Origin of the sequence: Tsukamurella spumae (assembly GCF_012396015.1) — a bacterium.
Taxonomy (GTDB): Bacteria; Actinomycetota; Actinomycetes; order Mycobacteriales; family Mycobacteriaceae; genus Tsukamurella; species Tsukamurella spumae.
Genome location: NZ_JAAXOQ010000002.1, coordinates 166,260 through 263,022, shown reverse-complemented (window position 1 = coordinate 263,022; position 96,763 = coordinate 166,260). Strand labels below are relative to the sequence as shown.

At 70.0% G+C, this 96,763-nt stretch carries 100 protein-coding genes, 4 tRNA genes and 1 pseudogene (1 of these 105 running past the window's edge); 35 read left to right on the top strand and 70 right to left on the bottom strand.

The window, feature by feature from the left end:
- Window positions 1-265: 265 nt before the first annotated feature.
- Genes HF999_RS02820 through HF999_RS02810 form a run of 3 tightly spaced genes read right to left on the bottom strand, consistent with a single transcriptional unit; the run spans window position 266 to window position 2,089 of the window.
- Window positions 266-859, bottom strand: coding sequence for a dienelactone hydrolase family protein (locus tag HF999_RS02820; protein ID WP_168544406.1), 594 nt, complete (start codon window positions 857-859; stop codon window positions 266-268).
- Complete coding sequence (locus tag HF999_RS02815) at window positions 856-1,446, bottom strand: TIGR03086 family metal-binding protein (protein WP_168544405.1); 591 nt, start codon at window positions 1,444-1,446, stop codon at window positions 856-858. Before HF999_RS02815 ends, HF999_RS02820 begins: the two co-directional genes overlap by 4 nt.
- A 55-nt stretch (window positions 1,447-1,501) precedes the next feature.
- A complete protein-coding gene (locus HF999_RS02810) occupies window positions 1,502-2,089 on the bottom strand; it encodes a TIGR03086 family metal-binding protein (RefSeq protein ID WP_168544404.1) in 588 nt (195 codons plus the stop codon).
- A gap of 63 nt (window positions 2,090-2,152) precedes the next feature.
- Between HF999_RS02810 and HF999_RS02805 the strand changes: the two genes are divergently transcribed.
- Window positions 2,153-3,103 (top strand): helix-turn-helix transcriptional regulator, encoded by a 951-nt coding sequence (locus HF999_RS02805; RefSeq protein ID WP_168544403.1) that lies wholly within the window; start codon window positions 2,153-2,155, stop codon window positions 3,101-3,103.
- On the opposite strand, the gene HF999_RS02800 is transcribed toward HF999_RS02805, so the two are convergent.
- Together HF999_RS02800 and HF999_RS02795 are read right to left on the bottom strand one after the other, a co-directional pair.
- Complete coding sequence (locus HF999_RS02800; RefSeq protein ID WP_168544402.1) at window positions 3,066-3,755, bottom strand: hypothetical protein; 690 nt, start codon at window positions 3,753-3,755, stop codon at window positions 3,066-3,068. The genes HF999_RS02805 and HF999_RS02800 overlap by 38 nt on opposite strands.
- Window positions 3,756-3,786: 31 nt before the next feature.
- On the bottom strand, window positions 3,787-4,122 hold the full coding sequence (locus HF999_RS02795) for a hypothetical protein (RefSeq protein WP_168544401.1): 336 nt from the start codon (window positions 4,120-4,122) through the stop codon (window positions 3,787-3,789).
- A gap of 34 nt (window positions 4,123-4,156) precedes the next feature.
- On the opposite strand from HF999_RS02795, the gene HF999_RS02790 reads away from it, so the two are divergent.
- Window positions 4,157-4,531: a YccF domain-containing protein gene (locus tag HF999_RS02790; protein WP_068747210.1), complete on the top strand. Its 375-nt coding sequence runs from the start codon at window positions 4,157-4,159 to the stop codon at window positions 4,529-4,531.
- Between the two features lie 105 nt (window positions 4,532-4,636).
- Here the strand turns inward: HF999_RS02790 and HF999_RS02785 are convergent, their stop codons facing one another.
- From HF999_RS02785 to HF999_RS02740, 10 genes and pseudogenes are all read right to left on the bottom strand, one after another.
- Entirely contained in the window at window positions 4,637-4,924 is a 288-nt protein-coding gene (locus HF999_RS02785) for a hypothetical protein (protein WP_168544400.1), read from the bottom strand.
- 112 nt (window positions 4,925-5,036) lie between these two features.
- Window positions 5,037-8,993, bottom strand: a complete 3,957-nt coding sequence (locus tag HF999_RS02780; RefSeq protein ID WP_168544399.1) for a DNA-directed RNA polymerase subunit beta' — start codon at window positions 8,991-8,993, stop codon at window positions 5,037-5,039.
- Window positions 8,994-9,020: 27 nt separating this feature from the next.
- A complete protein-coding gene (gene rpoB, locus HF999_RS02775) occupies window positions 9,021-12,539 on the bottom strand; it encodes a DNA-directed RNA polymerase subunit beta (protein WP_168544398.1) in 3,519 nt (1,172 codons plus the stop codon).
- A gap of 517 nt (window positions 12,540-13,056) precedes the next feature.
- On the bottom strand, window positions 13,057-14,208 hold the full coding sequence (locus HF999_RS02770; protein WP_168544397.1) for an ABC transporter ATP-binding protein: 1,152 nt from the start codon (window positions 14,206-14,208) through the stop codon (window positions 13,057-13,059).
- 187 nt (window positions 14,209-14,395) lie between these two features.
- Window positions 14,396-14,788: a 50S ribosomal protein L7/L12 gene (gene rplL, locus HF999_RS02765; RefSeq protein ID WP_168544396.1), complete on the bottom strand. Its 393-nt coding sequence runs from the start codon at window positions 14,786-14,788 to the stop codon at window positions 14,396-14,398.
- Window positions 14,789-14,887: 99 nt separating this feature from the next.
- The gene (rplJ, locus tag HF999_RS02760) at window positions 14,888-15,418 is read right to left on the bottom strand and encodes a 50S ribosomal protein L10 (RefSeq protein WP_168544395.1); all 531 of its coding nucleotides are present in this window, start codon (window positions 15,416-15,418) and stop codon (window positions 14,888-14,890) included.
- A 440-nt stretch (window positions 15,419-15,858) separates the two neighbouring features.
- Window positions 15,859-16,344, bottom strand: a pseudogene (locus tag HF999_RS02755) (TIGR04338 family metallohydrolase); the annotation flags it as partial.
- Window positions 16,340-17,242 carry a hypothetical protein gene (locus HF999_RS02750; RefSeq protein WP_168544394.1) on the bottom strand — a complete coding sequence of 301 codons (903 nt, stop codon included), beginning with the start codon at window positions 17,240-17,242 and terminating at the stop codon, window positions 16,340-16,342. The pseudogene HF999_RS02755 and the gene HF999_RS02750, both read right to left, overlap by 5 nt.
- Before the next feature lie 202 nt (window positions 17,243-17,444).
- A complete protein-coding gene (locus tag HF999_RS02745) occupies window positions 17,445-18,194 on the bottom strand; it encodes a hypothetical protein (RefSeq protein ID WP_168544393.1) in 750 nt (249 codons plus the stop codon).
- Window positions 18,191-19,006 (bottom strand): DUF2786 domain-containing protein, encoded by an 816-nt coding sequence (locus HF999_RS02740; RefSeq protein WP_168544392.1) that lies wholly within the window; start codon window positions 19,004-19,006, stop codon window positions 18,191-18,193. Before HF999_RS02740 ends, HF999_RS02745 begins: the two co-directional genes overlap by 4 nt.
- 151 nt (window positions 19,007-19,157) lie before the next feature.
- Between HF999_RS02740 and HF999_RS02735 the strand changes: the two genes are divergently transcribed.
- Both HF999_RS02735 and HF999_RS02730 read left to right on the top strand, forming a co-directional pair.
- On the top strand, window positions 19,158-19,589 hold the full coding sequence (locus HF999_RS02735) for a DUF4190 domain-containing protein (RefSeq protein ID WP_168544391.1): 432 nt from the start codon (window positions 19,158-19,160) through the stop codon (window positions 19,587-19,589).
- A gap of 3 nt (window positions 19,590-19,592) precedes the next feature.
- A complete protein-coding gene (locus HF999_RS02730; protein ID WP_168544390.1) occupies window positions 19,593-20,042 on the top strand; it encodes a DUF4190 domain-containing protein in 450 nt (149 codons plus the stop codon).
- Between the two features lie 86 nt (window positions 20,043-20,128).
- Here the strand turns inward: HF999_RS02730 and rplA are convergent, their stop codons facing one another.
- The 11 genes from rplA to HF999_RS02675 all read right to left on the bottom strand — a co-directional run bounded on the left by rplA (window position 20,129) and on the right by HF999_RS02675 (window position 24,709).
- Entirely contained in the window at window positions 20,129-20,842 is a 714-nt protein-coding gene (gene rplA / locus HF999_RS02725; RefSeq protein ID WP_168544389.1) for a 50S ribosomal protein L1, read from the bottom strand.
- Between the two features lie 111 nt (window positions 20,843-20,953).
- Entirely contained in the window at window positions 20,954-21,385 is a 432-nt protein-coding gene (rplK, locus tag HF999_RS02720; RefSeq protein WP_068523954.1) for a 50S ribosomal protein L11, read from the bottom strand.
- 62 nt (window positions 21,386-21,447) lie between these two features.
- Window positions 21,448-22,284: a transcription termination/antitermination protein NusG gene (gene nusG / locus HF999_RS02715; protein WP_168544388.1), complete on the bottom strand. Its 837-nt coding sequence runs from the start codon at window positions 22,282-22,284 to the stop codon at window positions 21,448-21,450.
- Between the two features lie 42 nt (window positions 22,285-22,326).
- On the bottom strand, window positions 22,327-22,713 hold the full coding sequence (gene secE / locus HF999_RS22920) for a preprotein translocase subunit SecE (protein ID WP_168544387.1): 387 nt from the start codon (window positions 22,711-22,713) through the stop codon (window positions 22,327-22,329).
- 75 nt (window positions 22,714-22,788) lie between these two features.
- Window positions 22,789-22,861 (bottom strand) — tRNA-Trp (locus HF999_RS02705).
- Window positions 22,862-23,035: 174 nt separating this feature from the next.
- Window positions 23,036-23,461, bottom strand: a complete 426-nt coding sequence (gene hadB / locus HF999_RS02700; RefSeq protein ID WP_168544386.1) for a (3R)-hydroxyacyl-ACP dehydratase subunit HadB — start codon at window positions 23,459-23,461, stop codon at window positions 23,036-23,038.
- Window positions 23,448-24,014, bottom strand: a complete 567-nt coding sequence (gene hadA / locus HF999_RS02695) for a (3R)-hydroxyacyl-ACP dehydratase subunit HadA (protein WP_168544385.1) — start codon at window positions 24,012-24,014, stop codon at window positions 23,448-23,450. Before hadA ends, hadB begins: the two co-directional genes overlap by 14 nt.
- Window positions 24,015-24,107: 93 nt before the next feature.
- The gene (rpmG, locus tag HF999_RS02690) at window positions 24,108-24,275 is read right to left on the bottom strand and encodes a 50S ribosomal protein L33 (protein ID WP_013125415.1); all 168 of its coding nucleotides are present in this window, start codon (window positions 24,273-24,275) and stop codon (window positions 24,108-24,110) included.
- A gap of 34 nt (window positions 24,276-24,309) precedes the next feature.
- Window positions 24,310-24,383: transfer RNA gene (locus HF999_RS02685), tRNA-Met, on the bottom strand.
- Between the two features lie 32 nt (window positions 24,384-24,415).
- Window positions 24,416-24,488 (bottom strand) — tRNA-Thr (locus HF999_RS02680).
- A 139-nt stretch (window positions 24,489-24,627) separates the two neighbouring features.
- A tRNA-Tyr gene (locus HF999_RS02675) sits at window positions 24,628-24,709 on the bottom strand.
- A gap of 95 nt (window positions 24,710-24,804) precedes the next feature.
- Between HF999_RS02675 and HF999_RS02670 the strand changes: the two genes are divergently transcribed.
- Window positions 24,805-25,296 (top strand): YajQ family cyclic di-GMP-binding protein, encoded by a 492-nt coding sequence (locus tag HF999_RS02670; RefSeq protein ID WP_168544384.1) that lies wholly within the window; start codon window positions 24,805-24,807, stop codon window positions 25,294-25,296.
- Between the two features lie 171 nt (window positions 25,297-25,467).
- On the opposite strand, the gene HF999_RS02665 is transcribed toward HF999_RS02670, so the two are convergent.
- From HF999_RS02665 to menD, 7 genes are all read right to left on the bottom strand, one after another.
- Window positions 25,468-26,382 (bottom strand): type IV toxin-antitoxin system AbiEi family antitoxin domain-containing protein, encoded by a 915-nt coding sequence (locus tag HF999_RS02665; RefSeq protein WP_168544383.1) that lies wholly within the window; start codon window positions 26,380-26,382, stop codon window positions 25,468-25,470.
- A 306-nt stretch (window positions 26,383-26,688) separates the two neighbouring features.
- A complete protein-coding gene (locus HF999_RS02660) occupies window positions 26,689-27,549 on the bottom strand; it encodes a M48 family metalloprotease (RefSeq protein ID WP_312853993.1) in 861 nt (286 codons plus the stop codon).
- Window positions 27,550-27,558: 9 nt separating this feature from the next.
- On the bottom strand, window positions 27,559-28,560 hold the full coding sequence (locus HF999_RS02655) for a polyprenyl synthetase family protein (RefSeq protein WP_168544428.1): 1,002 nt from the start codon (window positions 28,558-28,560) through the stop codon (window positions 27,559-27,561).
- Window positions 28,557-29,246 carry a demethylmenaquinone methyltransferase gene (locus HF999_RS02650; RefSeq protein ID WP_168544382.1) on the bottom strand — a complete coding sequence of 230 codons (690 nt, stop codon included), beginning with the start codon at window positions 29,244-29,246 and terminating at the stop codon, window positions 28,557-28,559. The genes HF999_RS02655 and HF999_RS02650 overlap by 4 nt, the downstream gene beginning before the upstream one ends.
- Before the next feature lie 22 nt (window positions 29,247-29,268).
- A complete protein-coding gene (locus HF999_RS02645; RefSeq protein ID WP_168544381.1) occupies window positions 29,269-30,420 on the bottom strand; it encodes a glycosyltransferase family 4 protein in 1,152 nt (383 codons plus the stop codon).
- Between the two features lie 37 nt (window positions 30,421-30,457).
- Complete coding sequence (locus HF999_RS02640; RefSeq protein WP_168544380.1) at window positions 30,458-30,925, bottom strand: DUF3592 domain-containing protein; 468 nt, start codon at window positions 30,923-30,925, stop codon at window positions 30,458-30,460.
- A complete protein-coding gene (menD, locus tag HF999_RS02635) occupies window positions 30,922-32,571 on the bottom strand; it encodes a 2-succinyl-5-enolpyruvyl-6-hydroxy-3-cyclohexene-1-carboxylic-acid synthase (RefSeq protein ID WP_168544379.1) in 1,650 nt (549 codons plus the stop codon). Before menD ends, HF999_RS02640 begins: the two co-directional genes overlap by 4 nt.
- A gap of 89 nt (window positions 32,572-32,660) precedes the next feature.
- Between menD and HF999_RS02630 the strand changes: the two genes are divergently transcribed.
- Complete coding sequence (locus tag HF999_RS02630; protein WP_168544378.1) at window positions 32,661-33,317, top strand: Fic family protein; 657 nt, start codon at window positions 32,661-32,663, stop codon at window positions 33,315-33,317.
- Between the two features lie 7 nt (window positions 33,318-33,324).
- Here the strand turns inward: HF999_RS02630 and HF999_RS02625 are convergent, their stop codons facing one another.
- On the bottom strand, window positions 33,325-33,738 hold the full coding sequence (locus HF999_RS02625) for a MarR family transcriptional regulator (RefSeq protein WP_168544377.1): 414 nt from the start codon (window positions 33,736-33,738) through the stop codon (window positions 33,325-33,327).
- A 74-nt stretch (window positions 33,739-33,812) separates the two neighbouring features.
- Between HF999_RS02625 and HF999_RS02620 the strand changes: the two genes are divergently transcribed.
- Window positions 33,813-34,922 (top strand): AbrB family protein, encoded by a 1,110-nt coding sequence (locus HF999_RS02620; protein WP_168544376.1) that lies wholly within the window; start codon window positions 33,813-33,815, stop codon window positions 34,920-34,922.
- Window positions 34,923-34,931: 9 nt separating this feature from the next.
- Window positions 34,932-36,197 carry a saccharopine dehydrogenase family protein gene (locus HF999_RS02615; RefSeq protein ID WP_168544375.1) on the top strand — a complete coding sequence of 422 codons (1,266 nt, stop codon included), beginning with the start codon at window positions 34,932-34,934 and terminating at the stop codon, window positions 36,195-36,197.
- Window positions 36,198-36,213: 16 nt separating this feature from the next.
- Here HF999_RS02615 and HF999_RS02610 read toward each other — a convergent pair whose 3' ends face one another.
- The 3 genes from HF999_RS02610 to HF999_RS02600 all read right to left on the bottom strand — a co-directional run bounded on the left by HF999_RS02610 (window position 36,214) and on the right by HF999_RS02600 (window position 37,978).
- Window positions 36,214-37,137 carry a universal stress protein gene (locus HF999_RS02610; RefSeq protein ID WP_246207092.1) on the bottom strand — a complete coding sequence of 308 codons (924 nt, stop codon included), beginning with the start codon at window positions 37,135-37,137 and terminating at the stop codon, window positions 36,214-36,216.
- A 188-nt stretch (window positions 37,138-37,325) separates the two neighbouring features.
- Window positions 37,326-37,586, bottom strand: coding sequence for a metal-sensitive transcriptional regulator (locus HF999_RS02605; protein WP_168544373.1), 261 nt, complete (start codon window positions 37,584-37,586; stop codon window positions 37,326-37,328).
- Window positions 37,583-37,978: a DUF302 domain-containing protein gene (locus HF999_RS02600; RefSeq protein ID WP_168544372.1), complete on the bottom strand. Its 396-nt coding sequence runs from the start codon at window positions 37,976-37,978 to the stop codon at window positions 37,583-37,585. Before HF999_RS02600 ends, HF999_RS02605 begins: the two co-directional genes overlap by 4 nt.
- A 107-nt stretch (window positions 37,979-38,085) precedes the next feature.
- Between HF999_RS02600 and HF999_RS02595 the strand changes: the two genes are divergently transcribed.
- Genes HF999_RS02595 through HF999_RS02585 form a run of 3 tightly spaced genes read left to right on the top strand, consistent with a single transcriptional unit; the run spans window position 38,086 to window position 40,869 of the window.
- A complete protein-coding gene (locus HF999_RS02595; protein ID WP_168544371.1) occupies window positions 38,086-40,269 on the top strand; it encodes an MMPL family transporter in 2,184 nt (727 codons plus the stop codon).
- A gap of 53 nt (window positions 40,270-40,322) precedes the next feature.
- Window positions 40,323-40,682, top strand: a complete 360-nt coding sequence (locus HF999_RS02590) for a carboxymuconolactone decarboxylase family protein (RefSeq protein ID WP_168544370.1) — start codon at window positions 40,323-40,325, stop codon at window positions 40,680-40,682.
- Between the two features lie 10 nt (window positions 40,683-40,692).
- Window positions 40,693-40,869, top strand: coding sequence for a DUF8730 family Cys-rich protein (locus HF999_RS02585; protein ID WP_168544369.1), 177 nt, complete (start codon window positions 40,693-40,695; stop codon window positions 40,867-40,869).
- A gap of 31 nt (window positions 40,870-40,900) precedes the next feature.
- Here HF999_RS02585 and HF999_RS02580 read toward each other — a convergent pair whose 3' ends face one another.
- Window positions 40,901-42,337 (bottom strand): amidase, encoded by a 1,437-nt coding sequence (locus HF999_RS02580; protein WP_168544368.1) that lies wholly within the window; start codon window positions 42,335-42,337, stop codon window positions 40,901-40,903.
- Window positions 42,338-42,447: 110 nt separating this feature from the next.
- Between HF999_RS02580 and HF999_RS02575 the strand changes: the two genes are divergently transcribed.
- Window positions 42,448-43,080: a TetR/AcrR family transcriptional regulator gene (locus HF999_RS02575; RefSeq protein ID WP_168544367.1), complete on the top strand. Its 633-nt coding sequence runs from the start codon at window positions 42,448-42,450 to the stop codon at window positions 43,078-43,080.
- 24 nt (window positions 43,081-43,104) lie between these two features.
- Here HF999_RS02575 and HF999_RS02570 read toward each other — a convergent pair whose 3' ends face one another.
- Window positions 43,105-43,584, bottom strand: coding sequence for a hypothetical protein (locus HF999_RS02570; RefSeq protein ID WP_168544366.1), 480 nt, complete (start codon window positions 43,582-43,584; stop codon window positions 43,105-43,107).
- A 98-nt stretch (window positions 43,585-43,682) separates the two neighbouring features.
- Between HF999_RS02570 and HF999_RS02565 the strand changes: the two genes are divergently transcribed.
- Window positions 43,683-44,147 carry a C40 family peptidase gene (locus HF999_RS02565; protein WP_168544365.1) on the top strand — a complete coding sequence of 155 codons (465 nt, stop codon included), beginning with the start codon at window positions 43,683-43,685 and terminating at the stop codon, window positions 44,145-44,147.
- On the opposite strand, the gene HF999_RS02560 is transcribed toward HF999_RS02565, so the two are convergent.
- On the bottom strand, window positions 44,148-45,122 hold the full coding sequence (locus HF999_RS02560) for an o-succinylbenzoate synthase (RefSeq protein ID WP_168544364.1): 975 nt from the start codon (window positions 45,120-45,122) through the stop codon (window positions 44,148-44,150).
- 24 nt (window positions 45,123-45,146) lie between these two features.
- Here HF999_RS02560 and HF999_RS02555 point away from each other — a divergent pair, with 24 nt between their 5' ends.
- The 3 genes from HF999_RS02555 to HF999_RS02545 all read left to right on the top strand — a co-directional run bounded on the left by HF999_RS02555 (window position 45,147) and on the right by HF999_RS02545 (window position 47,165).
- Window positions 45,147-46,073 carry a 1,4-dihydroxy-2-naphthoyl-CoA synthase gene (locus HF999_RS02555; RefSeq protein ID WP_168544363.1) on the top strand — a complete coding sequence of 309 codons (927 nt, stop codon included), beginning with the start codon at window positions 45,147-45,149 and terminating at the stop codon, window positions 46,071-46,073.
- A 143-nt stretch (window positions 46,074-46,216) separates the two neighbouring features.
- On the top strand, window positions 46,217-46,657 hold the full coding sequence (locus HF999_RS02550; RefSeq protein ID WP_168544362.1) for a hypothetical protein: 441 nt from the start codon (window positions 46,217-46,219) through the stop codon (window positions 46,655-46,657).
- A gap of 46 nt (window positions 46,658-46,703) precedes the next feature.
- A complete protein-coding gene (locus HF999_RS02545) occupies window positions 46,704-47,165 on the top strand; it encodes an Rv1443c family protein (protein ID WP_168544361.1) in 462 nt (153 codons plus the stop codon).
- Between the two features lie 123 nt (window positions 47,166-47,288).
- Here HF999_RS02545 and HF999_RS02540 read toward each other — a convergent pair whose 3' ends face one another.
- Entirely contained in the window at window positions 47,289-47,741 is a 453-nt protein-coding gene (locus HF999_RS02540) for a VOC family protein (RefSeq protein WP_168544360.1), read from the bottom strand.
- Window positions 47,742-48,884, bottom strand: coding sequence for a BTAD domain-containing putative transcriptional regulator (locus HF999_RS02535; protein WP_168544359.1), 1,143 nt, complete (start codon window positions 48,882-48,884; stop codon window positions 47,742-47,744).
- A 206-nt stretch (window positions 48,885-49,090) separates the two neighbouring features.
- On the opposite strand from HF999_RS02535, the gene HF999_RS02530 reads away from it, so the two are divergent.
- The 9 genes from HF999_RS02530 (at window position 49,091) to HF999_RS02490 (ending at window position 57,329) form a co-directional block, all read left to right on the top strand.
- Window positions 49,091-50,329, top strand: coding sequence for an inorganic phosphate transporter (locus tag HF999_RS02530; RefSeq protein WP_168544358.1), 1,239 nt, complete (start codon window positions 49,091-49,093; stop codon window positions 50,327-50,329).
- A 14-nt stretch (window positions 50,330-50,343) separates the two neighbouring features.
- Window positions 50,344-50,643, top strand: a complete 300-nt coding sequence (locus tag HF999_RS02525; RefSeq protein ID WP_168544357.1) for a hypothetical protein — start codon at window positions 50,344-50,346, stop codon at window positions 50,641-50,643.
- Window positions 50,644-50,653: 10 nt separating this feature from the next.
- On the top strand, window positions 50,654-50,965 hold the full coding sequence (locus HF999_RS02520) for a DUF3349 domain-containing protein (RefSeq protein ID WP_168544356.1): 312 nt from the start codon (window positions 50,654-50,656) through the stop codon (window positions 50,963-50,965).
- A 146-nt stretch (window positions 50,966-51,111) separates the two neighbouring features.
- Window positions 51,112-51,462, top strand: a complete 351-nt coding sequence (locus tag HF999_RS02515; RefSeq protein ID WP_168544355.1) for a DUF3349 domain-containing protein — start codon at window positions 51,112-51,114, stop codon at window positions 51,460-51,462.
- 9 nt (window positions 51,463-51,471) lie between these two features.
- Window positions 51,472-52,626 carry an o-succinylbenzoate--CoA ligase gene (menE, locus tag HF999_RS02510; RefSeq protein WP_168544354.1) on the top strand — a complete coding sequence of 385 codons (1,155 nt, stop codon included), beginning with the start codon at window positions 51,472-51,474 and terminating at the stop codon, window positions 52,624-52,626.
- Window positions 52,627-52,655: 29 nt separating this feature from the next.
- Complete coding sequence (locus HF999_RS02505) at window positions 52,656-53,801, top strand: DUF3089 domain-containing protein (RefSeq protein ID WP_312853991.1); 1,146 nt, start codon at window positions 52,656-52,658, stop codon at window positions 53,799-53,801.
- Window positions 53,802-53,902: 101 nt separating this feature from the next.
- Window positions 53,903-55,696 carry an acyl-CoA dehydrogenase gene (locus tag HF999_RS02500; protein WP_168544353.1) on the top strand — a complete coding sequence of 598 codons (1,794 nt, stop codon included), beginning with the start codon at window positions 53,903-53,905 and terminating at the stop codon, window positions 55,694-55,696.
- Window positions 55,697-55,716: 20 nt separating this feature from the next.
- The gene (locus tag HF999_RS02495; protein WP_168544352.1) at window positions 55,717-56,595 is read left to right on the top strand and encodes a 1,4-dihydroxy-2-naphthoate polyprenyltransferase; all 879 of its coding nucleotides are present in this window, start codon (window positions 55,717-55,719) and stop codon (window positions 56,593-56,595) included.
- Between the two features lie 182 nt (window positions 56,596-56,777).
- Window positions 56,778-57,329 carry a LysR family transcriptional regulator gene (locus HF999_RS02490; RefSeq protein ID WP_168544351.1) on the top strand — a complete coding sequence of 184 codons (552 nt, stop codon included), beginning with the start codon at window positions 56,778-56,780 and terminating at the stop codon, window positions 57,327-57,329.
- 147 nt (window positions 57,330-57,476) lie between these two features.
- Here the strand turns inward: HF999_RS02490 and cds1 are convergent, their stop codons facing one another.
- On the bottom strand, window positions 57,477-58,580 hold the full coding sequence (gene cds1, locus HF999_RS02485; protein WP_168544350.1) for an L-cysteine desulfhydrase Cds1: 1,104 nt from the start codon (window positions 58,578-58,580) through the stop codon (window positions 57,477-57,479).
- Entirely contained in the window at window positions 58,577-58,876 is a 300-nt protein-coding gene (locus tag HF999_RS02480) for a DUF4229 domain-containing protein (protein WP_168544349.1), read from the bottom strand. The genes cds1 and HF999_RS02480 overlap by 4 nt, the downstream gene beginning before the upstream one ends.
- A gap of 177 nt (window positions 58,877-59,053) precedes the next feature.
- Between HF999_RS02480 and HF999_RS02475 the strand changes: the two genes are divergently transcribed.
- Window positions 59,054-59,215, top strand: a complete 162-nt coding sequence (locus tag HF999_RS02475; protein ID WP_168544426.1) for a BldC family transcriptional regulator — start codon at window positions 59,054-59,056, stop codon at window positions 59,213-59,215.
- 32 nt (window positions 59,216-59,247) lie between these two features.
- Here HF999_RS02475 and ccsB read toward each other — a convergent pair whose 3' ends face one another.
- From ccsB to hemL, 6 genes are read right to left on the bottom strand one after another with little or no spacing between them, the layout of a single operon-like run.
- Window positions 59,248-60,243: a c-type cytochrome biogenesis protein CcsB gene (gene ccsB, locus HF999_RS02470; RefSeq protein WP_168544348.1), complete on the bottom strand. Its 996-nt coding sequence runs from the start codon at window positions 60,241-60,243 to the stop codon at window positions 59,248-59,250.
- Window positions 60,244-60,245: 2 nt separating this feature from the next.
- Window positions 60,246-61,877: a cytochrome c biogenesis protein ResB gene (gene resB / locus HF999_RS02465; protein ID WP_168544347.1), complete on the bottom strand. Its 1,632-nt coding sequence runs from the start codon at window positions 61,875-61,877 to the stop codon at window positions 60,246-60,248.
- Window positions 61,874-62,659, bottom strand: a complete 786-nt coding sequence (locus HF999_RS02460; RefSeq protein ID WP_168544346.1) for a cytochrome c biogenesis CcdA family protein — start codon at window positions 62,657-62,659, stop codon at window positions 61,874-61,876. The genes resB and HF999_RS02460 overlap by 4 nt, the downstream gene beginning before the upstream one ends.
- Window positions 62,659-63,249 (bottom strand): TlpA disulfide reductase family protein, encoded by a 591-nt coding sequence (locus HF999_RS02455; RefSeq protein WP_312853990.1) that lies wholly within the window; start codon window positions 63,247-63,249, stop codon window positions 62,659-62,661. The genes HF999_RS02460 and HF999_RS02455 overlap by 1 nt, the downstream gene beginning before the upstream one ends.
- On the bottom strand, window positions 63,246-63,875 hold the full coding sequence (locus HF999_RS02450) for a histidine phosphatase family protein (protein WP_168544345.1): 630 nt from the start codon (window positions 63,873-63,875) through the stop codon (window positions 63,246-63,248). The genes HF999_RS02455 and HF999_RS02450 overlap by 4 nt, the downstream gene beginning before the upstream one ends.
- 22 nt (window positions 63,876-63,897) lie before the next feature.
- The gene (gene hemL / locus HF999_RS02445; protein ID WP_312853989.1) at window positions 63,898-65,202 is read right to left on the bottom strand and encodes a glutamate-1-semialdehyde 2,1-aminomutase; all 1,305 of its coding nucleotides are present in this window, start codon (window positions 65,200-65,202) and stop codon (window positions 63,898-63,900) included.
- 124 nt (window positions 65,203-65,326) lie between these two features.
- On the opposite strand from hemL, the gene HF999_RS22330 reads away from it, so the two are divergent.
- The 6 genes from HF999_RS22330 to HF999_RS02415 all read left to right on the top strand — a co-directional run bounded on the left by HF999_RS22330 (window position 65,327) and on the right by HF999_RS02415 (window position 72,446).
- On the top strand, window positions 65,327-65,530 hold the full coding sequence (locus HF999_RS22330) for a ribbon-helix-helix protein, CopG family (RefSeq protein ID WP_168544343.1): 204 nt from the start codon (window positions 65,327-65,329) through the stop codon (window positions 65,528-65,530).
- A complete protein-coding gene (locus HF999_RS22325) occupies window positions 65,527-65,895 on the top strand; it encodes a type II toxin-antitoxin system death-on-curing family toxin (protein WP_168544342.1) in 369 nt (122 codons plus the stop codon). The genes HF999_RS22330 and HF999_RS22325 overlap by 4 nt, the downstream gene beginning before the upstream one ends.
- 103 nt (window positions 65,896-65,998) lie before the next feature.
- Window positions 65,999-67,411 carry a WS/DGAT/MGAT family O-acyltransferase gene (locus tag HF999_RS02430; RefSeq protein WP_168544341.1) on the top strand — a complete coding sequence of 471 codons (1,413 nt, stop codon included), beginning with the start codon at window positions 65,999-66,001 and terminating at the stop codon, window positions 67,409-67,411.
- The gene (locus HF999_RS02425) at window positions 67,408-68,889 is read left to right on the top strand and encodes a carboxylesterase/lipase family protein (protein WP_168544340.1); all 1,482 of its coding nucleotides are present in this window, start codon (window positions 67,408-67,410) and stop codon (window positions 68,887-68,889) included. Before HF999_RS02430 ends, HF999_RS02425 begins: the two co-directional genes overlap by 4 nt.
- Window positions 68,890-68,929: 40 nt before the next feature.
- Window positions 68,930-70,441 (top strand): carboxylesterase/lipase family protein, encoded by a 1,512-nt coding sequence (locus HF999_RS02420; RefSeq protein ID WP_312853988.1) that lies wholly within the window; start codon window positions 68,930-68,932, stop codon window positions 70,439-70,441.
- 40 nt (window positions 70,442-70,481) lie between these two features.
- Window positions 70,482-72,446 (top strand): acyl-CoA dehydrogenase family protein, encoded by a 1,965-nt coding sequence (locus HF999_RS02415; RefSeq protein WP_168544339.1) that lies wholly within the window; start codon window positions 70,482-70,484, stop codon window positions 72,444-72,446.
- Between the two features lie 165 nt (window positions 72,447-72,611).
- On the opposite strand, the gene HF999_RS02410 is transcribed toward HF999_RS02415, so the two are convergent.
- The 11 genes from HF999_RS02410 to HF999_RS02360 form a co-directional block, all read right to left on the bottom strand.
- Complete coding sequence (locus tag HF999_RS02410) at window positions 72,612-74,321, bottom strand: thiamine pyrophosphate-binding protein (RefSeq protein ID WP_168544338.1); 1,710 nt, start codon at window positions 74,319-74,321, stop codon at window positions 72,612-72,614.
- Window positions 74,321-75,874: a sodium:solute symporter family protein gene (locus tag HF999_RS02405; protein WP_168544337.1), complete on the bottom strand. Its 1,554-nt coding sequence runs from the start codon at window positions 75,872-75,874 to the stop codon at window positions 74,321-74,323. Before HF999_RS02405 ends, HF999_RS02410 begins: the two co-directional genes overlap by 1 nt.
- Window positions 75,875-75,999: 125 nt before the next feature.
- A complete protein-coding gene (locus HF999_RS02400) occupies window positions 76,000-76,917 on the bottom strand; it encodes a MetQ/NlpA family ABC transporter substrate-binding protein (protein ID WP_168544336.1) in 918 nt (305 codons plus the stop codon).
- Window positions 76,914-77,624, bottom strand: coding sequence for a methionine ABC transporter permease (locus HF999_RS02395; RefSeq protein WP_168544335.1), 711 nt, complete (start codon window positions 77,622-77,624; stop codon window positions 76,914-76,916). The genes HF999_RS02400 and HF999_RS02395 overlap by 4 nt, the downstream gene beginning before the upstream one ends.
- Window positions 77,621-78,616 (bottom strand): methionine ABC transporter ATP-binding protein, encoded by a 996-nt coding sequence (locus HF999_RS02390; RefSeq protein WP_168544334.1) that lies wholly within the window; start codon window positions 78,614-78,616, stop codon window positions 77,621-77,623. Before HF999_RS02390 ends, HF999_RS02395 begins: the two co-directional genes overlap by 4 nt.
- Before the next feature lie 101 nt (window positions 78,617-78,717).
- The gene (locus tag HF999_RS02385) at window positions 78,718-79,395 is read right to left on the bottom strand and encodes a TetR/AcrR family transcriptional regulator (RefSeq protein WP_168544333.1); all 678 of its coding nucleotides are present in this window, start codon (window positions 79,393-79,395) and stop codon (window positions 78,718-78,720) included.
- Between the two features lie 5 nt (window positions 79,396-79,400).
- Complete coding sequence (locus HF999_RS02380; protein WP_168544332.1) at window positions 79,401-81,563, bottom strand: MMPL family transporter; 2,163 nt, start codon at window positions 81,561-81,563, stop codon at window positions 79,401-79,403.
- Window positions 81,564-81,673: 110 nt separating this feature from the next.
- Window positions 81,674-83,959 carry a serine/threonine-protein kinase gene (locus HF999_RS02375; RefSeq protein WP_068574261.1) on the bottom strand — a complete coding sequence of 762 codons (2,286 nt, stop codon included), beginning with the start codon at window positions 83,957-83,959 and terminating at the stop codon, window positions 81,674-81,676.
- A gap of 70 nt (window positions 83,960-84,029) precedes the next feature.
- The gene (locus tag HF999_RS02370) at window positions 84,030-84,653 is read right to left on the bottom strand and encodes a CYTH domain-containing protein (protein ID WP_168544331.1); all 624 of its coding nucleotides are present in this window, start codon (window positions 84,651-84,653) and stop codon (window positions 84,030-84,032) included.
- A 23-nt stretch (window positions 84,654-84,676) separates the two neighbouring features.
- Entirely contained in the window at window positions 84,677-84,883 is a 207-nt protein-coding gene (locus HF999_RS02365; protein ID WP_168544330.1) for a heavy-metal-associated domain-containing protein, read from the bottom strand.
- A gap of 100 nt (window positions 84,884-84,983) precedes the next feature.
- The gene (locus HF999_RS02360) at window positions 84,984-86,147 is read right to left on the bottom strand and encodes a serine hydrolase domain-containing protein (RefSeq protein WP_168544329.1); all 1,164 of its coding nucleotides are present in this window, start codon (window positions 86,145-86,147) and stop codon (window positions 84,984-84,986) included.
- Between HF999_RS02360 and HF999_RS02355 the strand changes: the two genes are divergently transcribed.
- A complete protein-coding gene (locus HF999_RS02355; RefSeq protein WP_068574253.1) occupies window positions 86,146-86,625 on the top strand; it encodes an NUDIX hydrolase in 480 nt (159 codons plus the stop codon). The two genes, HF999_RS02360 and HF999_RS02355, sit on opposite strands and share 2 nt — an antisense overlap.
- Window positions 86,626-86,628: 3 nt before the next feature.
- On the opposite strand, the gene HF999_RS02350 is transcribed toward HF999_RS02355, so the two are convergent.
- Window positions 86,629-88,374, bottom strand: a complete 1,746-nt coding sequence (locus HF999_RS02350) for a GMC oxidoreductase (RefSeq protein ID WP_068574251.1) — start codon at window positions 88,372-88,374, stop codon at window positions 86,629-86,631.
- 133 nt (window positions 88,375-88,507) lie between these two features.
- On the opposite strand from HF999_RS02350, the gene HF999_RS02345 reads away from it, so the two are divergent.
- Window positions 88,508-89,080 (top strand): TetR/AcrR family transcriptional regulator, encoded by a 573-nt coding sequence (locus tag HF999_RS02345; RefSeq protein WP_168544328.1) that lies wholly within the window; start codon window positions 88,508-88,510, stop codon window positions 89,078-89,080.
- Here HF999_RS02345 and mce1N read toward each other — a convergent pair.
- From mce1N to HF999_RS02310, 7 genes are all read right to left on the bottom strand, one after another.
- Entirely contained in the window at window positions 89,064-89,552 is a 489-nt protein-coding gene (gene mce1N, locus HF999_RS02340) for a transport-regulating membrane protein Mce1N (protein ID WP_168544327.1), read from the bottom strand. The two genes, HF999_RS02345 and mce1N, sit on opposite strands and share 17 nt — an antisense overlap.
- Complete coding sequence (locus tag HF999_RS02335; protein ID WP_168544326.1) at window positions 89,549-90,130, bottom strand: hypothetical protein; 582 nt, start codon at window positions 90,128-90,130, stop codon at window positions 89,549-89,551. The genes mce1N and HF999_RS02335 overlap by 4 nt, the downstream gene beginning before the upstream one ends.
- A gap of 55 nt (window positions 90,131-90,185) precedes the next feature.
- Complete coding sequence (gene hemB / locus HF999_RS02330; protein WP_068574243.1) at window positions 90,186-91,178, bottom strand: porphobilinogen synthase; 993 nt, start codon at window positions 91,176-91,178, stop codon at window positions 90,186-90,188.
- A 21-nt stretch (window positions 91,179-91,199) separates the two neighbouring features.
- Window positions 91,200-92,921, bottom strand: a complete 1,722-nt coding sequence (locus tag HF999_RS02325) for a bifunctional uroporphyrinogen-III C-methyltransferase/uroporphyrinogen-III synthase (protein WP_210733372.1) — start codon at window positions 92,919-92,921, stop codon at window positions 91,200-91,202.
- A gap of 26 nt (window positions 92,922-92,947) precedes the next feature.
- The gene (hemC, locus tag HF999_RS02320) at window positions 92,948-93,889 is read right to left on the bottom strand and encodes a hydroxymethylbilane synthase (RefSeq protein ID WP_312853987.1); all 942 of its coding nucleotides are present in this window, start codon (window positions 93,887-93,889) and stop codon (window positions 92,948-92,950) included.
- 1 nt (window position 93,890) lies between these two features.
- Window positions 93,891-95,228: a glutamyl-tRNA reductase gene (locus HF999_RS02315; protein WP_168544324.1), complete on the bottom strand. Its 1,338-nt coding sequence runs from the start codon at window positions 95,226-95,228 to the stop codon at window positions 93,891-93,893.
- A 149-nt stretch (window positions 95,229-95,377) separates the two neighbouring features.
- The gene (locus tag HF999_RS02310; protein ID WP_168544323.1) at window positions 95,378-95,620 is read right to left on the bottom strand and encodes a glutaredoxin family protein; all 243 of its coding nucleotides are present in this window, start codon (window positions 95,618-95,620) and stop codon (window positions 95,378-95,380) included.
- 65 nt (window positions 95,621-95,685) lie between these two features.
- On the opposite strand from HF999_RS02310, the gene HF999_RS02305 reads away from it, so the two are divergent.
- On the top strand, window positions 95,686-96,573 hold the full coding sequence (locus tag HF999_RS02305) for an HAD family hydrolase (protein WP_168544423.1): 888 nt from the start codon (window positions 95,686-95,688) through the stop codon (window positions 96,571-96,573).
- Between the two features lie 171 nt (window positions 96,574-96,744).
- Here HF999_RS02305 and HF999_RS02300 read toward each other — a convergent pair whose 3' ends face one another.
- A protein-coding gene (locus HF999_RS02300) for a type IV toxin-antitoxin system AbiEi family antitoxin (protein ID WP_168544322.1) crosses the window boundary here: on the bottom strand, window positions 96,745-96,763 show its end. The gene runs 905 nt beyond the window's last position; only the last 19 of its 924 coding nucleotides appear in the window; the start codon falls outside the window, past its right edge; its stop codon occupies window positions 96,745-96,747.

Sequence of the window (96,763 nt, the reverse complement as noted above, 5' to 3'; positions counted from 1 at the left end):
CGCCTGCGGCTTCCGCAACACCGAAAACTCACGCCGCAGGATACGATTCCACTGCACCCGCGCCCAGCGGGCCAGCATCCAGCAATTCCACTGCTAAGCAAGTTTGCCCGCTCAACTTCGAAGAGCCGGAATGACCCTTCTAGTGGCGCGTGTTCAAAATGTCTTTCTGATTTCTGTGGTAAGATAATCAGTGTATGTGCGCTGAGCCTGTTCTGGTAGTGCGATGCTCATGCCTACAACGGTAGGACCTCAACCATCATTGATGCTAACGGCCGCCGGAGTCCGCCACGCCCGCGAACCGCAGCACCGCGTCCCAGAAGACCTCGGCGGAGGCACCGTCGAACTCGTCCGGGAGCGAGGGGTCGGTGAACAGGTGCCCCGCCCCGGGGTACTGGATGAACTCGCCGATCGCGCCCGCCTCGCCCACCGAGCGCAGCACCGATTCGACCGAACCGGGTTGCAGGAACGGATCGTCGAGCGCGTAGTGCAACTGCGCGGGAACGCCCTGCGGCCAGTGCGCCTGGCCGATCACGTCGAGTGGCAGCGCTCCGGAGCAGAGGATCGCGCGACTCACCGGCCGGTTGCACGCGACGTACGTGGACATGCCGCCGCCGTTGGAGAAGCCCATGACCACCAGGTCGTCCGGGAGCCCCCCGACGGCGGCCAGCGCCGAGGCCATGAGCGCCGGGTAGCCGATGCCCTCCGCGAACGCGGAGGCCTCCTCGTACGAGTCGAAGACGCGGCCGTCGTACTGGTCGACCAGGTGCACGGTGTGCCCCGCGGCGCGGAGCCGGTCCGCGGCGAGCCGCACGCCCTCGCGCGCGCCGAGCACCGAGTGGAACAGGGCGACGGTGCTCATGCGCCCCAACCTACTGCGCTGCGGCCGTTCCAGTTGGCCAGACGCTCGGTGGGACCGGCACCGTCGCGCGACTCGACGACGGGGCCGAACGGGAACTCCGGCACCGCACGCAGTTCCGCCGGAATCGCGACCCGCGCCACCTCGAGGGCGGCCGCAGCGACGGCACCGTCGGGAATCTCGGCGGGCTGCCCGGTGGCCACGGCGATGTCCCACCCGTGCGCCAGCGCCTCGTTGACGTAGGTCGCCAACGCCTCGGCGCCGGAGGACGGCCCCCACGGCGCGGTCACCGTCCCGTCGAGCGACGCGTCCGCCCACGCGGCGAGCGACCGCGCCCGGGCGTCGGCGTAGGTCGCGGCGTCGTGCTCCGCCACCGTGTTCGGCAGGCCGGCGACGGTGCCCGTCTCCGCGAGCGCGGTCACCTGCAGGCAGTGGGCGGTCAGGTGCCCCGCTAGCGCACGGACGTCGAGGTCGCCGCCGGACGGCGTGGGCCGGTCCAGCTGGTCGGCGGTGACGCCCTCCAGCAAGGACAGGACCCACGCCGTGGCGGCGGCGTAGTCGGGGCGGGGATCGGAAACGGACTCGGTCATGACATCGATTCAACAGGTCCCAGCGGTCAGTTCCCGACCTCAATGTACTCCGGCGTCACGCCACCCAGCCGGCGGCGCTGCGCCCGCTCCAGTTGGCGAGACGTTCGGTGGGTCCGGCGCCGTCCCGTGGTTCGACGACCGGGCCGAAGGGCACACCGTCGAGTTCCCTGATCTGCGCGGGGAGCTGCTGCTGGGCCGCCTCGAAGGCGATTCGAGCGAACTCGGGGTCGGGGAATTCCGCCGGCTGACCGGTGGCGACCGCGAGATCCCAGCCGTGCACCAGAGTCTCGTTGACGTACATTCCCAGAGCCGCGACGGCGGGCACCACGCCCCAGGGCACCTCGACCTCCCGATCGAGCGGCGCCGTGGCCCACGCCGCCAGCGCGGCGGACCGGCGCTCGGCGAAGGTCGGCGCATCGAATTCCTCGGTGCGGACCGGCTGCCCCTCGACGGTACCGACCTCCGCGAGGGCGCGCGCCCGGAGCACCGTCGCATGCAGGTGTTGCGACAGTGCGCGGACGTCGAATTCGTCGCACGGCGTGGGCTTGTCGAACTGGTCCGCCGTGATGCCCGCGAGCAGGGACTGCACCCACTCGGTGGCGGCGGCGTAGGCGGGACGGGGGTCAATGGCTGTGGTGGTCATGGAAACGATTCAACCGCCCTAACATGACACCTTCTGTCATGTATTTCTGCCAGGCTTGGAGACATGCGCGCCGACCGCCTCCTCTCCGTCCTCATGCTGCTGCGGCACCGCGGCACGATGACGGCCGCGCAGCTCGCCGTCGAGCTCGAGGTCTCCACCCGCACGGTCCTCCGCGATGTCGAGGCCCTGTCGTTGGCCGGCGTGCCCGTCTACACCGATCGCGGCCGCGGCGGCGGGATCCGCCTGCTCCCCGGTTACCGCACCGACCTCACCGGGCTCACCCTCGACGAGGCCAAGGCGCTGCTGTCCGGGGCACCGTCGCCCGCGTTCGCGAACGCCATGCGCAAGGTCGCCGCGGCGCTGCCGGAGGCGCACCGTCGGGAAGCGGCGGCCGCCGCCCAGCGGATCCACGTGCGCCCCGACGGTTTCGCCCGCGCGCCGGAGCCCGACCCCTTCCTCGGCGAGCTGCAGCGCGCCGTGATCGACGGGCTGCGCGTGCGGGCCGTCTACCGGCCGCGCGGGGGCCAGGCGGCGGAGCGCGTGCTGAACCCCGTCGGGTTGGTGCACGCGGGGCAGGCCTGGTACCTGATGGCCCTGCGCGACGGCGAGCGGCGCACCTATCGCACGTCCCGGTTCTCCTCCGTCACAGTCCTTTCCGAGACCGCACAGCGGCCCGACGAGGTGGACCTCGCCGCCGAGTTCGAGGCCTCCCGCGCGTCCTTCCGGTCCGGGCACGCCGGGACGACGGTGACCGTGCGAGCCGACGAGTACGGCTGGGCCAAGCTCGCGACCTTCGGCACCGTCGTCACGCCGCCCGGGTCCGACGGTGCCGGGGTTCTGGAGTTCGTCGACCTCGGCCGGGCGATCTGGACCCTGTGGGCGGGCCTGCCGGACCTGACAGTACTTGACCCGCCGTCCGTCCGGGATGCGTTGCGCGACAGGAACGACGCTGCCGCACGATCGCTGGAAAAGATGGTCAGCGAGGCGGAACATTCAGCCCCGGACCACGATTGAGCTCCTCAATCTCAGCAGGAGTCAACACCAGCGCGGAGAATCCGACCTTACGACCAGACCTCATAGTGACCACAGCCAGCGGCGAGCGGACACGCTCCACAGGAATCCCGGTCACGAACAACCCGTTGTTGTACTCGCTGAAATGCGCCTGCCCCCGGCGGTACCTCACTCGCTGAATCGAATTCGCCACGGTAACCCACTCATGATCGGCGACAATGCGCGGCCACCACATCCGTCCGACCATCGCACCGCCAATGAGGAGAACTATGATCGCCACTTCGAACGGCGCCAACAATGCCGGAGCCACAGCCCTGGAACTCGCGCCGCCGGTCGACACGTCCACCGCCGCTCCGAGACTCATCACCGTGACGCCGACGCACGCAGTGATCGTTCCCACCACCGGAATTACACCAGCCGTCACCTCGAATACGCCGCCGACCACGCGAACACGCGCGCGTTTGACACTGCGCCACAGGATCGCCGCACCCGCTCCGATCAGCGTGAGCCAACCACCGACAGCGAGTAGTTGACCTGACACGAGGGGGCGCGACCACTGCTGTGGGAGGCCCGTCGTCAATGCGATGAATGCCCACGCCACGAGAATCGCTATCCCGACCACCAAGCAGATCGATCCCAACAACACGTTCTTCATGCTGATAAATACTAGCGATCGGCGTTTGCGCTCAGTGCAGAGTGACCGTGACGGCCGTGCCCTTCGGGCCGGACGTGGCGACGGCGAGGCCCGAGCGGTCACCGTCGGGGAAGTGGATCGTGAGGTCGGCGCCCTCGCCGGAGAAGTTGCGCCACCACTGCTTCTGGTCCGGCATCGCGACGCCGATGACGACCTCGTCGCCGCGGCGCCGGTAGGCGACCGGCAGCGAGAACCGCTTGCCGGACTTGCGGCCCGTGTAGCTGACGGTGACCATCGACTTCCCCAGCGCCGGCCCGACGACCGGCAGGGAGAGCAGGGGCGTGAACGCGGTGTTGAACAGCTTGGCCCCGCGCTGGAAGAGGTTCATGCCACTACGGTAGCCGCGTCGGCATACTGGGGTGATGAAGCTGATCCTCAACATCATCTGGCTCGTCCTGTGCGGGTTCTGGATGGCGCTGGGCTACGCGGTGGCCGGCGTTATCTGCTGCGTGCTCATCGTGACGATCCCGTTCGGGCTGGCGTCCTTCCGGATCGCGAACTACGCGCTGTGGCCGTTCGGGCGCACCGTCGTCGATCGGCCGACCGCCGGCGCGGCATCGCTGGTGGGCAACATCATCTGGTTGCTGGTGGCGGGGATCTGGCTGGCGATCGGCCACATCGTGACCGGAATCGCGTTGTGCCTGACCATCATCGGGATCCCGCTGGGTATCGCGAACTTCAAGATGATCCGGCTCTCGCTGCTACCGCTGGGCTCGGAGATCGTGCCGACGGCGTAGCGGCGCTACTCGGGGTGGACGCTGAGATGTCGGCCGTGGCGGCGCGGCCTCGCCGTTTCCCCAGGTCGTGGGAGAGGCGCGCCGCTGGGGATGACATCTCAGCGATCAGGCGGCCGCGATGATCAGCATGAGCAGCAGGAGCAGGAACAGCATCACGAACGGCACCGCCATGACGGCGACGACGATGCCCACCCCGTTGTACTTCTGCTCCCCCGGGCCGAGCGATCCGGCACTGAACGACCAGACCGGCGCCTTGTGCTGCAGGGAGACGGGCTGTCCGGGAGCGACATCGACGACGGCGTCGGCGGGGCCGCAGCTCGCGGGGAAGAAGTACGGGACGTGCACGTGCACGTGCACGTGGTGCCGTCCCGGAGCCAGCGGAATCTGATTCACGCCCAGACCCCGCGCGACTGGTGGCCGCCTTCCACCCGGCCAACAGCGCACCGTCGGACATGAAAACGGCCCCCGGCCTGCAGAGCAGGTCGGGGGCCGAGTTCAGCTGTGGCTACCGGTAGCCGTCGGAGAAGCCGTAGTCGTCGAGCGGCACCGCGGCACCGGACGGGGCGCCGAACGCACCCTCCGGGCCGTAGTACTGGTCGTCGAAGGTCGGCACCGAGTACGCGGCCGCGCGGGCCTCCTCGGTGGGCTGCACCTGGATGTTCCGGTACTTGTTGATGCCCGTACCGGCCGGGATGAGCTTACCGATGATGACGTTCTCCTTGAGGCCCACCAGCTTGTCGGAGCGGGTGTTGATCGCGGCGTCCGTGAGCACGCGGGTGGTCTCCTGGAAGGAGGCCGCCGACAGCCACGAATCGGTCGCGAGCGAGGCCTTGGTGATGCCCATGAGCACCGGACGGCCGGCCGCGGGCTCGCCGCCCTCGGCGACGACGCGACGGTTCGCGGCCTCGAACTCGGCACGCTCGGTGAGCGAGCCGGGCAGGAACTCCGTCGAACCCGAGTCGATGATCGTCACGCGACGCAGCATCTGACGAACGATCGTCTCGATGTGCTTGTCGTGGATCGACACACCCTGCGACCGGTACACCTCCTGGACCTCGTTGACCAGGTGCACCTGCACCTGACGCGGGCCCATGACGCGCAGCACCTCGTGCGGATCGGCAGCGCCCTCGAGGAGCTGCTGGCCCACCTGCACGTGATCACCGTCGGCCAGCAGACGCTCGCTGCCGTCCTCGTGCTTGAACACGCGCAGCCGCTGGCGCTTGCTGATCTTGTCGTACACGACCTCCTCGCCGCCGTCGTCCGGCGTGATGGTGATCGTGTAGAACCGGTCGTCGTCCTCCAGGCGGATGCGGCCGGAGACCTCGGCGATCGGGGCCTTGCCCTTGGGGACACGGGCCTCGAACAGCTCGGTGACTCGCGGCAGACCGCCGGTGATGTCGTCACCGACGCCACCCTGGTGGAAGGTACGCATGGTCAGCTGCGTGCCGGGCTCACCGATCGACTGCGCGGCGACGATACCGACGGCCTCGCCGATGTCGACGAGCTGGCCCGTCGCCATCGAGCGGCCGTAGCAGGTGGCGCAGACGCCGGTGCCTGTGGTGCAGGTGAGCACGGAGCGCACCTTCACCTCGGCGACGCCGGCGGCGAGCAGCGCCTCGATCTGCGGGTCGCCCAGGTCGTGGCCGCGCTCGACGACGACGTTGCCGCCGGAGTCCTTCGCGTCCTCGGCCAGGGTGCGGGCGTACGCCGAGGTCTCGACGTGCGCATCGCGGATGAGCGAACCGTCGGCCTGCACCTCCGCCAGCGGCACGACGATGCCACGGGTGGTGTTGCAGTCGGTCTCGCGGACGATGACGTCCTGCGAGACGTCCACCAGACGACGGGTCAGGTAACCCGAGTCGGCGGTACGGAGCGCGGTATCGGCCAGACCCTTACGAGCGCCGTGGGTGTTGATGAAGTACTCCAACACCGTCAGGCCCTCACGGAAGGACGACTTGATCGGGCGCGGGATGAACTCACCCTTCGGGTTCGTCACCAGGCCCTTCATGCCGGCCAGGTTCCGCACCTGGGTCATGTTGCCGGTAGCACCCGACTTCGGGATCATCGTGATCGGGTTGTCTTCGGGGTAGAAGTCGTCGATCGCCTTACCGACCTCGTCCGTCGCCTGCTTCCAGATCTCGACCAGCGCGTCGCGACGCTCACCCGAGGTGAGGGCACCGCGGGCGTACTTGCGCTCGATGCCGTCGGCACGCTCCTCGTAACGGTCGAGGATGTCCTTCTTGCTCGGCGGAACGAGCACGTCGGACATCGAGACCGTGACGCCCGAACGCGTGGCCCAGTAGAAGCCGGCGTCCTTGAGCTTGTCGACGGTCTGCGCGACCACGATCATCGGGTACCGCTCGGCCAGGTCGTTGATGATCACGGCCTGACGCTTCTTCGGCATCTGCTCGTCGATGAACGGGTAGTCCGCCGGGAGCAGCTCGTTGAACAGCACGCGGCCCAGGGTGGTCTCGGCCGTCCAGGCCTGACCGCGGGTCCACGCACCGTCGAACAGCTCCGCCTCGACCTCGGCCGCCGGGCGCTGCTGCGTGAGCCGCACCTTGATCGGCGCCTGAATCGACAGCTCGCCCAGGTCGACGGCCATGATGGCCTCGGCCGGGGACGAGTACACGCCGGTCTCCGGCCGGTCCTTGGCGGCGGCCACGAAGTGGCCGATCGCCTCGGGCTTGAGCGTGGTCAGGTGGTACAGACCGGTCACCATGTCCAGACGGGGCATGGCGAGCGGGCGGCCCGACGCCGGCGACAGGATGTTGTTGCTCGAGAGCATCAGGATCCGGGCCTCGGCCTGCGCCTCCGCGGACAGCGGGAGGTGCACGGCCATCTGGTCACCGTCGAAGTCGGCGTTGAAGGCCTCACAGACGAGCGGGTGCAGCTGGATGGCCTTGCCCTCCACGAGCTGGGGCTCGAACGCCTGGATGCCCAGACGGTGCAGCGTGGGAGCACGGTTGAGCAGCACGGGGTGCTCGGCGATGACCTCTTCGAGGACGTCCCACACCTGCGGGCGCTGCCGCTCGACCATGCGCTTGGCCGACTTGATGTTCTGCGCGTGGTTGAGATCCACCAGGCGCTTCATCACGAAGGGCTTGAACAGCTCGAGCGCCATCAGCTTCGGCAGACCGCACTGGTGCAGCTTGAGCTGCGGGCCCACGACGATCACCGAACGGCCCGAGTAGTCCACGCGCTTGCCGAGCAGGTTCTGGCGGAACCGGCCCTGCTTGCCCTTGAGCAGATCGGACAGCGACTTGAGCGGGCGGTTGCCCGGTCCGGTGACCGGACGGCCGCGGCGGCCGTTGTCGAACAGCGCGTCGACGGACTCCTGCAGCATCCGCTTCTCGTTGTTGACGATGATCTCGGGCGCGCCGAGGTCGATCAGTCGCTTGAGGCGGTTGTTGCGGTTGATCACGCGACGGTAGAGGTCGTTCAGGTCGGACGTGGCGAAGCGGCCACCGTCGAGCTGGACCATCGGGCGCAGCTCCGGCGGGATGACCGGCACCGCGTCGAGGACCATGCCCAGCGGCGAGTTGCCCGACTGCTGGAACGCCGCGACGACCTTGAGCCGCTTGAGCGCGCGCAGCTTCTTCTGACCCTTGCCCGAGCGGATCGTCTCGCGCAGGATCTCGGCCTCGGCGTCGATGTCGAAGTTCTCGATGAGCTTCTTGATCGCCTCGGCACCCATGGCGCCCTTGAAGTACTCGCCGTACCGATCCTGCAGCTCACGGTAGAGCTTCTCGTCGACGATCATGTCCTTCGGAGCGAGCTTGACGAAGGTCGTCCAGATCTCGTCCAGCTCGTCGATGGCGCGGCCGGCGCGGTCGCGGATCTGCCGCATCTCCCGCTCGCCGCCGTCCTTGACCTTGCGGCGCTGGTCGGCCTTGGCGCCCTCGGCCTCGAGCACGGCGAGGTCGTCCTCGAGCTTCTTGGCCCGGTTCTCCAGGTCCACGTCGCGCTGGTCGGCGAGGACCTTCTTCTCGGAGGTGATCTCGGCCTCGAGCGTGGACTGCTCGTTGTGGCGCTGCTCCTCGTCGACCTCCGTGATCACGTAGGCCGCGAAGTAGATGATCTTCTCGAGATCCTTGGGCGCCAGGTCCAGCAGGTAGCCCAAGCGCGACGGGACGCCCTTGAAGTACCAGATGTGGGTGACGGGAGCCGCCAGCTCGATGTGGCCCATCCGCTCACGACGCACCTTGGCGCGAGTGACCTCGACGCCGCAGCGCTCGCAGATGATGCCCTTGAAGCGGACGCGCTTGTACTTACCGCAGTAGCACTCCCAGTCGCGAGTAGGTCCGAAGATCTTCTCGCAGAACAGGCCGTCCTTCTCGGGCTTGAGCGTGCGGTAGTTGATGGTCTCGGGCTTCTTGACCTCGCCGTAGCTCCAGTTACGGATGTCATCGGCGGTCGCCAGACCGATCTTCAGTTCGTCGAAGAAGTTAACGTCGAGCACTTCTCTCCTAATTCGTCCGGTTGGCGGTTAGTTGGCGAGGTCTTCGGCCGAGGCGTTCTCGTTGCGCGAGAGGTTGATGCCGAGGTTGGCAGCAGCGCGCTCGAGATCCTCGTCGTCACCGTCGGCCATCTCGATGGCGGCACCGTCGGACGACAGGACCTCCACGTTCAGGCAGAGCGACTGGAGCTCCTTGAGGAGCACCTTGAACGACTCGGGGATGCCCGGCTCGGGGATGTTCTCGCCCTTGACGATCGCCTCGTACACCTTCACGCGGCCGACCACGTCGTCCGACTTGATGGTGAGCAGCTCCTGCAGGGTGTAGGCGGCGCCGTACGCCTGCATCGCCCAGCACTCCATCTCGCCGAAGCGCTGGCCACCGAACTGCGCCTTACCACCCAGCGGCTGCTGCGTGATCATCGAGTACGGGCCGGTGGAACGAGCGTGGATCTTCTCGTCGACCAGGTGGTGCAGCTTGAGGATGTACATGTAGCCGATGGCCACCGGGTACGGGAAGGGCTCGCCCGAACGGCCGTCGAACAGCGTCGCCTTGCCGTCGGCACCGACCATGACGTCGCCGTCGCGGTTGGCCAGCGTCGAGCCCAGCAGGCCCGCCAGCTCCTCGTCCCGCGCACCGTCGAAGACGGGGGTCGCGGTGTTGGTGTCCTTGGGCTGGCTGTACATCTCCTCGGGCAGCGCCGACGCCCAGTCCGGGATGTTCCCGTTCTCGTCGCGCACGTCCCAGCCGGTCTTGGCGACCCACCCGAGGTGCGTCTCCAGGATCTGGCCGATGTTCATACGACGGGGCACGCCGTGCGTGTTGAGGATGATGTCGACCGGGGTGCCGTCGGGCAGGAAGGGCATGTCCTCGGCGGGCAGGATCTTGCCGATGACGCCCTTGTTGCCGTGGCGGCCGGCGAGCTTGTCGCCGTCCTGGACCTTGCGCTTCTGGGCCACGTACACGCGGACCAGCTCGTTCACGCCGGGGGCCAGCTCGTCGTCGTCGTCGCGCGAGAACACGCGGACGCCGATGACCTTGCCGGTCTCGCCGTGGGGCACCTTGAGCGAGGTGTCGCGGACCTCGCGCGCCTTCTCACCGAAGATCGCGCGGAGCAGCCGCTCCTCCGGGGTCAGCTCGGTCTCGCCCTTCGGCGTGACCTTGCCGACCAGGATGTCGCCGTCGCGGACCTCGGCGCCGATGCGGATGATGCCGCGCTCGTCGAGATCGGCCAGCACCTCGTCGGAGACGTTCGGGATGTCCCGGGTGATCTCCTCGGCGCCCAGCTTCGTGTCGCGGGCATCGATCTCGTGCTCCTCGATGTGGATGGACGTCAGGACGTCCTCCTCCACCAGGCGCTGCGAGAGGATGATCGCGTCCTCGTAGTTGTGGCCCTCCCACGGCATGATCGCCACGAGCAGGTTCTTGCCGAGCGCCATCTCACCGTTGTCGGTGCAGGGGCCGTCGGCCAGGACCTGGCCGCCCTCGACGCGCTGGCCGGCGTTCACGATCGGACGCTGGTTGGCGCAGGTGCCCTGGTTGCTGCGCGCGAACTTGCGCAGACGGTGCGTCTTGCGGCTGCCGTCGTCGGCCATGACCGTGATGAAGTCGGCCGAGACCTCCTCCACGACGCCCGCCTTCTCCGTGATCACCACGTCGCCCGCATCGACCGCGGCGCGCAGCTCCATACCGGTGCCGACCAGCGGCGACTCGGAACGGACCAGCGGCACGGCCTGACGCTGCATGTTCGCGCCCATGAGGGCACGGTTGGCGTCGTCGTGCTCGAGGAACGGGATCATCGCGGTCGCGACCGACACCATCTGGCGCGGCGAGATGTCCATGTACTCCACGGCCGAGACCGGGACGAACTCCACCTCGGAGCCGCGCTTACGCACGAGCACCTTGTCGTCGGTCAGGCGACCGGCGTCGTCGGTGGCGGCGTTGGCCTGGGCGATGTAGTACCGGTCCTCCTCGTCGGCCGTCATGTAGACGACCTCGTCGGTGGTGGCACCGTCGACGACCTTGCGGTACGGCGTCTCGATGAACCCGAACGGGTTGACCCGCGCGTACACCGACAGCGAGCCGATCAGGCCGATGTTCGGGCCCTCAGGGGTCTCGATCGGGCACATGCGGCCGTAGTGCGACGGGTGGACGTCGCGGACCTCGAGGCCCGCGCGCTCCCGCGACAGGCCGCCGGGGCCGAGCGCCGACAGACGCCGCTTGTGGGTCAGGCCCGACAGCGGGTTGTTCTGGTCCATGAACTGCGAGAGCTGCGAGGTGCCGAAGAACTCCTTGATCGCCGCCGAGACCGGACGGATGTTGATCAGAGTCTGCGGGGTGATCGCCTCGACGTCCTGCGTGGTCATGCGCTCGCGGACGACGCGCTCCATGCGGGACAGGCCCACGCGGAGCTGGTTCTGGATCAGCTCACCCACGGTGCGCAGGCGACGGTTGCCGAAGTGGTCGATGTCGTCGACCTCGACGGGCACCTCGACGCCACCGTCCGGCACGGTCATGTACGTCAGCTGCTCCGACGGTGCCTCGTGCAGGCGCACGAGGTACTCGATCGTCGCGACGATGTCCTCCTCGGTGAGCACCAGCGGCTGCGTGCCGTCGGAGTTCGCCGGGAGACCGAGCTTCTTGTTCAGCTTGTACCGGCCGACGCGGGCCAGGTCGTAGCGCTTCTCCTTGAAGAACAGGTTCTCCAGCAGGGTCTGCGCCGACTCCTTCGTGGGCGGCTCGCCCGGGCGCAGCTTGCGGTAGATGTCGAGCAGCGCCTCATCGGTGCCGGCCGTGTTGTCCTTCTCCAGGGTGGACCGCATGATCTCCGAGAAGCCGAAGCGCTCGAGGATCTGCTCGGCGGACCAGCCGAGGGCCTTGAGCAGCACCGTCACGGGCTGCCGACGCTTGCGATCGATGCGGACGCCCACGGTGTCGCGCTTGTCCACGTCGAACTCCAGCCACGCACCGCGGGCCGGGATGACCTTGACGCTGTGCAGCGGCTTCTCGGTCGACTTGTCGATGTTCTCGTCGAAGTAGACGCCGGGCGAACGGACCAGCTGCGAGACGACCACGCGCTCGGTGCCGTTGATGATGAACGTGCCCTTGTCCGTCATCATCGGGAAGTCACCCATGAAGACGGTCTGCGACTTGATCTCGCCGGTGTTGTTGTTGATGAACTCGGCGGTGACGAACAGCGGAGCCGCGTACGTCATGTCCTTGTCCTTGCACTCCTCGATCGAGGCCTTGACCTCGTCGAAGCGCGGATCGGAGAAGGAGAGCGACATGGAGCCCGAGAAGTCCTCGATGGGCGAGAGCTCCGCGAGGATGTCCTCCAGACCACCGGTGGGCTGGGCCTCACCGCGCGCCGCGGCCTTCTCCCGCCATGCGGGGGTGCCGACGAGCCACTCGAACGAGTCGATCTGCAGGTCGAGCAGTCCCGGAACCGGGAGGGGCTCCTTGATCTTTGCGAACGAGACGCGCTTCGGGGCCCCGGGGACCACCGCGCTGTTCTGATCGTTCTGAGTCTGGCTGGAGACGGAGACTGCCAAGATGCGTCCTCTGCTGTGACTAGTAACGTTGCCTAATTGTGCTGACGGCAACCCGCAGAGATAACGACCTCAATCGCTGAGGCAATATTCAGATGGGCAGGAGGCAGCCAGCGCAACGTCCAACATTAACAGAGGAACGACCACCCCGCAAGAGGCAGTCCAGACTAAGCCCTGAAGGGCTCCCGCGCAAGCACGACGCGCGCCGTTGCATCGAACACCGGCACCATCGGTCGGACTCGCCGCCGCACCGGCCCCGGGCTGGCTACCTCTGGGGGCCGCGTGCACTCGATGATGCTCTCACGTGGACACGAGCACGTCGCGTCCTGCCGATAACTGTGACCCGTATCCGCCCGAACGTCAAGCGAAACCGCCGATTTCCTTCGAATATCGGGACCGCGCCGAGCTGAAGGCCCGCCCGACGGGTCCTGAGCGGCTCCTGAGACGACGAAACCGGCCCGGGGATGTTCCCCGGGCCGGTCCGATGTCCGTCCCTGTTCGACGGTGCGCCGTGCTCGACCTAGCGGCCGTCGACCTTGGGCAGGTGGTCGGTCGGGTTCTCGTCGATCTGCGTGGTCGGGTACGCCGCCGTGGGCGCCTCATCGCCCGTGTACCCCGGCTGGACGGACACGGGAGCCGTCTGCGGGGCCTGCGCGGCGACCTGCGCCGGTGCCGTGCCGACGAACTCGGCGGGGTCATCGCCCAGATCGCGGGCGATGGCGATCTGCGCCTTGTGCGGCAGGGTCGGCAGGATCTGCCGGACACGAGCCTTACGCCGCTGCTCACCCTTACGCGGCGGCATACCCGGCGTCGGCTGCATCTGCGGCGCGATCTCGTCCGGCACGTCCACACCACCATCGGAGTGCCCCGCGGCCACCCGCGCCATCTCGGCCTCCATCTGCGCCGAGTCCTTCTCCTCCGACATACCGATCGGACCGATCATCGAACCGGAGAGGAACTGCTTGACCACCGGCTCCTCACTGGTCAGCAACACCTCACGAGGACCGAACATCACCAGATGCTTGAGGAACAACATGCCCATGTTGTCCGGCACCGTACGGGCGATGTTGATGTTGTGCGAGACGATCAACGTCGTGCAGTCGATCTGCGCATTGATGTCCATCAGCAACTGACTGGTGTACGTGGTACGCACCGGATCCAGACCCGAGTCCGGCTCATCGACGAGCATGATCTGCGGATCCATCACCAACGCGCGGGCCAGGCCGGCACGCTTACGCATACCACCGGAGATCTCACCCGGAAGCTTGTCCTCCGCACCGATCAGACCCACCATCTCGAGCTTCTCCATCGTGATCTGACGGATCTCGCTCTCCTTCTTCTTCGTATGCTCACGAAGCGGGAAGGCCGTGTTGTCGTACAGGTTCATCGACCCGAACAGCGCACCGTCCTGGAACAACACACCGAACATCTTCCGGATCTCGTACAACTCCGAGCTCGAACACGTCAAGATATCCGTGCCGTCGATGATGATCTCGCCCTCCTCCGGGCGCAACAGACCGATCAACGACTTCAAGAACACCGACTTACCGGTACCAGACGGGCCGAGCAGAACCGACACCTCACCCGCAGGCAAGGTCAACGACACATCCGACCAGATGTTCTGGGACCCGAACGACTTCGTCAGGTTCTTGGTAGTTACTTCGACACCCACTGTCGGGACCTTTCGTCGCTTCCAGGTGTGGCTCGCGCCACAGACCGCTGGGTGCACAGTACCCCAGTCACCGCTGGTCGCGGTACCGGACCTGTTCTAGTCGGGCGCAACGCGGGCCCGAGAACGACAACCGCCCCGTCGCACTGGGCGACGGGGCGGTGATCAGCACTGACGTGCGGCTCGGTTATTACTTGACCGAAACCGAAGCGCCGGCCTCCTCGAGCTTGGCCTTGGCGGCCTCGGCGGCCTCCTTGTCGACCTTCTCCAGGATCGCCTTCGGGGCGCTCTCGACGAGGTCCTTGGCCTCCTTCAGGCCGAGGCCCGAAACCAGCTCGCGGACGACCTTGATGACCTGGATCTTCTTGTCGCCGGCGGCGTCGATGATGACATCGAACTCGTCCTGGTCGGCGGCGGCGTCGGCGCCGCCGGCCGCGGGGGCAGCACCGGCAGCCGCGACGGCGACCGGAGCAGCAGCGGTGACCTCGAAGGTCTCCTCGAAGGCCTTCACGAACTCGCTGAGCTCGAGCAGGGTCAGCTCCTTGAAAGCATCAAGCAGCTCGTCGGTGGTGAGCTTCGCCATGGTGGCGTCCTTCCGTTGAAGTCTTGCTCGCTGATCCGCGAGGCAAGGTGGTGATGGTCCCGCGAGCGGTGCGCGCGGGGGTTCGCTGGATCAGCGGTCTTATGCGGCGGCCTCGTCGGCTGCCTTCTTCTCCTGCAGCGCAGCGGCCAGGCGGGCCACCTGCGAAGCGGGAGCGTTGAACAGGCCAGCGGCCTTCGCCAAGTTGCCCTTCATGGCACCGGCGAGCTTGGCCAGGAGCACCTCGCGCGACTCGAGATCGGCGATACGCTCGACCTCGGCCACGGACAGCGCCTTGCCGTCCATGTAGCCGCCCTTGATGACCAGGGCCTTGTTGTCCTTGGCGAACTTCTTGATCGCCTTGGCGGCCTCGACCGGCTCACCCTCGATGAAGGCGATCGCGGTCGGACCCTCGAACAGCTCGTCCAGGCCCTCGACGCCGGCATCCTTCGCGGCGATCTTGACCAGGGTGTTCTTGGCGACGGAGTAGGTGGCACCAGCTCCGAGTGCACGACGCAGCTCGGTGATGGAACCGACCGACAGCCCGCGGTACTCGGTGACCACGGTGGCCGTGGACTTCGAGAACTTCTCGGCGATCTCAGCGACTGCTGCGACCTTCTCGGCGTTTGCCATACTTCGCCTCCTCTCTACGTGTCGTACCGACGGCCGAGGATTCGGGCCCGAAACGACGAGAACCCCGGCGCAGGGCGCACGGGGTTCATGAAGAATCCTCGTCCTCCTGCGTGGGTCGCCGGCTCGGGGCCGGACCTTCGATCGGGCTGACGCCCGACGACCGACGGTCTTCGGTGGAACGATCCGGTTGACACCGGATTCCGAGATACCAGCGTACGCGAGTGCTGGTCCGTCACCAAATCGTGGTTCGACGGTGCGGTACGGCCCGGCCGGTCGTGGGTGATCGGCAGCGGGCGGTCAGCCGCGATCGGCAGCTTCGACGGGCGTTTCGGGTGCGGGAACGCAATCGCACCCGATTCGCCCAGCCGCACCCGGCATGCCGGGTGCCCTCGCGCGTTCCGGGTGCGGGAGGACATCCGCACCCGATTTGAAACACCACGTCACCCGACCGCGACGCCGGACTCCGAGTAGACGATGCGCAACGCCAGTCCTGCCTCCGGCCCCATGACCCGTGCCGCGAGCTCGACGAACGCCGCGGTGAACGACGGGCCGTGGGCGGCACCGTCGGCGCTGCCCGGACCGCCGCCGGACGCGGCGACGTGATGCGCGAGCTCGTGCAGGACCACGAGCTCCCGCAGGGCCCAGGCACCGTCGCGGCCGGCGGGAACGGCGACGACCGGCGTCCCGCCCCCGCTCTCGTAGTGCGCGCCCGCGCTGCCCGCACGGGCCCGGACCCGGACCGCGCCGGACCCGAGGACCCGGTCGGCGTAGCGCTGGACCGACTCCACGGAGGCGAACCGAGCCTCGGGCGGCAACGTCAGCGGCACGCCGAGCACGTCGACGGTGCGCCCCGCCCCGGCGTGGTCGAACAGGCCGCGGACCATCTCCTCCGCCCGGTACACCGCGGCGCGCTGTGCGTCCCTAGACGTCCTTGGCCACCTTCAGCGAATCGAGGATCGCCTTGCCCGTCGCCGCCATGTCGTCCCGCCCGATCGGGATGACGATCATCGCGTAGGTCTGCGGTGCGGAGGCGATCACCACGACGGTGACGTCGTCACCGGGGACGGTGACGTTGGGCGCCGTGACCAGGATCTTGCCGGTGACCTTCGCCGCGGACACCCCGTCGACCGTGATCGTCTCGGGCGCGTTCTGCTCGACCCGACGGGACGTGGCGCTGTTGTACCCGGCGCCGTCGGCGATGCACTGGACCATCCGCGCCGCAGCGTCCTTCGGGTCCAGCTTGGATCCGAAGTTGGTCTGCCCGACCTCCGCGCCGGCCTGCCACGACTGGCCGTCACCCGTGGACTTCTGCAGGCCCGCCGCGGCGATGCTCTGCGCGTACACGGTGTAGCTCTCCTTCTCCCAGCCCGGAGCGGCCGAGACGGGAAAGGACAGCGGACCGGAGGCGACCCGGTCGGTGATGTCGGAGGCCAGACCCGTGCCCGGCATGCCGCAGTTCGCCCCGGTGGCGCCGCCGCTGGTGGTGGCGGCCGCCTCGGTCGTCGGAGCCGCGGTGCGGTCGCCGTCCGAGCCGGACCTGACCACCATGACGACCGCGGCGATCGCGACCGCGATCACCAGGACGACGGCCACACCGATCGCGACGAACAGGCCCGTGCGCTTCGGCTTCTGCGGCGGCTGCCCCTGCGGCACCTGGCCCGGGTACTGGTACCCCTGCTGCGGGTATCCCTGCTGGTAGGACTGCTGCGCATACGGGTTCGGCTGCTGGCCGTAGCCGTACTGGTAACCGCCCTGCGCATACGGATCGGGCTGCGCGTACGGATCGGGCTGCTGCTGCCCGTACGGATCCTGCGGGTTGCTCATACGTCCCTCGCCACCTTGAGCTGCTCGAAGACCTGCTGGGCCACCGCCGCGGAGGCGGTCTCCCCGATCGGGGTGTCCGACTCGAAGTATGCCTGTCGCGCCGAGTCGATCACCACAACAGTAGCGAGGTCTCGCTCCGGACTCCGTCCGGACTTCCGGACGAGTACCCGTTCCGTGACCCTGCGACCAGGCGCGACGCCGTTCACACGTCCCTCGCGACCTTGAGGTGGTCGAAGATGTTCTGCACCACGGCCGCGAGCGCCGCGTCGCCGATCGGGCTGTCGGATTGGAAATAGGTCTGCGGGGCGGACGCGATCACCACGACCGTCAGCACATCACCGGCGATGTCCAGTCCCGCTCGGCTGACCAGGATCCGCCCCGTCACGCGTGCCGCGGGCACACCGTCGACGGTGATCGCCTCCGGCTCCGTGAGCGCCTCGAGCCGGGGCCGGTACGAGTCGTACCGACTGCTCGCGACGATGCACGGGATGATCCGGCGCGCGGCGTCCCGGACCGACACCTTGGGGGCGAAGGTGGTCTGGCCGATCTCTGCGTGCGTGTCCCACAGGTGACCGGGCACCTGCTGCCGCAACCCCGCGGTCTGCGCGCCCGGCGCGAACAGCTGGTACCGCTGCGGCGACCACCCCGGCGCCGCGGAGACCGGGAAGGACAGGGGCCCGGAGACCACCCGGTCCGTGACCGGCACCGTCGACCCCGGCCCCGGCACGCCGCACCCACCGCTCCCCGCGCGCGAGGTGGAGGGCGCCGCCACCGTCGTCGACGGGGACGGGCCGCGGCCCGGGGAGCGGACCAGGAGCACCGCGGCGACCACCGCGACCACGAGGACGAGCGCGACCGCTCCCCCGACGGCCCACCACAGCCCCGGCCCGCGCCGGGGCGGCGGGTGCGGCGGAGGGTGCGGCGGCGGATACGGCGAGGAGGGCGCGCTCACGGAGCGCCGCGTTCCAGGGCGCGCCCGCTCCCCAGCTCGGAGTGATCGCCGAGGCGGGCGGACCGGCCGGCCCGGTCTCCCGCGCGGCGCGCACCGTCGGAATAGCCGGCCGACGCGCTGGACCCGCGCCACCGGCCCCGGGCCGTCGACTCGCCGCGGTAGAACGACGCGAGCTCGACCTCCTTGTCGCGCAACGCGACAGCGGTCCCCGGCTCGCCCCGCTCCACGACCTGGGCCGTCTCCGCCGCCCGCGCCTCGGCGAGCCGCGCGCCGATGCGGGCCGCGAACGCGGACTGGAAGTTGATCCGCGCCGTGACGCCCGAGACCGGCTTCGTCTCGACCCACCGCCGCCGCGTGCGCCGGTCCTCGTACAGCTGCTGCACCGTCTCGGACTTGTGGGCCCCCGAGCGCAGGTAGGCGTCCGAGGCGCGGACCATCTGGATGACCAGCGACGCGTACAGCGCCTCACACGCGTCGACGTCCTCCGCGAAGCCGTAGGCGAAGACGAAGGTGGAGTTGGACGCGACATCGCACCGCACGTCATTGGACTGGGCGATCGCCACGAACAGCTCGACGAAGGTGCGCAGGCCGCGCCGGCCCGCCTCCCCGATCCGGACGGTGCGCTGCTCCGGCACGGCCCGGGCGCGCTCGGTGCCGCGCTGGTGCGCGCGGGCCACAGCCAGGTCGATCGACGCGGCGGTGGCGAGCCGCTGCGCGGCCTCGGTGAAGGTGGCCGCCTCGTGCTCGTTGTCCGTCCCCTCGGCCTGCCGCAGGAGCGCGCCGATCCGCGTCAACAGCCTGTCGTCGTCCATGGCGCGAGGATACCGACGTCGGGTGACAGGTTTTCGTGGTCGCCCATCGCCGGCGTCACCGCGTTCCAAGTGGACATCAAGAGATCCGCCAGCGGTCTTCGGCTACGCTTATCCGGACCTAAGTTTCGCATCACCAAGGGGAGAATTCACTATGTCGACGCCCAATGACCCGTACAACCAGCAGCCCGACCCGAACCAGTACCCCGGGCAGCAGCCGTACGGCCAGCAGCCGGACCCCAACCAGTACCCGGGCCAGCAGCAGCCCTTCGCCGGTCAGCCCTACCCGGGTCAGCCGTACCCGGGCCAGCCGGCCCCGGTCGGCCCGAACGGCGAGCGGCTCAACGACCCCGACAACACTCTCGGCATCGTCGGCCTCGTGCTCGTGTTCGTCTGCGGCGGCATCGTCGGCCTCATCGTCAGCTGGATCGCGCTGAACAAGTCCAAGCAGCGCGGCTACAAGAACACGCCGGCCCTGATCGGCGTGATCCTCGGCGCCATCGGCACCGTGCTCCTCGTGCTGTGGCTGATCCTCGGCGTGGCGCTGGCCGCCAGCAGCTCGTCGACCTCGTACCTCCTGGTCTGACGGATGGGCGATCCCGAGAACCCGCAGGACCCGTTCAACAAGGATCCGTACGGCGCGAACGATCCGAACGCGCAGTACAACGCGGGCCAGTACGACCCGTACGGGCAGGCACCGTCGTACCCGGGCCAGGGCTACCCGACGGCCCAGCCGTACCCGGGTGGCTACCCCGGCTACCCCGTGCCCAACGGCGAGATGCAGGACCCCGACAACGCCATGGGCATCGTCGGACTGGTGCTGAACTTCGTCTGCTGCGGCCCGATCGGCCTGATCGTGAGCTGGATCGCGCTGAACAAGTCGAAGGAGCGCGGCTACAAGAACACCGTCGCGCTGGTCGGCGCGATCCTGGGCGGCGTCACCAGCGCGATGCTGCTGGTCGTGGTCGTGATCTACGCGATCATCTTCATCGTGGCCATCAGCTCGAGCTCCAGCTCGTACGTGCTGTCCCTGCTCTGACCGCACCGTCCCCGGACGCGACGAAGCCCCCGACCTCCTCGCGGAGATCGGGGGCTTCGTGGATCAGGCCCTGATGAGGGGAAGGCTTACGCCTCCTCCTCCGCGAGGTTGCTCACTCGCGACGGGTCCACCTGGATGCCCGGTCCGGTGGTCGTCGAGACGGTGACCTTCTTCAGGTACCGGCCCTTGGCCGCCGACGGCTTCGCGCGCAGGATCTCGTCCAGCGCGGCGCCGTAGTTCTCCACCAGCTGCTTGGCGTCGAACGACGCCTTACCGATCACGAAGTGCAGGTTCGACGCCTTGTCGACGCGGAAGGTGATCTTGCCGCCCTTGATGTCGCCCACGGCCTTGGTCACGTCGGGGGTGACGGTGCCGGTCTTCGGGTTCGGCATGAGGCCACGGGGGCCCAGCACGCGAGCGATGCGACCGACCTTGGCCATCTGGTCCGGGGTGGCGATCGCGGCGTCGAACTCGAGCCAGCCGCCCTGGATCTTCTCGATCAGGTCCTCGGCGCCCACCTCGTCGGCACCGGCGGCCTTGGCCTCCTCGGCCTTGTCGCCGACGGCGAACACGATCACGCGCGCCGTCTTACCCGTGCCGTTCGGCAGGTTGACGGTGCCGCGCACCATCTGGTCGGCCTTGCGGGGGTCGACACCGAGGCGCATGGCGACCTCGACGGTGGCGTCCTGCTTGGTGGAGGAGGTCTCCTTGGCCAGCGTGACAGCCTCGAGCGGGCTGTACAGCTTGTCCTTGTCGACCTTCTCGGCAGCGGCCTTGTAGGCCTTGCTGTTCTTGCTCATGTGGAACTCTTTCTTATCTTGCCCAGCGTGCGGGCAGTGAGTGGTTCTGCGGGCCGAGCCGACCCTCCCACGGGAGGCGTAGGCCTCCCGGCGACAACTCGACGGTGCGAGTTACTCGACGGTGATGCCCATCGAGCGAGCAGTGCCGGCGATGATCTTCGCGGCCTGATCGATGTCGTTCGCGTTCAGGTCTTCCTTCTTGGTCTCGGCGATCTCGCGCACCTGATCCCAGGTCACCTTGGCGACCTTGGTCTTGTGCGGCTCGCCCGAGCCCTTCTGCACGCCTGCGGCCTTGAGCAGCAGCTTCGCAGCAGGAGGAGTCTTCAGCTTGAAGTCGAACGAACGGTCCTCGTAGACCGTGATCTCGACGGGGATGACGTTGCCACGCTGCGACTCGGTCGCGGCGTTGTACGCCTTGCAGAACTCCATGATGTTGACGCCGTGCTGACCAAGCGCGGGACCCACGGGCGGAGCAGGGTTGGCCTGCCCGGCCTGGATCTGCAGCTTGATGAGCCCGGCGACCTTCTTCTTCTTCGGGGGCATCCTCAGTATCCTTTTTCATCACCCCGCACCCGTGTACCGGCGCGGGAAGCATTGGTGTCTCGCTAGGAGATCTTCTCGACCTGGTTGAACGCGAGCTCGACGGGCGTCTCACGACCGAAGATCGAGACGAGCACCTTGACCTTGCGCTGCTCGGCGTTGATCTCGCTGATCGACGCCGGCAGGGTGGCGAACGGGCCGTCCATGACGGTGACCGACTCGCCGACCTCGAAGTCCACCTCGACCGCGGGGCCCTGCGACACGGCGCCACCGGACGCGGCCGCGGCACCGTCGGACCCGGCACCGGCCTTGTCCTTGGCGGGCTTGGTCCGGGCGCTCTCGGGGAGCAGGAACTTCACGACCTCGTTCATCGTGAGCGGCGAGGGCTTGCTGGTCAGGCCGACGAAGCCGGTGACGCCGGGGGTGTTGCGCACCGCGCCCCAGGACTCGTCGTTGAGGTCCATACGCACCAGGATGTAGCCCGGCAGCACCTTGCGGTTGACCCGCTTCTGCTGGCCGTTCTTGATCTCGGTGACCTCCTCGGTGGGGACCTCCACCTGGAAGATGTAGTCGCCGACGTCGAGGTTCTGGACGCGGGTCTCGAGGTTCGCCTTGACCTTGTTCTCGTAGCCCGCGTAGGTGTGGATCACGTACCAGTCGCCGGGGGCGGTGCGCAGCTGCGCCTTCAGCTCCTCGACGGGGTCGATCTCGGCCTCCTCCTCGACGAGCTCGGCGCCGTCACCGGCGGCCGCGTTCTCCTCGGGGGTGCCGAAAACGCTCTCCTCGGCCTCGATCATGGCCTCGTCCTCGGCCGACTCGACCTCGGTTGCCTCGGCGGCGTCGTCGACCAGCACGCCCTCAGGGGAGTCCTGCTCAGCCTCGTTGTGCTCCGGGGTGCTCACAGCGCCGAAGTTCCTTCCGTCTCGTCTTCTCGGGCGGTCCGGCTACTTGCCGAACGCCCACAACATCAGCTTCGCGAAGCCGAGGTCGAGGAGGCTGATCATCGCGGTGAGGATCACCACGAAGAGCAGCACGATGATCGTGTAGTTGATCATCTGGCTGCGGGTGGGCCAGATGACCTTGCGCAGCTCGGCGACGACCTGGCGGATGTACAGCCAGATGGCGGCGAACGGATTGCGCGACGGCTTCGCGGGCGCGGACTTCTTCGCAGTACCCGTCGTCGACTCACCGGACTCAGGTGCCTCGGCCAGCGCAGTACTGCCACGCCGGCCGCTGGAGCGCTTACCGGAGGGGCGGGCCTGCTGGGCGTCTTCGGCGGCGCTGTCCCCGGCGGTCTCGCCGGTGGTCGCGTCGTCCTTCTCGTCGCTCACGCACTTCCCTCCGCTGTTCCTCCGGCGACCCGCGGGCCGACCGATGTCAGAGCCGGGCGCCGGGGCCCGCCTGTGCAGGGGCGACAGGACTCGAACCTGCGACCTGCGGTTTTGGAGACCGCTGCTCTACCAACTGAGCTACACCCCTTTGCGGGACCTCGAGGCCCCGCACCCGCGCCGTTCGATGGGCGCGCTTTCGCACGCCCGCCGTGTGGTGCGGACAGTTCAGTGTACGGCACATCGGTGCCGCACCTCAAAACGCCCCGTCAGGCAGCCCGACGGTACGCCCTCGTCCCGCCCGGCGGGACCGCGCACCGTCGTCCTAGCCGAACTGGACGGTGGCGACCGGCTTGCCGAAGATCTTGCGGTCGCCCTGCTTGACGGTGAGGAAGACGACGCCGGTCTTGGTCTCCTCGTCGAGCGACTTGATCTTGCCCGAGTACAGCAGCTCCGCCTTCTGGTCGGCGGGGACGTACACCGGCGCGGTGAAGCGGACGCTGTACTCCTTGAGCGCGCCCGGATCGCCCAGCCACTCGGTGATGTAGTTCGAGCCCAGGCTCATGGTGAGCATGCCCTGCGCGACGACGTCCTCCATGCCGGCCAGCTTCACGATGTGATCCGACCAGTGGATGGGGTTCGGGTCGCCGGTGACGCCGGCGTAGTTGACGAGGTCGCCGCGGGTCAGCTCGAAGATCCGCTCGGGGAGTTCCTCGCCCACCGACACGTCCGCGAAGTTACGAAGCGCCATACATCATCACCTTTTCCATTGCACTGATGAATCCCGCGTCCTCGCCCTCGCCCGACCGGCCGGCCAGCGTGGTCCAGGACGTGACGAGCGGGGTACCGTCCTGATCGGAGATCTCGTTGCGCGTCACGATCAGGTCCACCCCCGCCACCTGCTTGAAGGCGTCGAAGTGGACGTGGGTGGTAAGCGTCATGCCCGCGAGGATCGGGGCGTGGAACTCGACCTTCTGCTCCGACTGCACGACGGGGCGGCGGCCGTAGCCGACGATCGCGTTCTCGAACAGCGGCCGATGCGCGATGATCCCGATCAGCGAGAACATGATGGGCGGCGCGACGAGGTCGGCGTACCCGGCGGCCTGGGCCGCCTCGACCTCGTGGTGCACGGGGTCGGTCAGCTGGCTCGCTTGCGCGAACTCGCGGACCTTCTCGCGGCTGACGAAGTACTTCTCGGAGAACTCGTAGTTGTAGCCGACTGCGGCGCGGGTGCGCTCCGCGACCTCGTCGGGGCTGAGCTGCTCGGTGACCGGACCACCCGGTACATCGATGTCTTTGCTCACGTGGGGAACCTACCTAACGTGAATGGGCTGAAAGCAGTATGCCAAAGGGGAGGGCATCCTTGGCGGATGCCCTCCCCTTCGTCGACGTTTCGCTTAGCGCGACTCGCGATGCGCCTGATGTGAGCCGCAGTTCGGGCAGAACTTCTTCAGCTCAAGGCGATCGGGGTCGTTACGCCGGTTCTTCTTGGTGATGTAGTTACGGTGCTTGCACACCTCGCACGCCAAGGTGATCTTGGGGCGAACATCTGTCGATGAAGCCACGACGTTCCCTCTTTCGCAAATCTCTTGTCAGTTGTAGCGGTGGGGGGGCTCGATCCCCCGACCTCACGATTATGAGTCGTGCGCTCTAACCAGCTGAGCTACACCGCCCTGAGCTATCAGCACATTGCACTGGTCTAGCGAGCCCCCTGACGGAATCGAACCGTCGACCTTTTCCTTACCATGGAAACGCTCTACCGACTGAGCTAAGGGGGCATGGTCCTCAAGGTACCGTCTCCGGCACTCCAAGAGCCTCAACGAGATTACACACCGCGGCCGAGAACAACCAAATCCGCAGGTCAGTCCGTTTTCGCAGCGACCCCCGGCGATGGAGATCGCCGGGGGTCGATGCGGGTGGCACGTGTAGGATTCGAACCTACGTAGGCTAAGCCGACGGATTTACAGTCCGCTCCCATTGGCCGCTCGGGCAACGTGCCGTTCACTGCCCGTGAAGGCAGCGGAGAGTAGACTACAACGCCCCCACCGGGGCCACGCAAACCCGCAGGTCAACCTCATAGGAGTGCAACAGAAGATGGCCGATTCGTCGTTCGACGTCGTGAGCAAGATCGACCGCCAGGAGGTCGCCAACGCCCTCAATCAGGCGGCGAAGGAGCTCAGCCAGCGGTACGACTTCCGCGGCACCAACACCACGGTCGAGTTCTCCGGCGAGGACAAGGTGGTCCTCACCTCCGACGCCGAGGAGCGCGTCAAGGCCGGCCTCGAGGTGTTCCAGGAGAAGCTGATCAAGCGCGGGTTGTCGCTGAAGGCCTTCGACGCCGGCGACCCCGTCGCCTCCGGCAAGACCTACAAGATCACGGGCACCCTGGTCGAGGGCATCACCAGCGAGAACGCCAAGAAGATCAGCAAGCTCATCCGCGACGAGGGCCCCAAGTCCGTCAAGGCCCAGATCCAGGGTGACGAGCTCCGCGTGACCAGCAAGTCCCGCGACGACCTCCAGTCCGTCCAGTCGCTGCTCAAAGGCGCGGACCTGGACATCGCGGTGCAGTTCGTCAACTACCGCTGAGATCTTGCTGCCCGACGGTGGGCGGTTCGCCGGGACGCGTGGGGCAGCTCCGCCCCCTGCGCCGCGCCGCCAGGAGCACCAGGCGTTCCGTCCCCCACCGAACGCCCGGCGTTTCACGAGGGACGCGTTGTCCCCCACGCCACGCCGCCGACCCCCACGCCGCGATGGCGACTACGCGGCCAGCAGACCGTGACGGACCAAAGTCGGAGTGAGTTTGCGGCGTAAGCGCGCGTCGTCGACCAGATCCTTCCAGCCCCACCGCACGATCTCGAAGCCGTGCGCGGCGAACACCGCGTGCCGCTGCTTCTCCGCGGCGAGCGCAGCGGAGCGCTCGGAGTCGGTCGTGCCGTACTTGCCCTCACCGTCGAATTCACCGATCAGCGTTCCCCACCGGAAGTCGGCGAAGAGCAGGTGTCCATCGAGGTGGAACTCCGCCTGGAGCTGTGGAGTCGGCACACCCCACGCCAGCATCAACATCCGCGACCAGGACTCCCCCGCGGATTCACTGCAGTCCACTGACAGGTGCAAGGCGCGCCTGGCCACGGCTGATCCCCGCCGTCGACCGAGCCTGTCCAGAGTGCACTGCAGGCTCTCCAGTGGAACCGGCGCCGGAGTCGACGCGGTCGGGAATCGGGGGATGAAGCGCACCGCGTCGATCGCCGCGACGGCCCGCACGAGGTCGCCGGACATCGCCACGTCGATGGGAGTACGCACTCGCGAGGTGACACGCACCCCGTCGACCTCCACGACCTCGTCGTCCTCCAGCGGCCGGGGATGAACGTGGATCCCCGGGCGCCGTCCTCCACCATGCTCCCGATCGACGGTGAAGTGCACCGACTGCCGGTCCGGCTGCAGAAACGGAATGTCGTGCAGCACCGCGGCACTTTCGTGGCTCACCACGCCACCGCACGACATCGACGCCGCGAGGATCTTCATTCGGTAGAGCGTCCGCGCGTCGTAGCCGCCGGCGTGCGCGTAGACCCCCATGGCCAATCGGATCAGCTCGCCGCTGGCCACAGCCCTGCTGATGTCGCCGCTCGTCCACCCCGTCGCGAGCAGATACTCCCGAGTCAGAATCTCCCCCATGCGTCGAGTGAACCGCACCGCGACACCGCGAATCGCCGCCCAGCCGCGTTCATCCCCAGGCTACTGACGGGTATCCACAACAAATTCGGCGCTGATCGTTCCCCCTACGACGGGACCAGGCACCAGCCCACCGTCGTCCCCCGCGCCGGGCCACGAGGACTACCAGGCGTTCCGTCCCCCACCGAACGCCCGGCGTTTCACGAGGGACGCGTTGTCCCCCACGCCACGCCGCCGACCCCCACGCCGCGCCCCAACCCCGCGCCAACCGCCGCGCACCTGCCGCACCGGCGGCACCGTCGAGCCGGGCTACGCGGTCAGCGCCTCCAGGCGCTTCACCCGTCGCTCGACCGGCGGCTGGGTGCGGAAGACGCGACCGAGACGATCGCTGTCGAGGAACGGGTACACGAGCATCGTGTCGGCGTGCACGGCGATGTCGGGTTCGGGCGGCAGCGGGGCGCGCGCGACCCCGTCGGACACAGTGCGCAGGGCGCGGATCAGGGCGGACGGCTCGCCGGTGAGCAGTGCCGCCGCGTGGTCGGCGCGGTAGTCGACGGTCCGCGAGACCCCGAGCCGGATCAGCGCGCCGGCGATCGGGGCGAGCACCGACAGCATGGCGTCGACGACCCGGCTGCGCCGCGATCCGCCGTCGCCGAATCCCAACAGGTACCCGAACCCGGCGAACCCGCAGATCACGGCGCCGAGCGCACCGGCGACCGAGGCCGTGAGGGTGTCCCGCGCGCCGATCCGCGCGAGCTGGTGCGCGAGCACCGCGCGCAGCTCGTCCTCCGGCAGCAGCTCCAGCAGCCCGACGGTGACGCACACCGCCGAGTGCGACGGCCCGTGGCCGGCGGCGAGCACGTTGGGTGCCGCGGTCGGTGAGACGTACACCGCGGGCATCGGCAGCCGCGCGGAGGTCGACAGCTCGCGGACCAGCCGGAACAGCGCGGGTTGTTGCAGCTCGGACACGCGCCGGGCGTGCATCGCGCGCAGGGGCAACGACGGTCCGCTGACGTACAGATAGGCGCAGACACCGGCGGCGAAGACGATCGACAGCAGGAAGACCGTCTCCCCGAAGATCGCACCGGTCGCCATGACGAAGCCCGCGACCAGCGCCAGCAGCAGCGCGGTGCGGATCAGATTCCCGGTCCGGCTCCGGGCGCCCAGCACGCGCAGACCTCAGCCCAGGCGGGCGACCGTGAAGGTGACGAGGGATTCGAGCGAGGCGCGCGGCTCGGACTCGGGCAGCGCGGCGAGCTCGGCGCGGGCCTCGTCGGCGTACCTCCCGAGGACGGCCTGGGCCTCCCGCATGCCGGCGGAACGGCCGAGGAGCTCGATGGCCTCGTCCACGAGTGCATCGTCGGTGACGGGGCCGACGAGGATCTCCCGGAGCCGGTCGGCCTCCGGCCCGGAGTCGCGCAGGGCGTAGTGCACCGGCAGGGTGAACACGCCCTCGCGGAGGTCCGTGCCGGGCGTCTTGCCGGACTCCGTGGCGATCGAGCTGATGTCGATGATGTCGTCGCTGATCTGGAAGGCCATGCCGATCGCGGCACCGATGCGGTACATCCGCTGCGCCGTCGCCTCATCCGCGCCGCCGTGCAGCGCGCCGAGCAGTCCGCAGGTGGCGATGAGGCTGCCGGTCTTGCCCCAGATCGTGTCGAGGTAGTGCTGCACCGGATCCCCGGAACCGGGGCCCTTCAACTCCAGCATCTGGCCCGTGACCAGCTCCCCGAAGCACTTCGCGATCACTCCGACGGCGCGGGGGCCGAGCTCCGCGCCGTACGCCGAGGCGCGCGCGAAGAGGTAGTCCCCGGCGAGGATCGCGATCGAGTTGCCCCACCGCGCGTTGGCCGACGGTGCGCCGCGGCGCGTGTCCGCCTCGTCCATCACGTCGTCGTGGTACAGCGTCGCGAGGTGGGTGAGCTCCATCGCCGCGGCGGCGGTGATGACCTGGTCCGACGGTGCGCCGCCGATGCGGCCGGAGAGGACCGTGAACATGGGCCGGAACCGCTTGCCGCCGGCCTGGAACAGGTGCAGGGCCTCCTCGATTACGCACCCGTCGGCCTCGGCGATGCCGTCCGCGATGACCTGCTCCACGCGGGCCAGATCCGCGCGGATCCCGGCCGCGAACTCGTCGGACCCCAGTGAGACCCCGGCTACCGTCTTCTCCACGTCGTTCAGCCTAGCGGGCGGGTCGCGGTGTGCAGTGCGACGATGCCGCCGGTCAGGTTCGTCCAGCGCACGCCGCCCCACCCGGCCTCGCGGACCAGGTCGGCGAGGTCCGCCTGCGCGGGCCAGTTCCGGATCGACTCGGCGAGATAGGTGTAGGCCTCCGGATTCGACGATCCCTTCGCCACCACCTGGATCGCCTCCAGCGCGACCTTCTCGTACAGCGCGCGGAAGGCGCCGTTGGTCGGCGTCGAGAACTCGCACACCACGAGTCGGCCGCCGGGCCGCACCACGCGGGCCATCTCGCGCAGGCCGGCGACGGTGTCCTGCACGTTGCGCAGCCCGAAGGAGATGGTCGCCGCGTCGAAGGAGTCGTCTGCCAGCGGCAGCGCCATGGCATCGCCCGCGACCATCGGCACGCGCCGGAAGGCGCCCGCCTGCAGCATCCCCGTCGAGAAGTCGCAGGCCGCGACCCACGCGCCGGACCGGGCGAGGTCCACCGTCGAGACGCCCGTCCCGGCGGCGAGATCGAGGACGCGGTCCCCCGGCTTGAGGTCGAGCGCGCGCCGGGTCCGGGCGCGCCAGTACCGGTCCAGCCCGCCCGTCATGAGCGTGTTTGTCCGGTCGTAGCGGCGCGCGACACCGTCGAACATCGACGCGACGTCGCCGGGTTTCTTGTCCAGGGAGGCCCTTGCCATGACCCGAAAGCTACACGAGAGCTCAGACAGCGCGGCTCACCGAGAATGCGGGAGGTCCGGCGATCACGCTCTCGTAGTGCGCGAACAGCTGGTCGCACAGGGCGGGCCAGGTGCGGGCGAGCACGGACTTGCGGGCGGCGTCGCCGAACCGGGCGCGCAGCGCGGGGTCGGCGAGGGTGTCGATCACGCCGGGCAGCAGGTCGGCGAACTCGGCGACGGGCAGGAGGTAGCCGGCCCGGCAGTGCTGTACCAGGTCGCGCGGGCCGCCCTGGTCCGGCGCGATCGACGGTACGCCCGACGCGAGCGCCTCCTGCACGGCCTGGCAGAAGGTCTCGTGCTCGCCCGGATGCACGAAGATGTCGAGGGAGGCGTAGGCGGCGCCCAGCTCCGCACCCCCGAGTTGCCCGGTGAACACCGCGCCCGGCAGCAGCGCCTCCAGGCGCGGCCGCTCCGGTCCGTCGCCGACGATGACCAGCTGGACGTCGTCGCGGTGCGCGAGCCCGGCGAGCCGCTCGACGTGCTTCTCCGCCGCGAGGCGCCCGACGAACCCGACGACCATCCGGTCCGGCCGCTCCCCCAACCAGGAGGAACGCAGGGCGGCGGAGCGGTGCGACGGGGCGAACCGCTCGCCGTCGACGCCGCGCGCCCAGGTCTTCACGCGCGGAATCCGGTGGTCCTGCAGGTCGCGGACCGACGCGCTCGACGGTGCCAGCGTCAGCTCGCACTGCTTGTGCATCTGGCGCGTCCACCACCACGCCACCCGCTCGAGCGGGCCGAGACCGTACGAGCCCGCGAAGCCCGCGACATCGGTCTGGAAGATCGCGACCGTGGGAATCCCGAGCCGCTTCGCCGCCGCGAGCCCACCCGCGCCCAGGAAGTACGGCGACGCGAGGTGCACCACGTCGGGTTCGAACTCGCGGAGCACGTCGAGGATCCGCATGGTCGGCTGCCCGATCGGCAACGAGGAGATCCGCGGCAGCATCCGCGCGGGCACCCGGTAGACGGGGAACCCGAGGTGCTCCAGCGGGGCGGGCTCCTCGCCCGGCACCGAATCGGGCGCGATCACGATCGCGTCCGCACCCGTGCGACGGCAGTGCTCGAGGACCCGGAGCACCGAGTTGGTCACCCCGTTGACGTTCGGCAGGAAGGACTCGGCCACGATCGCGATACGCACGTGGCGAGTGTGTCGTGCGCGGGGGCCGGGCGGGAACCTACGGGTCGACGGTGCGCGGAACGTCAGGTGAACTCTCGGGCCGGGATCCGTCGCCGCGGTGGTGGCCGACGGCGAGCAGCACCATGATCGCTCCGACCACCAGCCACGTCCCGGCGGCGACGGACGCCGCGGGCACCACCGCGACCACGGCGGACCGTCCGGCGACGCGGACCAGCTCCGGGTCCGACCGGCTGTATTCGACCTTGATCCGGTCGCCCACCGACAGCTCGCTGGGGTAGAGCACGCCCACCGACGGATTGTGGTTGACGCCGTCGGTCGTGTAGAAGCTGATCGTCGAGCGTCGGGGCCCGGCGGAGAGCACCTCTGCGGTCGCGGTGCCCCGGTCGGCGTCGATGGTGCGATCGTTGCGCCAGGCCGCCGCCACGAGGATCGCGCACAGCCCGGTGATGAGGATCGCCGCCGACAACAGCACCAGCTGCACCCGCCGCAACACCGTGCGGCTCACGCGCGCCCGCCCGCGATCCGTGCGCGCATGCCCGCGTGCATGGCCCGGAGCCCAGCCCGCACGGTCCGGACCTCGACGACCCGCAGTCCATCCGGTTCCCGTCCGAGGTCGTCCACGGCGGCCCGACGGTACGCCACCCCGTACGCCGCGCACAGCGCCCCGATGTCCGTTCCGTGGGGCGTGCCGAAAACCCGTGCGGCGGCTCCGCCGTACTCCGCCCCGGAGTAGCGCTCGTCGCCCTGTTCGAGCAGGTCGAAGATGCCGCCGCCGTTGTCGTTGGCGACCACGATCGTGAGGTTGTCGGGCCGGGGCTCCTCGGGGCCGATGAGCAGCCCGGAGGCGTCGTGCACGAAGGTCAGGTCGCCCATCAGCGCGACGGTGCGCCGGTCCGGGAAGGCGAGGGCCGCACCGATCGCGGTGCTGACGGTGCCGTCGATGCCGGCGACGCCCCGGTTGGACAGCACGCGCACGCCGCCGGGAACGTGCCCGGCGAGGGCCACGTCGCGGACGGGGTTCGACGCGCCCACCACCAGTTGGTCGCCGGGGCGCAGCGCCGCACACACGGCCCGCGCGACGTGCAGGCCCGTCACAGCACCGCGGTCGAGTTCGTCCTGCAATCCTTCCCGCACCGCCGCCCGCGCGGTCGCGTCGGCGTCGGCGCACCGCTGCAGCCAGGCCGGATCGGGCTCGCCGACGGGCACCACCCGCGTCCCCGTCGCCGCCACGTTGCCGGACACGTCGGGCCAACGCGGCCCGGTGGTCACGGCGTAGACGGTGACCTCCGGGTCGGCGAGCAGCGCGCTGACCTCGCGGTGCAGGGTCGGGCGGCCGCGGATGACGGCCTGCTTGGGCTTCAGCGCCGACAGGGCCCACGGGTGCAGGGGATTCTCCGGCGACGGTGCCGTCGGCTCGGCCACCGTCGGCAGGCCCGCGAGGCCCGGGTTGTCCCCCGCCCCGTGCCCGGAGATGACGACGGTGTCCGGCGTGAGGTCGACGGGAAGCGGCACGTCGAGGGTGGCGACGGGCGCGACGGTCCACGGCCCACCGTCGGGCCTGCCCTGCGCGAGGGCGGGCGACGGGTCGTCGGGAACGAGCGGCTCGCGGAGCGGGATGTCGAACTGGACGGGGCCCGGGTTGCCGGTGCGGGCACCGCGGGCCGCGGCGAGCGCGCGACAGACGGCGCTGCGCCACTGCGAGTTGCGGTCGAGGCCGGGCTCGGCGAGGCCGAGGGAGAGCGCGGCGCGGACCTGAGTGCCGAAGATGCCGAACTGCTCGACGGTCTGGTTGGCACCGGATCCGAGCAGCTCGTAGGGGCGGTTCGCGCTGATCACGAGCAGCGGTACCCGGGCGTAGTTGGCCTCGAACACCGCCGGCGAGAGGTTCGCGACCGCGGTACCGGAGGTCATGATGACGGGCACCGGGCGCCGGCTCGCGGCGGCCAGGCCGACGGCGAGGAAGCCCGCGGTCCGCTCGTCGATCCGTACGTGCAGCCGCAGGTCGCCGCGCCGGTCCGCGGCGTGGACGGCGAACGCCAGCGGCGCGTTGCGCGAGCCCGGGCACAGCACCACGTCGGTGACGCCGCCCCGCACCAGCTCGTCCACGATCACGCGCGCCTGCAGCGTGGACGGATTGGGCGGCTTCTGCATGCGCACCACCTTACGACCGCATTCGCGCTCGCCCGGCTCCCGGCACCTGACGTACCGTCGTGCGGGACGCCGCGAGGAGGGAGCAGAGGATGACCGCGATCACCGTCACCGACCTCGCGGGCGTCGTGTACTCGTCCGGCAAGGTCTTCGACGGGCTGTCGACCGGCCGCCTCGACACGGAGGACTTCCTCCGTTCCGGCAGCGTCGAGGGCATCACCTCACGGGCCGATCTCGCCCTCTTGGAGGACCTTCGCGACGCGGCCGCGTTCATCCTCGACGGTGCCGCGCGGCGGACCGACGCCGCGCTCGTCCGAGACATCAACGCACGGATCACCCGCAGCGGTGCACTGCACCCCGGCGAGCTGCGCACCGCGGAGCAGCGGATCGGCGTGCGCACCCGGTACGGCCGGCATTCTCCCGAGGCCCTCACCGACGAGGGCCTGCGCAACCTCGTCGAGACCCTCACGGCCGGAACGGATCCGATCGAGTCGGCACTGTCGCTGTTCGTGGGCGTCGCGCGGGCCCAGCCCTTCGAGGACGGCAACAAGCGCACGGCCCTGTTCGCCGCGAACCACCTGTTGCTCGGCGCGGGGACGGGCCTGCTCCTGGTGGTGCCGGTCTCCGACACCGACCCCACCGTCGCCGACGCCTTCAACGACCTGCTCGCTCGCGCCTATCTGTTCGGCGAGGACGACGGCGTGAAGAACCTACTGCGCCGGGACGGGATCGTCCGGATCGGCGCGTAGCCGCCCACTAGCCGCCGGCCAGCTTCGCCAGCACGGGACCGGCGAGCAGGAGCACCTCGCGTTCGAGCGGCGTGAGCCGCTCCGCCATGGCGGCCTCGAGCCACGCGTTGCGGGTGGCCCGGTCGTCCTCGATGACGGCGCGCCCCTCGGCGGTGAGCTCCACGTACTGCCGCCGACGGTCCGCCTCGTCCCGGCGCCGCCCCACGAGACCCGCGTCGGCGAGGCCGTTCAGCGCGGGGGTGAGGGTCTGGGAGCGGACGTGCAGGGCCTCGCCGAGATCGGCGGGCGTCGCCGGTCCGCCGCGGCCGAGGGCCCCCAGGATGAGGAACTGGGTCTCGGTGAGCGGGCCTGGGCGGCGGTGGGCCCGGATCTCCCGGCTCAGAGAATGCACGCCGTAGCGGAGCTCACTGACATCGGACATAGCAAGAGTTTACTTCATACTTTTGTGCATTTTGCGAGTTGCGTAGCGCGTTTATCACGCAGATACTTGTTTTCATGCGTAGCGAACTGACGAGGTGGGCCGGCCTGATCGCCGCCTCCTGCGCGCTGTCCGCGGCACTCATCGCCGCCGGCGTGCCCAGCGCCCCGCTGTTCGCGGCGCTGGTGTGCGCGGTGGCCGCGGCGCTGATCGGGCGGGCCCCCGGGCCGATCCCGCGGCCGGTGCAGCTCGTGGCGCAGGGCGTGCTCGGCGCCTACATCGGCACGCTCATGCAGGCGCACACGGTCGCGGCGCTCGGATCGCGGTGGCCGGCGGCGCTGCTGGTCGGGATCGCCACCCTCCTGCTGTCCGTGGGCGCCGGAGCACTGCTCGGCCGGCACCGGGACACCGATTCGATCACGGGCTCGCTCGCGCTGGTCGCGGGCGGCGCGTCGGGGCTGGTGGCGATCGCCCGCGAACTGGGCGGAGACGACAAGATCGTCGCCGTGGTCCAGTACCTGCGGGTGGGCCTGGTGACGATCACCCTGCCGCTGGTTGCGACGCTGTACCCGCACCTGTCCGGGAGGTCGGTCGCGGAGTCCGGTGCGGGCCGGCCGTGGTGGTTCGATCTCGGGTTCACCGCGCTCTGCGTGGGCGGCGGGCTCGCCGTCGGGCTCGCGACCCGGATCCCCGCGGGCGGGCTCCTGGGCCCGCTCGTCGCCTCCGCCGCGCTGTCGCTGTCGGGCGTCGCCGCGGGGGCGACGGTGCCCTCACTCCTCGTGGCGGCCGGCTACCTGGTGATCGGCTGGCAGGCGGGCGTGGGCTTCACCCGGGAGTCATTGAAGTCGATGGCGCGTCTGCTGCCCTGGGCGATCCTGCTCATCGTCGGCGTCGGGATCGGCTGCGCCGGTCTCGGTTTCGCCCTGTCCGCGATGACCGGCGTCTCCACCCTCGACGGCTACCTCGCGACCACGCCGGGCGGCATCTACGCCGTGCTCGCGGTCGCCGCGTCGTCGAACGTCGACATCACCTTCGTCGTCGCGGCGCAGCTGATCCGGGTCCTGCTCATGCTCTTCCTCGCCCCCGCGGCGGCCCGGGGCTTCCAGCGTTTGCGCTCCCATCGCCGCGACGAGGCTCCCGCCGTCAGCGTACGAGGCGGTGCACACGCTGCGCGCGAACACTGCTAACATCGCGGCATGACTGCGGGTACCAGGGAATTCGACCTCATCGTCTTCGGCGCGACGGGCTTCGTCGGTGAGCTGACGGCGCGCCACCTCGCCAACCACGCGCCGGACGGCGTGCGCATCGCGCTGGCCGGCCGCACGCAGGCCAAGCTGGAGAAGCTGCGCGCGGGCCTGGGAGACGGCGCGAAGGACTTCGGGCTCGTCGTCGCGGACGTCGACAGGCCCTCCACCCTCGACGAGATGGTCGCGCGCACCACGGTCCTGTGCAGCACCGTCGGCCCCTACGCCCGGTACGGGGAGACGGTGGTGGGCGCGTGCGTCAACGCCGGCACCCACTACACCGACCTCACGGGCGAGGTGCTGTTCGCGCGCCGCTCGATCGACAAGTTTCACGAGCAGGCCGTGGCGAACGGTACGAAGATCGTGCACTCGTGCGGATTCGACTCGATCCCTTCGGATCTGGGCACCTTCCTCGTCTACGAGCGCGCGAAGGCCGACGGTGCCGGCACGCTCGGTTCCACGACGCTCGTCATGCGCGACCTGCGCGGCGGCGCGAGCGGCGGCACCATCGCCTCCGCGATCGGCCTCGCCGACGAGGTGAGCGTCGACCGCGAGGCCCGGCGCATCGCGGGCCGGCCGCACTCGCTGACGGTCGACGACAGCCGCGAGGCCCGCAAGCAGCCGGGCGACCTCTCGGTGGTGGACGCGAAGACCGTCGACCCGTCCCTGTCCGGGAAGCTCGCGCCGTTCTTCATGGGCAGCTACAACACCCGCGTCGTGCGCCGCAGCAACGGCCTGCTCGACTTCGGCTACGGCCCCGACTTCCGCTACCGCGAGACGATGTCCGTCGGCTCCCATCCGATCGTTTCGACGGTGGCCTCCCACGCCGTGCAGGGCGCCCTCGCCGTGGGCATGGCGGCGCTGGCGATCAAGCCGCTGCGCCCCGTCCTCGACCGGATCCTCCCGGCGCCCGGCGAGGGGCCGAGCGAGGCATCCCAGGCCAAGGGCCGCTTCCGCGGTGAGGTGTACACCCGCACCACGAGCGGCCGGCGCTACCGCGCGACCATCGGCGCCCAGCTCGACCCCGGTTACAGCGGCACCGCCGTCATGCTCGGCGAGGCCTCCCTGGCACTGGCCCTCGACGGCGACGCCACCCGCGGCGGCGCCCCCCTGCCCACCTACGCCGGCGTCCTGACCCCCGCCGTCGCCCTCGGCGACGTGCTGGCCGATCACCTACGCGCCCAGGGCTTCACGGTCACCGTCGACGAGCTGACCTAGGCCTCCGCCGCACCGGTCAGGACTGGACGGGGTTGCGCACGATCAACACCGGACTCGCCGAGTGCGCGATGACGTGCCCGCTGACGGACCCGAGGAGGAAGGCGCCCACCGCACCGCGTCCGTGGCTACCCACGACGACCAGGCTCGCGCCCTCACTGTGGTGGACCAGAGCTGCGGTCGCGTCACCGCGCGTGACCACACGCGCGACCGTCACATCGGGAAACTCGTCGGCGTATCCCGCGAGGTTCTCGGCCAGTGCGGCCTCCTCCCGCGTGCGCTCCGCCTCCCAGTCGATGTCGTACGCGGCGGCGTACGCCGCCGCGTACGAGGCGGGCAGATCCGTCCAGGCGTGGACCGCGATCAGATCCACCCCGCGCGCCGAGGCCTCCTCGAACGCTGCGCGCACGGCGGTCGCGCTCACCTCGGAGCCGTCCACGCCGACCACGACCGCCCCGTCCGCGGCCGCGGTTCCACGGACGACCGCGACCGGTCCCGTCACCTTGCGGGCGACACCTTGCGCGACCGACCCGATGAGTGCGCGGGAGAACCCGCTCGCCCCGGTGTCACCGACCACCGTCAGCACGGAGTTCTCCGACAGCGAGGTCAGGAGATCGACCGGCTTCGTCGCTCCGGACACCGTGCCGATCTCCACCTCCGGTCGGGTCTCGCGCGCCGCCGCCTTCGCCGCGGCGAGCGCCTCGTCGGTCCGTCCCTCCAGATAGCGGTAGAACGAATCCGAGGCGGTCAGATTGAACCCCAGCGCCGCCGCGGCGGTGTCCGCCGCACTCGCGATCACCAGTGGCTTCCCACGGCGTACCGCTTCCGCGGCCGCCCATCGGACGGCATCCAGCGACCTGTCCGAACCATCAACTCCCACAAGCACATAGGACTTCGGCAAACGCGCTTCGATCGATTCGATATCGGCCCGAGACTCACCCATTGCGGAACCCTCCTGAAGGAATGCCGACGCGGATCCGCGTCGCGATCCAGCCTACGAGGACACCACTCGGGGGCGCCATGAACCGCACCCCTCGTCGGGACATACCTCCCCCATATCGAGTACCAACCACCCGCGTTCTCCGTCGTCCTCGGGATCGACGGCATGCCGGCACGTGCGCCCGGCAGCACTCACGCGAGCGAGAGGAACAGCTTCTCCAGCTTCTGCTGGTCGACGTTCTCGGGGCCCTCGGTCGCGATGCAGTGCTGCAGGCCGGTGGCCACGAGGGCGTAGCCACTCCGTCCGAGCGCCTTGTTCACCGCGGCGAGTTGGGTGAGCACGTCCTCGCACTCCTCCCCCTCGTCCAGCATGCGGATCACCGTGGCCAGGTGGCCGTGCGCGCGCCGCAGGCGCGTGAGGATCGGCTTCGCATCGTCCTCCGGGATCTTCATGCCGCCAGCCCTTCCACCATGCGGCCGAGCCGCTCACGCGCGTCCGCCGCGACGACGGACAGCGCTGCGGTGCCGGTGAATTCGGGCATGACATTCGGGTCCATGACCTCCACCAGCGACTGCGCGTCACCCGATGCCGAGACCACCACGTTGCACGGCAGGAGCGCGGCCACGCGCGGGTCGATGCCGAGGGCCTCGTGCGCGAGCTGCGGCCGGCAGGCGCCGAGGATCACCTTCGGCGGCACGTCCACGTCCAGCTTCGCCTTGAGGGTCGCCTTCAGGTCGATCTCCGTGAGCACGCCGAAGCCGACCTCCGCGAGGCCCGCTCGCACGCGCGCGACCGCCTCCTCGTAGGGCGCATCGATCGTCGTACTCATCGTGAATTCCGCCATGGGTTCATTCCTTTCGCTCGTCCACCACAGTATTGCACAACCCCCCGGGGGGATGCTAGGTTCGCTCTCGTTCGCATCCCCCCAGGGGGTTACTGGAAGGAGTCAGGATGTCATCCGCCACCGAAGAGAGCCCGCCGTCCGGCGCACCCGCGACGGGCGGCGCACCCACGACCGTCCCGGCCGGTCCCGGCCCCCTGGGCCGCCTCGGCCTCTGGGTCATCAGTCACGGCAAGCTCGTCGCCATCGCCTGGATCGCGATCGTCGTGGGCCTGGGCGTCTTCGCCCCGTTCGTCGAGAAGAACCTCTCCGGCGCGGGCTGGCAGGCCAACGGCTCCGAATCCGTGCAGGCGCGTGAGCTCGCACAACAGCACTTCGGGGGCAACGCGAGCAGCGCCCTCCAGGTGGTGGTCTCGAGCTCGGCCGGCCGGCTGGATGAGGGCGACGGTCCGCGCGTGCTCGCCGCGGTGACGGACACCCTGCGCGCCGATCACCGCATCTCCGAGGTCATCGCTCCGCAGCCGGGCGCGACGCTGAGCGCCGACGGCCGCACCGCCATCGTCATCGGCGGAGCGGGCGCCGACCCGAACGACATGGTCCGCGCCGCGACCGAGCTCAAGGGCCGGCTGCACGACCTGTCCACCAGCACCGTCGCCGTGAACCCCACGGGCGCATCCGTGCTCTGGTCGGACTTCAACGCGGCCAACCTCGACGCGATGATGACCTCCGAGATGATCTCGTGGCCCATCACCCTGGGCATCCTCGTGATCGCCTTCGGCGCGCTCGTCGCCGCCGGGCTCCCGCTGCTGCTGACCATCGCCGGACTCGTCGCCTCGGCCGGATCCCTCGTACTGATCAATGAGATCGTGCCGACGTCGATCTGGGCGATGAACTTCGCCATGATGTTCTCGCTGGCGCTCGGCATCGACTACGCACTGTTCCTCGTGGTCCGGTACCGCGCAGCACGATTCGGCCAGGAGTTGAGCCGGGAACGGGCGATCGCCCAGACCATGGACACCGCGGGGAAGGCGGTGCTGCTCTCCGGCATCACGGTGATGATCTCACTGTCTGCCGTGATGATCATCCCGTCGCCGTCGTTCCGGTCGGTGTCGGGCGGCATCGTGCTCTCGGTGATCTTCGTGCTCGGCGCCACGCTCACCCTGCTGCCCCTGGTGCTGTTCAAGCTCGATGCGAAGATCAACCGGATCGCCCTGCCCTGGGCCACGTTCGACACGCATCGCTCCCCCGTCTTCGAGCGCTGGGGCGAGCGACTGTGGCGCCGGCCGGCGGTGTGGGGCGCGGGCGCGCTGCTCGTGCTCGTCGCGCTCGCGCTGCCGATCGCCGGGCTCAAGACGGCCATGCCGTCCATCGCGGTCCTCCCCGACGACGCGAGCGCCCGCATCGGCTACGCCGAGGTGCAGCGCGCCTTCGGCGCCGGCGCGCCGGGCACCCTGCAGATCGTGGTCCCCACCGACCACGCCGGCGCCGCCGCGGCGGCCCTGCGAACCGATCCCGGGATCGCGGGCGCCATGCCCGCCGTGCCCGCGACCGACGGCAGCGGCCTGAGCATGATCCAGGCGGTGCCCACCGTGGGCCCGTCGGACCCGGAGCTGTCGGCCACCGTCGACCGGCTGCGGTCCGCACTGCCCGACGATGCCCGCCTCGGCGGCGCCGCCGTGGAGAACCTGGACCTCAAGCACCAGCTGGACACCTACACGCCGATCGTGCTCGGCATCATCCTGGTCCTCGGCTTCGCCCTGCTGCTGGTCGCGGTCCGCGCCCCGCTCATCGCCGCCCTCGGCACGGCCGTCAGCCTGCTGTCCACCGCAGCCGCCTTCGGTGTCGCGCGGCTCGTCTTCCAGGAGGGCCACGGCTCGGGCCTGCTCGGTTTCGAGCCGCAGGGCTTCCTCGACGCGTGGGCGCCGGTGTTCTTCTTCGCGATGATCTTCGCCATCGCGATGGACTACACGGTGTTCCTGCTCTCGTCGGCCAAGGAGCACTGGGAGCGCAGCGGCGACGCCCGGGAGGCCGCCGTCGGCGCGGTCGCCCACTCGGGCCGGGTCATCTTCGCCGCGGGCGGCGTGATGGTGGCGGTGTTCTTCACCTTCGCCCTCTCGGGCCCGCTGCCGCCCAAGGAGATGGGCGTCATCCTCGGGGTCGCCGTGCTCCTGGACACCTTCCTGGTGCGCCTGGTGCTGCTCCCCGTGGGCCTGCGCCTGGCCGGCCGGAAGGCCTGGGCCATCCCGTCCTGGCTCGATCGGATCCTGCCGCGCATCAGCTTCGCGCACGACTGATCGCCGCCCGACCCACCACCCTCAACCACAGCGAAATCACAAGGAGTACAACGATGTCCGACGAGACGAACGGCCAGCAGGTCCTGCACCGACTCAGCCCGCAACACCGCGAGCTGCGGCGCCGCATCCCCGATGTCTACACCGGATTCGGCGCCCTGAGTTCCGCCGCCTTCGCCGACGGTGCGCTCGACAAGAAGACCAAGGAGCTCATCGCGTTCGCGATCGGCGTCGTCGAGGGCTGCGACGGCTGCGTCGCCTCCCACGGCCAGGCCGCGGCGCGCGCGGGCGCCACCGAGCAGGAGGCCGCCGAGGCGATCGGCGTCACCTTCCTCATGCACGGCGGACCCGCCACGATCCACGGCGCGCGGGCCTTCGAGACCTTCCGCGGCTTCCTCGCCGACGAGAACGCGTAGGGTCCGGACCATGTGCCGTGCGATCACGTGCCGCGTGTGCGGCAAGACCACCTGGGCCGGCTGCGGCTCCCACATCGACGCGGTCCGCGCCACCGTCGCACCCGGGAACTGGTGCCCGGGCCATGCGGCCCCGTCGCCGTCCGGCTCCGGCGACCGGCCGGGCAAGCGGGGCTGGTTCCGCCGCTGAACCGCGCCCCCGCTCCGTTCCCCCGGGCCGGCTACGCGCCGACCCGGGGGAACGGGCGTCGGCCCTCGACCTCGTAGGCCAGTTCGAGCAGCGCGGACTCCGTGCCCGCGGGCCCGGCGAACTGGGCACCCAGCGGCATCCCGGCACCGTCGAACCCGCACGGCACCGAGATCGCCGGGCCGCCCGAGACATTGTTCAGCGGGGTGATCCCGACCATCGCGATGGTCCGGTCCATGAACTCGTCGAAGGGCAGCGCGGGGTCGAGGACACCGATCTTCGGGGTGGTGCGGGTCATGGTCGGCGAGAGCAGCACGTCGACCCCGCGCTCGACGAAGGTCCGTTCGTAGTTCCCCGTCACGGCCCGCAGCCGCCGGATCGCCCCGGGCATCGACGGTGCGCTGCGCCGCGCGCCGCGCAGCAGGCCGCGGGTCACCGGGTCGAGTTCGGCGGGGGTGAACCCGCGACCCGACGCGGCCGCCGCGGCGCCGACCTCGGCGGCGGCCAGAAAACCCCAGTAGTGCAGGAAGTCCCGCACGAAGCCACCGTCGAGCCGCAGGTCCGCCATGGACAGTTCGACGATCTCGTGCCCGCCCGCGGCGAGCTCCTCGGCGAGCGCGCGGACCGGCGCGAGGCACTCCTGCGCGATCCCGAAGTCCGTCACGGACTCGGTGATCAGCCCGATCCGGCGGCGCCGCCCCGGCCCCCGCACGTGCCCGATGGGCGGCAGCGCGCGACTGCGGAAGTGCCGCTCGGCCTCCGCGACGTAGAGCGCCGTGTCGCGGACGGTGCGCGTGAGCACGCCCTCGCACACCACGTTGATCGGCAGTAGGCGCAACTCGGGCATCCCCGCCATCCGTCCGCGCGTACCCTTCAGCCCCACAAGGCCGTTCAGGGCCGCGGGAATGCGGATCGAGCCGCCACCGTCGTTGCCGTGGGCGATCGGCAGCGCCCCCGAGGCGACCAGCGCCGCCGCCCCCGACGACGAGCCGCCCACCGAGTAGTCCGTGTTCCACGGGTTGCGCGCGGGCTCGCGGGCGGCGAACTCGGCGCTCGCGGTGAGCCCGAACTCGGGCATCACCGTCGACGCGAGAAGGTTCACGCCGGTCGCCGTGAGCTGCTCCGCGACCGGCCCTGACTTCCGGGCGGCCTTGTCCGACAGGGCGATCGAGCCCATCGTGGTGGGCAGCCCCGCGAACGGGGTGTTCTCCTTGATCGCCGACGGTACGCCGTACAGCGCCGCGTCCCGATCCGCGTGCGGCCCGGCACCGCCCGGCGTCGCCCACCAGCGCACCGCACGGACCGCGGGGTCGACGGTGCGCATCCGCGCCGTCGCGGCGCCCGCGGCCTCCGCGACACCGATCTCGCCCGAGCGGATCGCCGCGGCGACGCCCGTGGCGTCGAGCGTGCCGAGCGCATCGTCGGTGAAGGCACTGACGCGCGTGGACTCGTGCGTGAACTCGATGGTCATGACCTGGCCCCTCCCGGCGCTGCGCCGAGTCTGTACAGACTTACAGAGTCCGACCTTAGCGCGAGTCTGTAACTTTGTACAGACTTCCGATTCGTCCTAGACTGCGGGGCGTGGAGGAGCGCAAACACCGTCGGAGCACCCTCGAGCGCAGGCGTGCGCTCCTGGCGGCGACCGTCGACATGGTGGGCGAATCCGGGTACGCCTCGGTGACCCACCGCGCCGTGACCGCCCGCGCCGGGCTGCCCACCACGTCGATCGGCTACTTCTTCGCGTCCATCGACGATCTGACCCACGAGGCCATGCGCGTCTTCGTCGCGGAGGAGTTCGCGCGGCTGGAGCAGCTGGCCGGCTTCCTCGGCGACACCGCCGCCCCACCCGACCGGGTGATCGCCGCGTTCGCCGAGGTCACCGAGGCTCGCGGAGCGGAATCGCTCGCGCTCATCGAGGCCTACCTGCGCGCGGCGCGCGACCCGGCCTCCCGCGTGGTGATCGAGGAGTACCTGCGCGCCGCGGACTCCTTGGCGCAGGGCGCCGGGGCGCTCGCCGGCGTCGAGATCACCCCGGAGACCGCACGCGGCGTGATCGCGCTGATCAACGGCTTCACCGTGATCGACTCCGCGCTCCCCGACCACGCCGACATCGAGGTCAAGAAGGCCGCGCTGCGCACCATGCTCATCGGCGCCCTGTTCGAGCAGGGCCAGGACGATGCCGCCCGCGCCCTGCGCGACCGAGCACCCGGTTGACCGGACCGGGCCGCACCGTCGGGCTCAGGCGCCCGCGGCGGGGCCCGGCTCCCCCGCCCGATCCCCCGCGGCGATCCGGGCGGCCAATCGAACCTGCGCCTCCCGGATACCCGAGGCGTACGACGGGTCGAGCGCGGTGTCCAGTGCGAAATCGAACTCCCGGCTGGTCTGCAACCTGTCCGAGGCCTCGGTGAACCGGCCCTGCCGGCGGTAGCCATCGGCGAGATTGAGGTGCAGCGAGGGCATGAACCCGGCGACGGAGAGCGACGCATGGACCGCCTGCAGGTCGGCGTCCGAGACGTGCGCGGACTCGGCGAGCGCCACCTCGTCCCATTCGACCTCCGCTTCCACATCGCCCTGAACATCGGCGATGTAGTGCGCGGCGATGCACCGGGACGCGTGATCCGAGGGCTCGATCCGCACCCACACCGACTCGAGCTTCTGCTTGCGCTCCGCCTGCTCACCCGTCATCGCGGCGCCGAGCTCCGTCATCAGATTCTCCACGCCCCGCACCCTAGACCGCCCCACCGACAGGAGACTCCCAGCGGATTCCGACCTCGGAATTGCGGACCGCACCGGGTCAGTAGGACTACAAAGGAACGATGAGACGATCACTGACGACCATCCTGACCGTCGTCGCGATCGCGGTCATAGGAGCGCCGGCCGCCAACGCCGCGGGACCCGAGGCCGCGATCGCGCGCGGCATGACGCTCGTGGGCACGGACGCCTACGGCGAGTACGGGTGCGAGGACTTCGTCGACTTCGCCTACGGCCGTACCGTCAGCAACGGCATCCCGCACGACTCCGCGCGCTCCTTCTACGAGAACCTCGCCGCCAGGGGACTGGGCCACCCTGCGCTGCCCGCACCGCGCGGAGCACTCGTGTTCTCCCAGAGCGACTACGGCTACCACGTGGACATCTCGCTCGGGAACGGCACGTACCTCAGCGGCGGGGTCCAGGGGCTCGATCGCGGTTTCGGCGACGGCTCGCAGATCCAGGTGATCCCGGAGCCCGACATCGCACCCAATGCCACCCTGCTGGGCTGGGCGTACGCGCCCTGGAAGTAGTCAGCGCAGCAGCGCGTGGCACCTCCGGAGACGGTCCAGCCACCACTGCCGGCGGTCCCCCGTCGCCTCGACCGCCGCCAGCTGCTCCGCCGTCGGCGCGACGGTCCGCACCCGCAACGCCCCGTCGACGAGCGGATGCTCGCCGAGGTCGGCGGTGAAGAAGCCGCCTGTGCCGAGGCCCGCGGCGTTGCCCTCGGGGACGCACGCCGCCGCGGCGATCCCGGCAGACAGTCCGACGGCGGTGTCCAACGCCGACGAGACCGTCACCCGCACGCCCGCAGCGGCTTTCAGCGCGGCGGCCACGTCCAGCACGGCCCGGACCCCGCCCAGCGGCGCCACCTTGACCACCGCGACATCGGCGGCGCCGAGCTCCGCCACGCGCATCGGATCGTCGGCGCGGCGGATGGATTCGTCCGCGGCGATGTCGCAGGCACCGTCCAACCGGCGGCGCAGCTCGGCGAGCTCCTCGACCGTGGCGCAGGGCTGTTCGGCGTAGTCCAGCGGGCCGCCGTCGAGCAGCCGGACGACCGCCCGCTCGGCCTGGTCGACGGTCCAGCCGCCGTTCGCGTCGACGCGGATCGCACCGTCCGGCATCGCCTCCCGCACGGCCGCCACCCGTGCCAGGTCCTGCGCGAGCGTCTGCCCCGGCTCGGCCACCTTCACCTTCGCGACCCGGCAGCCGGGGAACCGCGCGAGGACCTCCGGGATCCGGCTCGGGCCGAGCGCGGGGACGGTCGCGTTGACCGGCACCACCTCGCGCAGCGGCGCCGGGAAGCCCTCGTAGGCCGCCTCGATCCCCGCCCGCAGCCAGTGCGCGGCCTCGGCGTCGTCGTACTCGGGGAAGGGACCGAACTCGCCCCAGCCGGCCGGGCCCTCGAAGACGAGGGCCTCGCGGACCGTGATCCCGCGGAACCGCACCCGCATGGGTAGGCGCACCACGTGCGCCGCGGCCACCAGTTCGTCGATGTCCACCACGCCCCCAACAGTAGAGTCGATCCCGTGACTTTCAACCCCGAGCTGTGGCAGCCGGTCCCCGGATTCGAGGACCTGACCGACATCACGTACCACCGGCACATCACGCAGGGCACCGTCCGCGTCGCCTTCGACCGCCCGGAGGTGCGCAACGCCTTCCGGCCGCACACCGTCGACGAGCTGTACCGCGCGCTGGACCATGCCCGACGGTCCGCCGACGTCGGCGCGGTGCTGCTCACCGGCAACGGCCCGGCGCCGAAGGACGGCGTGTGGTCCTTCTGCTCGGGCGGCGACCAGCGCATCCGCGGGCGCAGCGGCTACCAGTACGCCACCAGCCACGACTCGGACGTCGAGGCGGCGACCGCGGACGGCGTCGACGAGATCCGCACCAAGGCCGAGGGCGGCCGGCTGCACATCCTCGAGGTGCAGCGGCTCATCCGGTTCATGCCGAAGGTCGTGATCGCGCTGGTCAACGGCTGGGCCGCGGGCGGGGGCCACTCGCTGCACGTGACCTGCGACCTGACGCTCGCGAGCCGCGAGCACGCCAGGTTCAAGCAGACCGACGCGGATGTGGGCAGCTTCGACGCCGGTTACGGCAGCGCGTACCTCGCCAAGCAGGTGGGCAACAAGTTCGCGCGCGAGATCTTCTTCCTGGGCGAGACCTACAGCGCCGAGGAGATGCACCACATGGGTGCGGTGAACCGCGTCGTCGACCACGACGAGCTCGAGAACGTCGCGCTGCAGTGGACCGCGAAGATCCTCGGCAAGAGCCCGCAGGCGCAGCGGATGCTCAAGTACGCGTTCAACCTTCCCGACGACGGGCTCGTCGGCCAGCAGCTCTTCGCCGGCGAGGCGACCCGTCTGGCGTACATGACCGACGAGGCCGTCGAGGGCCGCGACTCCTTCCTGCAGAAGCGCGCCCCCGACTGGTCGCCGTACCCCTACTACTACTAGCCGCAGGTCGGGCGAGGCGGATCAGCCGCCCAGCCCACCACCACCGGACCATATTTGAACTATCGGTAACGAAACACTCTCGGGGTGTCGATAATCACGACGCCACACCAAGACGCACCTTCGTCCCGAGGAGCACTGATCGCATGACCGCACGCACCGCCCGTATCGCCCTCGCCAGCGCCTGTGCCGCGCTCGCCCTGGGAGCCCTTCCGGCCACCGCATCCGCCGACACCGCCGTCCGCTTCGACGGCTGGGTGACGACGCCCGGCTTCGCCGACCCCATGCCCTTCCCCTCCGCGCACTACGCGGGAACCGTCGACGCCAAGGGATGGATCACCGTCCGACCCGACTGCATCAGGGGCGGGCTCGGCGGACCGTCGGCACCGTGCGTCAACGACCCCAGCATCCGCGCGCAGACCGCGACCCGCACCCTGAGCTGGTGGAACGACGGCACGCGCTACGGCGGCGAGGTCAAGGCGCGTCCCGACGGCTCCTTCACCACACGGATCGGCGCGAAGAAGGTCACCTTCACCGTCGGCGGGCCCGGCACCGTCGGGAAGGCGATCGGTCACTACTCCGCCTGAATCACACCCCTCCCGCAACGGCGGCAGCACGGGTAGCTTCGGACATATGGCAACCATTTCCATTAACACAGAGCTTCCGCTGCCCGCCGCCCGCGCCCGAGCGATGGCCGCCGTCCCCGACGTGATGCTGTTCGTACTGGCACCGGTGCTGGCCTTCGATATGGACGAGGCCCCGCCCATTGGGGTCCCCGTCGAGCCAGGGTTCTCCGCCCGCGGCCGCGTGCGCTGGTTCGGTGTCCTGCCCAGCTGGGTTCACGAGATCACGGTCCGGCGCCTCGACGAGTTCGAGATCTACACCAACGAGCACGGCGGCCCGGTGCAGGTCTGGAATCACCGTCTCACCTTCGAGCCACTGGGCCCCGACCGGTGTCGATACACCGACACCATCGAGATCGAGGACGGTGCGCGCGGCCTGCTCACGGGCATGTTCGTACGCGCGATGTTCCGACACCGGCACCGACGGTGGCGGATCCTTGCGGCCGCCGTCGCCGCGGCCGACGCCGCGTAGCAACGACCCGTCAGCCGTGAGAGCACTGGTGTCGCGGCCTGTACAGCCAGCCCTGCCCGGCGTCCACCCATTCGACACCGAGAACGTCGCGCAGGAACGCGCAGTCGGCCTCCGCGGGCCACGTCAGCCCGACAGCGAGTCTCGACCCCTGCCGTCGGTCGGCCAGGCATGGTCGATCGCCGTCCTCCGCGCAATGTCGACAGCCTCGAACCGAACGCCCAGGGAATCGGCGACGGCGTACGTGAATCTCCGTCCATCATCACGGCCGTCGTAGTCGATCCTGAGTCCGTCGCACGTCGCCCAGCGAGCGACGGTGTCGTCCAGGGATTCAGTCCAGAACCCGAGATGGTCGAAACGCGGCCCCGACTCGGACACGTCCCACGGACTTCCGACCGGCCCTTCGACCAACTCGATACGCGGCTCAGACGTGCTGAACACGATCCGGTACGCCCAGTCGCGCAACGACGCCGTCTGCGGTTCGTGCCACTGCACCCCCACCGCCTCGGTGAACGTCGCCATCGCCGCGTGGAGGTCCGGGACTGCGAATGCCACGTGGTAGAAGCCGGTCGGATCCACCTACTGATCCTCGAGCACCCGGAAGCGGAAGGTGGTGCGCCCCAGGGTGAGTTCGTCACCGTCGGATAGGGGGAGCTGCCCGGAGACGCGGCGCTCCCCGACATAGGTCCCGTTGGAGGACTGGAGGTCGCGGACGGCGAACCCGGTCACGGAACCGGTGATCACGGCGTGCTCGCGGGAGACCTTGGTGTCATCGATGCTGATGTCGTTGTCCGGCAGGCGGCCGAGGCGGACCTCGCCGTGCACGAGGTACTCGGTGCCGTCGGCGGCCGTGAGGGTGCCGCGCGGGCCCGCGGCGGCCACGGACACATCGGTCTCGGTCTTCTCGAAGGCTCGCGGGTCGCCGGACACCGCGGTCGGACGCGCGGCGGCGAAGGCGAGCGACTCCTGGCGCAGGACCTTGCCCTCGAGCTCGACCAGCGCCGGCGTCGGGTCCGCGCCCAGTTCGTCCGCGAGAGTGCGGCGCAGGTCGCGGGCTGCTTCGAGCGCATCGGCCTGCCGCCCGGTGACGTACAGCGCCGTGATGAGCTGCCCCCAGAGCGGCTCCTGCAGCGGATGTTCCGAGACCAGCCGGCGCAGCTCGCCGATGACCGATGCCGCGCGGCCGGCCGCGATCTCCGCGTCGTACATCGCGGACTGCACCGCGGCCCGCTCCTCCGCCATGCCGACCGCGAAGTTGTCCGCGAACTGCAGGCCGCGCAGATCCGCGACCGCGTCACCGCGGAACTCGGACAGGGCGGAGGCGAACATCAGCGACGCCTGGTCGTAGCGCCCCGCGGCGGCGAGCTCGGCGCCCCGTCTGCGGGCCGCGTCGAACCGGCCGACATCGGACTGCTCCGGCTCGAGATCCAAGCGGTAGGTCGACCCGGAGGTGACCAGCTGCGCATCCAGCCCCGACCCCGCACCCGGACCGCGCAGCGCCTTGCGGAGGCCGCTGACGAAGACCTGCAGGCTCGCCCGCGCGGACGCGGGCGGATTGCCGTCCCACACCTGCTCACTGAGCGAATCGACGGTGACCGCGCGCCCGCGGTTCATCACCAGCAGGGCGAGCACCGATCGGGGCTTCACCCCGGAGACCTCGTTCGGCGCACCGTCGACGGAGAGCGAGACCTGTCCCAGCACCCGGATATCCAAAGACGCCATGCCGGAATAGTAGTCGCGGCATATCAGGCGTTCCGACTCAGCTCTCCGAATCGGACAAAACGGACTCGATAGGGAGATTCTGAGAGCGCCCTGAATGAACATCTGATGAACGATGGTTGGACGGTCAAGAATCTGCAGGTCAGAGGGGTGTCGAGCGCATCTCACCCGTTTGGCGGAACAGCCCCTGGGGCCGCACTATTTTCACCATGAACAGCGAACTCATCATCCTGCTGTTGGTGATCGTGACGGCACTCGCCTTCGACTTCACCAACGGCTTCCACGACACGGGCAACGCGATGGCGACATCCATCGCGACCGGTGCCCTGAAGCCGAAGACGGCGGTGACTCTGTCGGCGATCCTGAACCTGGTCGGCGCGTTCCTGTCCGTCGAGGTCGCCCTCACCGTGACCAACGCGGTGATCAAGATCCAGAACAAGGACGGATCCCCGAAGACCGAGTTCACGACGCAGCACGGTCGCGCGCTGCTCATCATCGTGATGGCCGGCCTCATCGGCGGCATCATCTGGAACCTGCTGACCTGGCTCCTCGGCCTGCCGAGCTCGAGCTCGCACGCGCTGTTCGGCGGCATGATCGGTGCCGCACTCGCCTCGGGCGCCGGAGTCGTCTGGGTCGGCCACGGCAAGATCGACGGTGTCGTCGGCAAGGTCATCATGCCCGCGCTGTTCTCGCCGGTCGTCGCCGGCATCGTCGCCGCCGTCGGCACCTTCCTCATCTTCCGCATCGTCGCGGGAGTCGCGGAGCGGTTCACCGAGGAGGGCTTCCGCTGGGGCCAGATCGGCACCGCCTCGCTGGTCTCGCTGGCGCACGGCACCAACGACGCGCAGAAGACGATGGGCGTCATCACCCTGGCCCTGATCGGCTACAGCGCTTCGACCCCGGACTCCACGGGCCCGTTCGCGTGGCACGACACCCACGGCGTCCCGCTCTGGGTCAAGTTCGCCTGCGCCCTGGCGATCGCGCTGGGCACCTACCTCGGCGGCTGGCGCATCATCCGCACGCTCGGCAAGGGCCTGATCGAGATCAGCTCCCCGCAGGGCATGGCGGCCGAGGCCTCGTCGGCCACGATCATCCTCGCGTCGAGCCACCTCGGCTTCGCGCTCTCGACCACCCACGTCGCCACCGGCTCGATCCTCGGCTCGGGTGTCGGCAAGCCCGGCGCCAAGGTGCGGTGGAACATCGCCGGCCGCATGGTCGCCGCGTGGGTCATCACACTCCCGGCCGCCGCACTCGTGGGCGCCGTCATGTGGCTCGTCGCCGCGAAGATCCCCACGCTGGCCGGCCCGCTGGTCGCGTTCGCGATCCTCGTCGCGCTGTCCGGGTACATGTACTGGCGCGCGCAGCAGCAGAAGGTCGACAGCAACAACGTCAACGCCGAGTGGGACGAGGAGACGCACAGCGTCACCCCCGCTGAGGCCAAGGTCTAAGGGGCCAACACAGCATGGAAACCATCAAGCTCGTCCTCGAGTCCGTCTGGAAGATCCTCCTCATCGGCCTGATCCTCGGCGCCGGCCTGCCCGCCCTGTTCGCTGTGGGCGTGCGCGGCCTCGCGATCGGCAACGGCCACGAGCGGGAGGACGGCACCGTCCATCAGCCGAACCCGCTCGGCAATGTCCTCGCCGCGGTCGCCTTCCTGATCGTCATCGCCGCGATCGTGCTCGGCATCCTGATCATCGTGTCCTCGGGCTTCGGCATGAAGGTCAGCTTCGAGCACATCTACCCCACCCTCGTCGACAAGTAGGGAATCCAGCATGACCACCGAGAACACGCAGGACGGCGTCCTCACCCAGGTCCTCGACTGGCTGCGCGCCGGCTACCCCGAGGGCGTCCCCCCGAAGGACTACTTCCCGCTCCTCGCGCTGCTCAAGAAGCAGCTCACCGAGGACGAGGTGAACTCCGTCATCGGCCGCATCCTCGCGAATCGGCCCGACGAGGTGCACCGCGAGCAGATCGAGGCGGCGATCACCAAGGTGACGCAGTCCGACCCCAGCGATACCGACCTGCGTCAGGTCGCGAGCAAGCTCGCCGCGGGCGGCTGGCCGCTCACCGGCTTCGCGCACTGAGCGAGGTTCACCCGCTGTCGATGGCGACAGCACGCTGACGGCCCCTTATGCTGGTCACACGCATAGGGGGCCGTTCGCAGTACCGTCCCCTATGACATTGCAATACCCAGCGCCGCGCGGCGCACTGCACCGGAGGTGAAGCGCTCATGAGTTCGAGTTCGGGCTTTCTCGCCAAGATCGTGGACTGGCTGCGTGCCGGCTATCCCGACGGCGTGCCCAGCACGGATTACCAGCCGCTCCTCGCGCTCCTCGATCGTCAGCTGACCAAGGACGAGGTGAAGGAGGTCGCGCGCGAGCTGATCGACGAGGCGCACCTCACGGAGGCCGGCCTCGACCCGATCACCCGCGTCGACGCCGGTGTCGCCATCAGCGGTCACACCCACGAGCTGCCGCTCGAGAAGGACATCGCCCGGGTCCGCGAGCGCCTCGAGCGCAAGGGCTGGCCCTTCGACAACTCCCCCCTAGACCCGGATTACCACCGCCGCGACTCGCAGTAGCCTGATCGGGTGATTCTCGAGCCGCTGCCGATCGACACCGTCGAATCCGCCCTCCCGCAGCTGGAGGCGCTCCTCACCGGCACCGCTCCGGCCTGGTTGCCGGTTCCCGCGCAGGATCCGCGCGCGGCCGCCCGGCTCACCGAGGTGCTCGCCGCGGGCGAACCCATCGACGACAGGGCCGCCCTCGTGGTCGCGACCTCGGGCAGCACGGGCACGCCGAAGGGCGCGATGCTCACCCGCGAGAACCTGACCGCCAGCGCCACGGGCACGCACGAACGGCTCGGCGGCGAGGGCCAGTGGCTGCTCGCGATGCCGCCGCACCACGTCGCGGGGGTGCAGGTGATGCTGCGCTCCCTGGCCGCCGGGCACGCGCCCACGCAGCTCGACGTCCGCGGCGGATTCGATCCCGCGTCCCTCGCCCCCGCCCACGCCGCGATGACCGCGGACCGTCGGTACGTCTCCCTGGTACCGACCCAGCTCATCAAGGTCCTCGCCGACCCCGCGGCCACCGACGCCCTGGCCCGCTTCGACGGCGTCCTCATCGGCGGCGCCGCGTGCCCCGCGCCGGTCCGGGAGGCGGCGCTCGCCGCCGGCATCCGGATGGTCCGCACGTACGGCATGAGCGAGACCGCCGGGGGCTGCGTGTACGACGGAGTGCCCCTCCCCGGCGTCGAGATCCGCCTGGACGGCCCGGAATCGCGGGTCGTGCTCGGCGGCCCGACGGTGGCCCTCGGCTACCGCGACCTGCCCGATCACCCCGCTTTCGCGGAGCCGGGATTCTTCCGCACCGACGATGCGGGAACCCTGTCCGACGGTGTCCTGTCCGTCACGGGCCGGCTCGACGAGGCCATCTCGACCGGTGGCCTGACGGTGCTGCCCCAGGTCGTCGAGGCCGTCCTCGCGCGGGTGCCCGGAATCGCGGAGGTCGCGGTGTTCGCACAGCCCGATCCCCGGCTGGGCCAGCGCGTCGCGGCGGCGGTCGTCCGGGCCCCGGGCACGCCGGAGAGCGCAGTCACCGTCGAGGCGCTGCGGCGGGCGGTGGAGGCCGAACTGGACCGGACTGCGGCGCCGCGCGCGGTGTACCTGCTGGACACGCTGCCGCGTCGTGGGCCGGGCAAGGTCGACCGCCGGGCACTGGCGACCATTTATGCAGTACCGGCATAATCCGAGTACCGTGGGTTTATCTTTGGCCCGTGACGATCACAGGATTCACCCGCAGGCTCGTGGCAACGGTGGCCGCGCTCACGCTGGGAGCGAGCCTGGCCGCCGGGGCCGCGCAGGGCGCACCGTCGACCACCTGGATGTGCCGGCCGGGGACCGCGAACCCGTGCACCCTCCCCACCGACACCACGGACCTCGGCACGGGAGAGGTGACCCCGGCCCGCCGGATCACCGACGCCGACAAGGCCGTGGACTGCTTCTACGTCTACCCGACGGTGACCAATCAGGTGGCGCTCAACGCGAACCCGGTCCGGATGCCCGAGGTCGACTCGATCGCCCGGTTCCAGGCCGCGCGGTTCGGGTCGATGTGCCGCGTGTTCGCGCCCGTCTACCCGCAGATCACGCTCATCGGCCTGACGCCCACGATGCTGCTGCACATCAAGCCCGCGGCGGACACCGCCTACGAGTCGGTGCGCAGGGCGTGGCGCGAGTACCTCGCCCGGGACAACCGCGGCCGCGGAGTGGTGCTCATCGGACACTCGCAGGGAACGATGATGCTGCGCAAGCTGATCCGGGACGAGATCGATGGTAACGCGGCGGTCCGGAACCGTCTCGTCGGTGCCTTCCTGATGGGCGGCAATGTCACCACGGCCGCCGGCAGCACCACGGGCGGCGACTTCCGGAACGTCCCCCTGTGCACGCGGCGCGGCGAGTTCGGCTGCGTCGTCGCGTACTCCACCGACATCGCGCCGCCGGTGCTCTCCCTGTTCGGCAACACGGATCTCGACCTGCTCTCGCACTCGATGGAGCTGCCCTTCGGCGCGGGCAAGCACATCGCCTGCACCGATCCCGGCCCGCTGTCCGGCGAGCGGGGCGCGGTCGGCGTGACGGTCCCGAGCGAGCCCTACTCGTTCGGGATCATCTCGGCGCTCATGACCTACACGACCTTCCCCGACGGCCTGCCGACCTCCGCGAGCACGTGGACCGTCAGCAAGGGGCGCGGAGTGGGCCGGTGCGAGGACGTCAACCGGCACAGCATGTACCGGATCAGCATGACGGTGCCGCAGTCGATCAACGAGCTGCCGCTGTTCAGCACCCACCTGCTGGACATGAACTTCGGTCTGGACCGGCTGGTGTCCATCGCGGCGCAGCAGTCCGCCGCGTGGCGCGCGCGGTAGGAGGCGGCGGAGGTCACAAATATTCACGACTGAAGGAATCTGGTCTAAGCTTACCGCTGAGTAAGATCGCTCGGCAGTAGTCAGCCCCGGATCGGAGAACCGTGAAGCAGAACATCGCAGCGCAGACACCGCTGCTCAACCCCCGCGACGTCGACTTCCTGCTCTACGAGTGGCTGAACGCCGAGGAGCTGACCAAGCGCGAGCAGTTCGCCGACCACTCCAAGGAGACCTTCGACGCCGCGCTCGATCTGGCCGCCGACATCGCAGTGCAGAAGCTGTCGAACCACTACAAGGAGGCCGACGCCGCGGAGCCGACGATCCAGCCCGACGGCACCGCGAAGACGCTGCCCGAGACCAAGGCGGGCCTGGACGCGATCAACGAGGCAGGCTTCACCTTCGCCGAGCTCCCGGCGGAGGAGGGCGGCATCGGCCTGCCGTCGCTGATCAGCAAGGCCGCGTTCGCCTGGATGCAGGCGGCGAACGTCTCGACCACCGTCTACTCGGGCCTGACGCTCGGCAACGGCAATGTCATCCGCTCCTTCGGCACCGATGAGCAGAAGCGCCTGTTCCTCGAGCCGATGATCGAGGGCCGCTTCACCGGCACCATGTGCCTCTCCGAGCCGGACGCCGGCTCGGCACTGGCGGACATCAGCGCGAAGGCCGAGCCCCGCGAAGACGGCACCTACGCCATCACCGGCACCAAGATGTGGATCACCGGCGGCGACCACGAGATGACCGAGAACATCGTGCACCTCGTGCTCGCCAAGGTCCCGGGCGCGCCCGACGGGGTCAAGGGCATCTCGCTGTTCATCGTGCCCAAGTACCTGGTGAACGACGACCAGTCCGTGGGCGAGCGCAACGCCGTGAACCTGGTGAGCCTGAACCACAAGATGGGCAACAAGGGCACCACCAACTGCCTGCTCTCGCTCGACGGTGCGACCGGGTACCTGGTCGGGGCCGAGAACCGCGGCCTCGTGCAGATGTTCCAGATGATGAACGAGGCGCGCGTCGCGGTCGGCCTCGCCTCGTCGTCGATCGGCTACACCGGCTACCTGCAGTCGCTCGAGTACGCGAAGACCCGCGTGCAGGGCCGCCCCGTCACCGCCCCGACCGGGCCGCAGATCCCGATCATCGACCACCCGGACGTACGCCGAATGCTGCTGGCGCAGAAGAGCTATGTCGAGGGCGGGCTCGGACTCGCCCTGTTCTCCGCGCGGCTGATCGACGATGCGCACACGGCACCGTCGGAGGAGGAGCGCACGGCGGCGGCGCAGCTGCTGGACCTGCTCACCCCGATCATCAAGAGCTGGCCCAGCGAGTGGGCGACGCGCGCCAACGACTACGCCATCCAGATCCACGGCGGCTACGGCTACACCCGCGACTACAACGTCGAGCAGCTCTACCGGGACAACCGGCTCAACGCGATCCACGAGGGCGCCAAGGCGATCCACGGCCTGGACCTGCTGGGCCGCAAGGTGCCGCAGCACGGCGGCGCCGCGTTCGGCGCGCTGCTCGGCCGGATCGAGGCGACCGCGGCCCGCGCCGTCGGCGTCGAGGAGCTCGCCCCGTTCGCCGCGGACCTGCGGGCGGCGAGCGCCCGCGCGGTCGAGGTGACGATGGCGCTGGGCGGCTCGGGCGACCCGTCGCTCTCGCTCGCCAACGCCACGTCGTACCTGGACGGTCTCGGGCACGTCGTGGTGGCGTGGCTGTGGCTGGATCAGGCCCTGGCCACCTACGCCGAGGACGGGACGGCCCGGGACGAGGCGTTCTACCGCGGCAAGCGGGCGGCCGCTCGGTACTTCTTCGTCTACGAGCTGCCCAAGGCGCACACCGAGTTCGACCTGCTCGCCAAGCTCGATCGGACCACGCTCGACCTGGACACGTCGGTCCTGTAGCCACTGCATAGGGTGGTCGCATGGCAACCCCCGCGCAGTGGCTCGAAGGAGCCCGGCCCCGCACGTTCCCGAACGCGATCGCCCCGGTCATCGCGGGCACGGGGGCGGCGGGCTTCTCCGGTCTGGAGAACTGGCCGCGGGCCGCGCTCGCCCTGGTGGTCTCCCTGTCGCTGATCATCAGCGTGAACTTCGCCAACGACTACTCGGACGGCGTCCGCGGCACCGACGACGACCGCGTCGGCCCGCTGCGCCTCGTCGGCTCCGGGCTCGCCTCCCCCGCGGCGGTCAAGCGGGCGGCGTTCTGCTGCTTCGGCCTGGCGGGCGTCGCGGGCGTCGTGCTCTCGCTGCTCGCCGGCGCGTGGTGGCTGATCCTCGTGGGTGCGGTGTGCGTCGCGGGCGCGTGGTTCTACACGGGCGGCTCGAGACCGTACGGCTACCTCGGCTTCGGCGAGATCGCGGTGTTCGTGTTCTTCGGCCTGGTCGCGGTGCTCGGCACGCAGTTCGTGCAGGCCGGGATGGTCGACGGTGCGGGGTGGTTGTGCGCGTGCGCGGTGGGCGCGTACAGCTCGGCGGTCCTCGTCGCCAACAACCTGCGCGACATCCCCACCGATCGCGAGTCGGGCAAGATCACCCTCGCGGTCCGACTCGGCGACGCCCGCACGCGCGTCCTGTTCGCCGTCCTGGTGACCGTCCCGACGGTGCTGGGCCTGGTGCTGGCCCTCGTCTGCACACCGTGGGCGCTGCTGACCCTGCTGTCCGCGCCGCTCGCCGTGCGCGCCGCGCTCCCGGTGGTCCGCGGCGGCCGGGGCCGCGATCTGATCCCGGGCATCGCCCAGACCGGCCTCGCGATGCTCGTCTGGTCCCTCGGCGCCGCGGTCGGGCTGTTCCTGGGGGCGTGACGTAGGCGCCGCCCTAGAAGCCATGCGCGCGACGCATGGCTGAAATATGCGCACTTCAGACTATGTTTTCCCCAACCGAGCCATGCAGTCCACGCATGGCTCCGATACTCGACCGACCGCACCGCCGATCACGTCCCTGGCAGAGGCGAAGAGTCGTCAGCGCCCAGCGGTACCGTCTCGGCATGTCCGACATCGAACGGTTGCGAGTGGTGGCTACGGTCGCGCGCACCCACAGCATCAGTGAGGCGGCGCGGATCCACGGCGTCGCTCAGTCCACCGTCACGCGGTCCGTCGCGGCAGTGGAGGCGCAGGTGGGATTCTCCCTCTTCCGACGTGGCGTCGCGGGCTCGCAACTGGAAGTGGGCGCGCGGTCGGCGATCGCGCTGATAGAACGAATCGTGGGCGGTTTCGACGAGCTCAGCACCCTGGGTACCGACCGCCCCGCGTCGTTCCGTCTGGCCCATCGTGCCGACGTTCCGCTGCCCGCGCACCTGGAGAGCACGATGATCCGCTGGAACCGGGAGCACACTCCCCACACCGAGGAGGTGATCCTCGACGATCCACTCGCGGCTCTGCTCGCCGGCGAGGTCGAGATCGCGATGGTGCTGCGCAGCGGTCCAGGCGAGGAGGATCTGGAGACCCGCGTCGTCAAGGCAATGCGCGACTCCCGGGTCGAGCTCCTGAATCGACCCGATCCGTCCGCGGAGATGGCCGAGTTCCTGCTACGCGTGTAGCCGTCGACCTGCGAGCCATGCGCGAGACGCATGACTCGCTGCGCAAAACTAGCCTTTACCTGCAGTTTCGCCTGCCATGCTTCCCACGCATGGCTTTCTGGACAAGGACACCACCTCGGTCCGACATGCCAGCAGAGCACGTCGGGCCTACTCCCGCCAGGAACCGTCCGTCAGGAACCGTTCGACGGTGAGCGTGGGCGGGATGAGATCGAACCCCTTCGACGCGACCCAGGCATCGTCGAAATAGGTGTCGAGGTAGCGGTCACCGTCATCGGCGAGGAGCGTGACGACGCTGCCGGACCGGCCCGCCTCGATCATCTCCGCGATCACGCCGAACGCGCCCCACAGGTTCGTGCCCGTGGATCCGCCGACGCGCCGCCCGAGCATCGCGGAGGCGATGCGGGCCGCGGCGATCGAGCCGGCGTCGGGTACGCCGATCATGCGGTCCACGATCTCGGGGATGAAGGAGGGCTCGACCCGCGGGCGGCCGATGCCCTCGATCCGCGAGGACTCACCCGTCTCGATCGAGCAGTCCCCCGCCTGGAAGCCGGGCAGGAAGCTGGAGTTCTCCGGGTCGACGACGCACAGGCGCGTGGCGTGCCGGCGGTAGCGGATGTACCGGCCGATCGTGGCGGAGGTCCCGCCGGTGCCCGCGCCGACCACGATCCACGCCGGCTCCGGATGCTCCTCCAAGGACAGCTGCGAGAAGATCGAGTCGGCGATGTTGTTGTTCCCGCGCCAGTCGGTCGCCCGCTCGGCGTGCGTGAACTGGTCCATGTAGTGCCCACCCAGGTCCCGGGCGAGGCGCGCGGCCTCGGTGTACACCTCGTCCGCGCGGTCGACGAAATGGCAGGTGCCACCCTCACGCTCGATGAGCGCGACCTTCGCCGGCGACGTGCTCCGCGTCATCACTGCCACGAAGGGCAGGCCGATCAGCTTGGCGAAGTACGCCTCGGACACCGCGGTGGACCCCGACGACGCCTCGATCACCGTGGTGCCCTCCCGCACCCACCCGTTGCAGAGCGAGTAGAGGAACAGGGACCGGGCCAGACGGTGCTTGAGGCTGCCCGTGATGTGGGTGGTCTCGTCCTTGAGGTACAGCTGGACGCCACCGCCGGCCCCCTGCGCCCAGGATCCCAGCGGGAAGCGCAGCAGGTGCGTGTCGGCGCTGCGGCGCGCATCGGCCTCGATGAGCCGCACCGCGTTGTCCACCCAGGCGCGGTCCGCGGACCGATCGCAGACGACCGTCATTCGTCGACGCCCTGCAGTCGGCGACGGAAATCGTCGCGCTTCTCCTTGCGCGCGGCGTCGATCACCGCGGCGCTGCGATTGACGCGCCCGCGCAGTCCCTTGCCGACCACCATCGACAGCGGAAGGGCGACGACGAGAGCGAAGAGGAAGACGATCACGAGGGGGACATCGTCCATGAACAGCCGACCGATTCCGTAGAACACCGCCGCGATCACCGCGACGAGTGCCAGGCGGAACAGCGTATACAAAACAATGTCGCGCGCCAGCGCCCGCTTGGCGGCTCCCGTATCGGTCATGACATCGAGCCTACTCCCCGTCCGAAATCCGACTTTACCAATACTTGACAGTCCGATAGAGGTTCGAGTACTCGGGCAAATCGCTGCATACTGGGCATCATGACCTCGGCACACCCGAATCTCAGCCAGCGCTCCGCCGACCCGCGCGCCGCGGCGCCCCGTCAGCCCGAACGCCTCATGACCCCTGGCCAAGTGGCCGCTCTGTTCAACGTGAACCCGAAAACGGTCACGCGATGGGCGGGCGCGGGCCTCCTCGGCTCCGTCCGGACGCCCGGCGGGCACCGCCGCTTCCGCGCATCGGAGGTCTTCGCTCTACTGAATCAGAACACCACCGGATAGCCGGACCGCGGACCGGAAATGCGGCGCGCGTTTCAGCCCGCGTAGGAATGCAGACCGGTCACCACGTAATTGATGAAGAACAAGTTGAACACCATCGCGGCGAATCCCAACAGATTCAAGTAGGGCGCGGCCTTGCGCCACACCGAGGTCGCCCGCGCGTGCAGGTACGCGGCGTAGATCACCCACGCGATGAACGACACCGTCTCCTTCGGGTCCCAGCCCCACGGCCGGCCCCACGCCGCCTCGGCCCAGATCGCACCGCAGATCACACCGGCGCTGAACAGCGGGAAGGCAACGATCACGGTGCCGTAGGCCACGCGGTCGAGCACCTGCGCGGAGGGCAGGGCCTCGACCAGCCGGCCCAGGAAGCCCGACGGTGCCGCCACCGTCCCGTCCGGCCGCTCGTAACGACGCCGGACCAGGTACAGCAGGCTGGCCACGCCTGAGACGAGGAAGATGCCCGAGCCGATCGACACGATCGACACGTGGATCGCGAGCCAGTAGGACTTCAGCGCGGGGACCACGGGACCCGCGGTGGTGTACAGCACGCCCTCGGCGACGAACATCAGAGCCAGGACGGGGAGCAGCACGAACACGAGGATCGGCCGGGTCTCGGACCTGCGCAGCATGATCAGGGCGGCGAGCACCGCGCCCGCGCACGTGATGGTGACGAACTCGTACATGTTGCCCCAGGGCATGCGCCCGGTGGCGACGCCGCGCGAGACGATGGACGCGACGTGCAGCAGGAGTCCCGCCACGACCACCGCGTAGCCCATCCGCCCGATCCGCTCGGACCGGGAGCGCCGCGGACCGTCGTCCACGACGACGCCGGGCGTGCTGACCGTGGCGACGGGCACTCCGCCCGCGGCGACGAGCTCCCGGCCGCGGTCGCGGGCCGCGGTCGCGCTGACCCGGGTGGTCGCGAGCTCGATCACCAGCAGCACCAGAGCGATCGCGTAGATCGCGGTGGCGCTGAGGAACATCGTCTCGGCGTACCCGGCGAGGGTCGTGTTGGTCGTCGGTCCCATGGTCAAGCCACCTTCTCACCGTTGCGGCCGACGAGGCGGTCGGCCAGCGCATCGAAGTCTTCGTTCCATCCAGCCTGGTCGGTGCGGGCCAGTCCGGCGATCTCCATCACGGTACCGCCGTGCTCGCGCGGGGTCAGCCGCACGAACACCCGTCGCCGTTTCACCGTCAGCGAGACGATCAGCCCGCCGAGCATCCCGATCGCGAAGACCAGCGTCCAGTTCTGCGCGGGATTGTGACTGACCTGCAGCGCGGCGAAGTTCTTCACGCCGTCGAAGCGCACCTGTGTCCCGTCCTCGAGCGTGGTCGACTGCCCGACATCGAGGTTCACTCGCGCCTTCCGCTCGAGCCGGCCGGAGTCGATCTGGTCGCGGCTGAGCGAGAAGATGTTCTGCGGCTTGCCCGAGTCGAGCCCGGTATCGCCCTCGTAGACGTCGATCGCGACGGCCGGGTCGTTCGGCGCCGGGTACCGCGAGGTCAGGAGCGATCCGTTGAGCTGCTTGGTGGGAGCGAGCAGGCCCTCGATCCCGATCTGCTTGGTGCGGCGCTCGTCCTCGGTCTTGTACAGCTCGGCGGGCGGGTCGAAGCGCAGGGCACCCGAGCTGAGGAAGAAGACCTTGTCCTGCGGCGCGAACTGCATCGTCTGCGTGCGGGTCTGGCCGCCCGGGTAGGTCACGGTGAAGGTGCCGGCGTAGCCGTGACCGAGCATGTACACGCGCACGCCCTCCATCCGCAGGGGCCGGTTCACCTCGATCGTGAACTTCTTCCACGTGCCGTCCCGCAGGCCGTCGCGGTCCTGGTAGGAGGCGTTCGTGGAGAACATGTCGGGCTGCGCGTTCGGCAGGAAGGTGGCGTTGACCGTATCCGCCTTGAGACAGAAGGGCGCGAGCCCGGTGCCGTCCACGAGGTTGCCCGCGCGGAAGTTGTCGTAGTTCGACGAGGTGTTGCAGAAGCCCTCATCGCCGGCGATGACGATGCGCGAGCCCTCGTAGCCGAACTGCTGCCCGACGCCGATCGCCACGAGGACGCCCAGCAGCGACGCGTGGAAGAGGAGGTTGCCCGCCTCCCGGATGTAGCCCTTCTCGGCGGAGACGGTGACGGTGCCCGCGGGCTCACTCGCGGTGCCCGGACGGGAGATCTTGCGCCATCCGCGCAGCCCGGCGAGCGCCGTCCGCGCCGCTGCCTCCGGCTCCTCGTCGCTCTCGCGGACGGTGTGCCGGGGCAGGCGGGACAGGTTGCGCGGAGTGGCGACGGGGGCCGTGCGCAGCGCGCGGATGTGCTCGAACAGGCGCGGCAGGATGCAGCCGACGAGCGAGACGAACAGCAGCGCGTAGACGGCGGTGAACCACACCGACTTGAACACGTCGAAGAGCTGCAGCTTCTCCATGATCGTGCCGAGCGTGCCGTGGTCGGCGATGTACTTGGCGGTCGCAGCGGCGTCGATGTCGCGCTGCGGCAACAGCGCGCCGGGCATGGCCGCCACGGCGAGCAGGAACAGCAGGACCAGCGCCGTCTTCATCGACGTCAGGGAGCGCCAGGTGTTGCGGACCGCGGCGATCGCGCGGCGGAGGGGGGACTGCCGCTGCGGGCTCGAGGGCGGGACCGGCGGATTCGAGTGTTTCGTCAAAGTACTCATATGGGCATCACTGTGTCGGAAACGAAGAGGCGGCGCACCAGGTCGATGAATTCGGCCCAGTACCCGGTGACCAGCGCGACACCCACCGCGATCATCAGCACGCCGCCGAGGACCTGGATGCGGCGCGAGTTGCGGCGCAGCCACCCGACCGCGCGGACCGCCACCGTCGACCCGAGGGCCAGGACGATGAAGGGCAGTCCGAGCCCCGCGCAGTAGGCGACGATGAGGACGGCGCCGCGGGCGGGTTCGGCGTCGGTGCCGACGACGATCGAGAGGATCCCCGCCAGCGTCGGGCCGATGCACGGGGTCCAGCCGAGCGCGAAAACCCCGCCCAGCAGGGGCGCGCCCGCGAGGGTCGTCCACTGCCGCGGCGCGAACCGGACATCGCGCTCGAGCATCGGGATGAGGCCGATGAAGGCCAGTCCCATGACGATGGTGATCACGCCGCCGATCCGCATGAGCGTGTCGGCGTTGAGGGCGATCGAGGTGGCCAGCCCGAAGACGGACATGGTCATGAGCAGGAAGACCGCGGTGAACCCGGCGACGAACAACACGGCGGCGCCCATGACGCGCCACCGTCCGGCACGCGCGCCCGCTCGGGCCTCGTCGACGGTGGCGGCCGGCGCCTCGGCCCCGACGAGCCCGGCCAGGTACGACAGGTAGCCGGGGACCAGCGGCACGATGCACGGCGAGGCGAAGGAGACGAGCCCCGCGAGGAGGCACGCGCCGAGCGCGAGCAGCAGCGGGCCCGAGACGGCCGCGGTGGCGAAGGCCTCTCCCATCAGCCCTCCCCCAGGACCTTCTCGACGGTGCCGAGCAGTTCCTTCTCGCCGACCGTCGTGAGGTACGACGCCGCCACCCGGTGCTTGCGGTCGAGCACGAAGGTCATCGGCACGACGGTCGTCGGGTACTGCGCGCCGATGGCCAGCAGCGCGCGGCCGGGCGGGTCGTAGATCGACGGGTAGGTCAGGCCCTGGGAGCCGATGAAGTCGCGGGCGGCGTCGTCGCCGGCGGTCTCGCGCACGTTGATGCCGAGGAACTGCACGCCGCGGTCCTTGGTGGCGAGGTAGGTGCGTTCGAGCTCGGACGACTCGAGCCGGCACGGTGCGCACCAGCTGCCCCAGACGTTGATGACGACGACCTTGCCGTCGTAGTCGGAGAGTGTGAGGGTGGTCTTCTCGTCCGTCACGCTGCGACCGGACAGGTTCTCGACGGTGCTGCGCTTGTCGGGCTCGTAGAACTGCCGGATCTTGCCACCGGGGGCGATGATGCCGCCCTTGGCCGCCTGGTCGGAGTACTGGACGCAGCCGGATGCGCCGAGGGCGACCGCGCCGAGGACCATGAGCGCGGCGACGCGTCGGGCGCCGCTCACGCGCCCGTGATCCGCGGGTCGGACGCTCCCGCGGGTTCGGAGTACACGAGGTCGACGAGCGCGTCACCGTCGTAGACGAGGCTGGTCAGCGATGCGAGGGAGCACTGCCGCTTGCGCGGATCGTGCCAGAGCCGCTTGCCCTCGAGGTAGCGGCGCAGGGTCACCACCGGCAGCTGGTGGCTGACCAGCACGGCCTCGTGGCCGCGGGCCCGCTCGCGGGCGATGTCGACGACGCCGAGCATGCGGTGCGCGATCTGGAGGTAGGGCTCGCCCCAGGACGGGGTGAACGGGTCGCGCAGCTTGGCCCAGTGCTTGGGCTGGCGCAGCGCACCGTCGCCGACGGACACCTTGAGCCCCTCGAACTGATTGCCCGCCTCGATGAGCTCCTCGTCGGTGATGATCGCCAGGCCGTGGGCCGCGGCGATCGGCGTCGCGGTCTCCTGCGCGCGCTGCAGCGGCGACGCGAACACGGCGGTGATGTCGTGGTCGGCGAGCGCGTCCGCGACCTTGCGCGCCTGGGCGCGGCCGGTGTCGGACAGCCGGAAGCCGGGGAGGCGGCCGTAGAGGATGCCGTCGGGGTTGTGCACCTCGCCGTGCCGCATCACGTGCACGATCGTCTGGGTCATCTCGTCGTCTCTCCTACCGGGCTCACTGCTTCGCCGCGGCGGCTGCGCGGGCGGCGGCGGGCAGGGCCGCCTCGATGGACTCGAAATCGGTGTCGGTGAGCGCCGCGGAGACGAACCACGCCTCGAAGGCGCTCGGCGGCGGGTAGACCCCCCGCTCGAGCAGCGCGTGGAAGAAGGGCGCGAACCGGAAGGTCTCGGCGGCCTTCGCCTGGTCGTAGTTCACGACCGGGCCGTCCGTGAAGAACACGGAGACCAGGTTGCCCGCGTACTGGACGTGGTGCCGCACCCCCTCGGCGGTGAGCGCATCGCCGATCAGGCCGCCGAGCCGGATCGAGTTGGCGTTGAGCTGCGCATACACCTCGTCCGTGGCGTTCCTCAGCGTCGCGAGACCCGCCGCCACGGCGACGGGGTTCCCGGAGAGCGTTCCGGCCTGGTAGACGGAGCCGAGCGGGGCGAGCCGGTTCATCACCTCAGCGCGGCCACCGAAGGCGGCGGCGGGGAGGCCGCCGGACATGACCTTGCCGAAGGTGAACAGGTCGGCGTCGACGGGCTCGAGCCCGTACCAACCGGCCTTACTGACGCGGAAGCCGGTCATGACCTCGTCGAGGATGAGCAGCGCACCGTCGGCCTCGGTGATCTCGCGCAGGCCCGCGTTGAAGCCCGGCAGGGGCGGTACGGCGCCCATGTTGCCGGCGGCGGCCTCGGTGATCACCGCGGCGATCTCGCCCGGGTAGCGCGCGAAGGCCTCGCGCACGGCCGCCAGGTCGTTGTAGGGCAGGACGACGGTGTCCTGCGCCTGCGCGCCGGTCACACCGGGGCTGGTGGGCAGGCCGAGGGTGGCGAGGCCGGAGCCCGCGTCGGCGAGCAGCGCGTCGACATGTCCGTGGTAGCAACCCGAGAACTTGATGATCTTGGTGCGGCCGGTGACACCGCGGGCCAGACGCACCGCGCTCATGGTGGCCTCGGTGCCCGAGTTGACCAGGCGGATCCGCTCGACGGGGGCGACCCGCGCGATGAGCTCCTCGGCGAGCTCGACCTCGGCCTCGGTGGGGGCGCCGAAGCTCAGGCCGGTCGTGGCGGCGCGCTGGACGGCCTCGACGACGGCGGGGTGCGCGTGCCCCAGGATCATGGGGCCCCAGCTGGAGACGAGGTCGACGTAGCGGTTGCCGTCGGCGTCCGTGAGCTGCGATCCCGATGCCGAGGCGATGAACCGCGGGGTGCCGCCGACGGCGGAGAACGCGCGGACCGGGGAGTTCACACCGCCCGGGATCGAGCGTGCCGAGCGGTCGAACAGTGCGGCGCTGGCCGGGGTCTGGGGAGAACTCACGACTTCCAGTGTCCCAGGCCGAAGCAAATCGTCAACTACAGGGTGTAGGAGATGCCGGAATCCGCCACGATGGGCGGTTCGGAACTCGATACCACTGTGGTACCACCCGGCGTACCGTGGAGCCATGGCCATGACCCTTCGCCTCACCGACGACGACGATGCCGCACTCACCGCGATCGCTGCGGCCGAGGGCGTCAGCAAGCAGGAGGCGGCACTGCGCGCGATCCGGGAGAAGTCCGCGCACATCAACCGCGACGCGCAGGTCCGCCGCCTGACGCGCGACGCGGTCGCCCGGTACGGTCCGCTCCTGGACCGCCTGGCGCAGTGACCGTTCACCTCGACCTGGTACTGCTGCTCGCGATCGCCGATGAGGCCGGACTGCCCGGGGTGCGCGACGCGGGGTTGCTCGAGGCCGCGGCGATGCGACCGCGGACCACCGCGTTCGGGACCGACGCCTACCCCACCCTGGACGAGAAGGCCGCGGCACTCCTGGAATCGATCGTGCGCAACCACCCCCTCGTCGATGGGAACAAGCGCCTCGGCTGGCTGGCGACGACGGTCTTCTTCGCACTGAACGGCGTCGCACTCAATGCGCCGGAGGACCCCGCGTACGACCTGGTCATCGGGATCGCCGAGGGTCGGATCGACTATCACGCGAGCGCCGCTCAGCTCGCCGCCTGGACGAATCCGTGACGCGAGCCTGGTAGCACGGCCGACGACCTATAGTGGAACAGGTTCCACATACCGGGGCCGCACATCACCGCACATCACCGCCGATGCACTGGGGGCACGACCAATGGAACGACTCAGCGGACTGGACGCCTCCTTCCTGTACCTGGAATCGCGCTCCCAACTCATGCACGTCAGCGGCATCCTCGAGCTGGACCCGGGCACCGTCGAGGGCGGCTACCGCTTCGAGGACCTGCGCAGCGAGCTGGCCCGGCGGATCACGGCCATGCCGGCTTTCCGGCGCAAGCTGCACGACTCGGTGGTCAACCTTGACCACCCCGTGTGGGTCGAGGACGAGTCCTTCGACATCGAGGCGCACGTGCACCGCATCGCGGTCCCGGCGCCCGGCGGGCGGCAGGAGCTGGCCGATCTCTGCGCGCACATCGCCGGCCAGGCCCTCGACCGCAGCAAGCCCCTCTGGGAGATGTGGGTGATCGAGGGCCTCGCGGACGGCAGGATCGCCGTGATGATGCGCATGCACCACGCGGGCGTCGACGGCGTGACCGGCGCCGGCCTCATGGCGCAGCTCTGCTCGCTCACCCCGGAGCCCCCGGCGCTGGACCCCGCGATGGTCGACCGCAGCACGGGCGGCGCGCCGCTCCTCGCCCTCGCCGCGGACGGCGCGAAGAACGTGCTGCTGCGTCCGCTGTCGCTGGTCTCGCTGCTCCCCCGCACGCTGCCGGTCCCGGTCAAGTGGTGGACCCGCGCGCGCCGCGGCGCCGCGATGCCCGCCCCGTTCAGCGCGCCCCGCACGTCGCTGAACAGCGCGATCACGGGCCACCGCTCGATCGCCTTCGCCTCGGTACCGCTCAGCGATGTCAAGCGGGTCAAGGACCACTTCGGCGTGAAGATCAACGACGTGGTCCTCGCCGCCTGCTCCGGCGCGATGCGCGAGTTCCTGCACGACCGCGGCGAGCTGCCCGAGCAGCCGCTGGTCGCGATGATCCCGGTGTCGGTGCACGAGGCGGAGATCGGCGCGACGCTGGTCGAGGGCTCGAACAAGGTGACCGGCATGTTCACCCGCATGACCACGGATGTCGAGGGCCCCGTCGAGCGGCTCGAGGCGATCCGCGAGCGGGTCGCGACGAGCAAGGAGCACCACGGCGAGCTCGACGACAACCTGCTGCGTTCCTGGGCGCAGTTCGCTCCGGCCTCGATCATGTCGCTGGGCGCGAAGCTGTACGGCGAGAACAACCTGCCCGAGCTGCACCCCGTGGTCTACAACCTGGTGATCTCCAACGTGCCCGGCCCGGACTTCCCGTTGTACTTCCTGGGCGCGCGGATCCACTCGATGTACCCGCTGGGCCCCGTGTTCCACGGTGCGGGCCTCAATGTGACGGTGTTCTCCCAGGAGGGCACACTGAACATCGGCGTGATCGCCTGCAAGAAGCAGGTACCCGACCCGTGGCCGATCGTCCGTGCCTTCGAGCGCGACATCGCGGCCCTGGTCGCCGCAGTCGACGAGGGGACACAGCCATGACCGACGGTCCGCGCGTACGGATCGATACCGGCGAGCTCTCCGGGCTCGACCGCGGCACCGTCCACGCCTTCCGCGGCATCCCCTACGCGCAGCCGCCCGTCGGCCCCCTGCGCTACCGGGCCCCGCAGCCGGTCGAGCCGTGGGACGGGGCCCGCGAGGCCACCGCGTTCAGCGCGGCCGCGCCGCAGAACAAGAAGTACACGCTCGTCGGCTTCCGGGAGTACCAGCCCACCAGCGAGGACTGCCTCACGCTGAACGTGCTCGCCCCCGCGCGGCCGGCCACCGCGCCGCGCCCGGTGATGGTGTTCATCCACGGCGGCGCCTACCTCATGGGCAGTTCCGCGACGCCGCTCTACCTCGGAAATTCGCTCGTCGAGCGCGGCGACGTGGTGTTCGTCTCGATCAACTACCGCCTCGGCGCACTCGGCTACCTGGATCTCACGGAGTTCTCGACGGACGAGCGCCCGATCGACGGCAACCTGGGCCTGCGCGACCAGGTCGCGGCTCTGGAATGGGTCGCGCGCAACATCGCCGCGTTCGGCGGCGACCCGGGCAATGTCACGATCTTCGGCGAGAGCGCCGGCGGCAACGCCGTGACCACGTTGCTCGCGGTGCCCGCCGCCCGCGGCCTGTTCCACCGCGCGATCGCGCAGAGCTCCGCGCCCGAGCTCACCGTCGACGCCGTCACCGCCCGCGGCTGGGGCAAGCGCTTCGTCGAGCTGATCGGCGGGCCGGAGAAGATCGACACCAGCAGCTCCGAGGAGCTGGGCCGGGCCGGGAACCACCTGATGGGCGAGCTCAACCGGGAGCAGCTCGGGGTCATCCCGTACGGACCCACGGTCGACAGTGACCTCCTCCCGGAGGATCCGGAGCTCGCGATCGCGGCCGGACGGGGCGCCGACGTCCCGCTGATCATCGGCACCAACCGCTCCGAAGCCACCCTGTTCACCAAGATGCCCGGGATGGGCAGGCCCACCGCGGAACGCGCCGCGCACACCCTCGGCGCCGAGCCGGACCGGTTCGATCCGCTGGCCGCCGCGTACCCCGGATTTCCCGGTATCCCCGCGATCAACCGGATCATCGGCGACTACATGTTCTGGGCACCGTCGTTGCGCATCGCGCAGGCCCACGCGCGGCACGCGCCCACGTACTTCTACCGCTACGACTTCTCCCCGAAGACGCTGGATCTGTTGGGCTACGGCGCCACGCACGCGACGGAGCTGATGGCGGTGTTCGGCGTCTATCACGGCACGACGGGGCGGGTCCTCGGCGTGCTCGGCGACCGGCGCACCGCCATGCGCGTCTCCGACGGGATGCAGCGCGACTGGATCACCTTCGCGCGCACCGGGCGCCCCGCGACCGAGTGGCCCACCTACAACGGCACCTCCCGCGCCACTCTCGTGATCGACGACCGGAACCGGATCGTCTACGACCCGTCCCCGGAGATCCGTCGGGCCTGGGAGCGGTTCACGGGGTAACGGGCCGACCCACGCACGACCGCGCAGGCATACTCGGATTGTGAACACCGTCGTGGAGACCGAGTCGGGAGCCGTGCGCGGCGTGGCACGGGGCGCGGTGCTGGCGTTGCGCGGCATCCCCTACGCGGCGCCGCCCGTGGGCGGGCTGCGCTGGCGGGCGCCGCAGCCGGCACCGTTGTGGTCCGGGGTCCGGGACGCGGACGACTTCCGCAACGCCGCGGTGCAGCACCCGAAGAGCACCCCCGTGGGGCTCGGGAAGTACCAGCCGGTCGATGAGGACGCTCTGACGCTCAACGTGGTCGCCCCGGCGGAGCCGTCGGCCACGCCCCGCCCGGTGATGGTGTTCATCCACGGCGGCGCCTACCTCATGGGGAGCTCGGGAACGCCGCTCTACTACGGGAACTCGCTCGTCGAGCGCGGCGACGTGGTGTTCGTCTCGATCAACTACCGCCTCGGCGCCCTCGGCTACCTGGACCTCACGGAGTTCTCCACCGAGCGCCGCCCGATCGACGGGAACCTGGGCCTGCGCGACCAGGTCGCGGCACTGGAATGGGTGCAGCGCAACATCGCCGCGTTCGGTGGCGACCCCGACAATGTCACGGTGTTCGGCGAGAGCGCCGGCGGCAACGCCGTCACCACACTCCTGGCGACTCCGGCCGCCCACGGCCTGTTCCACCGCGCGATCGCCGAGAGCTCCGCCCCGGGGCTGACGACGGACCTGCAGACCGCCCGATCCCGCGGCCGACTCTTCCTCGAACTACTCGGCGGCGCAGCACAACTGGGGACCGACGCGATGCTCGTCTCCCGCGCCGGCCACCACACGATGCGCAGGCTGGAGAAGGAGCAGCCGGGCGTGGTCCCGTACGGCCCCGTCGTCGACGGTGACTTCCTCCCGGAGGACCCGACTCTCGCCATCGCCGCCGGACGGGGCGCCCGGGTGCCGTTGATCATCGGCACCAATCGCGATGAGGGCACGATGTTCACGCGCTCCGGGCAGCTCGCCGAGCCCTCGGTGGACGTGATGGCCCGGACGCTGAACGCCGCACCCGACCAGATCGCGGCGATCGGGATGGCGTACCCGGGGTTCCCCGGAAAAGCGGCATGGCAGCGACTGTTCGGCGATCACGAGTTCTGGGCACCGTCGGTCCCCATCGCCGAGGGGCACAGCGCCCACGCCCCCACGTTCATGTACCGCTACGACTACGTCCCGACCGCCTTGCGCGCCGCGGGCCTCGGCGCGAGCCACGCGAGCGAGCTGCTCGCGGTGTTCGGTGTCTTCGCGGGCAAGGGCCGGGTCCTCGCGCTCGGCGATCGGCGCACCGCAGCGCGCGTGACCACCGAGGTGCAGCGGGACTGGATCGCGTTCGCCCGCACCGGGCGGCCCTTCTCCGACTGGCCGCAGTACGACGGTGCCGCGCGCCGCACGCGCATCATCGCCGCACAGTCCCGGGTGGAGGACGATCCGGATGCGACGCAGCGTCGCGCGTGGGCCGCCTCCGGCCTGCCCGGGACCGCGCTGCCGGTCGGCGACCGCACCGGCCCTCTCGCCTGAGTCCTCGCCAGTACCGTTACCGGCCGGTAGGGTCGGAATCATGACGAATCCGGCACCGTCGCCCGAACTGACCGCAGCGCTGCGCGCCATCCTGGACGGCCGGTGGGCCGCGACGAGGGACACCGTGCGCGCCCAGATCGAGGACGGGAACGTGGTTCCCAAGACCGGCCTGAGCCTGGACGAGTACCGCGAGCTGATGCTGGGCCAGATGAAGGACATGGTGCCGCTGGGCTTCCCGGCCGACGGCTTCCGCGTCGAGCACGGAGGCACGGGCGACGTGGGCGCCGCCGTCACGGCGATCGAGACGCTCGGCTACGGCGATCTGTCCCTCATGGTCAAAGCGGGTGTGCAGTGGGGCCTGTTCGGCGGCGCCGTCGAGAACCTCGGCACCCGGTACCACCACGACCGGTACGTCAAGGGCCTGATCGAGCTCGACGTGCTCGGGTGTTTCGCGATGACGGAGACGGGCCACGGCTCCAACGTCCAGGAACTGGAGACCACCGCCACGTACCTCCCGGAGACCGGCGAGTTCGAGATCCACTCCCCCACGTCCAGCGCTCGCAAGGACTACATCGGCGGCGCCGGCGCGCACGCTCGCTACGCGTCGGTGTTCGCCCAACTGATCACGGGCGGCCCGGGCGAGGAGCCGAAGGGCCGTGGTGTGCACTGCTTCGTGGTGCCGATCCGCGATGAGAACGGCGCCGACCTGCCCGGTGTCACCACCTCCGACTGCGGATACAAGGGCGGCCTGCCCGGCGTGGACAACGGCCGCATCGTCTTCGATCATGTGCGTATCCCGCGGGCGGAGCTGCTGAACCGCTACGCCGAGGTCGCCGAGGACGGCACCTACTCCAGCCCCATCGAATCCGACAGCAAGCGGTTCTTCACCATGCTCGGCACGTTGATCCGCGGGCGCGTCACGGTGGGAGCGGCAGCGGGCGCGGCGGGCCGGCTCGGGATCACGCTGGCCACCAAGTACGCGCTGGTGCGCCGCCAGTTCGATGCGCCGGGCGGCGCGGGCGAGCTGCTGCTCCTCGACTACCGCACGCACCAGCGGCGCCTGCTCCCGCTCGTGGCCCGGGCCTACGCGTTCGCGATCGCGCAGAACGAACTCACCGCCGAACTGCACGAGCTGCAGTCCGGCGATCCGGATGCGGTGGACCCCGCGTACGCACGGGAGATCGAGGGCAAGGCGGCCGGGATCAAGGCCGGCCACACCCGCCTGGCCTCCGACGCGATCAGCGCGGCCCGCGAGGCGTGCGGCGGCGCCGGTTACCTGTCGGAGAACCGGCTTCCGCTGCTACGCGGCGACATCGACGTGTTCACCACCTTCGAGGGCGACAACCTGGTGCTCACGCAGCTGGTGGCGAAGGAGCAGCTCACGGCCTACGCCGCCGACGTCCAGGGCCTCGACGCCGTGGGCTGGGTGCGGTTCGTGGCGAACATGGCCAAGGACGTGGTGTTGGAGAAGACGGCCGCCCGGCAGGTGGTGCAGACCCTGCTCGACGATTCGGACGAGGACACCGAGGAGAGCGAGCTCACCCACCCCGGCACCCAACTGCGCCTGCTCCGGAACCGGGAGAACCACCTGCTGCGCACCGCGGCCGACCGCATGCGTCGCGCCAAGGATCCCGACGAGGATCCGCTCGCGGTGTTCACCGAGACGCAGGACCACCTGATCAAGGTGGGCGACGCGCACATCGAGCGGATCGTGCTGGAGTCCTTCGTCGACATGATCACCGACGTCAAGGACCGGCAGACCCGTGACGCGCTCAAGCTGATGCGCAACCTGTACGTGTACTCGCTGCTCGAGCGCGACCTCGGCTGGTACCTGATGCACCGCCACGTCTCGGTGGAGCGTGCCAAGGCCATCCGCCGCGGCGTCAACGAGCTGTGCGGCAAGGCCCGTCCGATCGCCGAAACCCTCGTGGACGCGTTCGGCATTCCCGCTGCGGCCCTGGACGTCCCGATGCTGGATCCCGCCAACAGCGTCGCCGTCCGGTAGCGGCCCGACGACGAGGTCCGCACCCAGGCCGCGGCGCTCCTCAAGCGCCTGTGATCCGGTGGCCCCGGGCCACGCTGGTCGACGTCACCGATCGGTGCCGATCCTGCTGCGCAGGAACAGCGCGCTTGTCGTCCGCTCGGCCTCGGCAAATCCACCCGCGAGCGGTCACTGCGGCGGGAGCGTGCTCGGGCGGTCGAGGTGGGTGGGGGCGAACATCCGCAGGAGCGTCTCGACGACGACGACGCGCGGCCCGCGCGCCGCGGCCGCCCGACGCAGTGCCGCGCCGACCTCCTCCGGCGCGACCCGTTCCGCCGTGACTCCGAAGGACTCCGCCAGCCGGACGAAGTCGGGCCGGGCCAGTTCGGTCGCGGTGGCGGTCCCGAAGGCGTCGGTCATGTACTCGCGCAGGATCCCGTAGCCGCCGTCGTCGACGATGAGCCAGGTCACCGGGAGGTTGTGCTGCGCCGCGGTCGCGAGTTCCGCGATCGAGTACATCGAGGAGCCGTCCCCGGCCACCGCGACGACCCGCTCCGCGTCCGCCGGGTCCGTGCCCGCGGCGCGCTCCGCGTGCCACGCGGCCGCTCCCAGCGCCGCGGGAAAGGCGAACCCCAGGCCGCCCGCGCCCTGCGCGGAGTGGAACTCGCCGGTGCGCGCGTCCCAGCAGCTCCAGGCCCAGTACGCGGCGATCGTCATGTCCCAGAAGGTCTGTGCAGCATCCGGCACGGCATCCCGAAGCGCGTCCAGGAAGCTCCGCTCGTGCTGGAGATCCTGGGAGGCCAACCGGCCCTCCACGGTGCGCAGCGTCGCCGCCACCTGATCCTCGGTTCCGGGGGCGCGCTCCGGATCTCGGGCGGCACCCCGCGGCCCGACGGTGCGCTCGAGCTCGGTCAGGAGCGCGCCGAGCGCGGCCCGCGCGTCGGCGGCGATCCCGAGGGCCCGATGGTTGGCCTCGAGCACCCGTGGTTCCGCATCGATGTGCACGATCCGGCCGCGCGGCGCGAGGGTGTAGTAGTTCGACGTGACCTCGCCGATCGAGGTACCCACCGCGAGCAGCACATCCGCGTCTTCGAGCACCTCCGTCACCGCGACGTCCTCCACCCAGGACTGGAGCGAGAGCGGGTGGTCCCACGGGAAGGCGCCCTTGCCGCCCGGAGCGCACACGACCGCGGCGCCCAGCATCTCCGCCAGCGCACGGAGCTCGGCCTGTGCACCCGAACGCCGCACGCCGCCACCGGCGATCACTGCGGGCCTTCGGGCGCCGGCGAGCAGGGCCGCCGCCGCGGCGATCTCCTCCGGACGCGGTGCCGCGACCGTCCGCGCCGGGGACAGCGGCCCCACCACGGGCGGGACGTGATCGGCGGAGCCGAGCAGGACGTCCTGCGGGATCTCGACCCAGGCCGGGCCCTGCGGGGCGGCGAGCGCATCGCTCCACGCGCCGGCGATCGCCGCGGGGATCGCCGAGGCCTGCTGAACCAGTCGGCGGGACCGCGTCACACTGCTCGTGGCCGCCTTCTGATCGTCCAGTTGATGCAGCATTCCGCGGTGTCGTTCTCCCAGGCCCGGACGGGGGATCTGGCTGCACACCACCACCATCGGAACCCCGGTGGCCAGGGCCTCCTGCAGGCCGGCGAGCGAGGTGAGGGCGCCGGGGCCGGTGGAGAGCAACAGCACGCCCACCCGGCCCGAGGCGCGCGCATAGCCGTCCGCGGCGAACGCGGCATTGTTCTCGACCCGGGAGCCGACCAGGCGAAGGGAGCTGCGCGAGAGCGCATCGAACAGCCCGAGGGCGTGCTGCCCCGGAATGCCGAAGACGGTCGACGCGCCGAGGGCACTGAGGGTTTCGACGACGAGGTCGCCTCCGGTGCGCGTGCCCATCAGGCCTCCGTTCCGACGGGAGTGCCGTCGGGCTCACCCTGCAGGCGGGCACGCCAGGCCGCGGCGACGGCGGGATCGGTCGGCGGGGTGAGCAGGGAGACGACGACGTACACGACCAGGGACACCCCGAGCCCGTAGTAGATCGGCTCGTTCGCGAGCACGCCCTCCATGAAATCGCGTCGCTGCACGGCGATCACCGCCATCGTCCCGAGCGTGGCGATACTCCCGGTCGCCATCGCCCACGTCGCACCGACGCCGGTGCCGCGCTTCCACAGCATTCCGCCCAGGATCGCCACGAGCAGCCCGCCGACGAGGATGTCGTACGAGATCGTCAGTGCCGCCACCACATCGGTGACCACGATCGCGATGCCGACGACGCACAACCCGAGCGCCAGGACCCAGTACCGGTCCTGCGCCACGTCGTCCTCGGCGGTGGTGTCGACGGTGCCCGCCGCAACGCCGGGGGTCGCGGCACCGTCGGACCGGCGACCGAGCCAGCGGGCGATCGGCGGCCAGACATCGGTGCGGGCGACGGTGGCGGCGGCGATCAGCGCGCCGGAGGACGTGGACATCATCGCCGCCACGGCCGCTGCGAGCACGATGCCTCCGAGGATCATCGGCAGCAGGTTCGTCGCGACCTCTGCGTACACGGCGTCCTTGCCGAGCCGCGCCACGTCGATCTCCGGGAGCGCCACGCGCGCAGCCATTCCGATCATCGCGCCCGCGATGCCGTAGAGCACGCAGTACACGCCGGCGCTGATGCCACCCCACCGGGCGACCTGCGGAGTGCGGGCCGTGAAGACGCGCTGCCAGATGTCCTGGCCGATCAGGATTCCCAGGGTGTAGACGACGAAGTAGGTGATGATGGTCTGCGTCCCGATGCTGGTCCAGGAGAAGAAGGACGCGTCGAGGCGCTCGCGCATCGCGCCGAGTCCGCCGGCGGAGTGCATCGAGAAGGGCAGCATGAGCAGGAACACGCCGACGGTCTTGATCACGAACTGCACCTGGTCGGCCAGGGTGATCGACCACATCCCGCCGACGGTGGAGTAGACGACCACGATGATGCCGCCGATGACGATGGCCACCCAGCGGTCCCAGCCGAACAGCACGACGAAGATCGTCGCGTACGCGCCCGTCGAGGTGGCGCACAGCATCAGCGTGTACGCGAGCATGATCACGCTCGAGAACTGCGTGGCTCGGTTGCCGTAGCGCAGCGTCAGCATCTGGGCGACCGTGTACACCCGCAGCCGCTGGATCGTGCCCGCGAAGAACACGCTGAGCACGAATACTCCGGTGCCGATCGCGATGACCAGCCATGCTCCCGATATCCCGAACTTGTAGCCCAGGCCCACGCCGCCGACCGTGGACGCCCCGCCGAGGATGACCGCGGCCATCGTTCCCGTGTAGAGGAGCGGCCCGAGCCTGCGACCTGCGACGAGGTAGTCAGCGCTGTCCTTGGTCCTGCTCTTGCCCCACCACCCGAAGGCGAGCATGGCGACGAGGTACGCGATGACGATCGCCGAATTGGCGATGGCCGGAACACTGTGACCCATCCGAACTCCCACTGCTGGAAAACAGGTTTCCTGCGATGAAACCCGTGTTGCAGTGTAATGCGCATCACATCAGTGGGCAAGCATGACGACGATCACGCCCCTGGTGGACCTCCCCGGAGCCCGCGCTACAGCGGAAGCAGGATGTTCTTCACCCGTGGATCCGTGCGCAGGAACTCCTGCACCGCGGGGTCCTTGAAGGCCGCCACCAGATTCTTGATGTTCTCGGTGTCCTTCCACTTCGAGCCGATGGTGAGCTGGCCGGCGAACTCATCCGGGGCGGGCGGTGCGAAGATCTCCTTCTCGATGCCCACTCCCGCGGCGAGGTAGTACTCCGTGTACCCGACGGCGGCGTCGAGATCCGGCAGTGCACGGGTCTGCGCGGCGAAATCGAGCAGGGTGAACTGCAGGTTCTTCGGGTTCGTCGCGATGTCCTTGACGGTCGCCTGCCACTTGTTGACCTCGGGCTTGAGCGTGATCAGCCCGGCGCGCTCCAGGAACCACAGCCCCTGCGCCTCGTTCGCCGGATCCGAGTAGAGCGAGACCTTGGCGTTCTGCGGCAACTGCTTGGGATCGGTGTACTTGTCCGAGAACAGGCCGAAGCCCCACCGGAACACGGGCGTGGCGGCCTCCTCACGGAAGTCGGGATTCGCCTGCAGGACCTGACCGAGCCACAGTTTGTGCTGGTAGACGGTCGCAGCCACCTCGCCCTCGCTGACGGCACGGTTGATGGTCGTGGAGTCCGCGAGACCCTTGAAGGCGATCGTGATCCCGTGCTTCGGAGCCACGTCCTTCGCGACGAACTCGATCAGTGCCTGTTCCGCGGCATTGCCCTCCGTGGTGGCGACCAGCAGAGTGGCGCCCGCGGTCTCGTTGGCGGTGTTCGTCCCGGAGCCGCCGAAGACGCGCCAGCCGACGAAGCCGGCGACGACGAGGGCCACCAGGACCACGGCACCGATGATCACCGGACGACGCGAGCCGCGAGTGGTGAATCCGTGGTCATCAGCCGGAGGGGCTGCGGGCGTGGGGGTTTCAGTGTCGCTCATGCGAGAGCCTTTCGGAAGACGGTCTGTTCGGGGGAGAGGTGCCGCACCAGGGCGTCACCGGCGAGCTGGATGGAGGTGACCACGACGATGAGCACGGCGATGGTGGCGATCATGACGCCGTGGTCGAACCGCTGATAGCCGTACGTCACGGCGACGTAGCCGAGGCCGCCGGCGCCGATGGTGCCGGCGATGGTCGAGTACTCGATCATGGCGATGGTGTTGATCGTCAGTCCGCCGACGATGCCGGGCAGCGCCTCGGGGATCTGTGCACCCCAGATGATCTGCGCGTTCGACCCGCCGGAGGCCTTGGCCACGGTGACCACTTCCGGCGGCAGGGCACGCAGGCTGTTCTCGACGATCCGGGCGAAGAAGGCGATCCCGGCGATCGACATGGGCACCACGGCCGCGGCGATACCGATGTTCGTACCCGTGAGGAACCGGGTGAACGGGATGATCGCCGTCATGAGCACCAGGAAGGGCAGCGACCTCCCGATGCTGATCACCCACGTGAGCGGCTGGTGCAGAGCCGGTCTCGCGAGCAGTCCGCCGGGCGCGAGGTTGTGCACGAGAGCGCCGAGCGGGACGCCCACGACGAGGACGATCACCATGACGAGGCCGACCATGATCACCGTGTCGCGCAGTGCGGGTAGCACCAGATCGGGGATCTCACCCAGCGGCACCGTGATCCCGGACGCGAGCGAGGTCATGCGGCCACCGCCTCGGGCACCGCGGTGTCGGTACGCAGCCCGAGGGCTCGAACGGCCTCGAGGACGCGAGCCAGGTCACCGTCGTCGACGCCGATGGTGACCGTGCCGACGGTCACGCCTCCCACCGCCTGCACGGAGGCCGACAGCAGCGCGACCGCCGCACCGGTGCCGATCGTCACTGAGCTGAGCCAGTCGGGCCGCACCGCGGTGTCGTAGGTCAGGCGCACCCTCGTCTGGCCCGACGGTGCCGTCGCCGCCGGGCCCGCGGAGCGCAGAGTCCGTCCCAGAACCGATCCCGGGTCCGTCAGCAGGTCGACGAGGGCGCCGTGTTCTGCGAGAACGCCGTGGTCGAGGCGGGCCGCGCTGTCGGCGACACGGACGATGGTGTCCATCTCGTGGGTGATCAGCACGACGGCGAGGTCCAACTCATCGCGCACGTCGCGGACCAGATCGAGATACTGAGCGGTGGCATCGGGGTCGAGGCCGGACGTGGCCTCGTCGGAGAGCAGCACCTTGGGCCGCAGCGCCAGCGCTCGGGCGATCCCCACCCGCTGACGTTGGCCGCCGGAGAGCTGGTGCGGGTAGTGGGCGGCCTTGTCCGCCAGCCCCACCCGGTCGAGCAGCTCGGCGACGCGCGCCCGCGTCTCTCCCTTGGTCACGCCCAAGTACTCCAGCGGGAGTGCCACGTTCTCCGCTGCGGTGCGCCGGCGCAGCAGACTCGAGGATTGGAAGACGGTGCCGATCCGGCGACGGGCCGCCCGCAGCTCCCTCTCCGGCAGGGCCGTCAGGTCCTGCCCGCCGATCACGACGGTGCCGCTCGTCGGACGCTCCAGCAGGTTCAAGCACTGTGCGAGCGTCGACTTCCCGGAGCCACTGGGACCGACCACGGCGAAGATCTCGCCCGCCGCCACAGTGAAACCCACGTCCCGCAGCACCGACACGGCCGTGGCTCCCGACCCGTAGGTCTTGGTGAGGTTCCGCACCTCGATCATCTGTCCTCCTCGCGATGTGAGGAACACAGTGCGGCATCGGGCGCCGCGACAGAACGGTTGCGGTCAGGCTGATCCGAGAGGTCCGTCGCCCCGCGGACCGGTCAGCCCTCGCGCAGTGCGCGAACCAGCCCGAGAGCCTCGGCGGTGCTCGGCAACTCGTCCATGCCGGCCGTGAGGGCGATGCCGAGGCACGCCCCGCAGATCACGCGGTCGGCGTACTCGATCGGGTCCCCCCACGGCAGGAACGGTTTGGCGACGAGCAACGAGGCGACCCCGTGCGCGATCGTGAGCATCTGCAGGGCTATCGGCCGCGGATCGCCCGGCGGATAGAAGCCCGCGTCCTGCAGACGCCGCACCGTCTCCTCCAAATGACCGAAGGTCGCGTTGCCCAGCATCACGTCCACGTCGGAGGCGGAGTCCGACGGATCCATCAACGCCAGTCGGTACTGCTCGGGGTTGTCCAGCGCGAAGCGCACGAACTCGAGCCCCTGCGCACGCGCCGCGTCGAGCGCTGTGGCGGCACCGGTATCGGCCACCCGCAGGGCATCGTCGAGCCGCTCCAGATACCGCGCGACGACGGCGTCCAGGAGCGCGTTCTTGTCCGCGTAGTGCAGGTAGATCGACGGTGGGGTGACGCCGACCCGCTGCGCCACCGCGCGGATCGAGACCGCCTCGGCGCTGCCGGTCTCGACCAGCAGCTCCGTGGCCGCGTCCAGGATGTCGGCACCGAGACGGTCACCGTCCCCGCGTTTGCTGCGCCGCCGGCGCTCCGCTGCCATGGCGTCTACGACTCTCGCAGGCCGACGCGGTCGTGCAGGCGCCTGAGGGGGGCGGGCGCCCACCAGTTCCAGGTCCCCGCCACGCGCATGAACGCGGGCACGAGCAGCATGCGGATCAGGGTGGCGTCCAACAGGACTGCGATCATCATGCCCACGCCGAACATCTTCATGAAGGACACGCCCGCGAATCCGATGGCCGCGAACACGATCGCCATCAGCAGCGCCGCGGCGGTGACCACGCGTCCGGTGCGGGCGATGCCCATCGCCACGGCCTCGTCGTTGGCGGCGCGGTCGTGCGTCGGCGAGTGATCCCAGAACTCCTTGATCCGCGACAGCAGGAACACCTCGTAGTCCATGGACAGGCCGAAGGCGATGCAGAACATCAGCACGGGCACGTTGGCGATGAGCCCGCCGGGCACCGTACCCAGGCCGTCCAGCCACCCCCACTGGAAGATCGCCACCAGCGCGCCGAACATCGCGGACAGCGATATCACGTTCATCACCAGCGCCTTGAGCGGGAGCACGACGCTGCCGGTGAGCAGGAACAACAGGATGAACGTGGTCACCGCGATCACGAGCAGGACAAGGGGCAGGGTGTCGAGGATCGACTGGACCGAGTCGCGGTTGAGCTGGGCCGACCCGCCGAACGAGGTCGGAGCCGGCGCGCGGACCTCACGCAGCCGGTCGAGCTGATCCGATGCGGCACGGGCCAGGGGGTCGAGCTTCGACGAAACCGTCACCAGGACGGTGCCGTTCGACGCCCTGGCGGTCGGGTCGCCGTCGGCGATCCGGTGCCCGCCGAGGTAGGTGCCGGTCGGCGCGACCACCGTGCCCGTCGACTCCACGGTCGATAGGCGCGCGGCGTAGTCGGCCACGGCATCGTCGTCGACCTTCTCCGTGAGGATCACGGAGACCTGGCCCGCGGAGTCCTCCGCGAAGTCCTCGCGGATGATGTCGCCCACTCGGTGCGAGGAGGCCGAGGCCGGGAGCACGCGGTCATCGGGGAAGCCGAAATGAACACTGAGGAACGGGCTTCCGAGCACCAGCAGGAGCGCGATGAGGGCCAGGCCGACCGGAACGGCGCGCCGCAGCACGCCGCGGGTGAAGCGGTAGAAGAGGCTGTCGTGCGGGTCGGGTTCGGGCCCGCGCCGGCCGATCTTCAGGGCGTCCACCCGGTCGCCGAGGACGGTGAGGATCGCGGGCGTGAGGACGAGCGTGGCGAGCGCCGCGAAGACCACCACCGCCACACCCGCGTACGCGAACGAGCGCAGGAAGTACATCGGGAAGATCGCCATCGCGGCCAGTGAGAGACCGACGATCACGGCGGAGAAGATCACCGTGCGGCCGGCGGTGTTCATGGTGCGGCGCAGCGCTTCCGGCCTGTCACCGCCTGCGGCCACCTCCTCGCGGTAGCGACTGAGGACGAGCAGCGTGTAGTCGATCGCGAGCGCCAGGCCCATCGCGGTGGTGAGGTTGAGCGCGAAGATCGAGACATCGGTGATGGCCGTGAAGGCACGCAGGATGCCGGTGGTCGCGATGATCGCGGCGATGCCGATGAGGACCGGGATGGCCGCCGCCACAAGCCCGCCGAACACCCACACCAGCACGAGGAAGGTGATCGGGATGGCGACCGCCTCGGCGACGAGCAGGTCCTTCGACGACTGGTCGTTGATCTGCGCGTAGCTGTAGGCCTGGCCGCCGGGCGTCATCGTGACGGGCGACGGCGCCCCGGGGAGGTTCTCGACGATGGCCTTCGCGTTGAGCGGCGCCTGCGACTCGCCACCGGCGATGGAGGCGACGATGAGCACGGTGCGCTTGTTCTCGCTGAGCAGCATCGGGGTCGGCGCGGAGAAGCCGTCGACCACGCTCTCGACCCGCCCGTCGCCCTTGAGCCGGTCGACCAGGTCACGGCCGTAGGCGGACGCCGGGCCCTCCTGCCCCTCGGGCACGGACACCGCGAGCACGAGCGGGAGGCCGCCGCGGTGGAAGTCGTCGGCCATGTGGTTGTAGGTCTGCATGGCCTCGGCCTGCGGGTCGACGTAGCCGCCGGCCTGCAACTTGTCGGCGACACCCGCGCCTGCGAGGCCGAGCCCCGCCAGCAGGATCACCGCGAGCAGCAGCACCGCCTTGGCGCGCCGCGCGACCAGTCGCGTGAGTGCGTCGATCATCGTCCGACCTCCGGGAGAGTTGTGATAACGCCGTTAAGTTAACAGCGTTATTACAGGCCCCGTCAACCGCCCGAGGTAGGAAATGGAGCGTGACGTCGGCTACACCCGCGTCAGATGACCCGTCCGTTTCCGACGTACGCGCCGCCGCCGGCGGCACGAGCCGTCCCATCCAGACTCAACGACCAGAAGTCCGGTGGCTTGTTTGCCACGGCGGGGAAGAGGCGCCTGCTTCGATCCGTAATGAGCACCCGCTGACCGTCGGTGCCGATGACGTCACCGAATGCCAACAGGGCTCCTCCGTCCGCTGTGAACGCATCCCACAACTCGGTCGGGTTTGCTCCCGACGAGTCCGACGACAACTGGTAGTACGTAGCGAGCACCTTGGTCCCCACACCCGTGACCCGGACATACCAGTTGCCTGGACGTCCCTTCGCCCGATCGGCAAACATACTGCGAGCCCACAGCAGGTTCCCTGTCGCGGGATTGACCGTGCCGACGACGATCTGGCCACCGACCTCCTGGTACACGACTGGAAGGGGCGATACCGGTGCGTCGCAGTTGCAGTCGTCGCTCGCAGCCTTCCAACCCGCCGCCACGTCCTTCACCGCACCGTTGCGATCCACCACCTGCAGTGCTCCCGACGCGGTCGTCAGAAGCACCCCGGTGGCGGATCCGCTGATCGTGGGGTTCTCGTTCTTGGCGAGATCGCGCTGAAAGATCACCCGTCCGTCCGCGGCGAGGACACGGAGCTGTCCCTTCGCGAACGGGTCCGAGCCAGCCGGACTGGTGACTGTGACAGCCAATCCTGCGGTCGGGTAGACCTTCACCGAGGTGCCGGCGAGCCGCGACATCACGGTTCCGTCCGGGCGGTAAAGGGTGGCTTCCTTGCCGGCAGCGCCGACTACCACGACACCGTCGCCCAAGAATGCAATCCCGGGCCCTGGGACTTCACCGAGTCGAGTCAGCGCGCCGGTTTCGACGTCGAGGACCGTGCCCCGCCAGGCGGACGATCCCATCGGAGAATCCGCGCAGGCGAGCTTAGAAGCGCGGAGCGCGCACTTGTAGTCCGCACCGTCGTACGGGATCGGCTCACGCCGGATCTTGCCGGTCGCCGGGTCGACGACAATGATCAGTGGTTGGTCGTAGGTTCCGCCCTTGAAGACCGCGGTCTTCTCGTCGGCGGCCAAAAACGTCGGCGTCGTTGGCCCCGTAGTGACTCTCCAACGCCAGCCCTCGGGCTTGTTCTCTAATGACGGCAGCAACGGAGAGACCGAGGTCCGCGGCATAGCGGCCGCCTCGGCCGTCGGGGCCTGCGTAAGCCCACTCGTCGGGTCGTCCGACTGAACCCATCGATATCCGGCGTATCCACCGGCAACCACCACCAGCAGCACCACGACCGCGGCCGCCGCGAGAGCGTTCCGCTTTCGTCGGCCACGGGGTCGCGAATCCGCTGGAGCGGCGAGAGGCTGTTGCTCGCCCCGAAGGAGCGTGCGATCAGGGTCATCGTCGGCCGGACGCGGCTGCGCGACAGGCGGAACGGCGGGCGATACCGTCGGCGGAGCCGCTATCGCGGTCTCGCGGAGCCCCGCATCAAGCGCGGCGGCGAAGTCCGCCGACGAATCGAAGCGATCAGCCGGAGACTTCGACAGTGCCCTCCGCAGTGCGTCGTCGACATCCGGCGACAGCTCGGGCCGCAGCGCAACCGCGGACGGCGGCGGGGAGGTCAGGTGCGAGCCGATCACGATGGCGGCGTTGCTGTTCTGGAATGGAGCCTCCCCTACCAGGAGCTGGTACGCGGTACACGCCAGCGAGTACTGGTCGGACCGACCGTCCAACTGCTCGCCCCGGAGCTGTTCGGGTGACGCGTAACTCAGCGTTCCGACGGTGACGCCGGTCCCCGTCAGCTCTGAAGTCTCCGACCCCATCCGCGCGATGCCGAAGTCCGTGAGCATGACGTGCCCGTCGGTACTCAGCAGGATGTTGGCGGGCTTCACATCCCGGTGCACGAGACCACGGTCGGCGGCGTAATCCAGGGCGCCCGCCACGGCACCGATGCTGTCAGCGACCTCTTTCGGCGCGAGTCGACCCTGCTCGCGCAGCCGCCGCGACAGGTCCAGCCCGTCGACGAGCTCCATCGCGATCCACAGCCGCCCCTCGAACTCGCCCCGGTCGAAGACCTTGACGATCGCGGGATGCGACAGCGACGAGGCGAGATCCGCCTCCCGCTCGAACCGCGCGCGGAACTGCGGATCGGAGGCGAACTGCGGCGGCAGCACCTTGAGCGCGTCGGACCGCGGCAATCGCGGGTGCCGCGCGACGTAGACCTCTCCCATGCCTCCCGCACCGAGCAGTCGCTCGATCCGGTATCCGGCGAAGTCATCACCCGTTTGCAACATCACCCCTCCTCACGGAGGTCATGCTGCCACGGACCGGTTGGCGACGGCTTGGCAATCCCTGACTCGCGCGTCAGACCCCACCGAGACGGTTCTCACCGAGGGAGTGCACGAACCGCGGGCCGAGGAGCGCGAGCTCGCGGGCGTAGGCGTCCGACCAGCCGCCGAAGGGGATATGGGCGAGGTATTCGTTGCGGAACCGGTCGTCCTCGGACACCTCGGTGGCGCAGAAGTCGGGGATCGCGAGGTCGACGACGGGGCCGCCGCGCTCTACCTCCGCCATGACGAGCGGCGCGTTGGCGCCGAGGAAGTCGTCGATGATCCAGCCGTCCTCGCCGAGCCACATCGAGTAGCGCACCTTCGCCACCACGTGTTCCGCGCGGCGGACGATCTGGCCCGCCACCAGTGCATCGAGCTCGCGCTCGGCCTCGTAGCGGGTGCCGCTCACGGCCGGCCCCTTGGCCGCCATCGTGCCGGTGGTCGCGTCCGCGAGGGCGTCGATGAGCGCACCGGGATCGTCGGTCAGTTCCGACGGTGCCGGCCCCTGGACGCGCACCCGGACCGCGTATCCGTCGGCGGCGAACAGGTACGCCTGCACGATGAGCGTGGGCGCCGGGTCGAGTGCAGCGGCCTCGGGGATCTCGCGCACGAAGAACTTGCGCTCGAACTCGAAATCCCCGAAACCCTGCTCAGACATGCCTCAACCGTAGCCGGTCGAGGTCAGACCAGCGCGTAACCGGCTTCCTTCACCGCGGCCTCGACGGCCTCGCGAGTCAGCTCGGCGTCGCTGGCGACGGTGACGGCGCCGGTCTCGACGTTCACGTCCACGTTCGTGACGCCGCCGATCTCCGAGATCTCCTCCCGGACCGACGCCGCGCAGTGCCCGCAGGTCATCCCGGTCACGGTGTAGGTGCTCTCCACTGCCATCTTCCACTCCTCATCTCGGACGGGCCTGTGACCTCTCATGATCCGGCGCACCGTCGAATCAACCATACCCCCTAGGGGTATTTTTGCGCCAGCCCGGGCCTCACCCGGCCGCGGTCGTCAGGAAACGCCCGATGGCACCGAACTCGGAGGGCCCCGCCAACTGCAACTGCCCGAGCCACACCGCGACCCGGCCCGTATCCGGATAGAAGTACAGAGCCGTCCCCGATCCGCCGACCCAGCCGTACCGGCCGGGGACGCTCCACGGATGCGCCCGGTCCACGTCGACCGCCCCGCCGTAGCCCCACGCCGCGCCGTCGAGGAAGACATCGCCCGGCTGCGGCGGTACCTGCACGGCCGTCATCGCCGCCACGGAATCGGTGCCGAGCACGCGGACACCGTCGAATTCGCCTCCGCCCCGGAGCATCCGGCCGAACCGGAGCAGATCGTCCAGCGTCGAGAGCAGGCCGCCGGCGCCGGACTCGAAGACCGGCGGCGGGACGAAGGCACCGTCGGCCGGGTCGACGACCGCGAGCCCGTCGGGACCGGTCATCACGGCGTCGCCGAGCCGCGGGCGCATCGCATCGGTCGCGCGGAAGGCGGTGTCGGACATGCCGAGCGGCACGAGGACGGCATCGTCGAGCACCTCGCCGAGCGTGCCTCCCGTGGCGCGCGCGAGCAGGACGCCCAGGACGTCCGCGCCGGTGTTGTAGGTCCACCCCTCCCCCGGCTGGTGTGCGAGCGGGATCCGCGCGGCGCGGGCGAGCCACTCGTCAGGCGGCGGGGTGCCGAGCGGGTCGGCCGGCCCCTGATGCAGCTCGCCGAAGAGGGCGCCCATCAGCGGCGCGGAGAAGTCGGAGATCATGCCCAGTCCGCCGGTGAAGGACAGCAGGTGCCCCACGGTGATCGGCCGGACGGCGGGCACGGTGTCGTCCAGCGGGCCGCTGGGGTCGCGCAGGACGCGAGGCTCGGCGAGCTCGGGCAGCCACCGCGACACCGGGTCGTCGAGGCCGACAGTGCCCCGCTCGACGTGCACGAGCGCGGTAGCGGCGAGGATCGGCTTGCCGATCGAGGCGATGCGGAAGACGGTGTCCCGGGTCATCGCGACGCCCGGCGCCCGCTCACCCGCCACGACCACCTCGAGTCCCGCCTGATCGTCCAACGCGGCCACGGCGCCCGGAAGCGGCCCCAGCGCCACCTCGCGCTCAAGAAGCTCCTGCAGCACGGCACCCCTCCCGATCGGATCGTTACGTACGCTGACAAGCATGCCCATTCCCGAGTACGTCCGCAGCATCCGCGAGAAGATCGGCACCGATCTGCTGTGGTTGCCGGGCGTCGCGGCGGTGGTCGTCAACGAGGCCGGCGAGGTCCTGCTCGGTCGGCGTGCCGACACCGGCGAGTGGGCGTCGATCGCCGGCATCCTCGAGCCGGGAGAGCAACCCGCGGAGGCGATCGTCCGGGAGATCCGGGAAGAGGCGGGCGTCGAGGCGGAGGTGCTCGACCTGCTCGCGCTGCGCACCGACGAGCCGGTACGCTACCCGAACGGCGATGCGGCGCAGTACCTCACGATCCTGTTCCTGTGCCGGTACGTCTCCGGCGAGGCGCACGTCGCCGACGACGAATCAGTGGAGATCGCCTGGTTCTCGCCGACCACGCTCCCGCCGATGTCCGTCCGGCAGACCGAGCGCGTGCACCGCGGCCTCGCCGCGCTCCGCGGCGACACCCACCCCGCCTGGCTGCCGTAGCCGCTAACCGATGACCTGCTCACCCCGCCGGATCTCGACGATCGGCAGGCGCAGGGCACCGGGCGCGTTCGCGGGCACGACGGGCCGCCGCGGCTCGACGGGCGCGATACGGCGGTAGGGCTCGCCCTGCGGCGCACGGGTGTCCACCTCACCCTTGTTGGGCCACAGCGCCGCCGCCCGCTCGGCCTGCGCGGTGATGGTCAGCGACGGGTTCACTCCGAGGTTCGCGGACACGGCGGAGCCGTCGACCACGCTGAGCGTCGGGTAGCCGTACACGCGGTGGTAGGGATCGATCACGCCGCGCGACGCGTCCTCACCGATCGCGCATCCGCCGAGGAAGTGCGCGGTCATGGGGATGTTGAAGACCTCGCCCCAGGTGCCGGCGGCGGCACCGTCGATCTTGTCGGCGATCCGGCGGGTCGCCTCGTTGCCCAACGGGATCCACGTGGGATTCGGCTCCCCGTGCCCCTGGCGCGAGGACATCTTCCGGCCGAACAGCCCGCGCTTGGTGAAGGTCGTGATCGAGTTGTCGAGGTTCTGCATGACGAGCGCGATGATCGTCCGCTCGCTCCACCCGTTCACGAGCAGCACGCGCAGGAACGCGAGCGGGTGCCGCACGACGGTGCCGAGGAACTTCAGCCAGCGCGGCACGCGGCCGCCGCCGTCGGTCATCAGCGTCTGCAGCATGCCCATCGCGTTCGAGCCCTTGCCGTAGCGCACCGGCTCGACGTGGGTGTCGCTGCTCGGATGGAAGGAGCTGGTGATCGCCACGCCGCGCGTGAGGTCCAGCTCCTTGTCCACCGTCATGCGGACCGCGGAGAGGATGGACTCGGAGTTCGTGCGCGTGAGCACGCCGACCTGATCCGAGAGCTCGGGCAGCGCGCCGGTGTCGCGCAGCCGGTGCAGCAGCTGCTGCGTGCCCCAGGTGCCGGCCGCGAAGACGACGTGCTGCGCCGTGTAGGTGCGCCGACGCTTGCGGACCTTCGCGCCGGAGCGCACCGTCGACACCGCCCAGGTGCCGTCGACGAGCTGCGTCACGTCGGTCACCGTCGTGAGTGGGTGCACCTGCGCGCCCGCCCGCTCGGCGAGCCCGAGGTAGTTCTTGACCAGCGTGTTCTTGGCGCCCCACCGGCAGCCGGTCATGCACTCGCCGCACTCGATGCAGCCGGTGCGATCGGGGCCGGCGCCGCCGAAGAAGGGATCCGGAACGGTCTTTCCGGGCTCTCCGAAGTACACACCCACGGGGGTCTGGATGAAGGTGTCGCCCGCACCCATGTCGTCGGCGACCTGCTTGACGATCTCGTCGGCGGGCGTCATGTGCGGATTCTGGACGACGCCGAGCATCCGGCGGCCCTGGTCGTAGAAGGGCGAGAGCTCGTCGAACCAGTTCGTGATCCCGGCCCATTGATCGTCCTCGAAGAACGAGGCCGGGGGCTTGTACAGCGTGTTGGCGTAGTTCAGCGATCCGCCGCCCACGCCGGCCCCGGCCAGGATCAGGCAGTCGCGCAGCATGTGGATCCGCTGGATGCCGTACAGGCCCAGCGCCGGCATCCAGACGAACTTGCGCAGGTCCCAGCTGGTCTTGGCGAAGTCCTCGTCCGCGAACCGCCTGCCCGCCTCGAGCACGCCGACGCGATAGCCCTTCTCCGTGAGACGCAGGGCGGTGACGGACCCGCCGAAGCCGGATCCGATGACGAGCACGTCGTAGTCGGTCGTTTCGGCGGGGGCGGGGGCGGCTGAGCTGGACATGGTGGTCTCCTTCGGTCCTCCACGGCGGGGCGGTCGCCGGGTGACATGAATCACTGTCGTGTTCCATTTGATTACACATCAGGCTGATCTGTCAACCATGCGCACAGACTTCGACTAGATGTACGCTGGCGACATGAGTGCCCCCGCGAGCTTCCAGACCGAGGTCAAGCAGCTGCTACGCGACCGCGCGCTGGACGCCACCCGCGATCTGGTCCACGACGAGGGCTGGGGCGCGGTGAACATGTCGCTCATCGCCAAGCGGGTGGGGGTCAGCCGCACGGCGCTCTACAAGGCCGTCGGCGCCCGCGACGAGGTGGCCCGCGCGCTCATCGCCCGGGAGACGGACGGCTACCTCGCCGGCGTCGTCGCGCGGCTCGGTGAGCACCCCCGCGACCTCCCCGCCGGATTCGCGGCCGCCGCGACCTTCGCACTCGAGTACGGTGCGGACAACGCGCTGCTCAAGTCCATCCTGGCCGGCGACCGCGGCGACGCCGACCTGCTCCCCCTGCTCACCACGGACCCGTCGGCCGTGCTCGACCGGGCCATCGCCGCGGTCGCGCAGGCACTCCCCGCCCGGGTGCCCGACGGTGCCGTCGAGGTCTTCGTCCGCCTCACCGTCAGCCACCTGCTGGGGCCGCGCGGCCCCGTCGACCTTGCGGCCGATCAGATCAGCCGGGCCGTCACCGGGCTCATCCCGCCTTCGTGAGCAGGGGCTCCAGGGAGGCGCGCAGGGCGTAGTCGTTGCGGGCCCAGGCCTGCACCGTCGAACCGTCCGTGAGTTGCAGCCCCATGCCGTACCGACGGCGCGGCACCTGGCTCAGCCGCCCCATCGCGCGGGCCGAGGACCACGCGGGGAAGTCCTCCGGCTTGGCCTTCTTCGGGTGATCCGGTGCCTTCCCGGGGAGGATCCGCGCGATCTCGGCGACGGGGATGCTCTCCTCGCCGCACCGCAGTTCGTCGTCCGTCAGCTCGACCGACACGTGGGTGCGGCCGGCGGTGACCTGCATCCAGACGAACCCCTGCGTGGCCAGGCCCAACAGCAGCCAGATCCACCACTCCGAGGTGCGACCGGCGAGCAGCCACTGGGTCACGATCATCGCGACCGTCGCCAGCGGGACCAGGAGCAGCCAGACACGGGAGAGGCCGCGCTCGGCGTACCGGGGGACGGAGTCGCTCACCGGCGTGCCCCCGCGATCGTGCCCGGATTGAAGTACTCCAGCGCGTCCCGGCTGTTCGCCGTGATCATCGCGCCGACCACCGCGATCGCCGCCAGGATCGCCGGCACCGCGATCTCCGCCTCGCCGGAGAAGAACCCCAGCACGCCCTGCACCAGTACGAACGCCGCGACGAACTGCAGTACCACGCGGGACCACCCCTGGCCCCGCCACAGGAAGAACACCAGCAGCCCGACCACGATCACGCCGAAGGCCACTGCCACGAGCGCGAACAGGAACACGCTGTTGTCGAACTGCTCGAAGGTCTTGTACTGCTCGCGGTTGATCTTCGCGAAGGTGCCGTCGCCCTTCTGCATCGCCGCGAACTCCTCGCGCACCGCGTCGGAGCCGCGGCCGATGACCGCCTTCGCCACCTGGGACACCACCGACGCGAGGACCACGAAGATCCACAGCTGCACGGACAGCTTCACGTCGTCGGGCCGGGGACCGCGCGGCGGCGCGGGTGCGGGCGGCGGCGCGGGCCACGTGGGCGGCTGCGGCCCGGGACCGGGCCAGACGGGACCCTGGTGCTGCATGTTCACCACTGCGCTCCCTCTGCCCGACCAGGTGCCGGAGCGCCGTGCAGGCGGCTCACGGTCACCACGTTCCCCTCGCGATCCACCCCGCGGCCTCGGTGGCCCAGTAGGTCAGGACGATGTCCGCGCCCGCGCGGCGGATCGACAGCAGCGACTCGCGGATCGCGGCGTCACGGTCGATCCAGCCGTTCTGCGCGGCCGCCGTGATCATCGAGTACTCCCCCGAGATCTGGTACGCCGCAACGGGAACCGGGGAAGCGGCGGCGACGTCGGCCAGCACGTCCAGGTAGCTCATCGCGGGCTTGACCATGACCAGGTCGGCACCCTCGGCGAGGTCGAGTTCCAACTCGCGCAACGACTCCCGCCGGTTCGCCGCGTCCTGCTGGTACGTCCGACGGTCCCCCACCAGCGACGAGCCGACCGCCTCGCGGAACGGACCGTAGAACGGGGAGGCGTACTTCGCGGTGTACGCGAGGATCGAGACGTCCTGGTGGCCCACGGAATCCAGCGCGGACCGGATCACGCCGATCTGGCCGTCCATCATCCCCGACGGCCCCAGCATGTGCGCCCCGGCGTCGGCCTGCGCCACCGCCATCAGCGCGTAGCGCTCCAGGGTGGCGTCGTTGTCCACCCGCCCGGCACCGTCGAGCACCCCGCAGTGACCGTGCGCGGTGAACTCGTCCAGGCACGTGTCGGCCATGATCACCGTCGCGTCGCCGAGATCCTCGCGCAGGGCGCGCAGGCCCCGGTTCAGCACCCCGTCGGGCTGCCACGCGACGCTGCCCTCGGCGTCCTTGTCGGCATCGTCGGGGACCCCGAACAGCATGATCCCGCCGACCCCGGCCCGGACCGCCTCCTCGGCCGCGGCACGCAGCGAGTCGACGGTGTGCTGGACGACGCCCGGCATCGACGAGATCGGCGCCGGAGCGTCGATCCCGTCGCGCACGAACATCGGCAGCACGAGCTGCCGGGGCTCCACCGAGACCTCGGCGACGAGCCGCCGGACGGCGGGCGTGGTGCGCAGCCGGCGCGGCCGCACGTGGGGGAACGTCATGTCTCCCAGCCTACTTGACGGTCAGGAGCGCGAGCGGCGCGGCTTCTTCCGCGGCGGGGGCAGGGCACCCTCGGCGCGGAGCCGGGACGCGTGTGCGGCCAGCGCCTCGACCAGGTCCTCGACCGACGCGGTCTCGGGCTGCACGTCCACCCGCAGACCGAACTCGATCGCGGTCTCGGCCGTCTTCGGGCCGATGCACGCGACGATGGTGCGGGCGTGCGGCTTGCCGGCGATGCCGACCAGGTTCCGCACCGTCGAGCTCGAGGTGAAGCAGACCGCGTCGAAGTCGCCGGTCTTGATCATCTCGCGGGTCGAGGCCGGGGGCGGCGCGGCCCGCACCGTGCGGTACGCGGTCACGTCGTCGATCTCCCAGCCGCGGTCGCGCAGGCCCTCGGCGAGGGTCTCGGTGGCGATGTCGGCGCGGGGCAGCAGGACCCGGTTGACCGGGTCGAAGACGTCGTCGAAGGGCGGGAAGACCTCGAGCATGCCCAGGCTGGACTGCTCACCGGTGGGGATCAGCTCGGGCTCGATGCCGAAGGCGCGGACCTTCGCGGCGGTCTGCTCGCCGACGCAGGCGATCTTCACGCCGGAGAAGGCACGGGCGTCCAGACCGAACTCGATGAACTTCTCCCACACGGCGCGCACGGCGTTCGTGGAGGTGAAGACCACCCACTGGTAGCGACCGTCGACGAGGCCCTTGACCGCGCGCTCCATCTGGGCGGGGCTGCGGGGCGGCTCGACCGCGATGGTCGGGACCTCCATCGGGATCGACCCGTGGCTGCGTAGCCGGTTCGACATCTCGGCGGCCTGGTCCTTGGTGCGGGGCACGAGCACGGTCCAGCCGTACAGCGCGCGCGACTCCCACCAGGAGAGCTTGCTCCGCTGGCCCACGACCTTGCCGACGGTGACCACGAGCGGGCCCGGTAGTCCGGCGCCGGCCTCGTTGAGCGTCGCGAGAGTCGCCTCGACGGTCTTCTGCTTGCAGGTCGAGCCGTGCGCCGTCACGGCCACCGGGGTCTGCGGCGCGAGGCCGTTCTCGACCAGCGCGGAGGCGGTGTCGGCCAGGTGCTCGGCGGTCGCGCTCAGGACCAGGGGCGACGGTGCCGCGGCCAGCGCCGCCCAGTCGACCTCGCCGCGCACGTCGGCCTCGGTGTGCGCCGAGCCCAGCGCCATTCCGGCGTAGGTGGGGACGGCGGTCGCGGGTGCGAGGCCCGGGACGATCTCGAAGGCGATCTGCGTCCGGGCGACGGCGTTGACCTCGGCCAGCACCGCGTCCGAGGACAGCGGGTCGCCCGCGACCAGACGCACGACGTCGTGCCCGTGACGGGCCTGCGCGAGCAGCGTCTTGGCCACCTCGGCCGGCTCGCCGAGCGCGGGCGCGACGGAGGCGGGGTTGCGGAACGCGGGCTCGCTCTTGCGGCCCTTCGCCGCGGAGGCGGAGGCCGTGTCGGCGCCGTCCTCCTCGGTGTCGATCGGCTCGACGGGCAGGGCGGACCCCACGATGTCGAGGACGGTCTGCGGAACGTCGGGGTCGGTGAAGACCGTCCGGGCGCCCGCGATAGTCTGCTCTGCACGCAGGGTGAGCAGACCCGGATCGCCCGGGCCGGAACCCACGAAGGTGATGCGCCCCGGCACCGTCGCGCGGCCCCGGGCCGGCTTGTTCGCCTTCGCGGCGGCGCGGGTGGACACCGCGTCGGTGTCGGCTGCCGTGTCGGCCTTCGCGGTCTGTGCAATGCGGCTCATGTATCGGCTCCCAGTAGTTGCGGGTGCTACGCGAGCAGGTCGCGTGCGCCCAGGTCGAGCAGCTCCCGTGCCAACGCGATGCCCAACGCGTCGGCGTCGCCCACCGGACCGACCACGGAGGCCCGGACCGAGTCGGAGCCGTCCGCCGCGAGGGCGACGCCCCGCAGTGACAGCTCCTCGAAGATCCGACCGTCGTCGTCGAGGGACTCGACGACCTCCGCGATCGCACCGACAGGCGCGGTACACCCGGCTTCCAGCTCGGCGAGGAGGGCGCGCTCGGCGGAGACCGCCGCGCGCGTGACCGGATCGTCCAGGCCGGAGAGCACGGAATGCAGTTCCGCATCGTCGCGTCGGCACTCCACTGCGAGTGCACCCTGAGCGGGCGCGGGCAGCATCTGCACCGGGTCGAGCGCTTCCGTCACCTCGTTCTGGCGACCGATCCGCTTGAGTCCGGCGAGGGCGACCACGATCGCGTCGAGTTCACCGTCCGCTACTTTGCGTAACCGAGAGTCAAGGTTGCCTCGTAGGGGGCGGATTTCCAAACCCAGACCCAGTGCAGTAAGCTGTGTCGCCCGCCGCGGGCTGGACGTGCCCACCACGGAGCCCGCCGGCAGCTCACCCAGCACCAATCCGTCGCGCGCAACGAGGGCGTCGCGGGAGTCCTCCCGGGTCGGCACGGCGGCCAGCAGGAGCCGGTCGTCGGGCGCGGTGGGCAGGTCCTTGTACGAGTGCACGGCCACGTCGACCTCACCGGCGGCGAGGGCGTCGCGCAGCGCGGAGGTGAACACGCCCACGCCGATCCGCTCGACCGGATCGGAGCTCAGATCGCCGGGGGTGGCCACGATGACCAGCTCGGCGGGGTGCCCCTGCGCGATCAGAGCGTCACGCACGGTGCCGGCCTGCGTGGTCGCGAGCAGCGAGCCGCGGGTGCCGATGCGGATGGGATTCGGGACGGGTTGCGTGGCCACTTCAGACACTTCGGTCGTCGGATCCTTCGGTTGCGGAGACGACGCCAGTGGCGCCCGGCTTGAGTTCGAAGAGTTCGCGCAGCGCCTCGGCGTAGGAATCGCCGCCGGGCGTCGCCGCGAGCTGTTTGACGCGCACCGTCGGGGCGTGCAGGAGCTTGTCGACGACGCGACGCACCGTCTGCGCCACCTCGTCCCGGTCCGTGCCCTCCAGGCCCGGCAGGCGTGAGTCGAGGCGCAGCAGCTCGGCCTCCACGACCTCGGCCGCGCGACGGCGCAGCGCCGTCACCGTGGGGGTGACCTCGGCGGAACGCTGGGCCGAGAGGTACTCGGCCAGCTCGTCGGAGACGATGCCGCGCGCTTTCTCGGCGTCCTCGGCGGCGGCCTGCGTGCCGGGCTCGCGCGAGAGCGCGTCGATGTCGATGACGGTGACGCCCGGCAGCCCGACGACCGCGGGTTCCACGTCGCGGGGCAGGCCGAGATCGCAGACCACCAGGTCACTGCCGACGGTGCGCTGCGCGAGCGCCGAGTGCACGTCCGCGAGGCTCACCACGCTGCCGACCGCGCCGGTGCAGGCGATGAGCACATCGGCGTCGACGAGCGCGTCGACGATGCCCTCCATCGGGACGGACCGCGCACCGTCGACCCCGGCGTCCAGTGCCGCCTGCGCCAGGCGGGCGGCCTTGTCCTCCGTGCGGTTGGCGACGGTGACATCGGCGACCCCGGCGCGAGCCAGGTGCGCGACGGCGAGACCGCCCATGGCGCCGGCGCCGACCACGACGGCGCGCCGCAGCGAGCCGCCCTGGGCGGACAGCACGCTCTGGGCGCGATCGAGCGCCACGGAGACCACGGACGCGCCGGCCTTGTCGATGCCGGTATCGGTGTGCACGCGCTTGCCGACGTGCAGCGCGCGCTGTGCGAGATCGTGGACGACCCGGCCGGCGACCTGGTTCTCGTCGGACGCGGCGTACGCGCCGCGGATCTGGCCGAGGATCTGCTGTTCGCCCACGACCATCGAGTCGAGGCCGCTCGCGACCGAGAACAGGTGCTGGACCGCGGCCTCGGAGTAGCGGACGAAGGCGTGCTTGCTGAGCTCGTTGATGGAGAGGCCGGACCGGGCGGACAGCACGTCGGAGACGGCCTCCAGCGCGGGGTGGAAGGCCTCCACGACGGCGTAGATCTCGATCCGGTTGCAGGTGGTGACCACCATGACCTCGTCGATGTGGGGCGACTCCATGAGCTGCGCCAGCACCTTGGGACGATCGGTCTCGGTGATGGCCAGTTTCTCCAGCACCGACACCGGCGCGCTGCGGTGCGACGCGCCGAACAGCAGAACCGACACCCTCGCTGCTCCTTCGAAGATCTCACGGAAGAAACTACAGTCCGTAGTTTCCCGTACAGGCACGGTACCCCGCATCCCCTGAAATGGGAAAACGCGCCCAGCCTGACCTCACCCGCACGGGTGACACCGAGTGCCGCCCGTGCAGCTCTTCAGCCCAGGATATCGGCCCGCAGCCGGGTGATGTCCACCTCCCAATAACTGTGCTGCCGGCCGTCGAGCAGAACCACCGGCAGCATGTCGCCGTACTCGCCGCGCAGTTCGGTGTTGCCGGGCGCGTCGACGTCCAGCTGCTCGTAGTCGAAGGGCACCTCGGCGCGGAGCGCGGTGAGCTCGTCGTGCGCACGGGCGCACATGCCGCAACCCTCACGGGTGAGGAGTGTGATGACAGCCATGCACTCAGTGTGACAAAGGCGCGAGCGCTAAGGTTGGACAAGACCACGCAACGCGGGAGGTGCCCTTGTCCGACCAGGCCAGCGCTGACGAACGTCGGCAGAGCGCGGCGGGCGAGGCGAGCGCCGATGCCGCACACTCGCTCCTGCTCGAGAAGGAGGGCCGCGAGGACGGCGCGGTGCTGCCGGATCTGACGGCCGCCGCCTTCTTCGACGTGGACAACACAATGGTCCAGGGCGCGTCGATCGTGCACTTCGCCCGTGGCCTGGCCGCACGCAACTACTTCAGCTACTCCGACCTCGCGTCGGCCGTGTGGGCGCAGGCCAAGTTCCGGCTCACCGGCAAGGAGAACAGCGAGGACGTGGCCGCGGGTCGCGAGAAGGCGCTGTCCTTCATCGCCGGCCGCTCGACGGAGGAGCTCAAGGCCGTCGGCGAGGAGATCTACGACGAGATCATCGCCGACAAGATCTGGCCCGGTACCCGCGCGCTGGCGCAGATGCACCTCGACGCCGGCCAACAGGTGTGGCTGGTCACCGCCACCCCGGTCGAGCTGGCGCAGACGATCGCGGACCGGCTGGGACTGACGGGCGCGCTCGGCACGGTGGCCGAGTCGCAGGACGGTGTCTTCACCGGCAAGCTCGTCGGCGACATCCTGCACGGCCTCGGCAAGGCCCACGCCGTGCGGTCGCTGGCGATCCGCGAGGGCCTGAACCTCAAGCGCTGCACCGCGTACAGCGACTCCCACAACGACGTGCCGATGCTCTCCCTGGTCGGCACCGCCGTCGCCATCAACCCGGATTCCGACCTGCGTGATGTCGCCCGGGTTCGGGGCTGGGAGATCCGCGACTACCGCACCGGCCGCAAGGCCGCCAAGATCGGCGTCCCCACCGCCATCGGCGTCGGCGTCGCCATCGGCGGCGCAGCCGCGCTGATCAAGCACTTCAGCGACGACTGACGGTCGCGCAGCCGTCTCACCCGCGCAAGCCCGACGGTGCCACCCTCCGGCTCGGGCGCCGTCTCACCCGCGCAAGCCCGACGGTGCCGCCCCTCCGGCAGCCGTCCTCCGGGCGGACCGCGGTCCACCGATCAGTCCTGACTCTGCATAACGCTGCAGCGTTATGCAGAGTCAGGACCGATAGCGGCAG

Coding starts and splice junctions, on each gene's coding strand:
- HF999_RS02820 (WP_168544406.1), bottom strand. CDS start 859: ATGAGCACCGTCGCCCTGTTCCACTCGGTGCTCGGCGCGCGCGAGGGC.
- HF999_RS02815 (WP_168544405.1), bottom strand. CDS start 1,446: ATGACCGAGTCCGTTTCCGATCCCCGCCCCGACTACGCCGCCGCCACG.
- HF999_RS02810 (WP_168544404.1), bottom strand. CDS start 2,089: ATGACCACCACAGCCATTGACCCCCGTCCCGCCTACGCCGCCGCCACC.
- HF999_RS02805 (WP_168544403.1), top strand. CDS start 2,153: ATGCGCGCCGACCGCCTCCTCTCCGTCCTCATGCTGCTGCGGCACCGC.
- HF999_RS02800 (WP_168544402.1), bottom strand. CDS start 3,755: ATGAAGAACGTGTTGTTGGGATCGATCTGCTTGGTGGTCGGGATAGCG.
- HF999_RS02795 (WP_168544401.1), bottom strand. CDS start 4,122: ATGAACCTCTTCCAGCGCGGGGCCAAGCTGTTCAACACCGCGTTCACG.
- HF999_RS02790 (WP_068747210.1), top strand. CDS start 4,157: ATGAAGCTGATCCTCAACATCATCTGGCTCGTCCTGTGCGGGTTCTGG.
- rplL (WP_168544396.1), bottom strand. CDS start 14,788: ATGGCGAAGCTCACCACCGACGAGCTGCTTGATGCTTTCAAGGAGCTG.
- rplJ (WP_168544395.1), bottom strand. CDS start 15,418: ATGGCAAACGCCGAGAAGGTCGCAGCAGTCGCTGAGATCGCCGAGAAG.
- HF999_RS02750 (WP_168544394.1), bottom strand. CDS start 17,242: ATGAGCAACCCGCAGGATCCGTACGGGCAGCAGCAGCCCGATCCGTAC.
- HF999_RS02740 (WP_168544392.1), bottom strand. CDS start 19,006: ATGGACGACGACAGGCTGTTGACGCGGATCGGCGCGCTCCTGCGGCAG.
- HF999_RS02735 (WP_168544391.1), top strand. CDS start 19,158: ATGTCGACGCCCAATGACCCGTACAACCAGCAGCCCGACCCGAACCAG.
- HF999_RS02730 (WP_168544390.1), top strand. CDS start 19,593: ATGGGCGATCCCGAGAACCCGCAGGACCCGTTCAACAAGGATCCGTAC.
- rplA (WP_168544389.1), bottom strand. CDS start 20,842: ATGAGCAAGAACAGCAAGGCCTACAAGGCCGCTGCCGAGAAGGTCGAC.
- rplK (WP_068523954.1), bottom strand. CDS start 21,385: ATGCCCCCGAAGAAGAAGAAGGTCGCCGGGCTCATCAAGCTGCAGATC.
- hadB (WP_168544386.1), bottom strand. CDS start 23,461: ATGGCGCTTCGTAACTTCGCGGACGTGTCGGTGGGCGAGGAACTCCCC.
- HF999_RS02670 (WP_168544384.1), top strand. CDS start 24,805: ATGGCCGATTCGTCGTTCGACGTCGTGAGCAAGATCGACCGCCAGGAG.
- HF999_RS02665 (WP_168544383.1), bottom strand. CDS start 26,382: ATGGGGGAGATTCTGACTCGGGAGTATCTGCTCGCGACGGGGTGGACG.
- HF999_RS02650 (WP_168544382.1), bottom strand. CDS start 29,246: ATGGCAAGGGCCTCCCTGGACAAGAAACCCGGCGACGTCGCGTCGATG.
- menD (WP_168544379.1), bottom strand. CDS start 32,571: ATGCAGAAGCCGCCCAATCCGTCCACGCTGCAGGCGCGCGTGATCGTG.
- HF999_RS02630 (WP_168544378.1), top strand. CDS start 32,661: ATGACCGCGATCACCGTCACCGACCTCGCGGGCGTCGTGTACTCGTCC.
- HF999_RS02625 (WP_168544377.1), bottom strand. CDS start 33,738: ATGTCCGATGTCAGTGAGCTCCGCTACGGCGTGCATTCTCTGAGCCGG.
- HF999_RS02620 (WP_168544376.1), top strand. CDS start 33,813: ATGCGTAGCGAACTGACGAGGTGGGCCGGCCTGATCGCCGCCTCCTGC.
- HF999_RS02615 (WP_168544375.1), top strand. CDS start 34,932: ATGACTGCGGGTACCAGGGAATTCGACCTCATCGTCTTCGGCGCGACG.
- HF999_RS02610 (WP_246207092.1), bottom strand. CDS start 37,137: ATGGGTGAGTCTCGGGCCGATATCGAATCGATCGAAGCGCGTTTGCCG.
- HF999_RS02605 (WP_168544373.1), bottom strand. CDS start 37,586: ATGAAGATCCCGGAGGACGATGCGAAGCCGATCCTCACGCGCCTGCGG.
- HF999_RS02600 (WP_168544372.1), bottom strand. CDS start 37,978: ATGGCGGAATTCACGATGAGTACGACGATCGATGCGCCCTACGAGGAG.
- HF999_RS02595 (WP_168544371.1), top strand. CDS start 38,086: ATGTCATCCGCCACCGAAGAGAGCCCGCCGTCCGGCGCACCCGCGACG.
- HF999_RS02590 (WP_168544370.1), top strand. CDS start 40,323: ATGTCCGACGAGACGAACGGCCAGCAGGTCCTGCACCGACTCAGCCCG.
- HF999_RS02585 (WP_168544369.1), top strand. CDS start 40,693: ATGTGCCGTGCGATCACGTGCCGCGTGTGCGGCAAGACCACCTGGGCC.
- HF999_RS02580 (WP_168544368.1), bottom strand. CDS start 42,337: ATGACCATCGAGTTCACGCACGAGTCCACGCGCGTCAGTGCCTTCACC.
- HF999_RS02565 (WP_168544365.1), top strand. CDS start 43,683: ATGAGACGATCACTGACGACCATCCTGACCGTCGTCGCGATCGCGGTC.
- HF999_RS02550 (WP_168544362.1), top strand. CDS start 46,217: ATGACCGCACGCACCGCCCGTATCGCCCTCGCCAGCGCCTGTGCCGCG.
- HF999_RS02545 (WP_168544361.1), top strand. CDS start 46,704: ATGGCAACCATTTCCATTAACACAGAGCTTCCGCTGCCCGCCGCCCGC.
- HF999_RS02535 (WP_168544359.1), bottom strand. CDS start 48,884: ATGGCGTCTTTGGATATCCGGGTGCTGGGACAGGTCTCGCTCTCCGTC.
- HF999_RS02530 (WP_168544358.1), top strand. CDS start 49,091: ATGAACAGCGAACTCATCATCCTGCTGTTGGTGATCGTGACGGCACTC.
- HF999_RS02525 (WP_168544357.1), top strand. CDS start 50,344: ATGGAAACCATCAAGCTCGTCCTCGAGTCCGTCTGGAAGATCCTCCTC.
- HF999_RS02520 (WP_168544356.1), top strand. CDS start 50,654: ATGACCACCGAGAACACGCAGGACGGCGTCCTCACCCAGGTCCTCGAC.
- HF999_RS02515 (WP_168544355.1), top strand. CDS start 51,112: ATGAGTTCGAGTTCGGGCTTTCTCGCCAAGATCGTGGACTGGCTGCGT.
- HF999_RS02495 (WP_168544352.1), top strand. CDS start 55,717: ATGGCAACCCCCGCGCAGTGGCTCGAAGGAGCCCGGCCCCGCACGTTC.
- HF999_RS02490 (WP_168544351.1), top strand. CDS start 56,778: ATGTCCGACATCGAACGGTTGCGAGTGGTGGCTACGGTCGCGCGCACC.
- cds1 (WP_168544350.1), bottom strand. CDS start 58,580: ATGACGGTCGTCTGCGATCGGTCCGCGGACCGCGCCTGGGTGGACAAC.
- HF999_RS02480 (WP_168544349.1), bottom strand. CDS start 58,876: ATGACCGATACGGGAGCCGCCAAGCGGGCGCTGGCGCGCGACATTGTT.
- HF999_RS02475 (WP_168544426.1), top strand. CDS start 59,054: ATGACCCCTGGCCAAGTGGCCGCTCTGTTCAACGTGAACCCGAAAACG.
- ccsB (WP_168544348.1), bottom strand. CDS start 60,243: ATGGGACCGACGACCAACACGACCCTCGCCGGGTACGCCGAGACGATG.
- resB (WP_168544347.1), bottom strand. CDS start 61,877: ATGAGTACTTTGACGAAACACTCGAATCCGCCGGTCCCGCCCTCGAGC.
- HF999_RS02460 (WP_168544346.1), bottom strand. CDS start 62,659: ATGGGAGAGGCCTTCGCCACCGCGGCCGTCTCGGGCCCGCTGCTGCTC.
- HF999_RS02450 (WP_168544345.1), bottom strand. CDS start 63,875: ATGACCCAGACGATCGTGCACGTGATGCGGCACGGCGAGGTGCACAAC.
- HF999_RS22330 (WP_168544343.1), top strand. CDS start 65,327: ATGGCCATGACCCTTCGCCTCACCGACGACGACGATGCCGCACTCACC.
- HF999_RS02430 (WP_168544341.1), top strand. CDS start 65,999: ATGGAACGACTCAGCGGACTGGACGCCTCCTTCCTGTACCTGGAATCG.
- HF999_RS02425 (WP_168544340.1), top strand. CDS start 67,408: ATGACCGACGGTCCGCGCGTACGGATCGATACCGGCGAGCTCTCCGGG.
- HF999_RS02415 (WP_168544339.1), top strand. CDS start 70,482: ATGACGAATCCGGCACCGTCGCCCGAACTGACCGCAGCGCTGCGCGCC.
- HF999_RS02410 (WP_168544338.1), bottom strand. CDS start 74,321: ATGGGCACGCGCACCGGAGGCGACCTCGTCGTCGAAACCCTCAGTGCC.
- HF999_RS02405 (WP_168544337.1), bottom strand. CDS start 75,874: ATGGGTCACAGTGTTCCGGCCATCGCCAATTCGGCGATCGTCATCGCG.
- HF999_RS02400 (WP_168544336.1), bottom strand. CDS start 76,917: ATGAGCGACACTGAAACCCCCACGCCCGCAGCCCCTCCGGCTGATGAC.
- HF999_RS02395 (WP_168544335.1), bottom strand. CDS start 77,624: ATGACCTCGCTCGCGTCCGGGATCACGGTGCCGCTGGGTGAGATCCCC.
- HF999_RS02390 (WP_168544334.1), bottom strand. CDS start 78,616: ATGATCGAGGTGCGGAACCTCACCAAGACCTACGGGTCGGGAGCCACG.
- HF999_RS02385 (WP_168544333.1), bottom strand. CDS start 79,395: ATGGCAGCGGAGCGCCGGCGGCGCAGCAAACGCGGGGACGGTGACCGT.
- HF999_RS02380 (WP_168544332.1), bottom strand. CDS start 81,563: ATGATCGACGCACTCACGCGACTGGTCGCGCGGCGCGCCAAGGCGGTG.
- HF999_RS02375 (WP_068574261.1), bottom strand. CDS start 83,959: ATGTTGCAAACGGGTGATGACTTCGCCGGATACCGGATCGAGCGACTG.
- HF999_RS02370 (WP_168544331.1), bottom strand. CDS start 84,653: ATGTCTGAGCAGGGTTTCGGGGATTTCGAGTTCGAGCGCAAGTTCTTC.
- HF999_RS02365 (WP_168544330.1), bottom strand. CDS start 84,883: ATGGCAGTGGAGAGCACCTACACCGTGACCGGGATGACCTGCGGGCAC.
- HF999_RS02355 (WP_068574253.1), top strand. CDS start 86,146: ATGCCCATTCCCGAGTACGTCCGCAGCATCCGCGAGAAGATCGGCACC.
- HF999_RS02360 (WP_168544329.1), bottom strand. CDS start 86,147: ATGCTTGTCAGCGTACGTAACGATCCGATCGGGAGGGGTGCCGTGCTG.
- HF999_RS02350 (WP_068574251.1), bottom strand. CDS start 88,374: ATGTCCAGCTCAGCCGCCCCCGCCCCCGCCGAAACGACCGACTACGAC.
- HF999_RS02345 (WP_168544328.1), top strand. CDS start 88,508: ATGAGTGCCCCCGCGAGCTTCCAGACCGAGGTCAAGCAGCTGCTACGC.
- hemB (WP_068574243.1), bottom strand. CDS start 91,178: ATGACGTTCCCCCACGTGCGGCCGCGCCGGCTGCGCACCACGCCCGCC.
- HF999_RS02325 (WP_210733372.1), bottom strand. CDS start 92,921: ATGAGCCGCATTGCACAGACCGCGAAGGCCGACACGGCAGCCGACACC.
- HF999_RS02310 (WP_168544323.1), bottom strand. CDS start 95,620: ATGGCTGTCATCACACTCCTCACCCGTGAGGGTTGCGGCATGTGCGCC.